We start from the raw sequence: 106,063 nt of genomic DNA, 5'->3' as shown, positions 1-106,063 counted from the left end.
AGCACCGGGTCGATCGGCCAGATCAGCACCGAAGTGGCCGCCCAGGCCGGCAGGCTTGCCAGCGACAACAATCCAGTCAATCCACGCGTCCACTTCGCGCCTGCCCGCATGCAGCTCTCCTTAGACACTTGTCAGGGGTGGCGCTGGCCGTTACCAGGTCACCGTCACTTGCACCACATCGGTATAGGTCCCTGCCGGCAGTGTGCCGGTCAGCTGGACCCTCCCGTACACCGGAAGCTTGATCGCCGTCGGGTCGGAATAGCTCACCGCCACGCTCTGGCCGATTCCCAAGGCCTGGCTATAGGCGGCGTCCCGGTACAACTGGTAGGCCAGCACTTGCGTGCCACTGGTGCGCTTCAGGTTGCGTGTGCCACTGGCAGTGTTTTGCCCGCCGTCCAGGCTCATGCTCATGGCCACGCCCGGCGTGCACTGGAACGTCACGGTAGAACCACCCAGCGATGTGCTGAGCAGCCCCGTGGACAGCGCCGACTGCGAGCCATAATCGAGCGTGCCGTAGCTGGTGACACCCCCCACCACCAGGCACCCGGCGACAACCTGCGCCGTCACCGTGAAGGTACTGGTGGTCACTGCCCCCAGTGGGGCGGCCAACAACATGCTGACGCCAGTCAGGCTACCTGCCAGCCAGCCGCGCATGGGTCAGAACGACAGCTCGACCGAGATCGTGTCGCTGTAGACCCCTGCGGGCAGGCCCGCCTTGCCGACGGCCTTGCCGTAAAGGTTGACGGTCTGGGCGGCGCCGGTACTGGTCGGCAGGGTGATGGTGTCGTCGACAGCCAGCAACGCCGTACGCCCCGCGTCGGTATAGAGGTCGTACGGTACAAAGTTGCCAGAACCATCAGCGAGCGCACGGGTGCCGCCGCTCGACTGGCCGTCATGCAGGCCGGCACGCACTTTGATCACGGGCACCGTACCTGCAGAGCACAGGATGCTCATGGCGCCCCCCCCGCCTCCCAGCACCTGGGCATTGGCGGTGACGAACAAGGCATCCTGGGTACCGAAGTTCAAGGCACCGAAGTTAAGCCCCGACGTGCCCGACGTGCCATTGACCTGGCACGCCGCAGTCAGCGTCAGGGTCGAGCTGATACTGCCCGTCACCGTGGCCGCCTGGGCCTGGGAAGCCAACGCCAGGCCCAGGCCTGCGAGGACGCAAAATGAAAGGTTCGTTCGCATCGGAGTCTCCTTGCGTGGTTACCAGTCCAGGGTCACTCTGAGGGTGTCGCGGTAAAGCCCGGCCGGCAGCGCACGCGGTTGCGCCACTACCACACCGTAGATGGGAATCGGTACTTGCTGGCTGCTGCGAATGGTGAAGGCACGCGCCTGGCCGACGCCGTAGCGGCTGTTACCGCCTGGGTCGACCGCCAGCTGATAAGGAATCAGTTCACGGCCGTTGCTCAGGCGGCGAATGCCATCGTCGCCATTGAGGCCACCATTGATACGCACGTTGAAGGCCCGAACTTCAGGCGTGCAACTGATTTGCAGGCTACCCTGGCCGCCCACTTCGTCCACCTGGCTGCGCAACGGCTGGTCCCAGTTCGGACCGCGCTCGCCAAAGTCCAGTACGCCTGGGTCACCCAGCACAGCCGGTTGCGTCTCGTTGCTGCTGATCTGGCAAGACGCGCTGATCACCAGCCGCGCCTGGATGAAACCGGTGGTGCTGCCATGCACCGCACCGCCTGGGACCAGCAGCGGGCCGAGGGTGAGCAACAGGATCGAAGTGCGGCTCATGGCATGGCGTCCTTGTGCATGGTGGCGTCCCTACCAGGTGACGGTGACTTTCAGCAGGTCGGCATAAACCCCTGCATCCGGCACCCAGGCCAGTTTGTCGATACGTGCATACAGCGGCAATTCCACCGAACCGCTGCCCGGTACACGCGCCGATTGGGCTACCCCCACTGCCAGCGGCTCACGCCAGGCAGCGTCACGGTACAAGCGGTAAGGAATGGGCCGCGCCAGGCGATCGTCGCTGGCCAGGTAGCGCAGTTCGCCGACGCCACCATGCTGGCCACCGTCGACCCGCACCTGATAGGGCGTATCCGGGTTGCACTCCAGGCGCGGCGGGCGCTGGCTTAGCAGCACACCGCTCAAGGGCGCGCCAGGGCCATCCAGGCGCGCCGTCGCCCCCAGGTCGATACGACCCAGGGCCTGAGCCCCCGCATCGCGGGTCTGGTTGACCAGCATGCAGCCACGCTGCACCAGTACCCGCACTTCCACGAGAAAATCCGCCGCCACGGTACTGCCGCTGAACAACAGGCCGAACAGCGCGGCCAGCATGCGCTCCGTCACCTTGTTATCCTTATCGAAACGTCCTGAACTGAGCGTAGCAGTGAGGTGGCGCAGCCGATGTGGCATAACGCCATTTTTTTTGTATTAGCGATAAAGCGATACCGTGGCATCAAAAAAAGCCTGTACCACACAGAACCCGTGGCCAACCCGTGCCTCCAATGGCCAAGAGCCGGTAAATGCACCGGGATTCTGTTAGGGTGAATCGTACTCGTCCTGCGCCAGACACCTGTGCCGTACACGGACGGACATGACAGGAGCTTTTTCAATCATGACTGCAGACAACTCACTGGCAGACGCCATGGAGCGCTGTGCCCAGGAGCCGATCCAGGTTCCGGGCAGCATCCAGCCTCACGGCTTTCTGCTGGTGCTGGATGCCACCGACCTGTGCGTGCTGCAGGCCAGTGAAAATGTCGAGCACTGGTTGGGCTTGCCAGCCCGTGAACTGATCGGTTGCCGCTTCGCCGACCTGGTTCACGAGGGCTTTGACCTGCACGCGCACCTCACACGGCTTCCTGAAGATGAAGTCTTCCCGTTCCACATTGGCGACGTGCGCTTGCACCAGGGCGCCCCCATCAGTGCCCTGCTGCACTTGCTGGTTCATTGCCACGATCAGGTACTGATTGCCGAGTTCGAACCGCCCCGCCTGCCAGCAGACCTGGTCGGGCAAGGCGACTATTACCCGTTGGTGCGCAGCTTTGTCGCCAGTCTGCAAGTGGCCAGCAGTATTGAAGACCTGCTGCAGCAAACGGTGTTGCAGTTCAAGCGCATCACCGGCTTTGGGCGGGTCAAGGCCTACCGTTTCGATGCCGAAGGCAACGGCCAGGTGCTGGCCGAAGTGGCCGACCCAGGCTACCCCAGCTACGCGGGCCTGTGCTTCCCGGCTGCAGACATCCCGCGCCAGGCGCGCGAGCTGTACCGGGTCAACCGTATCCGCGTGATCGAAGATGCCAACTATCAACCCTCGCCTCTGCTGCCCGCTACCAACCCGCGCACCGGCAAGGCGCTGGACATGAGTTTCGCCGTACTGCGTAGCGTGTCGCCCGTGCACCTGCAGTACATGCGCAACATGGGCACGCTGGCCTCGATGTCGCTGTCGATCGTGGTCGACGGCGAGCTGTGGGGGCTGATTTCCTGCCACCATCAGCAGCCACGCCCGGTGGACCTGCGCACCCGCACGGCCTGCGAGCTGTTGGCCAGCGTACTGTCGTTGCAGATAGAGTCCCGCGAGTCCCATGCCAGCACGCGCAAGCTGTTGGCGCTGCGCCAACACATCGTACGCATGATCTCGTCCATGGCCGACCACGACAGCGTCAGTGACGGCTTGCGCGACCTGCCTCACGTGCTGCTGGCCTTCGCCGACGCCCAGGGCGCGGCAGTGATCTCGGCCGAGCGCTGTGACCTGATCGGCCAGACTCCGCCTGAGGCCCAGGTGACGGCGCTGGTGCACTGGCTAGGCCAACGTGACGAAGACAGCGTGTTCCATAGCGACAACCTGCGCCGCGACATCACTGAGCTACCCGAGCTGGCAAACCATGCTGGCGGGGTGCTGGCGGTGGCCATCTCGCAGATCCACTCGCACTACCTGCTGTGGTTCCGCCCCGAGCAGATACGCACGGTCAACTGGGCCGGGCAGCCGACCAAGCAGGTCGGGCCACAGGGCAACCTCGACCCGCGGCACAGTTTTGAACGCTGGCAGGAAGAACTGCGCGGCTATTGTCAGGCGTGGGACCCACTGGTGATCGAGGGCGTGATGGAGCTGCGCACCGCGGTACTGGGCATTGTCCTGCGCAAGGCCGAAGAGCTGGCACAACTGGCTGGCGAATTGCGCCGCTCCAACAAGGAGCTCGAAGCGTTTTCCTACAGTGTTTCCCACGACCTGCGCGCCCCGCTGCGGCACATCGCCGGCTATACCGAACTGCTTGGCGAAATCGAAGGCCAGGGCCTGAGCGAACGCGGCAAGCGCTTCCTGCAGCATATCGGTGAAGCGGCGCACTTTGCCGGCAGCCTGGTCGACAACCTGCTCAACTTCTCGCAGATGGGCCGCTCGGCCTTGCGCCTGTCCGACGTCGACCTCAACGCCCTGGTCGAGGCCATTCGCAGCGAGCTGGCCCCCGATTACGAAGGCCGCGCAATCGTTTGGGACATCGCCCCGCTGCCCAAGGTGATCGGCGACCCGGCATTCATCAACATGGCCTTGCACAACCTGATAGCCAATGCCATCAAGTACACTCGCGGCCGTACGCCTGCTCGCATCGAGATCAGTGCCGTACAGCACCCTGACGAAACCGAGGTCTGCATCCGCGACAATGGCGTGGGCTTCGACATGGCCTACGCCAACAAGCTGTTCGGCGTCTTCCAGCGCCTGCACCGCATGGAAGATTTCGAAGGCACCGGCATTGGCCTGGCGAGCGTACGCCGCATCATCGAGCGCCATGACGGTCGAGTCTGGGCCACTGGCCAGATCGACCAGGGCGCCAGCTTTCACTTCACCCTACCCCGAAACACTGCTACCTGAGGCACCGCTACCATCATGCTCAAGCCCATTCTGCTGGTCGAAGACAATCCCCGAGACCTGGAGCTGACCCTGCTGGCCCTGGAGCGCAGCCAGTTGGCCAACGAAGTCATCGTGCTGCGTGACGGCGCCGATGCGCTCGACTACTTGCTGCGCCGCAACGCCTATGCCGAGCGCGATGACGGCAACCCTGCCGTGCTGTTACTCGACCTGAAACTGCCTAAGGTCGACGGCCTGGAAGTGCTCAAGGAAGTGCGCGCCACTGCCGAACTGCGCAGCATCCCCACCGTGATGCTGACCTCTTCGCGCGAAGAGCCCGACCTGCTGCGCGCCTACGAGCTGGGGGTAAACGCTTATGTGGTCAAACCCGTGGAGTTCAAGGAATTCGTCACCGCCATCTCCGACCTCGGGGTATTCTGGGCAGTGCTAAACGAACCGCCACCCGGCTCACTGCGACTGAACCGTCGCGGTAGCAACTGAGGCCGCCGCGACGATGCAGCAAACGCCGCTGAAAATACTGATGGTCGAAGACAGCTCGATGGACGCCGAGCTGACCCTGATGCGCCTGGAGCGCAGCGGGCTGCATGTTCAGTCACAGCTGGTGTTCGACCATGCAGGTGTCGAACATGCCCTGCGCCAGGCCCGCTACGACCTGATCTTGTGTGACTGCGTGCTACCAGGCTCATCCGGCACCGAAGTGCTGGCCATCGCTCAACGCCTGGCACCCGACATCCCGTTCATATTCCTGTCCGGCATTTATGGCGAAGAGCACGCGGTGGAAATGATCCGCCTGGGCGCGACCGACTATGTGCTGAAGAAGAACCTGCCACTGCTGCCCAAAGCCGTGCGCCGAGCCCTGAGCGAAGTGCAGGAACGCCAACGCCGTCGCCGCGCCGAAGAGGCCCTGGCGGACGTCGAAGCACGTGCTCGCATTGCCATCGACGCCGCCGGCATGGGCACCTGGGACCTGCGCCCGCAAGAGGGCCTGTTGCTGTGGGATGACCGCTGCAAGACCTTGTTCGGCGTGCCCACCAGCACCGAAATGAGCCTTGAAGTGTTCTACGCCGGCATCTACCCCGATGACCTGCCACTGGTGCGCGAGGCAGTGGAACATGCCATGCGCCCGGAAAGCGGCGGTCATTACCGCGTGGAGTTTCGGATCGCGCAACCCAATGGCCTGGAGCCCCGCTGGTTGCTGAGCAGCGGCCAGAGCCAGTTCGTCGATGATCAGTGCGTTCGCTTTTCAGGCGTACTGCAGGACATCCACACGCAACGCCAGGCCACCCAGGCGCTGCGTCAGCTGAACGAGATGCTTGGCGAGCGGGTTGAGCGCCGTACCCGCGAACGCGATCGTGCCTGGGAGCTGTCGCAAGACTTGCTGGCCGTGCTGAACAAAGACCTGACCCCGGTCGCACTGAACCCCGCCTGGGAAGCCAGCCTGGGCTTCTCACGCGAACGCCTGAGCCAGTCCTCCTTGCTGCACCTGCTGCCTGAGCACGACCAGGAACAGTTACTCACCGAACTGGCCGCCCTCTCCCACGGCCGCACCAGCGCACGCTTTGTCGGCCGCATCCTGCATGCCGGCGGCCAACAGCGCTGGCTGTCATGGGTGGTGGTGCCGGAGGACACCCTGCTGTACGTGGTGGCACGCGACATCACCAGCGAGCGCGAAGCCGCCCTGGGCCTGGCAGATGCCAACGCCCGGCTGCGCGAACAGATCAACGAGCGCGAGCGCATCGAGGCCGCTCTGCAGCAGATGCAGCGGCTGGAGGCGGTTGGGCAACTGACGGCTGGCGTGGCGCATGACTTCAATAACCTGCTGACGGTGATACTCACCGGTGCCAGCTTTCTGGAGCGCGACCTGGCCAAGGCCGACCTGGACAAGGCCCGCACTCGCCTCACCCATATCCGCGAAGCGGGTGAGCGTGGTGCCAAGCTGACCTCGCAGTTGCTGGCCTTCTCCCGCCGCCAGCGTCTGGAGCCGGTGCCGCTGAACCTCAACCGTACCCTGGCCGGCCTGGAAGAGCTGCTGCGCCGCACGCTGGGTGGCAACGTTTCGGTGCGTCTGGACCTGGACCTGGCCCTGTGGCAGGCACTGACCGACCCCACCCAGACCGAGATGATCATCCTCAACCTGGCGATCAATGCCCGCGATGCCATGCCCGACGGCGGTCAGCTGACCCTGACAACGCGCAACACCCACATCGACCAGCGCCCGCAACGTCCGGAAGACCCAGACCCGGGCGAGTACGTGATGCTGAGCATCCGCGATACCGGTTGCGGCATGAGCGAAGACGTGCTGGCCAAGGTATTCGAGCCTTTCTTTACCACCAAGGACATTGGCAAAGGTTCGGGCCTGGGCCTGGCCCAGGTGTTCGGCTTTGCCAAGCAGTCCGGTGGCGGCGTGCGCATCGACACCACACTCGGTCGCGGTACCGAGGTGGCGGTATACCTGCCGGCGGTAAAAGAGGAGATGGTGAACGAACCCGTAGCAGCAGTGCTCAGTCAGTCAATCAGCGAAAGCGGCCATAACCGCACGGTGCTGCTGGTGGACGACGACCACCTGGTGCGCGACATGCTTGGCGATGTGTTACGCCAATACGGCTACCAGGTGCGCCAGGCGCACAGCGGCGAGCAGGCATTGGCATTGCTGGATGACGATATTGACCTGCTGCTGACTGATTTCGCCATGCCCGAGTTCAATGGTGCACAACTGGCGCTGGCTGCCCGCGAACGGTACCCCCGCGTGCCGGTGGTGTTTCTGACCGGTTATGCGGAGTTGCAGGGGCTGGAACTGCCGGGCAGCCTGGTGATCCAGAAGCCGGTGCAGGCTGATGAACTGGCCAGGGCGCTGAACGAAATGCTGGGGATTTCCGGGTAACCCGGTACGGCACGTACCCGCGCTCAGGAGGCGCGGAGGCGCGCAAAATCACAAAAACGCGAAAACCCAGTGCTCATCCTTCCTGGCACCGGGTTAAATACGTTTGAATCTTGAAAAATGGCAGGGGCGGCTGGATTCGAACCAACGCATGGCAGGATCAAAACCTGCTGCCTTACCGCTTGGCGACGCCCCTGTATCGGATGCAGCACTTGCTGCTCTGACAATTCCAACTGAGTGACAACTGGGTTGTTGTCTTGGAATGCGCGGCACTTTAACAACAAACTTTCGGTCTGTGAACCCCCCTGATAAAAAAAATTGCCAAAAAACAGCGAGTTAGTCATTTCGGTGCTGGTGCAGCGACCGTCCGTCGGTTTCCGCCCGCCTCGCTTCAACACAATCGCATTCCGCACTTCCAATCAGGTAAGCCCATTGCATTGACCAAGGAGGACCCCATGCCTGTCTCTCACGACCTCTACCAGGACCTGCACTACCCGCGCGAAATCGTCCAGCAGCGCCGCCAGCAGGACAAGGCGCTGGATCGCCTGCTGGACGAGTACGTGGACATCGACAACCAGGTGCTGGCTGCCGAATCGATATCGGCCGGTAACTTCGTCGACGAAGACCTGCGCCACCTCAAGGAGCGTCGCCTGGCGGTGAAGTACATGATCGAGCGCCAGCTGGAGCGAAAGTCATAGCCCGCACAGGCACAAGAGGCGGCCAGACCTATCGCAAGAAGTGATGATTGCCCGGCACTTTCTCTATTAGTCAAAATGGCCGCTCTCGGGCAAGCTGCAGGCTGCCCCGCCATCGCCCAAGGAGCGTTGCTTTTGTCTGCCTGGATCCCCACCCCGCTGCGCCAGCTTGGCCAACGCTTGCGCGGCACCGCCAATCAACAGAGCGAGCTGCTCGGCTGGTTCGAGGACAAGGCGCACAGCCGCGGTTATCAGCTGAGTGACGGTCAGCGGCGGGTAATCCACTGCATGGCCGAACAACTGACGCAGCTTGAACAAGGTCAACCGCGCAGTCTGTACCTGTACGGCTCGGTCGGCCGGGGTAAAAGCTGGTTGCTCGATGGCTTTTTCCAGGCCGTGCCGATAGCCGCCAAGCTGCGCCTGCATTTTCATGATTTCTTTGCACGCCTGCACCAGGGCATGCACCGCCACCGGGCGCTGGATGACGCGCTGGGCGCAACGCTGGACGAGCTGGTGGGTGGTTGCCGGGTGCTGTGCTTCGACGAATTCCACGTGCATGACATAGGCGATGCCATGCTGCTCACCCGGCTGTTCAACGCCTTGTTCGCCCGTGGCGTGTACCTGCTGGTGACCTCTAACTACGCGCCCGAAGGGCTGTTGCCCAACCCGCTGTATCACGAACGTTTTCTGCCGGTCATTCGCCTGATCAACAGCTCGATGCACGTGCTCGAAGTCGGTGGCGACACGGATTTTCGCAGCTTGCCGGCCAACCGCGAGCATCAGCGTTTTACCCAGGGCCATTATGTCTGGCCGGGTAATGCGGCGCAGCGCCAGGCACTGAACGTGCCGAGCGAACAACCGGTGATACTGGACGTGAACAAGCGCCCGCTGCGAGCGCTGGCCATCGATGGCCGGCGGGTGGTGCTTGGCTTTGACGATCTGTGCGAGAAGGCCACTGCGGTCATCGACTACCTGGTACTGGCCAGGGAGTATGACGAGTGGGTGATCGATGGGCTGGATGACCTCTCGGCGTGTTCGCTGGCGGCTCAGCAGCGCTTCGTCAACCTGGTGGATGTGCTGTATGACCAGGATCGGCGGGTGATTGTCATAGGTAAACGTCCGCTGGAAGAGAGCCTGGGCGGCCCGCTGGCCGACCTGATGCGTACCCGCAGCCGGTTGGGGCAACTGCACCAGATTGCCCCCTGAGCCTGCAGTGCCTGAGCCGGCCCTTTCGCGGGTGAACCCGCTCCTACAACGACCTGGTGTAGGAGCGGGTTTACCCGCGAATACGGTAGCGGCCGCAACGGTGAACGGCGGGTGGAGATTGGCCAGCAGGCCCGGCCCTTTCGCGGGCGAACCCGCGCCTACGACGGCCTCTGCCGAACCACCGATGCGCGTCCCGCCCGCGAAGGGGCCATCGAGGTCAAACCATCAACCCGCCCTGGGCAAATCCGCCAGCACCGCTTCGATCTCTCCCAGCACTGCAGGGTCATCCAGGGTCGAAGGCGGCACATAATCCTGCCCATCGGCAATCTTGCGCAGCACCGCCCGCAGAATCTTGCCGGAACGGGTCTTGGGCAGGCGCTTCACCAGCCGTACCCGATTGAAACAGGCCAGCGGGCCAATTTCCTCGCGCACGCTACCCACCAGGTCCACCAGCAACTGCGCCTCGGCAATGCCCTCTCCATCCTTGAGTACCACCAGCGCCAGCGGTACCTGGCCCTTGATCTCGTCATGCACGCCGATCACAGCACACTCCGCTACCGCCGGGTGCCGGGCGACCAGGTCTTCCATTTCACCGGTGGACAAACGATGACCAGAAACGTTGATCACATCATCGGTGCGCCCCATGATGTAGACGAAGCCATCATCGTCCAGATAGCCGCCATCGCCCGTGTGGTAATACCCCGGATACGTGCGCAGGTAGGCCTGCAGGTAGCGCTCGTGATCCCCCCACAGCGTCTGGCTGCAGCCGGGGGGCAGTGGCAGTGCAATCACGATCGAACCCTGATGGTTGGCCCCGAGCAAGTGGCCTTCGTCATCCAGTACGCGAACGTGGTAACCCGGCACCGCGCGGTTGCTCGACCCTGGCTTCGCCGCGCTGCCCTCCAGCCCGACACAAGGCGCAGTAACCGGCCAGCCGGTCTCGGTCTGCCACCAATGGTCGTGCACCGGCTTGCCACTCACCCGCTCCAACCATTCATGGGTGCTGGAATCCAGCTTTTCCCCCGCCAGGAACAGTTGACGCAGCGAGCTGAGGTCATGCTTGCGAATCAGTTCGCCCTCCGGGTCTTCCTTGCGAATGGCGCGCATGGCCGTAGGTGCACAGAACAGCGCGTTGACCTGGTACTGCTCCACCACCCGCCAATAGGCCGAAGCATCCGGGGTGCGGATCGGCTTGCCTTCGTAGAACACCGTGGTACAGCCGCTCATCAACGGCCCGTAGACGATCAGTGAATGGCCGACCACCCAACCGACATCGGAAATACCCCACCACACATCGCCGGCCTGCATGCCATAGATATGGCGCATGGCGTAACACAGCGCCACGGCATTGCCGCCGTTTTCCCGGACGATACCCTTGGGTTTCCCGGTAGTGCCCGACGTGTACATGATGTACAGCGGGTCGCCGGCATCCAGCTCGACGGGCGCCACCGGCTCGGCGCCGGCCAAGGCCGCCTGCCAGTCCAGGTCGCGGCCTGGCAGCAGTTCAGCGTGCGCCTGTGGCCGCTGCAGCACCAGCACATTGCGCGGCTGGTGCCGGGCCAGTTGCAGGGCACGGTCAACCAGCGGTTTGTAGGCAATGACCCGGTCGAACTCCAGCCCGCACGATGCCGTCAGCAACAAGGTGGGCCGGGCGTCATCGATGCGCAGGGCCAACTCGTTGGCGGCAAAGCCACCGAACACGACCGAATGCACCGCGCCGATCCGCGCGCAGGCCAGCATCGCCATGGCCGCTTGCGGCACCATGGGCATGTAGATGATCACGCCATCGCCCTTGTTCACCCCCAGCTGGCGCAGCAAACCGGCCAGGCGTGCTACCTCGTCGCGCAACTGGTTGTAGGTGTAGGTCTGCTGCGCGCCGGTCACTGGCGAATCGTAGATCAGCGCCAACTGCTCGCCCCGGCCCTGCTCGATCTGGTGATCGAGGGCCAGGTAACAGCTGTTGAGGCGGCCGTCAGCGAACCAGCGGTGGGTACCGTCGGCGTTGTCTTGCAGGGTCAAGGCAGGCTTGCGGTGCCAGGCCAGGTGTGCGGCCTGTTCCGCCCAGAACGCGGCAGGGTCGGAAATGGAATGGGCGTAGCTGTGCTGGTAGCTCATGTCGTTAGAAACCCGGTACTTGTTGTTATTGAAGGGCGAAACTTGAGTATGGACCGCTATACCCACGCCGCCATGGGACTAAAGTCACAACCGACCTGCAAATTTGCAGACAACGCAATAGCGCCCCATAACGGTGCAAAGCCTCTAGAATAGGCAACCCCTTCAAACACCGAGCAGCCCATGGACATCGATCAGGCCCGTACCTTCCTGGAAATAGTGCGTTGCGGCAGCCTGGTCGCCGCGGCCGAACGCCTGTTCGTGTCTCAAACCGCGATCACCGCGCGCGTGCAGCGCCTGGAACAGCAACTGGGTTGCCAGTTGTTCGTGCGTAGCCGCAGCGGCGCCAGCCTGACCAGCGATGGCGAAGCGTTCGTCAGTTATGCCAACCAGTTGGTGCAAACCTGGGAAGCCGCGCGCCGCGACCTGCCGTTGCCTGAAGGTTGCCAGCAGGTGCTGCATGTGGGCGGTGAGGTGAGCCTGGGCAACCCGATGATGCTCGACTGGGTAAGTGCCCTGCACCGTGAATTGCCCAGCCATGCCATCCGCAGCGAGGTGAGCGATGGAGAGTCGCTGCTGCGCAAGGTCGAGATGGGCTTGCTGGACGCCGCGCTGGTCTACCAGCCGACCTACGGTCCAGGCCTGCAGGTGGAGCAGTTGATGGAAGAGAAGCTGATTCGCGTGCGCCGGGTCGAGCGGCCCGAGCCGTACATCTACATCGACTGGGGCGAGGCCTTCCGCCGCCAGCATGATGCGGCCCTGCCCGACTGCGCACGCCCGGCGCTAAGTTTCAACCTTGGCCCGCTGGCCCTGCAGTTCATACTCGACCAAGGTGGCAGTGGCTACTTCCGCACGCGGGTGGTGCAGGCCTATCTGGACAGCGGCGTGTTCGAGCGGGTACCGCAGGCACCGGAGTTCACCTACCCGACCTTTCTGGTGTACCCGCGTAAACGTGACAGCGAAGCCCTGCAACAGGCCTTCGCGATCCTGCGTCGGCTGGTAGCTGCCGGCGCCAGCGACTGGTCACAACGCTGGGACCCGGTTATCTGAAGCCTCGGTCTTGCTGAGCAACTGACGCTTGAGGCCGGCGATCAGGTCGGTCTGGGTGATCACCCCCACCAGCGTGTCGGCATCAAGCACCGGCAAGCAGTGCAGGCCTTGTTCGCACAACAAGGGCAGCAGGCGTTCCAACGGGTGCTGGCTGCTGACACTGACAACCCGCCTGCTCATCACTTGTGCCATGCGCACCGCCTGGCGGCCGAACAGACCGCGCCAGCTGAAACGCCCACGCTGCATCGCCGGGCCAACCAGGTCGCTGAGGCTGACGATGCCTACAAGCTTGCCGTGCTGCAGGACTGGCAGGGTTTTCAGGTGATGGCTGGCGAGCATTTTCCAGGCCTGCTCCAGCGTGGTATCAGGCGTGACGAACTGCACATCGCGGGACATCACCGAGGCCGCGGTGATACCGCCAAGGCTGCGCTGCAGGGCGTGCTGCTCGGTGGCGAGGATGATGCGCTCCAGCTCGTCACGGGTGACATCGACGAACTCGCCCAGCTCTTCCAGGGCCTGGTCCAGGTCTTCACTGCGGATGCCGACCCGCTCGCCGGGCAGCGGGTCATGGGTGTGGTGCAGGTCTTTGCGTGGCACCGTGCCTTTCGGGTAGCGCACACCCGTCAAACGGTTGTAGGCGATTGCCACTGTCACCAGGATCAGCGCATTGAGCAGCACCGGCTCCAGCAGGTGATCGCCCATGGCGGTCAACCCCGGGTCGGCCAGCACCGCGCTCACTGCCACACCGCCACCCGGCGGGTGCAGGCAGCGCAACAGGCACATGACCAGGATCGAGATGCCGAGCGCCGCAGCGGCCACCCACAGCTCGGCGCCGAAGCCTTCACGCATGGCCAGCCCCACTGCACCCGCCAGGGCGTAGCTGCCCAACACCGGCCAAGGTTGGGCCAAGGGGCCGGAATGCACCGCAAACACCAGTACCGCCGAGGCTGCCAGCGGGCCGAGCAAGTGCAGGGCGATGCTGGGGCCATAGACCATGCTGGTCAGCCAGCCCGCGAGGAAAAGGCCAAGCAGCGCACCGATACCGGCACGCAACCATTCTTTTGGGGGGATGTTGAGAGGGGCCGGCAACAGCCGCTGCAGACGACTTTCGGAACGCGAGGCAGACATTTGGGCAATCGGGATCTTTGGTTTTTCTGTTTAAAAAGAAAGCCCAGCCGAGTTGGCCTGGGCCTCGTATTGCGCATGCAATACCACAAGGGGCTCCGTCCGTGGAGAGATGGAAACCGCAGGGTTTCGTGGGGGGATTTTGCCGGGTGGGGGGAATTTGGGCTAATTCAAAAAACTGCGGCTGTACTGCAATTTTTTTGCAGTACTGATAGGGCCAAAGGGGATTGCGTACACCTGTGGGAGCGGCCTTGTGTCGCGATGGGCCGCACAGCGGCCCCGGCATTAACGAGCCTTGCGCGGCAGGTCGATGCTCACCCGCAGGCCGCCCAGCGGGCTCTCCAGCAAGGCCAGGCGGCCGCCCCAGGCATCAACGATATCGCGCACGATGCCCAACCCCAGCCCATGCCCAGCCACCTGTTCGTCCAGCCGCGAACCACGCTCCAGCACCTGCTGCCGCTGGTCTTGCGCAATACCCGGGCCGTCGTCATCAACCCACAGCCGGTAGCCCTCGGCGTTCGGCGCGATACCCACGCGCACTTCGCTGTCTGCCCACTTGCAGGCGTTGTCCAGCAGATTACCCAACAGTTCCAGAACGTCCTCGCGGTCCCAGGGCAACAACAGCCCGGGCGACACATCACTTGCCAGCAGCAGGCCCTCGCCATGAATCATGCCCAAGGTCCCGAGCAACCCCGGCAGTTCGGCATCACAATCGAACTGCGCGCCAGGCAGCGCATCCCCTGCCAGGCGCGCACGGTTCAGCTCGCGCGCCAGGCGCTCCTGAATCTGCTGCAACTGCTCGCGCATTTGCGCGCGCACCTCCGGCAGACCCTGCAAGCGTTCACTGGAGGCCAGGCTCAGCAGCACCGCCAGCGGCGTCTTCAGCGCATGGCCGAGGTTACCGAGGGCATTGCGTGAACGGCGCAGGCTGTCTTCGGTATGGCTAAGCAAATGGTTGATCTGCCCCACCAGCGGTACCAACTCGCTGGGCACCTCGGCATCCAGCTGCGAGCGCTGCCCCTGCTGCAGCTGGGCGATCTGCTGGCGCGCCCGCTCCAGCGGCCGCAGCGAGCGGGTAACCGTGATGCGCTGCAGCACCAGAATCAGGATCAGCGCCACCAGGCCCATGCCCAGGCCGATCTGCTGCAAGCGCCGAAAACCTTCGCGCACCGGTGAATAGTCCTGAGCAACACTGATCGAGATGTCCTGGCCCAGGCGCCGGTAGTCGGCCCGCAGGGCCAGCAGCTGCTGGCCTTCGGGGCCGAGTTCATGGCTATCGGAAAGCCCGGGCGCTGCGGGCTTGGGCATGTCCAGGTCCCACAGCGAACGAGACCTCCAGGTACCCTGGTCGAAATCGATGCGGAAGTAGTAACCGGAGAACGGCCGCTGATAGGCAGCCGAGATGCGCCGCTCATCCAGCTGTAGGCCCGAAGGCCCGCGCACCAATGCCACCAGAAGGTTCTCGCTTTCGTTGCGCAGGCCGTTTTCCAGATAACGTTGCAGGCCGGCCTCGAACAGCCACAAGGTCAGTTGCGCCAGCACCACGCCGACCACCACCAGTACCGCCACCAGGCCCAGGCTCAGGCGCGCCTGGATCGACTTCACTCGCCGCTCCCGGCATAGATGTAGCCTTGCCCGCGACGGGTTTCGATCACACTGCGGCCCAGCTTGCGGCGCAAATGGTTGACGTGGACCTCCAGCACGTTCGAGTCGCGCTCGGTTTCACCGTCGTAGAGGTGCTCGGCCAGGTGGCTTTTGGACAGGATCTGCTGCGGGTGCAGCATGAAGTAGCGCAGCAGGCGGAACTCGGCGGCGGTCAGTTGCACATCCACCCCGTCGCGGCTCACGCACTGACGGCTTTCGTCAAGGTGCAGGCCGGCCGCTTCCAGCTTCGGCTGATTGGCCAGGCCACGGGCACGGCGCAGCAACGCCTGGATGCGCAGTTGCAGCTCCTCGGGGTGGAAGGGCTTGCTCAGGTAATCGTCAGCCCCGGCCTTCAGCCCTTCGATGCGCTCGGCCCAGGAGCCGCGGGCGGTGAGGATCAATACCGGTGTGGCCAGGCCAGCGGCGCGCCACTGGGCCAGCACGTCCAGGCCAGGCAAGCCAGGCAGGCCGAGGTCCAGGATGATCAGGTCGTAAGGCTCGCTTTGCCCCTGGTAAACCGCGTCACGGCCATCAGCCAGCCAGTCCACGGCATAGCCCTGGCGCTGCAGGCCGGCGGTCAGTTCATCGGCCAACGGTACGTTGTCCTCGACAAGCAACAGGCGCATTCAGTCATCTTCCTCGTCTTTGAGCAGGGCGCCGGTGCTGGCATCGAGCTTGATCTCGCGTACCACACCTTCAGTCGTCAGCAACTCGACTTCATATTCGTAGCGATCATCGTCTTCTTCCAGCTCGGCTTCCAGCAGACGCGCCCCGGGGTGACGCCCCAGGGCGGTCTCGAGCAGTTGCTCGAGCGGCAGGATGATGCCCTTCTGACGGAGCTTCAGGGCTTCATCCTGGTCCAGGTCGCGGGCAACAGCCAAGGAGCAGACGGCAAGCAGCGAGAGCGCCAGGTAACGTGCCGTCCGGGATACATGGATCATCAGTTGTCTCGTGCGTCCTTGAGTACCTCACCGGTCTTGGCATCCATGTCGACGTCCCATTCGACGTTCTGCGTATCACGCAGTTCGACCTTGTAGATGTAGCGGCCGTACTCGTCTTCAAGCTCCGAGTCAGTGACGGTGGCGCCTGGGTGCTTGGCCACGGCAGCGGCCTTGAGCTCGTCCAGCGACTTGATGGTCTTGGCGTTGACCAGTTTGACCACTTCGTCAGGCTGAACGTCCTTGGCGAAGGCGGCATTGGCGCCCAGGGCGAGGGCAGCGGCGGTGATCAGGGCAGTCATGGTTTTCATCGTTCTTCTCTCCTGAGAACTGTGCAAGTTGTCTACGGGGTTAAGATTAACCAGCGGTCCTTAATTCAACCTGAAAACAGCTGGCGGCATGATAGCGCAGTTACGCCGCCAACCCGACTCGGCCCCGTGCAAGGTGCGGCCTTGTGCTGCGAAAGGGCCAATACAGGCACCTACAGGTGTGTTATCTGTAACGGCTGCTTTTCGCCCAAGAGACCCGCCATGAGCGCCATCCACATCAAATACCCCGCCCTCACCTTCAAGGCCGGCCAGCGTGCCTTGCGACACATCCGCGAGCGCGGCCTGCAGGCGGCCGATGTCGGGGTATTGCCGGGCGCGGCGGGTGGGCCGAAGCCGCTGGGCATCCAGGGCCTTGACCTGGCGCTGTTCGGCGAGTGGCTACCCTCGGCACCCCGTCAACGTGCCCTGATCGGTGCTTCGATCGGTGCCTGGCGCTTTGCCAGCGCCTGCCTCGACGACCCGGTCGCCGGCATCCGTCGCCTGGGCGAGCTATACACCGAGCAGGATTTCGCCAAGGGCGTCACCCCGGCCGAAATCAGCCGCAGCTGCCAACGCATGCTCGATGACCTGCTGGAAGGCCGCGACGGCCAGCTGCTGGCCAACCCACACTACCGCCTGAACATTCTGGTGGTGAAAAGCCATGGCCAGCTCGCGCACGACCATCGCGGCCGCCTGGGCCTGGGGCTGGGCTCGGTGGTTGCCAGTAACCTCCTGGGCCGTTCGCGCCTGGCCCGCCACTTCGAGCGCATCATTCTGCACGATGGGCGCGCCGCGCCGCCGCTCGACACGCTGACCGACTTCCCCTCACGCTACCTGCCGCTGGACTTGACCAACCTGCGCCACGCCCTGCTCGCTTCCGGGTCGATACCGATGGTCATGCAGGGCGTGAAGGACATCCCCGGTGCCGGCGCCGGCACCTACCGCGACGGCGGCCTGCTCGACTATCACCTCGACCTGCCCTACCGCGGCGACGACCTGGTGCTGTACCCGCACTTCACCGACAAGGTCGTACCCGGCTGGTTCGACAAGGCCCTGCCCTGGCGCAAGGGCGATGCCACACGCCTGCAAAACGTGCTGCTGATGACGCCTTCGCCGCAATACCTGGCCGCCCTGCCCTACGGCAAACTGCCCGACCGCAACGACTTCAAGCGCTTCATGGGCGATGCGCCAGGGCGCAAGCGCTATTGGTACAAGGCCATCGCCGAAAGCCAGCGCCTGGGTGATGAACTGCTGGAACTGACCGCCACCGGGCGGCTGCATGAACGCCTGCAAGCCTTGTAGCGGCCATGCTGGTAGACTGCGCGCATTATTGATTCACACAGAGTTATGACAGCGTGGAAATTTTCAAGGATTCCACAGTGGATTCCCGCCTAAAACCGGACAATCTCGACAGAAGGCAAGGTGCCCGTATATGGGCGCCTCTGTCGTCCTGATTCGTCCCGGTATGACTCTCCACATCCTTTATTAATTAGTACATCATCCAGTACATCCAACGAACAGACAGAGGCAATGTACTAGTGGCACTCACGGACACTGCGGCCAGGCAGGCCAAGCCCCGGGAAAAGGGCTACACCCTGGCGGACTCGCTCGGGCTAACTCTCTACGTGGCTGAGAGCGGCGTGAAGAGCTGGCACTTTAGGTTCACCTGGCTTGGAAAGCAGGCCAGGATTTCGCTTGGGACTTATCCGGAGATCGGCTTGAAGGAAGCGCGTGCGCGGAGGGATGAGGCGCGCGAAGAGGTTGCGCAGGGCAAAGACCCGCGCGAATCGAGAAGAGAGAAGAAGGTCGAGCGCTTGGGCGCCCAGGAAAGGACATTCCGCCGTGTCTACGAGGAGTGGCTGGAATTCAGGAAGGGAGGCCTGACCGAGTCAACGGTCAAGGTGATTTCTAACGCGATGGAGCTGGATGTACTACCTGCTTTCGGCCTGCGCCAGATCGACAGCATCAAGCGAGCGGATGTGATCACACTGATCCGTCGCATTGAGCGGCGCGGCTCAATCACCACCGCAGTTAAAACAAGGCAGTGGATCGGCCAGGTGTTCCGCTATGCCGTCGCGATCGGGATGATTGAGATCAACCCCACGGCGGAAATGCACGCTGTGACTGAGAAAATGGCTCCGCACAAGAACAGGCCCTTCCTCGCATTCACGGAGATGCCGGCCATCATCAAGGCCATTGAGGAAAGTCAGTCTGGCCTACAGCTGCAGTGTGCCACCAAGCTGCTCATCCTAACCGCCTGCCGGCCGGCAGAGGTGCGCAAGGCTGAATGGTCGGAGATTGACCTGGATACGGCGACCTGGTCCATCCCTGCCAGCAAGATGAAGATGCGGCGCGACCATGTGGTACCGCTGTCCCGCCAGGCTGTCGAGTTACTGCGATCTATGCTGCCGATCTCCGGCGGTTTGAAATACGTGTTTCCGAACCGATCAGACGCCGTTCGACCGATCGGGATCAACTACGCAGTGAACCTGCTGGACCGCTGCGGGTATACCGGACGGCAATCGCCGCATGGCTTCCGGCACCTGTTTTCCACGGAGATGAATACCCGCGGCTACAACAAGGACTGGATTGAGCGGCAACTGGCTCACGCTGACAGCAGCTCCATCCGTGACGTGTACAACCATGCCACCTATATAGAGCAACGGCGGGCGATGATGCAGGAATGGGCTGACATGGTATTGCCGGTTAGGGCTTCTGGCTTGGCTTAGCACCCATGCCATCCATGATCGACTCGCACGCCTGCCCAGCTATTCGACTTCGCTCAAGCGCTTCCGCGAGGCTTCCCGCCATTCGGTCAGCGTCTTCAAGCAATCCCCCGAGCACCATGACGGCAGAGGTTCCTGCCTGGCGCTGCTGGGTAGCGATGGCGTCGCAGGTGGCTCGGTGGCCATCCCGCAATCGGTCGATTTCACCGCGCAGCCCGTCAGCAGCAGACTCAGCAGCAGTGGCGCGGCCTTGGGCCAATTCCAGTTTCTGTCGTGCACTCTCGCCCTCCTCATCCGCCACGGCTTGGCGGCGCCTTTCTTCTGTTCTGGCCTGAGCGGCTGCGCGCCGGTCGCGCTCGGCCACCTGCAGGCGGTAGTCGGCCAGTTCGCTCCGGACAGTGCCGGTTTCGCCCTGGGCAACCAGCACCCGGTACTGCTGGCCGCCGGCGACCAGCACCAGGGCGATCAGCCACCAGCACCAGGCTGGCACCGCGTCGAGCCAGGTCACGCCAGCACCCCGCCGAGCTTCTGCCACTGCGCCAGCAGCTTCTCCAGCTTGTGCGGGTTCTGCTCATAGGTGTTGCCCGGGAAGCTGGCCCAGATGTTCGAGCACTTGGCGATCGCCTGCTGGATGCGGCCGGCCTTGATGTCATCCAGTGCCTTGCGCTCACGGATCTGCTGCAGCGCCACGCGATCCTGATTCTCTGGCGTGAAGCCGCCCGCCAGGCGCAGGCTTACCCGGTAGGCGTCCCAGTATCTAGCCAGCAGCTGGTACCGGCCTGCGGCGGTGCTGGTCACTGGCTTGCCGTTGATGGGGAAGGTCAGCTTCTGCCGGGGGTGATCCTGGTAGCCGGCGAACAGGCTGCCCCCGTACAGGACGTTGTAGCCGTCATCGCTACCCTTGACGGTGGAGGTACCCTCCGAGAAAGCGATCAGGTCCAGGAACCGGAGCACGTTCGCGCCGCCGGCCTGGGCTCCGCTGAGTCTGGCCATAATCAATTCCCCTTAAAATAAAAAAGCCCGCTGATCGGCGGGCATATAGATAGGTCTATCGCTATAGAAGGCCCTGGTATAGCCTCACCAAAAAAGGCCAGGGAGGGGCTGCTGATCGAAGAGAAAGCGTATGTTTTGGACTGTCTTGGTCATAGTGATAATTTTTGTTGTTGCTGCGCTTTTCCTTTTCATACGCCTCGTCGGGAAGCGGATCGATAAGTGCGAGGATTACGATTAAGGTTCAATCGTTTTCACCCATTCCAATCTCGGACTTTTCGCCCGGTCATCTCGTTCATCCCGTGCATCGCCCGCCTCCAGCTCTTCATAGCCCGGTTCAGCGCAGGCAAAAAAATGCCCGCGACTGGGCGGGCTTTGGGGAGGATCTGCAGCAACTGCTGCTCGGTGATCGGCATTCTTTTCTCCAAGACTGTCGAGGATATGTCTACCTAAACTCAAACTGAGTCTTACATAGATGGACTTGGCCTCTCTTCAACGAGCAACCAATTGTGGCCAGGATTGCTTGTGTCGGCTTTTACTGGGTCTGGTGAGTCCATTCCGAATTCTTGCCGCTTCGAATTCGAACCGTACTCTTCGACCCAATACCTATTCCCAAAAATGTCGCTTATCACAGCTCCAGCCCATTCAGGCGAGGTAACCCAATCAATACCCACTCAATTCTCCTTAAGTTATCGAATGTGGCATACGAGGGTTGCGGATCCGGTAGATGGAAGCGCGCTCCATCGGTACGCGATCGTTACGTCGGTTGCGGTAACTGCAGATACGCCAAGATCCAGAAGCTGGTCAGGGATTGAACCGGCAAAACGCTTGCCTAAAGTGATCTGTAGCTGAGCAGGCTGGTACAGGAAATTGTGCGGCACGACGATAGTGCCGGATACAGGCGTATTAGGAATCGCCTGCTCGATGTAGTCCTCTGTCGACTTTCCGTTAATAGACGAGCCGTCAAGAGCCATGATCGTCCATACGACAGTGCGGTTAACCGCTGCCATGGGCGACCCGGTGAACTTCGTGTATCCGGCCGCACCAGATCCAAGCAAGCGAATGTTTTCGGATGCTGCCACGCCAATGGCATTGAACAGCGTGCAGGTAGTCGCAAGCGTCTGCGCTGTAATGTCGACTGAGTTATTGAAGCAGGCGCTTCCGGCCGTCGTGTCACGGGTAAGAACTGTTGCCTGGGAAACCTCAGAACAAGTGCCGCGGATGTTATTGCTATTCCCAGTCAGGTGTACGACATTTCCGCGCTGACGTTCGCAGGTGAACGAGATGTTATTAGCGTCGCCAGTTACCGAAAGGAAAGGCGAAAGCAGTGGCAATCCATCACCCTGATTCTGCCCTTGGCGGGTAATCGAGAATATTCCACTCGATCCACCGATTTGTACGGCGTAGTTGCCATCATTCCCTGATGGTGCATATCGAGAGGTTTTTAGGTGCATCTCCAGAACCCAAGCGCCACCCTCGCGCGTCACAAGGTCTGGTTTTGGGGCGACCGTAGCTCCCGTGTAATCGATTGGCTGCCTCCCATTCCCGCGCGCTTCTGCGACCGCTATGAGTCCGTGAGTTGCCGCACTGAAATCGAAGCCGCCAAGGCATGCGTCAGTGGCTAAATGCAATGCGTTGAGACGGCAAACGCCAAGAGTTTTTATACCGACACCGAAGCTGACTGCGTACAGGTGCGCTCTTGTAATTTCGCAGTGGCCCTCGTATACGCCCTGATTGTCGATGACCATGCCATTTACTTGGTCAGATGGGTAAAGCAGGCTTGGAAGACTACTGGTCGCTGCCCTTGCTGGCTTTGGCAGCAGACCACAAAGACCGAAGCCAATAAAGTCGATTGAGCTGTCGCCCGGCCCGCGCATCACAAAGCCTTCTTGCCCACTGATCCGACCGTCAAGCCATATCCGGCATCCAGCCGTAGAGTTGTCGAACTGGGCGCCAATAGCCTCTTGATAGATGGCGTTCTGCGCGACGTTGAATATCTCAACCCTGAATTCGCAGCGGGTGCCGAATGACTTTATGCCGCAGCCGGAACTATTGAGAACAGTGCTCGCATCACGCCAGTTGATCTCACTCCAATTTGGCCCGAGGTCCAGGTAGTTGCCATGGATGGTTCCGCCAATAACGCCATAGGAGTGAGGGGCAGCAGTGATCGGCCCAACTCCGGTGAGTGTGTCGAAGTTGGCCGATTTGAAGGTATCCACATTGGCGCCGGCGCCAGTTACCCAGAAAGTAACGCCGAACCCACTACCCATATGAGTGACGCCGGTATCCAGAAGAAACGCCTCGGCTTGCGCCGTGAATCTCCCTGGGCCGTACCGCAACTGGCCGCCACCAAGCGCCTTCAGGTAAAGAACAGCATTGCGGATGCCTACCGAACTGTCCGTCGCGCCAGTTGCATCCACGCCATCCCAGTCCTCAGCATAAATAATGCGCGAAGACCATGTCGCCAGATCATATGAAAAACCTGCAACTGGACTATTCCTTACCAGCCCGGCCCCGCCTGGACCGCTCAGCTCCTGACGCAACGCAGCATCGCCAACGGAGACGAAGTTTGCTGCCTCACCACTCCAGTCACCGGTTGTCGTGTATGGAAGATCAATCGCTGCCGAAGCGCGATAGAGCTCACCATCTTTTCGGAACACCTGGTTTCGCCCAGTCAGTACAATCCCCGCGGCGTAATCCCCGAGATCCTCGTAGCCTGAGTTCAGGAGGAACTGCTGGAATCGCTCCTCCTTATCAGCCTGAGCATTCGCGAAGTCGAGCTCCATCCCTGCGACAGACTTTCGCGGCCGGCCGAGACGGTCAGGCCACGCGGGAGCAGTGACATTGGCGAAGAGATCGATATTCCCGGCGTTATCATAAAGGTCGAACGGACTGCTCGAACCATCAGGCTCTACTGGGTTTCCGGTGTTGTAGCGCATATTTTCTCCGGGCATGAAAAAGCCCGCACTGGGCGGGCATGCTCGATAAGGTCCGGTCAGTCCGGCGGGGATTGGTCGTCGAAGGTGTACACGCGGGCGTCGTAGGGCATGCCCTTCATGGCAACGTTGCCGTTTGCGGGGTCCGAGCTGGTGATCAGCGTCGGGTATGCCCAGCGTGAGGCCGGACCGAACAGGATGTGCGGCGGCTCCCACGGTCCTGTGACGATTGGATCGAAGTCTAGGGCGTCGACGCGGACGGTGTAGGAATCAATCTGGGTGGCTGTCCATGGGCCTGAAAGCGTGCCGTCCAGCTTACGCACGCCGACCAGGTGCTCGCCGCCAGCGCTGAATTCCAGAGGCTCGGACGATGACAGCAGCGTTCCCGAGCCGGTGACTTCAAAGTCCAGCAGGATGGCGCTCTGGCACCGCTTTGGAGCGTCATCCGCAACGGCCGCAAAGCTCAGGTAGCCGCTGTTGCTGCCGTCCATCTCGGTTTCCCAGGTGTAGATATCGGTCCGGAACTTCTGGTGGCCACGTCGGCGCATACCGACCCGCCAGGCTCTAGTCCTGTCACTGATCCCTGGCATCTTGATCTTCTCGACCTTGGTGCCCAGGTCCCCAGGCCAGCGGCACTCGACCGTTTCCCACGCCCAGGTGGTGCGCGAGAAGAACTCCACATCCACGCCGTCGAAGTCGTTGATCGACGGCATGGAGCCGCTGATCTTCAGCATCTTGGTCATGTTCTGTGGCGAGTAGGTCTGGGTTTTCGGGCCGTAGGTCACGTCGAATGCGGCCCTGGCGCTGTCCCGAACCGGGCGCAGCAGGCCCCGGAAGGTCACCAGCTCACCGAAACCGCACGCCAGCGCGTTGTTGATCATGTCCTTGACGGTGATCGTCGAATCCAGCGTTTCGTCGTAGGTGTCGCCGCGGGCAACGCAGATGTTGTGGAAGGCCTGCCACTCGGGCAGATCCAGGTCGTCGTCGGTGTACCCGCGCTGCTTCAGCTGGTCGATGCACCAAGGCACGATGTCGCGGCTTGGCCCGGTGCCCCCCTCCATCAGCGGGAGAATGCGAGTCGCCTCAACGCTGACCTGGCTCTCCGACTGCGCAGACAGCCGGTCACCGCCGCGGATGTTGCAGGTGATGACCGTCAAGCCTGGATAGCTGGTGGGCGAGTTCTGCATCCGCCCGCGCAGGTCCGTCCATGTTGCGTCATCACGCGCTTCATCGTTGATACGGCCGGGACGATCCACGTACTGCTTGCGGATACGGGCCTCGGCGCGCATTGCGTATGGCAGCGATACGCGCTCAGTGAAGCCCTGGGCATCAAGCGACCCACCCACGTTCATGTACTGGAGCTGGGTCCAGGCTCCGGACACGTCCATGTCGCGATACTCGAACACGTAGTAGGTCGGAATCTCGTAGATCTGCCCCTCGCGTCCTATGCCGCACAGGCCATTGGCGTAGGTTACGGTCCACTCCAGTTCGATGACCTTCTCGTTGTCCGGGCAGCAGGAGAACGGCCCTCGGTAACCGCCTTGCAGATTCGAGGCGTCCAGCGTTATGAGGCCGTTCACCGTCTGCATGGAATTGAAGCCAGGCCAGTCCTCATCGGCCGATCCAGACGAGGTCAGTCGCTCCACCTCAATCAGGCTCGTGCTGAAGGCTGTGATCCGGTAGCGGAGGCCGCGCGGGCCGATAGTTGCCAGACCTTGTCCCAATGCAAGGCCGACCACCGGCTCGCCACCGTCGTAGTTCAGCGTCATCTCAGCCGGCTGCGCAGGCGTGCCGCCGGTAGTGGCTGTGCCTGTGACACCTACTGGCGCAGAGCCCAACACTACCGAAGCGCCGGACGCCGTGATGGGCATGCCGAAGAACGGAGTCAGTTCTACGAAGCGAATCACGCCTGAGGACTGCTCGGCCTTGATCGGCACGCCAGTCAGTTGCACATTCAGAGCCGAGACCAGACCGGCAATGTCTGTTGTCGCGGAGTTCAGGGCTACTGGGTATGCCGTTCCTGCGTGCGAAATTGTGAAGCCGAGCGGCGTCACGTCAAAATCGTACCGGCTTGGCGCTGCGGACCCTGTCAGCGTAGAAGCTGACCCTGGATCAGCCGGAACTGCTGGCACTGCTGGCGTGAAGCTGTGCACCACGTACATTCCGGCGTTTGCACCTGCCACCTCGATCAGCATGCCTGGGCTAGGGTTCAGCATTTCCAGGGGGCCGCGGATAATGTCGCGATCGGCGCCGCCATCGACCACTTCATAGCTGTACGGCGCTAGGACGCGGACAATGATTCCGCTAGACCAGTCTTCCGGGAATTCGCCGGCACCAGTAGGCACGCTGATGGTGTCGCCCACAAACTGGTATGCCGACGCTGTGGCGGAACGGGTTAGGTCAGTGGCCATTGTCAGCTCTAGGCCTGCCGATCCGCTGGAGCTAGCCCCCACCTCGGGAGCGTTGAACCAGTTGATGTGGGCAGGATCTGCCGACAGATCAGCGCCTGGAGGGTAAATGGTGAACGTCGCGTCTGCGCCCAGGGAGATCAGCGGGGTTTCGCCCACCTTCACCTTGGCCAGCGGCACGTCGTACTCGCCCTCGCCGATGTACAGCAGCATTTCAACGCGCTGGTCACGCGGAGCGACATGCGCCCGGCGGGGCTGGGTCAGATACGACGGATAAACCCGCTGATGGCCGGCGATCTGGCGCACTGGCTCTCCCAGCTTGACCTTGTTGCCCTTGGCGCTGGCCTCGGTCAGAGGGTCACCCTGCTGGGTGCCGGCGCTGGATGGCATGCCGGGCATCTTGGGCATAATCGACTTCAGCACCGCCTTGGCGCCTTTGAACAGCGCGAAGGTGATGGAAAATGGGTCGGTGCCTTTCGGCTCGCGGTAGATCTGCAGAAGGTCGGCAGGCTTGAACTTCACCTTGTGCCACAGGTGCTGCTCGATCAGCTCATCATTGAGGGCAATGCTGATTGGCGGACTTTCCCGGCGCTCATAGGACGGGGCCAGGGACTTAAGCCACTCCTCGATCGACATGCGGCGGTCGGTCTTCCAGGTGCCGAGAGGCGCCGTATCAGACAGCTTGTTCGGATAGAACTCGACGGTCACGGTAGTACACCACCTTAGGATGAGCGGCTTCGAATTCGCCAGTTGTCCGGAGGCAGGCGCCGCCGGGGTTTGTGTCCAGCACCTTCAGCCGACCCTCGCTCAGGAGGACCGTGCCGACGTGAAGTAGCGCTTCTCCGCGCAGAACCGCCGCAATTGCGCCTGGCTCTGGTCTGCACTCTTCCATGGCCTTGCGCAGCGCTCGGTAGGCCTTCGTGTTCGCGCGGATCTTGTCCTTGCCCACGCCCCCAAGGGATGGCAGCAGATCCAGCCCGAAGAACTCGTGACGGATCGCCCGACACAAACCCCAGCAATCGAAGGCAATAGGCCCCCGTGCACCCTCGCGATACGGGGCGCGCATGAATTTCTCGATCATGGTCAGATGTACTTCAGGCCAGGTGCCAAGGTGGTGGTCAGCACGGTGCGCAGACCGTTGGTGTTGAGCAGGTCGAAGAAGCCGGCGGTGAGTTTGGCCACGTCGTCTTCATATTCACGACTGAGCAGCGTCATGCGGTACCGCTCCTGCGGGAACGACAGGTCTTCGGCCAGGTAGCGGCGGAAAGTGATGATGAAGCGCTTGTCGGCAGCCTTCGCTGTCTCAACCACCTCCTGCACCTCACCCGTGACGTTGTCCAGGCCAAGCACCAAGTTCTGGAACGCGCTGTTGTCGTTCTTGGGCAGGGCCAGGTCCATGGCCATCGCCACGAAGGTAAGCGTCCGGCCGTCCTCGGTGGTGCATACCCGGTCTTCCCAGCCAGAGCAGTAGAGGTGAGCAACGGTGCCGCCCTCCTCCCGCGCCTCGATGGTATCCACCAGCTCGCCCCTGCCCGAGGCGTAGCACTCCTCAATCAGGCTCATGCTTCAGGCCACTCCCTATTGATCGCCAAGTCGATGATTTCTTTGCCCAGCCAGTACTGCGGGAACTGCTCCCAGCCATCCGGGATCAATGGCCGCTCCTTCAGCTGGACTACCGCCGAGTAGCGCCAGCGAGTGATCTGCGTCAGGTCAGGTCCGGCCGGGATGCTCTTGAAGTGAGCCTGGTAGGTCGTGAATCCAGCCGGCGTCTGCAGCTGGATCTCGAACCACTCCATGCCGTTGTTGATGGTGCGGGCATACCAGGCCTCGAACAGGCCTGCCTCCGCCTGGCTGAAGTTGAAGTTGAACCGCACCTCGGTCGGGACGTAGCGGTGCCGAACCCGGTACCGCGTCCGCCCGGTGACCATCTGCGTCGCCCGCATCGGGTCAACCGTGCTCAGGCCATACCCCTCCTGCAGAGGAAGTGGCAATTCTGCCGGGTATTGAATCATTGCCGTTCCTCGTCAAAGGCATGGGCTAGATAGCAATGTGACAGCTATCTGACCTATGCTCGACCGCCTCCGCTTCCTGGGCGTGAGGGCCCAGCAAGGGAAGTGGGGTTTCATAGGTGAATAAGGAGAGAAACATGACCGGACGACACAGCGTCGCCAGAGACGAACTGAACAAGTTCAAAACGCTACTTGGCCAATACGGGGAACTTGACTCCAAGGATGAGCGGTGCAACGCCTTCCTTCATCAGGCTCTTGGACGCCTGGGCTTTGCGATCGATCTCATCCTGAAGGACATCGAGCGCATCAATGACGAACGTGCTTGCGCACAATCAGGAGGTCAGGAGGGCTGACAAATCTCGGCGCTTGGCCCCGCCTTGCGCCGAACCTTGATGGACGCGTCATCTCGCACGTCACGGCTTTCCTGAATCGACTTGCGAGCACGAACGTGCACGAGGCCCTTGCTTTCTACCTGAATCCCATGCTCGCTGCTGTCCAGCGACTGCTGGGTCCACGCCCCCTTGAAAGCAGGCGCCCAATCAGAACCGTTCTGAGACGTTTCTACTTCGACCTCGGACGTGGCAGGTAAGATCTCGCCATCTCGGGTGATGGTCGCCAGCCCCCACTGGAAGCACACGCCCAAGTCGAAATCAGCCAAGTCGACCGGCTCACCGCTGGTTATCTCGACCCAGTCATGATCCAAGAGGAATGACATCGCCCGGCCAGCCGGGAGCTTGGTTTCTGCAACTGCTTGCTGTTCCATGTGTATCTCCTGATTTGTCTGTTAGCCGCCTGTTCGACGGCGCCCATATGCACTCTCATACGAATCAACAACATCGCCGTAGCCTGTCGCGAACTGCCCAGCAACCTCTTGGACGGCCCGGTCAGTTGCCTCTCGGATAATGAAATCGATGTCTCCGTTAGGCATGCGCCGTTGTTCCACCTGTGCGCTGGAGTAGTTGTGCACGTTGATGTTTTGCTGGATTCCAGCCGCGCTGGTGGTTCCGGCTTGGCCTTGGGAGCCGCCGGTCATGCGTGCCGAGGTGATCGGCGTGACGCTGCCTGTTCGCAGCGCCTCGACTGCAGACACGCCGCCGAATCGACGGATATCGGCCTGGGACCAGACCACCTCGCCCTTGTGCACCACGCCGGCCGGCTCGTACTTACCGCCCGCACCGGTGTAGCCGCCCTCGGAGAAGCCTTTGAGCAGGGCATACGCCGCGACCAACGCGCTGCCACCAACGACCGCCGCAGCACCGAACGTACCAATCGATGCCGTCAGCGCAGCTGGGGCCCAGGACGCTAGCGTCTCAGCTGCTGCAGCCAGGTTGGCGGTCAGGACAGTGCCGATCGACGACAGGCTGCTGGCCGTCGTAACCGCGTCCGTGGTCAGCTTGGCTGTGGTCTTGACACCTTCCGCCGCGACCGTCTCCGTTGCCTCCGCTTCGATCCCCGCAAGCTTTAGGGCCTGCATGACAAGGAACCGAGCAGTGATTTCGGAGAAAGCGCTGAGCATCGAGTTGGCAATGTCTCCGGCAAGATTGCCGAAGGCATCACTGAGGCTTTCCGTGCCCTTGACCAGCCCTTGGATGCTGCCGGAAATCGACGAGGTGGCGTCACCCAGAATCGACTCGGTCGCGTCCCTGGCCTGCTCGTTATAGTTGGTGGCGAGATCGACGTAGTTCTGCCAAGACTCCGACACCCCAGTGAGCCACTCCGACCGCATTGCATCCTGCGCGGCGTAGTAGTTCTGCTGGTCAGCCATGCGCGTGGCCAGGGCTGCTTGCAGGGCCTGGGTCTCGCCCTTGTAGAGGTCCGAATCCTCGGACGTGGGGTTCTTGATCTTGTTGTAGTCGTAGGTCAGCTTCTCCAGCTTTTTCTGATATTCCTGCTGGATTTTCAGATCATCCTGGAGGCGATTACGTGCTCTGTCGCTTTGCCCCGCGCCCGCCAACTCAGTCGACAGGCCCTGGCGCGCAAGGTCGGTCTCGGACTTCAGGCTCTCTGTAAAGGCTCTCAGCTTGGCGTCGTTCTCCAGCCGCTCCTTGATCAGCTCGTTCGCCTTTTCCAGCGCAACGTTCTGCTTCTGCTGCGCCAGGTTCAGCTCGGCCATCGCGAGGATCTGCTTCTGCGAGGCGGTGAGGGTCTTCTTCTCCTTGAGGCTGGCGATCTCGGTTTCGAGCTCGATCAGCTTCTTGGCTTCGGTGCCCAGCGCCTTGCCGCCACTACCTTGAAGTTGAATTTCCTTACTCTGCTGCTGGAGTACTGCGTAACGCTGGCGAGCGTCATCCAGAAGCTTTTGGCCCGCATTCTCCAGAACCTTCGCATCCTTAAGGGTGCTTTTGTTCGGGTCGGTCGTTTCGTTAAGGCGGGCAATGTCCTCATTCGCCAGCTGCTGTGGCGTTTTGCGAGGAAGCACCTTAGGCGCTTCGGGTGTGCCGCCATTGGTGAGAAGACCGTAACCGGCCAAGTTCTGGCGGGGCGCGCCGGGGAACACAAGATTCCTGGCCGCCGACACCACCCGATTCATCTGCTCAAGCTGCTTGTCCGCACTTTCCTTTGCCGCCTTAGCAGCGTCTTCGTGCGATTTCTTGACCGCTGCCGCTGCATCCTCGGCTGCCTGCTGCTGGGTATAGAGGGCTACCAGCTGAGCCTTAAGCGCCGCCTGCTGTACCTTGTCGTTTTCCTGAATCGCCTCCTTGTATTTTTTCTGGGCGTCTTGGATTGAGCCCAGAACCTCAACCTCCTTGCGCTGCTCCGCAGTCATCTTGAGCTTCGTAGCGTTGTAGGCAGCGATGGCCTTCTCGTTGGCGCCGTACAGGGCAATCTCTTCGCGCATTTTGGCGATGAGCTTCTCTGTTTCTGCCGTCTGGGCCTTGGTTTGACCAGATGCTCCAGCCTGAGCCGAAGAAAGTGATGCTGTGCCCTTGGCGGTCTTGGCATTGGCGCCGTCAACTTGCTCCAGCACGGTCGCGAGATCTTTTCCGCGCTGCGCACTCTTCTCGTATTCGGCTGCAATGACCGACAAGGCTCTTTCCACGTCGGGCGAGATATTGGCGGTGCTCTTCAGCCACTCGGTAACGCTGTCAAGGTCGCGCTTTCCGTTCTCAACCTCTTTTATCAGTCCACGGAACTGGCCAGAAAGGCCATCGTCAAGCCCCAAAACCTTCTCAGCATCGGCGTACTTCTTGAGCGACTCGGTAGCAGCTTCAACCTTCTCTGCACGCTCGTCGACCCACTCGATCAGCTTGACGCGCTGCTGAGCCTTGCCGAGCTCGTTGAACTTCTCGACCAGCTGGTCAACAGTTAGGCCTTGGGCATCGAGAGCCTTGGTGGCGTCGTCAGTGTTATCCGAAAACATGACATATGTAGCAGCAAGGCCGGCGACCAATAAGGCTAGGCCTCCCGGTCCTCCTAGCACGCCAAGTAGACCACCTTGGGCGGTAGCCAATCCTGCCGCTGCGATCCTTGCCCTGTCGTCGGCCTGAGCCTGAAGCAGTCGAGCTTCCGCGTAGCGGCCAGCAGCAACCGTTTGAAGTACTGTCCCTCGATACAGGATCATATCTGCCCGCGCTGCGTCGGCGGCAGTCTTGGTCCGTATAACTTCAGCATTGGCCTGGTTTAGCGTGGCCTCAGCCTGTGCGATTGCCGCAGAGCGTGCTGCGTAATATGCGTAAACGGAGTTCAGCGAACCCTTGGTCGCCAAGGCGATCTTACTGATGAAGTATGTGAGAGCCCCCGAACCAATGACCGTCAAGGTGCTTTCTACATAATCAAGAGCCTTTGCGGTTTCGGCTGAAGCGCTAGTTAACGTGTCAATCGCTCTGGAAACGGAAAGGACGTTCCCGGCAATCGCCTGGCTAGCACCGCTGGCCTGATCCAGCTTGCCAACCATCTGCGTGAACGAGTTTCCAAACGCGGTCATGCTGTTGCCGATCGTCACTGCGGTCTTGTTGAACAGGGCGTCTACCGCAGCCTCTTGTTTTTGCAGCGCCTGAACGACAGCTTCAGCGGTAAGAAGACCGGCAGCCCCGAGCGCACGCAACTCGCCAACCGTTTTCCCCATTCCGGCAGCAATTGCCTGGGCCAGCGCGGGCGCTTGCTCCATCACGCTGTTCAATTCTTCGCCGCGCAGGGTGCCCGAAGCAAATGCCTGGCCAAGCTGAACCAGGGCAGCGCTTGAAGAAGCAGCTGACGCACCAGAGATGGCGAGAGTCTTGCTGATCGTCCCTACTATTCCAGCCACTCCCTCACTAGAGAGCTTTAATTCCCGCTGATTGGTGGCAATTCTCTGATACAACTCCCCCGTGGCGGTGAGCGGCTGGTATGCGCTCTGGGCGATCTGGAAAACAGCTGATTGAGCTGTACTGAGCTCATTGGCGGTTTCCGTAACCAGCCTCATGCGGTTGGTTAGCGATGAATATGCTTCCGCCGCGTCGTAAATAGACTTTGTCAGCGTGGCTCCGCCGAACATGGCGAGTAGAGGCCCAGCCAGGTCGGCGGCTGTCGACCGCAATGACGACATGCTGCTGTTCAGCCCATTGACGCCGCCGGTGGCATTCCTGGTAGAAACCGTAACAGATCCGCCAACTCCATTCAGTGCTGCCGTGGTTCGCAGCGAGGACTGCTGCAACTCATTCATGGCCCTGGTGGCAGCTGCAAGCCTAGCCTCTGCTGCCGAGGCATTTGCTCCGGTAGTGGACAAGCTCCCGGACGCACCAGAAAGTGACTGCCCAGCCTTGGATCCCGCCGTGCCAAGACCATTCAATGCCGCCTGGGCTGCCTTGATGCTGGTGGTTGCCGCATTGATGCTGCTGACCGCCCCTGAAACGCTATTGAACACACTTGCCATAGCCGGGCCAGTGCGCAGGCCGGCCTGGGTGAGAGCATCCAGTGCCACGCGGATAGCATTTACCTGCTGCTCTGCGGTGCGACCATCTACTTCGACCTCAAGTCGAGATTTCAGGGCCATGCTTTTCTCCGGACATTAAAAAACCCGCGCATGGCGGGCTTTAAATTTATAAGCGGCTTACCTAGTCCTTAGGCCAATCACTGCCTGACCAAGAGCCTTTTTTCGACTCGCTTTTAGGCTGATATGAGACTCCAGCCTTTCTAGCCTCTTCTTTCTCGCGATAGATACGGTTGGCCTCTTCTATTGAGGCAGAAACTCTCTTCTTGGACAGCCAGTCGTTTATGCTTGATCGGAAAAAAACAAACGCTAGGGCTGCGACCAGCACAGCACCCGCCACCGCCATGATGGCGCCATAAGCAACGGCTCCCGCCAGCAATACCCAAATCAGCCACGGGGCAAGTATCAGAACGATTAGAACAAGCAAAAGAACGATCAATAACTGCATCGGCGCTCCGCTAAATTGATGAGATCGAGACCGTATTATCGCCCTTCCGACGACTTCGTGATAACCATTTTGTTGTCCGGTGCACTGCAGGTGATGATCACGCTGCCGTCTGCCACATAAACCCTGGTCATGGTCATGGCGCTGGTGTTCACGATGTGCACGATATCGCCAGGCGGGACATTCAGCTGCGCGATGGTATTGGCTTGAGCTGCTTGGCATTTCTCGAAGCTCATCGACACGGAGCTAGATTCAGCAGCGGCGCTGGCGACGGCGGGGATGGCCATGATGGCGAGCGCGGCGAAGATACTTCCTTTGTTCATGGGAAACTCCTTGATTGAAGGTGGCAATCTACCACCATCAGCAGGACGCGCCAAAACCCCGCAATGGCGGGGTTCGACTTATGGCGGGTATCAGCAGTAACCGTCGGCTCGCCTGGCCTCGACAATTTCGCGGACTTGTTCAGGCGTGAAGACCAATGCCAATTGGTACCCACTATCGCTAGTGCGGGCTTGTTGCGGGTTGAACCCAAGCTTCAGCACATAACGCCTTGCTGCGCTTCGATCCATTTTCAACAGCAGTGCAAGCTCTCGGAGGGTAGTCATTTTCTTTTGCTCACCAGGCGCACCCAGAGAATCGTGCTCCTTTGGAGCCTCACGGCGCAAATCGAAGGTCTGCCCAGGGTCCAGAGCTTCCGCACCTTTCAGGTGAATGCCTGAAAGAAACCATGACAACCCTTCAAGCCATGCAGAGACCATCGAATCCGTGGGGTGACGATCAAGTTGCTTGATCCAAATGTCGTATTGGAAAACTAGCTCCTGGATGATCAAACCCGAGAATGGGCTAGCAATACTGTGCCCAGCCACAATCCCGTCTTGCCGGCATTCATCAACCTGGCTTTGAGTGAGCTTCATGCTCCAGCCCTCCGGGTCATGTACTCGAACCGTCCGCGAAGGCTCACCACTGCCGCCATCAAGAACTCGAACATGTCCGGGGTCGATACTGGGATATCGCCTGGCGACATGACCATTCCCTTGATGAGCTCGCGCGTCGACAGCACGCAAGCATCGTCAGCCACCTCTTCGACGACCTGCTCGCCCTTGCTATCGAACGAGACCAAGTAGCGCTTCTTTGGTCCGCCAACGATCTGAATCTGATCACGCTTAGGCAGAAACTCGCCCTCGAAAACGTAGGCAGCGACGAAGTTGCAGGCATTGGCCAGTTCTTCCGCCGGAATCAGTGCGGTCTTCTGAACGCTGAAGCGGGTACGCAGCCGACTTTTCATGGTGTGCTTGAAGCTACGGCGAAGCGCAGGCGGGAGAGCGCTGGCCTTCTGATCGATGACCTGATCCAGAACGTGCTCGCCATCACTGCCGATGACAGTGCCGATCAAGGTGTGCATGGTAGCTACAGGCAATGCAGAGACCGAGCCAACCTGCTTAATAAAGTAACTATCTTCAAGCTTACCGAAAACCTCCCAAGCCTTATCGGTATCCAGCATCTTGGCGTGCCGGGCGGCCCCGCGCTCGGTCCACAGCATCAGACTTTTGGCCTTTGGCTTGATGAGCGGCTCACCAACAGCATCTCTTTGAGAGATGCTGTCTTTCAGCGCTTTGAGCTCCTCGCCTTCGATCTTGAAAAAGTGAACCCCAGCCAAAAATCGCGCTTGATTTCGTTGATAGTTATTGATGAGCAGCGTGGTCTCAATCGCGTACTCCTTCGCAAGCAAGGCCGTTGTCATCACTGGCTGCCCCGAATGGCGCATGATCGGCAGATTGCCCTGATCGCCTACTGTGCTATCATTCATCTCGACGTTTTTCCTAAGCTGATTGACGTTACCCGAGGCCTCAAGCGCTGCAACGCTTGGGGCTTTTTCATGCCCGCTGTTTTTGCTCATCCTGCATCTCCTGCTCCAAGGACTTCCTCAGACGAAAAACGATTTCGCCGCTCAGGCTGCGGCCGTTTTCCTCCGCGCGCTGCTCCAGCTTTTGCCGCAGCGTGCAGAGCATCCGTACTGCCGTAGTGATTTTCTCGCTTCCCATTGCCCTGCTTCCTTTGCTTCATTTACAAGGACGATTCTTGCTTCCTTTGCTTCATTTGTCAAACACCAATGTGTCATTTGTTGCTTTGTACGTTTCTGGGAACGTACGCTGTGCGCATGCAACAACCTTTGAGCGCTAAATGACTGATCTCTTCGCTGACAAGCTAATCCGACTCCGCACGCAAAAAGGCCTCACACAGAGGGACCTTGCCGCGATGGCCGGCCTTTCCTGGTCGCAGATATCGAAATACGAGTCCGGAAAATCGAAGCCTCGCAAGAAAGCCTTATGGGCGCTGGAGGAGGCGCTCGGCTGTCCTGGCGAACTGTCTTCCTTCCTGGATGGCACTGAAATAGCCGTGAAGGTGCCAGCCAGGTTATACGAGCGCATGGAGGAAGCGGCAGCTGAAGCCAACCTGTCTATGGATGAGTACAACTCCTTCTTCCTGGCGCGAGTGATTGCCTGGTCGCACGACGAGGTGCTCGGTATCCGACCCCCGACTCTTTTCTCCAAAGAGGAAATAGAGCAAATGCAAGCCAGGATGGCGCCAGGTGAGCTGAAAGAAAAAAGAGAAGCGCGACTCAAGGAGTTAGAGAGCGGCACGGACGATGAAAGTATGATCCTTGCCGAGATCGAGCAGCGAAAGATTTTCGACGGCCGCTCAACTAAGGAAAAGTAACCCCAAGCCCGGCCAAACGCCGGGCTACTCGCCATCCTCATCTTCCGCCAGCGCCACCTCATCCAAGGCAAACATCACCTCATCGACGATCAGTCGCGGCAGTGGCAGCGGGTGTACCTCCAGCCAGTCGGTGATTTCCCTGGCCGAAAGGCGCAAAGGCTGCACTGCAGTGGCCCCGACCAGGTAGCGCCGGCCGCGCGCCGCATTTCGGAACGCATTCAGCAGGCTGCCGGTGATCACATCCAGCTCAGGCTCATCTGGTACCGCAATGCGCAGTTTCTGGTAGATCAGGCTCTTCTTTACGCTTGAAGAACCCCAGTCTCGCTCCCACTTGAAGCGGTCGACTGCTTTCCCTTGATCTCTTCCTGCTCCTTTTTGTTGTCGGCCGCGATGGTTGCTGCTCGCTTGATGACAAACACGAAGAAATCGGTATCGCCGCGCAGCATTTCGGTGGCGATGGCCTCGCTGTACTTCAGCGGGTTTCCATCCTCGTCTTGGGCGCCCTGCCAGTCCTGAAGGATGAACTGGGCCAGCAGCATGCAGTGGTTATCATGCTCGGACTTCTCGCCAGCGACCACGCCAACCGAGCCTTCTCCGAATTGGGCGTCATTTCGATCCAGGCGACGGCGCATACGCTCCAGCGCGATCTGGTACTGCTGATTATCCAGCGGCATCAGCAGTACCTGGGTGTCTTCGTCGAACTTCTCCCAGCGCGCCTCACCGCTCTTGCTGGTGTCAGTCTTTTTCAATTTGAGAGCCATGAATCATCCTCACGCCACGCCATAAAAGAGGCCGCCCCGGCCGGCGTTATTGCCGGAGCGACCGAAAGGTGATGCGGGTTATGCGGTGACCGTGATGGCCGAAGTAGCGGTCTTGGTCGGGTCCGAAACGCTGGTAGCGGTGATGACTGCCGACCCAACGGCAACGGCGGTGACCAGGCCGGAGGAGTTGACCGTGGCGATCGACGGCGCCGAGCTGGACCAGGTGACGTTCTGGGCTGCACCAGATGGCAGCACAGATGCGGTGAGCTGGCGGGTCGCCGCTACGGCAATCGAGGCAGTGGTCGGGGCCACCGACACGCTGGAGACCGGTACGAATGGCACTCGGGTAATGGTCGGGGCCTGCTTGGCAACGGTGTAGTTCAGCGTGACCTCGATCAAGTCGCGCTTGCCGCCGTTTGGCAGGTCGCCATCCACTTCAAGGGCCGGGAACGACAGGTCGTAGCGGTTGCCCAGGCTGTCAGTGATCGGGAACGCCACCGCAATGGTCTTGCGGCTGAAGGTGTTTTTCCAGATCTGCCAGGCGCGGTTCGACCAGGCTAGGGTGACGGTGCCGGTGATCGCTGCTTCAGTGGCGATCTGGGCGCCGGGGCCAAGCTTGCCGCTACCGATGCAGCGCTGCGCCTGCAGGCTGTTGTCCAAGTTTACGGTCAAGGCCGATACGCAGGCCGAGCCTTCCAGGCTGACGCCATCCACCGTGATGCTGCCCACGTTCAGGTTCGACATGAACGGCGTGGTGGTCGGCGGGTTGACGGTCGCGACGGTGTTGGTGTCGCCGTCCGCATAGTCTAGGCCGGCCAGGCTGAAGGTTGCCGTGATCTTGCCGTCGGACGGGATATCAAGGGCGAACACCGAAACGTGCATACCTCGGAACAAGGTGTACACGCTGACATCGTTGAAGTTTTTCGCGATGGTAAAGGTGCGGCGAGTATCGCCCACCGTCAGGACATCGCCGGTCCAGGTGCCGTAGAAGGCCGCTTCTAGCAGCTTGTCGAACGATCCGTAGGACAGCTCGCCCACCAGATCACCCTGGATATCGGCGCTGGATGCGACAGAGCCTTGGCTGATGCGGGACTCGGTGATCTCGTCGCTGATCTGGGTGTTTACGGTCGGCGAAAGTGTATTGCTGGTCAGGCGCAGGGTATCCCATGCCCCTGTATCCGGGGTTAGGCCCGGAGTAGTCTCGCTAATCAAGTAGCTGGTGACGCGCGCGCCGCTGCTCATGGTTTATCTCCGTTCTGCGGGCATAAAAAAACCCGCTCGCGGCGGGTGGTTCTTGGTCTTGCTGGTCAGCCAGCGCGGAACCGGACGTTCACGTTGTACTGGCGGAAGCCTTCAAACTCATCAGCGTCAACAGCGCCGGTTTCGATGCACTCCAGCCCTCCAGTGCTCCAGTACGAGAAATGCGCTTCTAGGGCATCAGCTAGATCGCTTAGGGCCTTGAGCCCGGTCTGCTCCCGGGCAAAACACTGGATGATGATCATGCCCGGCTTGCGCGTGTGCGGGCGGTCAGCCATTCCGGCCATGAAAGGCGTTGCGTAGGCTATGTTCAATCGGCACCAGAGGCCTGAAGCGGGAGGTTTGAATGCGCCCGAAGTGTCCTTGTCTTTCGCCTGAAGCTGAGCGTTCGGATAGTAAATCCTGTCCTGATCAATGCCAGGAAAAGCCCTCATGCGAAGGATGATGGCGTCGTAGATTTCTCTGTAGGTCATGATCCGTACGCCGCTGCCACACCGGTGAAGGAAATTCCAAACACACCATTCGGGGCTTTCTTAGAGTGGCCATTTTCAAGTTTCTCGGCGTACGCCAAATTATTCTGCAAGAAAATCAAACTGTACGGCTTGAGCCCTGTAAGGACCGTCTGGCCTGCCGCTATGGTCGCAGCTCCATCCTTGTCGACCTTGTCTGTCGTGCCAAACACCGGAGCCCCAATACTGACCATGGTATTGCCTCGAAACCGCCCGGTATCCACCGGTGATCGCTTCACGATCTCGCCCAGCAAAGCCATTGCGATAATGCGGGCCTGCTTGCTCAGATCGCTCTCGATTTGATCAATGAATGCCGTGGGTGGGATGCTCCATCCGGCCATCAGGACTTCCTCATCTGGATCTCAATATGGGCCGCCGCAGGATCGGCTGATACAGATTCGACGCGGTATGCTGCTTGCTCGCCAGTCACCAGGTCGGGCGCAGTAATCTCGTGGCCAACCATGGGCTTATCGCTCACTTCGTTGACTAGGCATATCAAGAGCACGTCACCAACTTTGATGTTGATGTTGTCGATGCGCCGGCTGTCGTAGCTGTCGAGGACGCCGCGCCCGGTGTAGGTGACCGGCTGGGCGGTGGTGGTCTCGCTCACGGGATCCCACACGCCAGGCCCCATGTAGGTGCCGGTGAAGGTGGACACCGCATCAGCCAGATCATCATCGAAGGCTTCGGCCAGGTCGGCCTGGATATCGTCGCGAAGGCCCATCCCTATCCCCTCTTCACAGCGAAGGCGAACGGGTTGCTGCGCCAAGGCGTGAGCAGGGCCAGAGCCAGCTGCACGCAGGCAGGCTGCGCGGCCGTGGTGGTCTTGTCGATCGAGCCGAAGGTCTTGCTGGTCGTTACCGAGCCAGCCTTGACGGTCTTCGCCTCAAGCGAGCCCTCGGTCTGCTGCTGGTAAAGCTTTCCTTGGGAAGCGCACTTGGCCAGCCGCGCGCCTGCCTGTTTCACATCGTCAGGGATGTTGTCCATGTCGATGCCGACCAGGTTGAGCGCAGTGAGGTAGGCATTCGCCTCGAAGACCGCCTCGTCCTTCAGCTCTGGAGCTGCCCAGTCAGGCCCAAGGATGGCGTCTACGTCGGCCACAGTGATGTAGGTAGCCATCCGGCCTCCGCTTGAATGATTGGGGCCTCAACCCCGGGATTACTGCTTGTCGAGGTCAGCGACCTGCTTCTGCAGAGCTTCTTTCGAGACATTGGAGCGGTAGGAGACGTTCGCGGCGTCGAGCTTGGCTTTCAGGGCCTCGACCTCGGGGTCAGCGTTTGCTGGCTTGAGGGATTCGATTTGCTTGAGCAGTTCGGCATTCTGCTTCAGCAGGTCTGCCTTCTCTTGCTCCAGGCCTACGACCTTCTCCACTTCGCCGTCGCGCTCACGCTTTAGGCTGGAAACGCCGGAATTCACTGCTTCCAGAACTTCGAACAGGCGCGATGCGGTATCACCCAGATCACCCGCCGGGCGCTCCAGGCTCTGGGCGGCGAACGATTCGACGATCACGCCGATGGAGGCCAGCTCTTGGCGAATGCCGCTGATTTCTGCATGAAATGCCTCGTCACGGCCACTTGCCCCAGAGCCCTTCTGCGCCGAAGCCTCGACAACGGTCACGTCGACGCCGGCTTCCTCATAAGCAGCCGCTACCTTGGGCCAGTAACCCACAATAACGACCGTCTTCACTCCCGGCTCAGGGCGGTCGAAGTGCTGAGGATTGCGATAGCGCTTGCCCGGCTCGAACCCGGAGGCCTGCGCGGTGTAGATCAGTTCCATGATGATCTCCAGGGCGACCCACTACGAGTCGCCCGACGGTGGATTACGGAGTGCCCAGATCGATCAAGACGCCGGCAGTGGCTTTGTCGCTGGTCGCGTACTTCGCCCAGTTGGCGCCCGCGCCGACGGCAGCCAGGTTCGGGTTGATGCCGCCGGTGGCGTCTGCCCAGCTGTAACCCAGCAGGTCCAAGTTGAAGGTGCCCTCGGCACGGAAACCCATCGCCAAGTTTTCCTGGTTGTCGATGTTGTACGAACGGAAGCCCGGGGCCTGGGATTCGGTGACGCGAATCGCGCCCGATTGCAGTCCGAAGATGGTTTCGGCTGGGTGAGTGTCGGTAACCAGTACCGGCTTGCCCATGGTGCCCGGCTGGCCGCCGTAGATCACCACGCCCGCTTCTTCGTAGATCTTCTCGCTGATCGCTTGGTCGACCATATCGAAGTAGGTGGCCGAGTCCATGGTCCACAGTGCGATGCGGCCGAAGCGGTCGCCGAACTTGCGCATGCCCTTGGTCAGCACCTTCTTGCCGTCAGTGGCGAAGCTGCCGGTGGCAACCATGTTGGCGTTTGCACCGATCGAGGCCTTGAGGGCCGCCATCGCGTACTGGATGTAGCCTTCCAGCACAGCGTCGGCGTAGTCCTGGCCAACCAGCTCAGAGAACTCTTCAGGCGAGCGCGCGCGACGCTTGAAGGCTTCCTCGGTGGTTTCGTATGGGCCGTACTTGAACGGAACCTTTACACCAACCATCTCGCCGGCTCCGATCTTGGAGCCGGTCACGGTAGCGCTGGAGTTCACGTCGCGGTGCCCGATGGAGCCGCCGATCTTGTAGAACGCACGCTTGCGCAGGTCGCCCTCGATCAGCTCGTTGTTCAGCACGATGGCGCCATTCGACGAGGCGTTGAAGACATCGATCACGTCCTGGATGCGCTCCAGGTAGGCGGTTTGGGCAAGATCGTTGTAAACGATCATGTCCGAGTTGACGGTGGTCGCCATGTGTTACTCCCTATTTGGGCAATTTGAGGTAGGCGCTCTGCCCGTGCGCTTCGATAAACTCGCGCTTCTGAGTAGAGGACATTTCGGAACGTTTCAGCGCGGCCCCGCCGCCACCTTTTGCACCGCCGGCCCCGCCGCCAGATGCTTTACTGCCAACAATCAACGGACCGAAGGCCGGATCGTTGGTGAATTCTGCTTTCAGCTCGTCCAGGGTTGCTGCGGAGAGCTTGCCGGCGGCGTCCAGCACGACAACGGTGGGCTTACCGTCACGCTGCTCAACGCTCAGCCGGCGTTCGATGTGGGGAAGCAATGCCTTGGCGCTGCCTGGGACAGCCAGGGTGGTCGCGATCTCGGTAGCGGTGCGGCCCACGGTCAGATCCCGGATCTGGCCTTGCAGGGTGCTGTTGGTGCTTTCGAGTTGGCCGGTCAGCTCTGCTTCGCGGCGGGCGTACTTCTCGGACCAGGACTTTTCGAGCTCTTCGACGTTGCCCGACTTGCGAGCAGCTTCCTCGGCCTCGGCGCGCGCCTTGTCTTCGGCTTCGCGACGGGCCTTCTCAGCGGCCTTTTTCTCGCCCAGGAGCTCTTCCACCTTGGCTTTCAGCCCGGTGACGTCCTCCTGCTGCGGCAGGCCCTCGATGCCGAGGACGAATTTGCCGTCCTTCTCGACGTACAGGGCTGCTACCGATTCTTCGACGCCTTCGAGGCTGTCCAGTTGGAATTTCAAGGTCATTGCTGTCTCCCAGAGACGTTGAGCAGGCCCTGCCTGCGGATACAAAAAAAGCCCCGGCTCAGCCAGGGCTTGGAATTGCGCGCCACGAAATGGCGGTTGCATATTTTGTGGCGCGGATCAGTCCAAGCCAGCTCGCTCGAAAGCCATCGGCTCACGCTCGCGCAGCTGCTGAAGATTCAGCGTCTTCCCGTTGGCATCCGTGAATCGCTCAATGGGCAGTTCGCCTTTCTTGAAGAGGGCGTACCGTGATGGCCCCAAAACATCCTTCTGGAAGCTCGCCGATTGACGTGCAAGCCATTCTGGATAGCTGGTATCACTGGCCACAGGCTTCGTGCCATCCGACCCAACCGAAGGCCGCGTAGAGCCGGGGATCTTCCTCTCGTACTCAGGCTTGAGCACTGGAATGATGGTGGTTCGGCAGTTCCAGTGGTATGGCGGCCTAGGCCCATCGAGCGGGATAACCGTCTGGTCGATGCTCATGCAGTAGAGCGATGTCCGTGAATCCAGCGTGGCGATGCGGCGCATGCCCAGCAGAATGTCGTCGTTCGCCTTCAGCGTTTCGACCCTGGCGGTGCTGGCGATGTGGTTTGTGGCCGTCCTGACAAGGGCCGACGCCTGATCACGCTGCACCTGGTGCAGGCTGTTGAGGCGCCGGGCGATTGCCGGGGTGGTTTCGCCAAGCGCAGAGCCGATCTTGATCTCGCTGAGGATGTCGGCAGCCTTCTTGGTACCGAACTCGTCCAGCGCGCCGCTGATGCTGATCTTCTGGACGCCCTTGCGAGCCTCCAATGCCATCGGATCGAGCTTGGCCGCCGAAGTGACGATCTGCGGAGAAGGCGTGTTGAGCTGCACCCTCGGCTTCACCACCTGCTCCAGCAGGTCGATGTTGTACTTGGCCTCCACCCCGGCAAAGGACTGAAGCTCAAGCTCCATTTGGCCTTTCATCCCGGTGTAGATCCCGGCCAAGTCCTTCTGCAGAACCCGGATCTGCTGCTCGTAGCGCCTGGTGCCGTATGCGCTCAGGCCTTCAGCCACCCTACTCTTGGCAACAACGATGGCCTGAGCGATGAATACCGCGATCTCTTCGGCGTTGTGCGCCGCGTAGAGCTGGACGTAGATGGCGTGCCGGGTGGCCTCATCCTCCAGATATCCGTCAGCGCTCATTTACTCCTCCGTCTCGACCGTGACCCCGCCACTTACCGGAGCCTCGGTCTCGCGCTCCAGGTCAATCTTCTCGTCAGTGCGGTCAGCCTCAATCACGCCCCCCTGGCGCAGATTGGTGCGCAAGTCGGACTTCGCGATCAGGCCCTGCTGCCACAGCTGGACCTGGGCGAGAATGTCCTGGGCGGTCATCGTCTCGTCGAAGAACGATTGGTTGAGCCAGAAGACCGTACCTTCCTCATCAGGCTCGCCCAGCATGAAGCGCTCGGCGTCGAGGATGGCCCGTTTCAGGGCCTCAGAGACGTTGCCGGCGATGGTGCCCAACACGCTGTTGTCCGAGCTGTAGCGGATGCGCACGGCCTCTGCAGTCTCAGCGCCGCCGGCCTTCTGGACGATGCGGGCGCCGATCATCAGCATCTGCTCTTCCTTGTCCTTCAGCAGCGTGCGAGCCAACTGGCTCTCGGTTGCCTGAACGAGGGTCGCGTTACCGCTCTTGCCGAGGTTGTAGCCTCGGGTCGAGCCGATATGCATGCCATTCGGATTCAGCTTGGCGAAGTCATCGGCGCTGATGTCCGTGGTGATGAACAGCGTGGGCTGGCTGCTGATGAAGCCGCTCTCCTCCACCGTGGCGCTGTTGCCGTAGTGCAGGATGTTCACGTCGGCCAGGTCTTCTAGAGGCGACTTGTCGATGCTGGAGTCGTTGTTTTGGGAGCCGTAGAAGCTGAACAAGATGTGATCGAAAGGCTGGCCATTCTTGTCGAGCGGCGCTACCTCTGTGTAGGCGTTGCCGTCTTCGGCGTAGACGCGCTGCACATAGCGGCCATCCACCAGCAGCAACACGCGGTATTGGGTGCTCGTTGTGCGCTCCAGGCTGTCCGGACTGAACACGGACACGCACTCCAGCAGGCAGACATAGACGAGGCGCTTTACGCCATCGACCACCTGCTCGTCCCAGTCGATGATCGACTCGGCACCGTAGTGGTGAATCAGCGCGCTGCGGCCCTGCATGTCCGCCATCGAGGAAACGCCCTCAACCGCAGGGAAGTCCACGAGGAACCCGCCGCGACCGGCGTCCAGGCATTCGCCCACGGCATCCTTCGACAGCTGCTCCAGGCTCGTTCCGTCGCCGCTGGCGTTTTCCTTGAGGTACTCAACCCCGGCGGGGAGCTCAAGCTCGGCCGTCTTGCGGAACACGGCGCCCAACAGGCCGGTGCGCGTGCGCCCAGTGATGTTCAGGAACATCGCCCGCTTCTTGTACTGCTTGTACCGCGCCTGGTTCTCGGGAGACTTGTTCTCCGGGTCCGGCATCGGCAGGTAGATATCGTGCTTGCGCACCTCGCGGGCGCCCGCCACGCAGCGCTTGACCAGCTGCCAGCCGGGCAAGGCCTCCGAGTACTCTGCCCGGGGAATAAAGTTCGGCATGGGTGGCCTCAGAAAGTGAACGTGATTGGTACGTGGGTAACCGGCCTGCTGATCGGGTAGTCGTGGTGGATGAAGTAGCCACCCGCGTCGTTCGCGTGGTCCACCCCAGATTTCTTGTCTGGCTCACCGTTGGCAGCCCATACCTGCTGCTCCAGGCCGTCTGCATAGGTCGGGCAGCGCAATGGGTTGATCAGATATCGACGCTCGCCATTCGCATTGCAGAACATGGCGTTCATGGCGTTGATGCGGTCTTTCACCGGCGGGTTTGCATCGGGCGCGATGACGCTGAACCCGGCCTGGCGCAGGATGGCAATATCAGTCTCGCTGGCGTTCACCGACTTGCGCGACCCGCCCGAGGCGTCGGGATAGATCCTGATCTCACAGGTCTTCTCGTAGTCCCTGCCGTTGTGCCGCCAGTAGCGCTCTTTGATGCGCCGGATCATGTCCGGGGTATCAAATCCGTCGATCAGCTCATCCACAGCCCTGGGCTTTCCGTCAGGCCGTTTGACATGGACGATCGCCGCCATCTTGCCGACGTTGAAGTCCATGCCGATGAACAGGGGCTCTCCAGGCTCTACGGTGTCGAAGCAGGAATTCAGCTTCCGGTCGTAGGCGTGGTAGATCGAGCCGGCGTTGAGGTTGACGAACTGGCCGTTCAGGTACGCAAGGATCAGCTGTGCCGGGTACGACTCCATCAGCGATGGGATGTAGTCCGGGGGAAGGTTCAGCTCGTTATCGAACGTGCTGGCCTGCACCAGGCCGTACATACCCTGCAATGCAGGCTTCTCGCGCAGCTGCTTCACGAACTGCTGGTAGACGAACTTGAACCCCTCGGGGGTGGTGGTCACGTCCACGCCGTTCTTCAGCCCGGGCACGTTGTAACGCATCCGGGCAATGATCTTGCGCCAGGCATGCTCAGCCTTCAGCGCGGGCAGAACATCGAGCTCGTCAACCAAGGCGTGCCCGATCTTGAAGCCCACGATGGTCTGCGGCTTCTCCATCGAGCGACAGATGGTCGTGCTGCGGTACTGACCGCCGCTGTAGAACTCGACCTCCTTGTCGCTCTCCTTCGTCTTGACCTTTAGGCCCCAGTCGAAGGCGACCTCCTCAATGGTCGGGAAGAAGATGTCACGGATCTGCGGGTAAGTCGGGGCGAAGTAGCCGGAGTCGATCCGTGGCCATTCCCACACGTGCTTGCACAGCGCGGCACAGCCTACCCAGGTCTTGCCCGAGCCGAACCCGGCCACGAAGCCGCGAAACTTGTTCTCCATGCGTAGGAAATTAGCCTGGGGTACGTTCAGCGACGGCATCCGGCTTCCTCGCGTCCACCACGTCGACCTGCACCCGGGTTGGCGGCACGTTGTCGTGGGGATTCTCGTTCTTGGTCTGGCGGTTCACGTAGACGTCGCCGACCTCTTTGGCCGCCTGCTCCAGGATCTGGAGGGCCAGGCCGTAGTTGCGCATGCCTTCGACCTTTTCGACCATCCTGCCCAGCGCACGGAGGCGATAGGCGCGGTTGGCAATGGGGATATCGGCTGTCTCCTCGCGGAAACGCTTGCGGGTGTCCTCGAACAGGACTACCCAGCGCTTGGCCAGGTTCTTGCCCTGCCGCTTGGTTGGGTCGTGGCTCTCCGCCGTCTGGCGACTGATCTCAATGCCGAATTCTTTGTTGACGGCCTCGGCCACCTGCGATGGCGTATCGAAGCAGGCCAACGCCTGAACGATGAAGGCCTTCACCTCGTTGCTCAGGGCTGCCATAGGTTGGGTTCCGTCAATTGCCTGTCAAACATCAAGCCGACTTAAGCAGGCAGGTTCCACAGGCCCTCGAAATATTGATCTTGGCCACCTCGGGTGGCCGGCTTGCAGCGTCGATCAGCTGCTGTACGTCGTGGCTTGGGCCGTAGCGGCGTACCACGCCGACGAACTCCTCCACATCATGACCACGCAGTGTCAGGCTGGGCAGCCCGTCCTGGGTGAACTTGGGCGCGCCGTACTGATCGAGCTTCTGGGCTATGTGGTAAAGCTCATGCTCGATGAGGGCACAGAACTCAGTGTCGGAGCACTGGGAGCAGTAATCGGCAGCAAGGGTGATGACGAAGCCCGGTACCTCGCCGAACCAGTCGATCATCTGCTGCTCTTGCCTGGCCTTCTGCCATCCGCCAGCTCGAAACATCACAGCCTCGGCCTGACCTACCACGGTTCGACCTTGCTTCTCGAAGCAGGCTGAGGCCCAGAGGAAGCGCAGCGGCGCATCGATCAGGTGTGCATGGTCAGGGTTATGCAGCTCGCCACCCTCAATGAGGATCGATGCCTGCACCCATTCACCCACCTCGGGCGCTGGCTGAAGCCTGATTCCGAGCATCGATAGCTCGGTCAGCTCAAGGAGATCAGCCGGAGGAACTGGCCTTTCCATGCTGGTCAATCCTCATAGTCCGAACCTTGCCGCCGGTGTAGATATCCCGCTTCATCGCGGCGCGCACAGCCTCTTCGGCACTTGCGCCCATGTCCATTGCTGCCAGGGCATAGGCCGAGCCGCTGCCGATCGCGTCAGGGTTTGCCGGGTCAAGGTCCTGCCGCCATACGCCAGTCTTGTCGTCATGGCCCACCATCTGCAACCTGCCGCCATCCACCACGTAGCCCGAGCACTCGACAGGTACCGGCGATGGCGTGCCGAAGTAGGCTGCAATCAGGGCCTTCTCGTCGCATACGGCACCGGACAGGAAGAAGCTGACGCCATCCACAACGGTGAGCTTTTGGCAGTCATCGGAAACGATGGAGCCACTGCGGGTCTGGCGGGAGTCGTAGGCGATAACGCCGTCCTTGTAGGCGATAGTGGTCATTCAGGGTGAACCTCGATCTTGATGCCGCGCCCCACCCAGTAGCTGAAGCGCTCAGGGCATGGCTCTCGGCCAGTCAGCCGGGCCATGACGAGGACGCCGGCCAGGTAGTACTTGAGCCACCACTTATGGCGGCAAGCGATGCGCACGGTGACCGATGCCATTTGCCTGTCCTCGCGCCACGAAACGGCGCACCTCTGTTTTGTGGCGCGGATCAGCTGAAGACGTGGCCGCGACGAGCCCAGGCATAGGCAACCACCCCAGCGTGGAGCACCACACCAAAAGGGTTCACCCAATGCCCTTGCAGGGCGGTGATGAACGCACCGAATCCGCCGATGGCCACCAGGTAGAAGGCGACACTCAGCAGCGGCTGATCCACCGGGCGGACCTTGCGCAGGTAGTCGCATGCAGCGAGCACGACCATGACACACAGGAACACGTCCAGGGCCGTCAGCGCTGAAACCAGGATGTTGTTCATATCAGGCACCTCGCGCCGTGACGAACGACCCCATGGCAGCCTTGATCGCGGGGATGATGTTCATGGCGGTGAGGCCAAGCACGAACGCTACCCCGCACAGCAGGTCATCAGTAACCGCAAGCTCCAGCTTTGGAGCGAGCCAGGCGGTAACGGGCTGGGTCAGGTAGACCGAGAAGCCGAATCCGGTGGCGACCGCAGTGGCGGCCTGGAACCGGGTTAGGTCCTTCAGGAATCCCAGTGAGAGGATCGAGCCGATGAATGCAGCCATCACCAACCCGTACTTGCCCAGCACTACGCTGGCAGCGGCGCTTGTTGGTTCGGCCATAAGGGGTGTCCTTGGAGTAAAAGGCCCGGCGGGACCTATTCAGGGACCGGGCAAGCGTGCGGAGCAGCACATAACGAAATTGGAGCAGATACAGGGACTCGAACCCTGAGCCTCCGACTTGGAAGGGCGGCGCTCTAACCGATTGAGCTACATCTGCATGCGTGGGTCTTTCCCCACCTGTCCGCCGAAGACCATTCCAGCGCTGGCACCCTGATGCACCAGTCTCGCCGGTCCAGTCTCGCGCCATCCATCAGCACGATGAAGAAATGGATGCGCGGGCTGCCGGTGTTTTTCCGTACACCACACTACCGGCTAGCAGTGTCCAGGCTGTCCCGTTAGGGCCTGCCCTGGCTGCAGTTGCGTTTCTTGCTGGAACAAAAATCCCGGCGCTTGGCCGGGACTCTTGAGGCCCTCTTAGGGCAATAAAAAACCCGGCTCAGTGGCCGGGTTCAATTTGTCATCCTCACACACGCAGGAACGACAGGATGGAGATATATTGGCTCAATGGCTCATTCGCCGTCAAGCCACATTTGCCACCAAAAGGCCTTCATGGTCGAGAATGTGCTGAGCCTCGACCAGGGCGGCGTCCACCTCGCGCTCCAGAGCCTTGCGGATATCGCGCCTCCAGCGCTCTTGGGTCTTGATCGGGTGTGGCTCGTTGCTCCAGTTGTCCATCTCGTACCAGGCGGCTGGCAGGACGCTGGTACTGCGCTTACCGTCCACGCCTGGCAGCTTGGGCATGGCCCAAGTCAGGATCGCGCAGTGGCGGAAACGCTCTGGCGCCGGCGAGCGATGAGAACGAGTGATTTCCTCGATCGCTGCATGCTTCCTGTCGACGTGTGTCGAGTACTTCGCCACCAGGTGCCGCCAGTGCTCCGCTGTGAGGTTTTTGTGCAGTCTGCTGAACACCATGCAATCGAAGAGGAAAGCCGCCTCCTTGCCCACGATGGCGCCCTTCTGCTTGGCCGCTTGAACCTTCGGCTCGAAGTCACAGCCGCCCGCGCTGTTGATTGTCTCGGCCGCCAGGGCTCGAACGACTGCGGAAATCACGTTCTGATAGCTCATTGCTTACCCCCGGCCTGCTTGGCCTTTCTCAAGATGAATTCTTCGTAGCTGCGCTTGCGGCGCACGGCGCCGGCCCAGGACAGCGATGCGCCGCCAACCACCATGATGGTGGCCAAAATCAGGAATCCCCATGCTGGTGTCATGCTGCTTGCTCCTGTGCCTGGATACGGACGCGCACAGCGCCGCCCTTGATCGTTTCCTTGCTCACCCTGATCTGGGTGGCGAACACGTTGTCGTCGATTCCCAGCGCGTCTGCCAGGCCGTCACGGCCCGCTTTGAACATCGCCAGCAGGTTGTCGTCGTCGCGCCGGCGGCGATCGGGCGGCACGAACTCGAGCATGAGCAGCGCATCACCCTCTGGTGCCTGGATGCCCGCTTGCTTGGCCAGGAGAAAGCAGGCGTAGCGATAGGTCTTCGCCGCTTTGCTCTTTCTGGTCCAGTGCACCCGGGCGTTCGGGCTGCATGCGGCCGGTGGCCACGGTAGTGTCAGTTCCGTCATGCGGCCCCCTTCACGGTCAGAATGCCAGCCCGAATGAGGGCCTCATGAGTCTCAGCGATTGCCCGAGGCATATCGGACCAGTCCACTTCTCCCTTCCCGCGACCATCCAGAACGTCGTGGCAGGCGCTGCAGGCGTAAACCGCCACGGTGTCGAAGCCCTTCATGCCCATGCCCTTTTGCCCGCATGGCAGATGGGCCAGCACGGTGGTTTCAGGGTTGAAGTTGCAGGTGCCAGGGATACGGACGGTGCAGTCCTGGCCGCGTGCGCTCTCGCGCACCCTCTTGCTGACTACGCGCATGGCTCGGCCTCCTTGGCTTTCTGCTGCTCGGGGGCGAAGTCGCCGCGCAGCGGTGACAGGCGCTCAGGGAGTATCAGGTCTATCCCCCCAGCATCCCGCCCGCCGAGCAGCAGGCCAGGGGCGTAGCACATCCACGCAGACCGATCGCTGACGTTCTGGAGCCCGCGACCACATGGCATTGGACCTGTTTCGCCAGGCATGACAAGCCGCAGAAGCTCGACGCACCTACCTACGTTTGGGTTGTTTTTGCGCGGCGAAGCAATGATCAGCGCCAGGTCACCAGCCTTGAATTGATGTCTCATGCCGCCTCCTCGCTCAGCAGATCGCTGAACACCACGCCCGGCGGCGCGTAGTCCCAGACCATGCCGCCAGCCGTCTTTTGCTTTTTCCTGGCCGCCGCGCAAATGCAAGGTTTGCTCACGCCCGTGTGGCGCATCGCAGACTCCAGTGAAGGGAACCACATGCCCATCCCCTGCCTTGCCGACTGAACCGGCACCGCACAGTCGCTGAGCCCAGTAGCCGCCGCGTGCGCCATGTTTTCCTGATGGGTGCACCACTCGAGGTTGCCTGGATGCGGATTGCTCTTGTCTCCATCCTTGTGATTGATGCACGGCAAGTCGTCCGGGTTTGGAACAAACACCTCGGCAACCAGACGATGGATCAGGTAAGCCTTTGCCTTGCCGTCTACCTTGAGGATGATCCTCGGATAGTCATTGGACTTGGCACGCTGAATCAGGCGCTCTGGATAGCTTTTGGCAACACCGGAGCGAGTCGAGGACACATGGGCCATTCGCTTAACTCTGCCGAGCGAAGACACCATGTAGCGCCCTGCCAGGGTTTTACTCTCCAGCCAAATCTCATTCATGCTGCCGCCTCCCATTGCTCAGGCATTTGCCCCTTCGGCTCGCTCCAGCAAACACCGCGCTCGGAGCCAAATGCGTACATGCACTCGATCACATCGCCCAGTTCAGCCACAGTCATCCGTCGGGTGCTGACGCCAAGCATCACGACGCCGCCGTTGATGCCAGAGGCCATGCGCACCTCCTGGCGGGCAGCAGCAGTCATCAGGGCCTTCCAGTCCTCGCTGTCGAGCTTCTGCATCACTCCGTTCACCGGCCACTCAACCTGGCGCGCGATGTCTGCCAACATGGCCCAGAGCTTCGCGTTCTGCTCCAGGGTGCGACGGGACTTCACCGGACGGACGATGATCTCGATGGCCCCGGCCATGGCAAGCTCAGTGGCGAACAGGTAGGCCAGCCGGCACACGTCACGGACACGGCTCGGGCCCGAGGACCAGAAGTGACGCGGCTTCGCGATTGCTTCAGTCATGGCTCGCCTCCCCGGCCAGGGCCGCGTCGATCGCTTCCTCCTGATCATCAAGCCAGCGTTGGATGGCGGCCTCGAAGAACACGGCCTTTAGAACAGGAACGCTGTAGCACTGGTCCTCGCGCGCCCTCAGCTCGGCATGGTCGCCGGCTGCGCGCATCTCGTCAGATAGCTTCAGGTAATGCGGGAGCTTCAGCTTGCGCAGCGCCTCGTTATCGGCCTTGAGCCGGATGTTTTCCTGCATGTACTCCATGTGCTTGTCGAAGCTGCCAATAGGATCGCCTTTCGCAGATTCCAGCCGCTCGATCTCCTCAAGCAGGGCCAGGACAGTGGCAGGACTGGCGGCGGCGATGAACCGGCTGTCATCATGGTGTAGGCCATGGGTTTCTCCGGTCTTGTCGTCGCAATAGCGCAGATCGCCAGCGGCATACCACTCATCGCTGCCTGCAGCCTCAGCCATCGCTTTCAGGTCGCGCATCTTGTTGGTGTCCATCAGTGCTTCTCCCGCATGTGGGCTGCCATGTGGCCCATCTGCTCGACAATGAAGAACTCCTCATCAGCGATGGCAGCCTCGATCTTCCCCTTGCCTTTGAGGCAGCGCTGGCAGTCCACGAGGGACCAGTCGCCAGACAAGTTGCGCTCATCGCCGAGCAAGGTTCCGCAAACAGCCTGTTCTTCCGCTTCATCGCCATGAGGATGCGGGTCGTAGTGAGTCTTCATGACTGCACCCCCATGCGATTGAGGCAGGCTTTGCAGGTGACCTTTTCAGGCTGGTCGGTGAACTGGGTAGCCCGGACCTTCCGGCCGCACTTCACGAGGATGAAGCCCATGTAGGCCATGCGATGCCACATGTGGATTCTGTTCATCACACCCCCTCCCCGGCCGGCTGCCCGGCGCGCTTGATGTTCAACTTGGCCAGCAGGTGTGCACGGCACGCGGCGGCGCTCGATGGGATCTGCTGCAGGTCCAGCAGGCGCACCTGGCGCTGGGCGGCGTGCTCGTCAGCGAGCTGGGCCAAGCCCTTCTGGCTGTCGTGGCCGATGCCGGTGGCGATGTCTCCCAGGGGATCGCCGGCCACCAGCATGCGGATGGTGATGTCGTAGGCCCGGGCGAACACCTTCTCGGCTCGCTCGACCTCCATCGACCCCAGGTTCTGCGCCTCGCACTGCAGGGCCGCGTGGCGCACCGCTTTATGCGTCCAGTGGCGTGCACCTGCCCTGCTGGGGTGGAAGTTCTCCAGCGCCTCTGCCAGGGCCCGCGCAAGCGGCGGAATGCCCATTTCTTCCGGGGTCGGCTGGCACAGCTTGATGAACTTGCCGCTGCTCGGGGCAAAGTCGGTACCCAGCACCCGGCACTTCTGGATGCCAAAGCGGATCTGCTCGAGCGTGTTGATGCCCGCGGCGACGAAGGACTTGATCCAGCTGCGCTTGGCAGCCTTCAGGGCCTCGTCGTCCGGCCAGGCCTGCTTCCACGCCGGGAAGATGGCCTGCAGCTCCTTGAACAGGGCGTTGACCACTTCGGTGGTGCCCGGGTCCAGCTGCTTGGCCGGGGTGTGCACCTCGGCAGGCAGGTTGCTGGCCGTGGCCATGATCTGCGTCACGCTGCGCAGTTTCGGTTGTGCACTCATAAGGCCCCCAGGTCATCAGCCCAGCTGGTGTCGTTGAAGTCGGGGCCGCTGGCCGGGCGGCGGGATGCGAACGGGGCGGCACCTGCCGGCTGGGGCAGTTCGTCTTCCCAGCGCTTGCCGTTAAGCCAGGTGGATGCGTGCGGGATGAACTGGCCGCCGTCCTTGGTCCAGTCGGTCGATACGGTCCAGGCAGCCAGGGACTTGGCCATCAGGTCGAACAGGTCAGCGGTAACCTTGAGCTTTTTCCAGACCTTCTCTGCGCCGGCCTTGCCGACCTTGCGCGGATACAGCGCCCAGAAACGGTCGAATGCGACCGGCTCGGGAGCGTCAGCGACCGATGGGTTTGTATCTATTGATTGAGTAATAGAATCCTTTATTAAGTAGCTGTCGGTTTGCCCACAGTTCGGTAAACCCACACTTCGGTTAACCGAATATTCGGAAACCTGTAGGTTCGGTTCGTAATGGACGATGACGCGACGGCCGAGCACTTTGCCGGTACCTTCCTCTCGCACAACCTCATGGCTGACCAAGCCCAAATCCTTCAGGCAGGCCATAGCCCTGGAGTAGCGCTCACGCCCGATCGAGAACCTGTCTTGCAGGTGCGAGCCAATGACCTTCCAGTCGCTGGAGCGCGTTTGCAGGTAGGTCCAGATGGCCAAAGCATCCGGGTTTACTATCAGAGCCACCACGTCGTTGCTGACCGAGCTGTACGGGGCCTGCTTCGCGTAAAACAGGGTCGGCGTGGCCTTTTCCACGTTCACGGGCTTGCTCATGGCGTCACCTGCGCTGTAGCGAGCTGCCAGAGCGTGTTGTTGCTCTGGGATTTGTCGGACACGACAAGTCCCATCTTCTCCATGCGATCGAGCTCCTGGCGGATCTTCCGCGTGCCGATGGCACCGTGCTGGAGGTGGTGACGGAACCACCAGGTGCAGTACCAGCCCCGGGAAGACAGCTTTGGATTGCTCATGTAGGCGATGATGTCGTCGCGCAGCTCCTGTCTGGTCATGGCTGCACCTCGGAGTACAGGCCTGTTCCGCCGCATGAGCCGCAGTTTTTCCCGCCTCCTTCATCAGGCGCCGGACCTCCAACCCTGCCCTCGCCTCTGCAGTGATCGCAGGCGCGCTCTTCGTTTTGCCGGCGCTGACTTTCTGCAGCAGCTCGGACGATTGCAGCGCGCGCCGTTGCGAACATGCAGCCGGCGAAATACACGCTGGCGGCATTGGCCATAACAATCCCGTCCTGGAGGACTTCGACCCAGTCGACATTCATGACGACTTGAAGCCTCAGTTTCACGACCAGGCGCAGGGCATCACCATCGTCTTGCAGCGGATCCCAGATGCGAGTCACATCGCATTGCAACTGCTCACAGAATCCGATCCAGTACGTCCAACCTGCGCCGATGCTGCTCTCGAAGAGGTTGGCGTCATCGAATGCATCGGCTGCCAGCTTCAATAGCTGGCCATCTGTCATTTGGTAGATGCTCATGCTGCACCCCTCACGGCCTTGTCGTGGGTGTGCAGGCCGTCCCAGTTCTTTTTCATGGGCAGCTCGCCGGCCAGGTACAGTTCGTACAGGCGCACGGCGCCCTTGCGCAGCAGGATCGGCGTGTAGCTGATGAACGCCTCTTTGCCGTGAGGGGTGATCGTCTGCTGATGCTCGGTCATGTACTTGTCGCGGGCGTAGGCAGCAACGCGGTAGCGGGTACCGGATTTGCTCTCGTTGTAGAGCCAGTTGCGGCCTTCAAGGAAATGACCCACCTGCATCACGTTGACCCCATTCAGGCCCTTGCAGAACTGGACATGGCTCATGCCTTCCTTGAAGAGGTTCTCCAAGTGGTCGATCTTCTTGGCCTGGGCCTCGACCTGGACTGTGAGCAGCACGCGGGCCTTCTCCGACTCCAGGGCCATCTGGAGGATTTCCAGCTTGCTGAGGTCGGCGGGCTGGGCCGGCGCGGTGTATCCGCCGGTTTTGCGAATGCTGGGCAGCACTTCGCTCACCACCCATTCCTCAAAGCGTTCGGCTTGAGGCATCTTCGAGCGCATTACCAGCCGGTAGACGTCACGCTCGGGGATGATGTTTGCCGAAGGACCAAGGGTGAACGAATCGTTCACCCCCACCGGGCGCGGGCTTTTGCAGTGGTCGCGCACTGCTTTCTGTGGATTGGAATAGCCAAGACCTTCGGCCACATCACGGGCAGAGAACCAGGGCTCACCATCAATGAGCACGACCCGGACGTCGAAGCCCTCGAAATTGAACAGGTTTACTGTGCGCGCCACGAAATCGTGGTTCGCATTTTGTGGCGCGGGCCGGATGAGGGCCTGTACACTTTGGGTCTGCATATGCATAATTGGTCTCACTTATGTGATGTTGCAGAGAGCCGGGCCGCAATCCCGGCTTTTTTGTGCCCGCAATTCGGGCTTATCAGGGCCTGATCAGGCCTTGCGCTGGAACGGAAGAACCGCCCCCCTCGCGTTTCGAGGTTTCGTTCGGCTGGCCAGCTCTCGATCAATCAGCTCGGCTGCTAGCGCTTCCGGGGTGATTCCCCGCTTTCGCGCCTCTCGCTCAAGCAATTCCATCGAGCCCTGGTCCAGACCGAATTGTTCGGTCGGCATAGGGCCTCCTCGCGGCCTTCAGGCTGCGGTTTGATCGCCGGTATTCTCCGAAGCCAGGGCAGCCAGCTGCGTTTCCAGCATTTCTCGGCACAGCACGGCACGCTGAGTGCGGTGATACACAGCCATCGCCTGGATCAGGTTGAATGTGTCCTCATCGACCCGGACCTTGATCTCGCGGTCATGCAGGTGCTTGGGGTTGGCGTACATAGGGGCTACGGCTCCTTGCGGTTGAAATTGGTTAGGCGGCGGACTTGCGCGCTGGAATTGGGCGAATCTCGTTCGCCTCAATGTGGCCGTCGTCATAAATCGTGATTCGGATGTCCCGCTTGGCGCGGAACATCTGAGATACGGCGCTCTGCTGGATCCCCAGGGCCTTGGCGAGGTCGCTCTGGGTTCCTTGCTCGGCCAGGTAATCCTCAAGGGATACAGTCTTCATCTGGTCTGCCTCATAGGGGTTTGATCAGATATTAGCACTGCTGTTTTACAATATTCAAGGACAAAGAGTAGCAGTGCTGTTTGCGTAAGAAGCAGCGCTGCTACTAAATCACGCGCATGAAGAAACCGATTAGAACCCCTTTGTCTGACGAACAGCTTGCGGATGCGAAGCGGCTGCACGACATCTACAAGAAGCGTGTGAAGGAATCCAGGGAAGACCCGTCAAAGCCGGCCCTCACTCAAACTGAGGTGGGCGAGCGCTGCGAGTGGAAGTCACCACAAAGCACCGTGAGCCAGTATATGACCGGCAAGGTTGCGCTAAACCTCGAGGCTCTCGTAAAGCTATCCGAGGCTTTAGACTTCGAGCCTGCCCAGGTCAGCCCGACCTTGGCGGCCGGCATCAGGCGTGCTTCTCCCCAAGTTGCGCACACAGCTGAGGCAGCCAACTCACCGCTGCCTGATGGGGCGGACGAGGACGAGCTTGACGGCCGGTACGCCTATGTCCCTCAGTACGATGCCAAAGCAGCTGCAGGCCTTGGCAGTGAAAACCCGCATGTCGAAATTCGCTCCACCCTGGCTTTCAAGCGCGAATGGCTGAGGGTTAAGGGTGCCAAGCCAGACCAGCTGATCGTGATCTATGCCGAAGGAGAGAGCATGTGGCCGACCATCAACGATGGCGACGTTCTGCTGGTTGATCGGTCCCGCATCGATCCAGCTGATGGCCAGGTGTTCGTCTTGGCTGGCACTGATGGCGCGATCGTGAAGCGACTGATCCAGGGTCCGCTGGGCCAGTGGGTTCTGCGCAGCGACAACGACGACAAAGAAGAGTATCCGGACCGTTACCACCTGCGTAGCAATGGAAATGAGCACCGGATCATCGGAAAGGTTATTTGGCGAGGCGGGGACCTCTAGCTCATGGAATACAAAGCTGGCGACCAGTCATGGCCTGGCGACTTCGTCACAAACTTCATGTTTGTCGCGACCATGCAGCTTCGGACGCCGTACTGCGTCCTTGAGCGCCATGGCGAGACCTATTGGGATCGATCTGCGCCGCCTCCAATCTTCGTCAGTGAGGAATGGCAGGGAATATGGGTCCCTCAAACAGAGCTTTCTGACCGCATGATGCCCTTCTCGACAATGGCGTCTGAGATAGGCCCTGTGCCGACACACGGAAGCGACTTTCACCGGTTTCTGCTCGCGGTCCGACAGCTAGTCGAAAGCATTGATGATCCCGATGAGCGTTGCGAGGCCATCCAACAAGAGTGCCGAAGGGAGCCCTGGGCCGAGATCGTCGAGAAGCTTGGCGGTGCAGAGAAGATCTCCGACCGGTTTTCAGGCGATGTGAAGAAGGTATAACCATGCCCCTAACCAAGCCCAACCAGCAGTTGCGCCGAGACCTGAAGGATGCTGCCTTCGCCTTGGAAAGCGCCGCACTGGAGATCTTCCACAAGGCCCAGGGTGGCGAAGAGGCCCAGTTCTTGGAGGCGATGAAGCGCGTCGGGGAGCTGCATGAGCTGGCTGATAGGTTGGTGTATGCGGAAGAAGTGAAGTCAGGCCGAGTGGCAAGGACAAAGGAATGACCCAGAGGAAACCGAGTCAAGAGCTGCACAGGGACCTTCAAGGCCTGGCCTCCGACCTTAAATGGTCTGCAGTAGAGCTTATGCGGATTGCCGGGCGACTGAGTCAAGCCGGGAACGAGCCTGACGCCCAGGCAATAATGAGAATCTGCACAGTAATGCGTGCAGGAGAGGCCCGATTAGAAGCGCGTGCGGACGAAGACAGACTGCAAGCAGCGCATGTTTGACTGGAACCCCTTGGTAAGAAATGAACAGCGATAAATTGTGGCCATGGGAAGAGGCTGAATGCGTTGCGCTATACAAGGCGCTCAAAGATTTCAACGGATCAGCTCCGCGAGCCGAGCGAATTACGCAGCACAAACTGGCTGAAGCGATGGGTGTTAGCACCGTGACAGCGCGCCGCTTTCTCAAGGGAGATCGGCCGCTTAATACGGCAATAGCGCTAGCATTTCAGGGTCTCACCGGCATACCCGTTCGATCCTTCAGCCCCAGGCTTGCTGACGATATCGAGGAATCCAGAGCTGTGGGCGATGCAGCCTGGTGAGGATCGGTTGGTGGGGTATGGGGATGAGGTGAAGGCGGGGTGGATTGAGCGCTGCGTCTAGGCATAATTGGTCTAGGCTCGAAGTGTCAGAGTGACCAGAGATTGGCATGAGGCATCTCAGCACCGTGACGAATGACAACCGTCGGCAAAATTATGATGGCCACAAGCTGTCCGATAGACTGAAACGCAAGGTACCTGAACGGGCTGGTGGGTAGATGGACCGTATCGAATTTAATCATGGACGTATCGCGTGGTGCTGTGCTGACAGCGGCATAACGCTGCATGAACTAGCCGCAGAAACAGGAGTGGCGGAGGCAACCCTTTCGAAAGCGTCAGCTGGGGAAAGGGGGCTTACTTACGCCCAGCTTAAAAGGATCGCTGATTATTTTGGGCGTGGCGTCCTGTTCTTTATGGAGGAAGGCGAGGCTGATCCAGACAAGGTTCACACTCCGGCCTTCCGAAGCATTGCCAATCAGAAACCTGAAATTGGTAACAAGCTTCGGCGGCTAATCGAGCGAGCTGAGCGTCAGCGCGATATTTATCTAGATCTGCTGGAAGATGTAGATAGTGAGGACGTGCCAACGTATGACCCGCCACTGCTTCCTGGTGACTTAAAGCAAGCCTCGCTTTTGGTTAGAGAGTGGCTCGGGCTAAAAAACCAAAACACCTTCGACCAATATCGATCAGCAATTGAGTCAAAAGGCATCTTGGTTTTTCGCAGCAATGGCTACCATGGACAATGGCAAATAGCCAAAGACAATCCCGTTCTTGGCTTTTCGTTGTATGACAAAAATTGCCCGCTTATTTTTGTCAAAAAACAATATTTCGAGACATTGCAGACGTTCACGCTCATTCATGAGCTGAGCCATGTTCTCCTGCACAAAATCAGCTCTATCGATGATGATAGCGACCTGCACCACTCAAGTGGGCTTGAAAGAGAGGCTAATCAGTTTGCTGGCTTGGTTTTAGTTCCAGATGAGTATCTGAAAAAAATAATCATGCGGGACAAACCAGAGCTAGCCGATGAGTTTGATTACTGGCTGGAGCCACATAGAAAAGCGTGGGGTGTCAGCGGCGAGGTTATCGTCAGAAGGATGCTCGACGAAGGTCTTTTGCGCGCTGAAGACTATGAAGCCTATCGGCGCTACAGGGCTGGACTGCGGATTCCGGAGCAGGATGCGGGAGGCACTAGACTGTACAGACATCGTGAGCCTAAGCACATTTTTGGCGACAGGTTCGTACGAGTTGTTCTTGACTCGCTTAACGCCAAGAACATTAGCCTAGCGAAGGCTAGCAGTTACTTAGACGGTATTAAGACCAGGGATATAGATAGCCTTAAGGGATTCTATGTGGGCGTTTGATGCTTCATCTATGATTTATGCTTGGGACAACTACCCGGAAAAACATTTCCCAAGGCTCTGGGAGTGGCTAGGCATCCAGATAGCGTCGGGCATCATTACTATGCCCTTAGTGGCCTTTGAAGAGACCTCATCAAAGTCTCCTGACTGTGGGAAGTGGCTAAAGGATGCCAACCTGAGTATTCTACACCCCAGCACCGCAATCCTAAAATGCGCCGCCAACCTTAAATCGCTCCTAGGTATAGAGGGCGATCGTTACGGGGTGGGCGTTGGCGAAAATGATTTAATAATCATCGCAACCGCTGAGATCAATGGATTACCTCTTGTGTCAAATGAAGCTGTGCAGATGAGCCTACCTAAAGTCCTTTCAAAATACAAAATCCCGGCGGTATGCTCACTTAAAAATCCCCCGACCACAGTTATTGACTTTCTAGCCTATATCAAGCAATCAGGCGCCAAATTCTGATTATGATCCGTAATAAGCCCGCCTCGGCGGGCTTTTTCATGCCTGCTATCCTGTCGTGACCTCTGGAGGGCATGCCATGGTCACCGACAAGCTAACCCTATCGCTGCTCTCTCGACTAGCAGACGCCCAGCTGGCTCTTGCCACCGGCATGAGAGGGGCCACCCCTAGATCTCAGGGATACCCTGAGGGATCGCTTCAGAGAATTGCTGAAGCGCTGGAACAAATTGAGGCAGCCCTGGTTGAGGTCGACCGATTCAGCACCGACAGCAACTCGGACATCCAAACCAAGCTACACTGATCCTGACGAGTTTAGGGATCTCCACCTCACGTGCTCGGCACCAGCCCGCCTCAGCGGGCTTTTCTTTGCCTGCTAGTCTTTCCTCATCTTCATGAGGAGCCGCTATGACCGACCTTCCCAACGATCCGACAGCCGCCCTGCTCTTCCGCTTAAACCAGAACATCAACGCACTCGGTGCCGCAATCGAAGAGGCCGGGATCTGGCTCGATCAGCGAGGGGCGACCGAAGTATATGAGCGGATCAGTGAGCACCTAGAGGTGCTGGTGGATAACAGTGAAGCCATTGCCGAGCTGCTGGCTGATCTGATTGCCAGGCAGAAGCCGGATGAATCTACCCCCTGAGTGATAGCGGATAGCCAGAATGGTAGGATGGCGACTCAATTCACAGGGAGGTCGCCATGCTTCGCCACATTCACCGATTCATTCTCGCCGCTGTAGTCGTCGTCTTGGCCGGATGCGCCGGCACCCCATTCACCTTTGGCCAGGCCAGCCAGGTTAAGGTCGGCATGACCGAAGATCAGCTCTACGAGATCATGGGTAACCCCTACATGGTCACCTCAAGAGAAGACGGCCAGATATGGGTGTACAGCCATGCCACGGCCTTCAGTGGCGCCAAGTCGGTTTCGTTTGAAACCAAAGATGGCAAGGTGACCAAGGTGCCGTACATCCCGAAGGACTACATCGCCAAGCCCAGTCCTGACGAGTGATTCATCCGAATCCATGAAGCCCGCCTAGCGCGGGCTTTTTTGTGGGTGCAAGAAAAATATCAGCACTGCTGTTGACTCCCAAATAACAGCAGTGCTACTTTTACTCCATCGAGGCGCTACACAGCCCCTCGGGAGGCCCTCAAGCCTCACTGTTCTTTAACAACCAGCGAAACAACCAACAGACCGCATTGCCTCTACCGGCGACCGGCGATCCGACAGGCCCGAAAGCCTGCCCACGCGCAGCCCACTGCGACGGCGGACGAGGTGTTGACCGAACTGAGTGAATGACCTGGTAAGCGGGTGCGGAGAAACACGGAATTTTTCACTGATGCACCTGGTGACGGGTGCATTGGGAAAACAACCGGAGGAACAAGCAATGGGCTTGGACGTTTCTGCATTCAGCAAACTGGTCGAGGCACCTGACGCCGAGCGTGACGAACACGGCGACCTGGTCGACTACGACAACTACCGCGACTTCTACTTCAACAAGGACTTCCCCGGCCGCGCCGAGGGCCTGAAGGAGGGCATGACCTACAAGCTTGGCGAAGAAGGCTCAGGCTTGAGTACTGGCTACGGTCGCTACAGCGCTTGGCGCGATGAGCTGGCGAAGCTTGCCGGCTACACCCCGGATTCCAGCCCAAGCGACGAATACGAAAAGCGCTTCCCCTACTTCGGAGGCGCGAACAAGGCAGGTGAAGGCCCGTTCTACGAGCAGATCCTGTTCTCGGACTGTGACGGCACCATCGGCCCGGTGGTCAGCGCGAAGCTGGCCAAGGATTACGCCGACTTTGCCGAGAAAGCCGAGGCCGTTGGCGGCTATTTCTGGGAAAAGTACCAAGAGTGGAAGGTGGCATTCGAGGTAGCTGCTGACGGCGGCGCCGTCGTTTTCCACTGATTTCACTGGCTGGCCTTGGCAACAGGGCCTGCATCAAAGCTACTTCACCGAGGCCGCTTTGATGCACAGGAGACCAACATGGCAAGAGGATTGGTTCTTGGGGTCGGCATCAACGACCTGCCCCGCTATCACAACTGCCCTTTCTACAGCAGGTGGAAAGGGATTCTCCGGCGCTGCTTCGGCGAGCGTGATGACCTCCACTACGAAGGATGCCAGGTGGCCGAGCAATGGCTTCGGTTCAGCGCATTCAAGGCTTGGATGGAGCTGCAGCCCTGGCTTGGCAATCACCTCGACAAGGACATCTTGAGCCCTAGCGAGAAGATCTACCGCCCCGAAACATCGGTGTTCGTACCAAGCATCCTGAACAACCTGGCCATCGAGCGACCGTCCCAGCGCGGCGATCTGCCTGTAGGTGTATCTCGCACGACGCGCGGGAAACCGTTCATGGCAAGGGTTCACTGGCTGGACGGTAGCCGCACCAGCATTGGGAGCTTTGATTGCCCGCACGAAGCGCACAAGGCCTGGGCCACCGCCAAGGCAGGAGTTATCCGGCAAGCGGTCGACCATTACCGCACCACCGACCGATTCGATGAGCGTGTTTGCACTGCCCTTCTGGATAGGGCGGACCAGCTCGCAGCAACCTGAAATCAACCGCCCTGGAGGGCAAGACGATGAACCTGAACGACAGAAAGCAGGACGACCGAATCCGCTCGGCCCTGCGCAATGCGGACAAGCGCGGCCAGCTGCAGGTGGTTGCAGCGGTAACCGGCATTGCCGGTGGAGTCGAGAAGCTGCGCGAGATCATGAACGGCAGCGACGAGCTGCACATCATGGATCGCGGCATGCTTGCTCTGCACTTGGGCTAATTCCCTGAAAGCCGGAAAGACGGCCCGATGCCCTGCTCCCCATCGCAGGGTGGATCGGAGTGTGAACTGAATCCTGCCGCCAAGCAGCACAGCTTCTATCCAGCGAGATCGGGAGGAACGAACACCGGTCGATGCAGAGATTGGCTCCTGCCAGTTCACACCCCGATACACCCCGCATCCCCTTCCCTTCACATACGACCGCATCAGACAGGTGCCAGTACTGCGCTCTCACGGCGCGCAGAGGTTGGTCGCCTGCGCTGGCATCTGCCTCATGCGGTTGGCTACCGAGGTTCATACGATGAGCAAAGAAACAGGCGGACCTGCCTTCCCCACGCAGATCAATAACAGCGGAATCACGCCGATCAAGGGTTTCAACGGCGAAGAAATCAAGCCGCAAACCTTCAGCGCTTACCCGGGCATGAACCTGCGTGATTTCTTCGCCGCCCATGCACCGTCCAATCCGCCTGCATGGTTTGAGCCGGTCATGGACTCTCCCGAGCCGGCTTTCAATGGCGTTCGGGATGAGGAAACCATGGAGTTCATCACTACAAACGAGGATGAAATCCAAGCCTGGAAGGTTGAGCGCTACAAGCAGCAGGCCATTCAGTGGCCATACGCCTGGGCTGATTTGATGCTCGCCGCCCGGGTGAAGCCATGAGCGGGTGGATCAAGGTTGAAGACCAGCTTCCACCTGAGAACAAGCAGGTCCTCTGCTCTGATGGGTGCGATGTCTTCATCGCATCACACCACAACAGCTTCTTCACCGGCGAGTTCCATGACCTTCTCTGGGTCACGCATTGGATGGAGCTTCCTGAGCCACCCTCCCCACCCACCGAGTAACCCACCACCTGGAGGCGACTATGGCTCGCGAGCACGAGCTTTACGCAGACAGCGCCCAGGCCCGCGAAGTCGACCGCCAGTACCAGCTTTTTGGTGACTCGTCGTGGGCTGACCATATGACCTCGGAACAGGCCCGGGCGAACAACCAGGCCTGGAACACGATGATTCGCGAGCGCAACGAGCATCAGCGGGCAGAGAGCCGTCGAGTAATCAGCTCAGCGCTCACCAAGATGGAAGCCATGTGCGGCACAGGCGCCGCCCGGAGGACGGCATGAACAAGAGTACCCGCCAGGCCGTGGTCGATATCATCGACTCTCGATTCACTGCCATCTGCGAGAACTTCAGCGACACGCTACGTGGTGAGCTGGTTATGGCCATTGACCTGGCCGGCCTCACTGGCGCCATCGGTCTTGTCGAGCAGCGCACCTACACAGAGCGCCTGAATCGCATCATTGCCCGCGACCACGAACAGTGGATGGAGATGCACGGGAGGGTGGCATGAGCACAGCACCTGTGAAGTCCTTGATCGACGAGCAACTGGAGCAGATCGAGCGCACGCTTGCGGTGATCAGCTTCGGCATCCCGTTCAACGAGGCTGTCGGCCTGCCACGGGAAACGCCAGTGGCGAGCCTCAAGCGCAGTCTTGGCGTGACAATGAAGGGCCGGCGCATCGCCGTCCGCGTGCGGCCATGACCAGCTATCAGCGCGCACGCCGCTTCGCCATGTGCCGCGGCAGCTTCATCACCCTCTCCCTGTGCACCGCCTGGATGCTCGTCAGCGCTTACGCAGGCTGCATCACCTCCTGAGGCAAACATGAACACAACACCCCGCCTGGCCGCCCAGCTCGACTGGATGACGGTCGGATCGTTCTCGCCTGAGCGGTACCAGGGCGATGAGCGCAAAGAGTACGAAGACGAGGCCGCTCGCATTGAGCGGCAGTGGGACAACCAACCGAACTGAGGGCATCCCCATGTTCAAGAAAGCCGAACGTAAGCAGGCAAGGCTACGGCTAGCACTTACCGGCCCATCTGGATCAGGCAAGACCTATTCCGCGCTGCAACTGGCCATCGGCCTGGGCGGGCCGATCGCGGTCATCGACACCGAGCACGAAAGCGCCTCGCTGTACGCCGACCTGACCGACTTCGATGTCACGGGGCTGAGCGCACCGTACTCGCCGGAACGGTACATCGAGGCCATAAAGGCTGCAGAGGCAGGCGGCTACTCGACGCTGATCATCGACAGCTACTCCCACGAGTGGGTTGGTTCCGGTGGCTGCCTTGAGATCAACGACACGATCGCCAAGCAGCGCTACAAGGGCAACACCTGGTCGGCTTGGAACGAGACGACGCCGCGCCACCGCAAGCTGGTCGACACCATCCTGACCAGCCCGCTGCACATCATCTGCACGATGCGCAGCAAGACCGAAACGGTCCAGGGCGAAGGCAAGAAGATCCTCAAGCTTGGCATGAAGTCCGAGCAGCGTGACGGTTCTGACTACGAGTTCACCGTAGTGCTCGACCTCCTCCACGACGGCAACGTTGCCGTGGCCACCAAGGACCGTACCCGGCTCTTCGATCAGCCTGAAGTGATCAGCCCGGATACCGGCCGGCGCCTCTTGGCCTGGCTGAACGATGGCAAGTCTCAAGCTGATCTCCAAGCTGCGGCACTCGACGACGCCCTGTCGAAGATTCCGATCACAGAAACGATGCAGGAGCTGCAGAGCGTGTTCTCGGCAGCCTATCGCGTCCTCGAGCAGTCCCCTCACCTCCTTGCGCAGTTGAACGCCGCGAAGGACCAACGCAAGTACGAACTCACCCCTCAGGAGCAATCGGCATGAACGCCTGCATCTTCGACAGCGAAACCACTGGCCTGAACGACCCGCAGTTGGTCGAGGCCGCATATCTGCAGTTGGCAGACACTCTTAGCCTGCAGGTGGCCACCGAGTTTCTCCAGCGCTACAAGCCGGGCAAGGCCATCGAACTCGGCGCCCTGGCCACCAGCCACATCCTCGACGAGGAGCTGGCGGAGTGCCCGGACCACACTGAATTCCAACTGCCTGCCGAGATCGAGTACCTGGTCGGCCACAACGTCGACTACGACTGGGGCGTCATCGGACAGCCGGATCTCAAGCGAATCTGTACCGCAGCGCTGAGCCGTCGCCTGTGGCCTGACGCCGACAGCCACTCGCAATCGGCGATGATCTACCTGCACTACCGCGAGCAAGCGCCGGGCCTGCTGCGCAACGCTCACGCCGCGCTGGACGACGTGAAAAACTGCCGCCTTCTGCTGGTCAAGATCCTCGACGCTCTAGCTGCCGAGTTGGGCCGCCCGGTGGCCAGCTGGGAAGAACTCTGGACCATCTCCGAAGACGCCCGCATCCCCACCGTGATTGGCTTCGGCAAGCACCGCGGCGCCAAATTCAGCGACCTGCCGGCCGACTACCGCCGCTGGCTCCTAAACCGGCCTGACCTCGACCCGTTCGTTCGCAAAGCACTGCAGCGCTAGGAGCTCACATGGCACGTGGAGTAAACAAAGTCATCCTGGTCGGCACCTGCGGCCAGGATCCCGAGGTCCGCTACTTGCCCAATGGCAACGCGGTCACAAACCTGAACTTGGCCACCAGCGAATCCTGGAACGACAGACAGACCGGGCAGAAGGTCGAGAAGACCGAATGGCACCGCGTGGTGCTGTTCGGCAAGGTCGCTGAGATTGCCGGCGAGTACCTGCGCAAAGGCTCCCAGTGTTACATCGAGGGCAAGCTGAAAACCCGCGAATGGGAGAAAGACGGGATCAAGCGCTACGCCACAGAGGTGCACGTCGACATCAACGGCACCCTGCAGCTGCTGGGCGGGCGGCCGGACAACCAGGGCGGCAGCCAGCAACAACAGCGCCAGCCACAGCAGCAACGACAGCAACAACGTCAGCAGCCGCAGCGCCAGCAGTACCAACAGCCGCGCCAGGCGCCGCAGCAACAGAACCAGCAAGCAGGGTATGGGCCGGACCCCGAAAGCTTCGACGACGACATACCTTTCGCCCCGCTCCACCACCTGGCGGGCGCATGATCGCCACCATGTCTCAGCCTGTGCCCGCCGTGAAGTACGCGGCGGCCATGGCCAGATCCACTGGTCAGCCTTGGGGCGTATACCGAGGAAACAAGCGTCTACTGGTGGTTATGCCGTCTGGCTCGACGAAGAAAACGCCCATTGAGGTGTGCCATCCATGAGACGCATCCAGAAGCTCACGCAGCAGCGTCGCCGCCAGCTGCATTTACACATCCCGCCCAGCGGAATCAAGGAGGTGCCGTATGGCGATGTCTCAGCAGGTGCGCGACGAGAAGCGCCGCGCCAAAGCCGCCAGGCTGCAGGAAGAAGACCTGCGCTTGAAGGTTCGACCAGGGACTAAACAGGCACTGCAGGAACTGATGGAGTGGGCCGGCATCGAGGAACAGGGCGAGGCGATGACGCTGATGATTCATCACATCGAAGCGCTCGGGCATCACGCATTATTCAGGATTACGCGCCACGAAATCGAAGCTCACCGATCTGTGGCGCGGTCTGAACCGCTGCGGCTGTCAGCCAGGAAACGAACCGGCCAGCACCTGCGAGCGATATGCGGCTGGGCGGACGCCACTTACAGCCAGATGATCGAGGCGCTGATCCACGGCATCCACGCTCTGGGCAGGCTGCACGCAGCGAAGTTTCTCACCCCGCCACGGCATGAAATCAGCATATCGCCCCGCATGGCCATGGCCTTCGACCGGAAGAGCATGCTGATGATTCAGCAGGATCCAGGGGATGAGGTTATCCAGCCTATGGTAATGAGGGGTCTGGCTGGTATGGCCCAAGAACTTTGTTGATGTTTGGCCAGACTAGGTAGGCCTTCCAGTTCTCATTGTCGTTTGAGCAGTAAACCAGGAATTCGCTACTGCTATCCCTGCTGACTCTGTATCTGATGATGCCGCAGCTTTTTACCTTGGCTTGAGCCAACGACGAGGAGATTGCGGTGTTGTATTCCCAGTTCCAATCGCCTGGATACTTGTCCTCTACAGATTCAGCTTGAGCTACAAACGGAAGCAGCAGCGCTGCCAATACCAGAAACCTCTTCAATCCAGCACCTCCATGGCCCGGCCCATGCCGGTCACCCGTAATACCCCATCCCAAACCAAATTGCCACCATGCCGCATCCGGCCATCGGAGGCATGACGCTGCCCACATATATCAGGAGAGCGCGATGAGCAAAGCCCTGAAGCTAGTTTATGGAGTCGGAGCCAACGATGCCGACTATCAGGTTTGCCTTACCGAAACGGTTGGCGGGCGCCGGCGATCCGTATGGACCTGCCCGTTCTACAAGGCATGGACCGGAATGCTGGAGCGCTGCTACAGCGAGAAGTTTCAGATCAGAAACCCCACCTATCACGACTGCTCGGCAGCCAGCGATTGGCTCACCTTCTCGTCCTTCAGGGCTTGGATGTCCACGCAAGATCATGAAGGCAAGCACTTGGACAAAGATCTGCTTGTGCCAGGCAACAAGGTGTATTCACCGGATACTTGCGCATTCATCCCGCCTGACCTGAACAGATTCATGGTCGATAGCCAGGCGATACGTGGCGACCTGCCGATCGGAGTTTCCTGGCACAAGGCGCGGCATAGATTCGTGGCTCAGTGCAGGAACCCTTTCACTGGGCGTCACGAGTTTCTCGGCTATCACACCAGTGCCTCCGAAGCTCACCAGGCATGGCGAGAGCACAAGCACCGAATTGCAATTGCCTACGCCGAGACGCAGTCAGACTCTCGTATTGCCGCCGCTTTGCGGACTCGATACGCCGCCTGACCAGCGCTGCCCGCAAGCGCCTTCCCCTATTCAACGATAACGCCTCCCCGGCGAGGATCGCCCATGAACATCTACCGCCACACCTTCACCGCCGTTTGCCCAAGCGATGCGGAGGTGATCGTCTACAACCTGGAGATTCGCAGCCAGTCGATGATCCGCGTGGAGCACATCAAGACCGCCACCGCGCTGATTAAGCAGGGTTGGCACGAGCAGATCGCCGACCAGTTGGCCGAGCGATTCGGTGGCGACCAGGTGATCAAGGCGGTGCACCAGGGCGTCGAGATCGAAACGGTGAGGCTGAGCGGATGATTCACTACCACGGCACGCCGATCGGCGGCTCACGGCAAGACGCGGCGCGGCTGCTGGCCGGCCGGCACGCCCTGGTGCCGTTCCCGCGGCAAGACGACATGGGCATCGTCGCCGAGGCCTGCCAGTCGTTTGTTTTCGACAACGGCGCGTTCACCGTTTGGAAGAAAGGCGGCCAGGTCGATGTAGATGGCTACACCCGCTGGGTGGATGACTGGCACCGGCACCCTGGCTTCGACTGGGCGCTGATCCCTGACGTGATCGACGGGGACGAAGACGCCAACGATCGGCTGCTCGAACAATGGCCCGGCCACCTGCAAGGTGTTCCGGTCTGGCACATGCATGAGTCGATCGAGAGGCTGCAGCGCCTGGCCTACTCCTGGCGCATGGTCGCCTTGGGCAGTTCAGGCCAATGGCGTTCGCCGGGCACCGCCGCGTGGTGGAAGCGCATGGGCGCCGCAATGGACGCCATATGCGATGACCAGGGCCGGCCAGTCTGCCGCCTGCATGGCCTGCGAATGCTTGACCCGGCAATCTTCCAGAGCCTGCCGCTGGCATCGGCTGACAGCACGAACGCCGCAGTGAACGGCGGCAGCATCAGCCGCTTCGGCATGTACACCCCGCCGTCGGCCGGCCAGCGCGCCAGCGTGATCGCCGATCGAATTGAAGCACACACCAGCTCCCCTATTTGGCAGCGCGAGAGCCAGACAGAACTGGCCTTGTGACCTACAGAGGTATCCCCATGCCCACAGAAAACCGATCCAGCAACACAGAGATGGCCGCTGTCCTTGCGCCATTCGTTGCCGTCGCCGACTGCTATGACGCTGCCGAAGACGATAGCTTTGAGCCCGCCCGTGACCTTGGGCTGCACAAGGACCTATCCCTCACACTTGGCCAGTTCAGGGCAGTTCGGGCCCTTCTGGCCCAGCCAGCCCCGCAGCCCCACCCCGACCCTATAGCGTGGATGGTTGGTACTGCCTTCTGGTGGACCAAAGAAGAGGCAGAGAGGGATGCGGCGGCGACTGGGCTGCCGATTGTTGGCCTGGGGCCGATGGCCGATACCGCCGAGGTTGAAAGGCTGGAATCCCGAATCAAAACACAGCGGGAGAGCATTCGCAGCCATGTGCAAGAGGTTGATCGCCTGCGAGTGTTAGAGATCAAGTATGGGTTGAAGATCGAAGAGCGAAACGACCTTCTACGCAAGTGCCTGGAGTGGGTTACATCTGCACGTGACGGCGTTCTTTACCCAATCGCGCGCGACTTCGAAGGAGTGGTCGGGCGCAATGCAGAAGGGTTTGGCCAGGAAACCCCAGCCTTGATTGATGCGATAGACGACGCCCTATCCGACAGCGCAGCGCTGAGCGCGCCGCTGCCGCCGGTCGTTGGCGACCTTATTCCGCCGATCGGCAGCAAAGTTTTGATCCACCTGGCCCGTGAGAATGAGTGGGTGGAGCACACAGTGGTCGGCTACTACGCCTGGGAGAACCTTCGCCCAGACCCCAGCGTACACCGCGTATGCGTGCGCGTGCGTGACGCCGATGGCTACCTGAACGCTCGGGGTCTTGGTGACATCCGCCCTGTCGCCCTGGAGCGCCAGCCATGAAAATCCATTGGGCCGCCCACATCGAGTATGACCACGACGGCAACGATCACGAACACTTCTCGGCCTGCGGCGTAGGCCGTGGCCACCGTGACGGCGAGGAATGGGAGTCGGCGCGGTTCAAGTCCGAAGTCACCTGCAAGAACTGCCTGAAGGTCATCGCCCAGCAAGAGCGTAAGCCATCCTGACGCCAAGAGCACATTTGTACTCCTGACGCCATAACCCCTCTCCCCTCTATTCACTGCCGCGATATGGCGGCCAAGGACGAAGTCATGCCCGAAGAAAAGAACCTGGATCACGAACTGCTTAAGCTGGCCGCCAAGGGTGGCCGCTTGGAGATCGAGCCTTGCACCTGCCGCGACCCGAAGTGGCCGTTCCGCCTGAAAGGCCAGTCCGGCGTGCGAGCCCACTGGAATCCGCTCATCAATGACGGCGACGCTCTGCGCCTGGCCGTACTGATGGGCCGAGCTGACCGCTTGGGCATCCAGATCCATATCGTTGAGCCGTTCGATGGCGACAGCGCCCCCTATACCTGCGTGGATGCCGAGCGCTTTGGCGAGTTCGACATCTACCACGGCGACGACCCATTCCGCGCAACTCGCCGGGCAATCGTTGAGGCGGCAGCAGCAATCGGGAGCAAATCATGACCCGCCTCGCCCTATGCCTCCTGCTGCTGACCACAGGCGCCATCGCAGATCCGTTGCCGCATGGAGTACGCGTGTTCCATGACGACGAGCGCGGGGCCACCTGCTGGCTCTATGGCTTCAGCTCGCCAGGCGGCATCAGCTGCATCCCCGACAGCCAGCTCCAGGCCGGCAAACAGCGCCAGCTCTCCCCGCACGAAACACAACCCGAACCTACACCCGCACTGGCGCCTGGGCGCTGGATTGATGAGAGGTATCAGCTGTGAAGATCGGAAAGCTTTTTCTAGGACTGAACTGGTGCTACGGCGGCAAGGAAGAGGCTGTGGTCGCCAGTTGGGCGCTCAAGTGTGGCTACTGGCGCTGGGCAGTCCGGTGGCGCAAATCAAAGATGGCGCTCTGCCTTCCGGCCTTCGGTCCCTCTATGGCAGCCGGCACCAAATACTACGTAGGCCACGGTCACTTTGGCGCATGGGCGAGGCTCCCGCTGCTTGGATCGTTCTCCCTTTCCACCCAGCCACCCTATCCCCGCCAGGTGACGCCATGACCGACCTGATCGAAGTGAAGACGACCGACCTGGTCGGCGAGGCGCTGGGGTGGGCAGTCGGAAAGGCTGAAGGGCTGGACCTGTTCCTTGAGCCGCCCGGCTACAACGGGGTGCCCTGGCGGGTGTTCGCCCGGTACCAGGGCGAGGCCATCGAGCACACCAAGCGCTTCAACCCGTGGGAAGACTGGGCTGTGGGCGGCCCGCTCATGCAGAAACACAACGTCAGCCTGCACTGCCCGCAGCCAGAGTGGGACTACTGGGCAGCCTGGATAACCGATAACGGCAAGGACGTCGCCCAAGGCGCCGATCTACCGTTGCCTGCAGCGTGCCTGACCATAGTCGCCCACAAGATCGGCGATACCGTCCAGGTTCCGAAGGAGCTGATGCCGTGAACTCTGCAGCGAAAGTGCTCGATCCCTGCAGCGCCAGCCGCATGATGTGGTTTGACAAGGACGACCAGCGCGCCCTGTTTGGCGACATCCGCGACGAGGAACACCTGCTCTGCGACGGTCGCGTATTGAAGGTAGAGCCAGATGTGCTGATGGACTTCCGGAACCTGCCATTCGAGGACTCCACCTTCCGGCTGGTCGTGTTCGACCCTCCGCACCTGACCCGGGCAGGCGTAGACAGCTGGATGCGTGCCAAGTATGGGGTTCTCACCAACGACTGGCGGGATGATATTCGCCAGGGCTTCGCCGAGTGCTTCCGCGTGCTGGAGCCCGAAGGAATCCTGATCTTCAAGTGGAACGAAACTCAGGTGCTGGTCAGCGAGCTACTGGCCCTGACCGATGAAAAGCCCCTGTTTGGCCACAAGTCCGGTAAGCGCGAGAAGACGCACTGGATCACCTTCATGAAACGCGCAGCAGCCTAACCCCCTCCCCCTACAACTCAAGCCCGCCGACATGCGCGGGCATGGAGAGACTCATGCTCAATTTCTTGACTCGCATTTTCAAGCGAAAGAAGAAGCCCGAGCCGCGCCAGGCGCTGGCACCGACAGGATACGCACGCGGCCACAGCCCGGCAGCCGGAAGGCAAGATCCGATGCTTGATCCGCTCAACCCGTTGAGCCCCTTCAGCCCGCTGCATCCAGCTTACCAGGCCGACAGCTACGAAACATCGCGCAGCACCAGCAGCTCCTGCTCCAGTCGTGACTACAGCAGTTACGACGGCGGCAGCAGCTATTCGTCGAGCGAGAGCAGCAGCTCCAGCGACAGCGGGTCCAGCTCAAGCAGCTGCGACTGACCACCAACCTGCCGCCACCGGCGGCGTGGAGACCATCCATGAACCTGATCGACTGCTACGTCACGAAGATCCTCGGCGAGCCGTACCGCAAGTTCGGCCACTGGTGGGTATCGGTTGAGTACGAGGCTGAGGGTCACCCCGGCACCAAAGAAATCATGTTCCGCACCGAGGAAGCCGCCCGCGCGGCGAAGGTCGGGCACCACTTCACGGCCTGAGGAGGCTATATGGCACAGTTAGATGGAATTGATCGCCTGCTTCGCCTGCCCGATGTGCTCCGCATCACTGGCATGGGCCGCAACACCGTGTACACACGAATTAAGGAAGGAACGTTTCCAAAACAGGTTAAGATAGGACCCAAATCGGTCGCCTGGCGCCAGTCGGACATCAACCAATGGATGGCTTCACTCAACCCCAGCGACGACCAATCAGTACATTGAGCAGTACACTGAAACGTCAGATTCCGCTCAAGCCCATACCCCATCAGCTTTACAGGTCCACCAGTGGAAATTTTCAAGGAATTCACATTCGAATCGGCCCACCGCCTGCCCCACGTCCCTGAAGGGCACAAATGCGGCCGTTTGCATGGCCACTCGTTCAAGGTCGGCCTGCACCTGACCGGCCCGCTCGACCCGCACACGGGCTGGATCCGCGACTTCGCCGAGGTCAAGGCGATCTTCAAGCCGATCTATGATCAGCTGGACCACAACTACCTGAACGACATCCCCGGCCTGGAAAACCCCACCAGCGAAGTGATCGCCAAATGGATCTGGGACCAGGTCAAGCCGCTGATGCCGGAGCTGTCCAAGGTGCGCATCCACGAAACCTGCACCAGCGGTTGCGAATACACCGGCGACTGATTCGCCCGGCTCACTGGCCCTGCGCGCTGCCCATGGCATCGCGCAGGAAGCTGGGGGCGATGTAGCGCTGGTAGTGCGCCTCTGAAAGCAGGAAGAACTCGCGATCGATCGCATCGCGCAATTGGGGCAGTTCCCAGTCACGGAACTCCGGCAGCAACGCCATGCCATAGGCCTCCAGATCACGGATCATCCGCGCCCCGCGGGCAATCAGCTGGTAAGCCCAGCAATACGCCGACTGCTGCTCGACAAAGCGGATGGAGCGCTGCTCCAGTTGCTGGCGCAGCAGGCCTTTGTCGAACACCTCAAGCTTGGCCATCATCACCTGCACCAGCAGCTGCTCAAGGCGCAACCACACGGCACGCTTCTGCGTGTCGTCGTAGCCGTTCCAGTTGATCACTTCGTGGTGAAAACGCTTGCAGCCACGGCACACCGTGTCTCCGTACACCGTGGAGCACAGGCCGACGCAAGGGGTTTTGATGGACTTGTTGGACATGAAAAACAACAGCTTGGCGATGGAACACAGGCCCATGTTAGCCCTTTGTCTAACCAGGGTCACTCGTTAAAGTCATGAACACCGCCTTACCTTCAGGCTTTTTTTACCGTAGAATCATCCGGCCTTTTCAAAGGCAACAATGTCCGTTGGAAGCTGTTTTCAAAGCGTCACGAGCACAGTTGATCCGGTAGAACGGCGTTGGCCCGGGCCATGCATCCCTCGCATGCCCGCGCCAGCCCTCATCAGTCCCCGTTCTGCAGGCGTAAAACTTTGAAAGCAGCTTCTGTAAGGATTCCTTGCGACCCTGGTTGGGCGGCCCACAAAGCCGCGGCAGCGCATGGGTGCATTGAATGCTGGATAAGCGTCCCGGACCCCCTTTAGGGACCACTGATGAGGGAAATAACTGTGCTTGAAGCCTACCGCAAACACATCGAAGAGCGCGCCGCCCTGGGTATCGTTCCCCAGCCGCTGAACGCCGAACAAACTGCAGGCCTGGTCGAGCTGCTGAAAAACCCGCCGGCCGGCGAAGAAGCCTTCCTCGTAGACCTGATCACCAACCGCGTACCGCCAGGGGTCGACGAAGCTGCCTACGTCAAGGCCGCTTTCCTCTCCGCCGTCGCCAAGGGCGAAGCCAAGTCGCCACTGATCGACCGCAAGCACGCCACCGAACTGCTGGGCACCATGCAGGGCGGCTACAACATCGAAACGCTGGTCGCACTGCTGGATGACGCCGAACTGGGCGCCGTCGCGGCCGAACAGCTCAAGCACACCCTGCTGATGTTCGATGCCTTCCACGACGTGGCCGAAAAAGCCAAGGCCGGCAACACGCACGCCAAGGCAGTCCTGGAATCCTGGGCTGCCGGCGAGTGGTTCACCTCGCGCCCGGCCATCGCCGACAAGTACACCCTGACCGTGTTCAAGGTGCCTGGCGAAACCAACACCGACGACCTGTCGCCTGCCCCGGACGCCTGGTCGCGCCCTGACATTCCGCTGCACGCCCTGGCCATGCTGAAAATGGCCCGCGACGGCATCGAGCCGCAGCAGCCTGGTTCGGTCGGCCCGCTGGCCCAGATCGAAGCCGTCAAGGCCAAGGGCTTCCCGGTTGCCTATGTCGGCGACGTGGTCGGTACCGGTTCCTCGCGTAAATCCGCTACCAACTCGGTACTGTGGTTCTTCGGCGACGACATCCCTTACGTGCCGAACAAGCGCGCCGGTGGCTTCTGCTTCGGCACCAAGATCGCCCCGATCTTCTACAACACCATGGAAGACGCCGGCGCCCTGCCGATCGAATTCGACTGCACCAACCTGGGCATGGGCGACGTCATCGACGTTTACCCATACAAAGGTGAAGTACGCCGTCACGACAGCGACGAGCTGGTCACCAACTTCGAGCTGAAAACCGAAGTGCTGCTGGATGAAGTCCGCGCTGGCGGCCGTATCCCGCTGATCGTCGGCCGTGGCCTGACCGAAAAAGCCCGCGCCGAGCTGGGCCTGGGTGCTTCCGACCTGTTCAAGAAACCAGAGCAGCCTGCCGATTCCGGCAAGGGCTTCACCCTGGCGCAGAAAATGGTCGGCCGTGCCTGTGGCCTGCCAGAAGGCCAGGGCGTGCGCCCAGGCGCCTACTGCGAGCCAAAAATGACCACCGTCGGCTCCCAGGACACCACGGGCCCGATGACGCGCGACGAGCTGAAAGACCTGGCATGCCTGGGCTTCTCTGCTGACCTGGTCATGCAGTCGTTCTGCCACACCGCGGCCTATCCGAAGCCGATCGACGTCACCACCCACCACACCCTGCCAGACTTCATCCGCACCCGTGGCGGCGTGTCGCTGCGCCCGGGCGACGGCATCATCCACAGCTGGCTGAACCGCATGCTGATGCCTGACACCGTAGGTACCGGTGGCGACTCGCACACCCGCTTCCCGATCGGCATCTCGTTCCCGGCCGGTTCCGGCCTGGTGGCCTTCGCTGCCGCCACCGGCGTCATGCCACTGGACATGCCAGAATCGATCCTGGTGCGCTTCAAGGGCAAACTGCAGCCAGGCATCACCCTGCGTGACCTGGTTCATGCCATCCCTTACTACGCCATCCAGAAGGGCCTGCTGACCGTCGAGAAGAAAGGCAAGAAAAACGCCTTCTCCGGCCGCATCCTGGAAATCGAAGGCCTGGACGAACTGACCGTCGAGCAAGCCTTCGAGCTGTCCGACGCCTCGGCCGAGCGTTCCGCTGCCGGTTGCACCATCAAGCTGCCGGAAAAGGCCATCGCCGAGTACCTGCAGTCCAACATCACCCTGCTGCGCTGGATGATCGGCGAAGGCTACGGCGATGCCCGCACCCTGGAGCGCCGTGCCCAGGCCATGGAAGCCTGGCTGGCCAAGCCTGAGCTGCTGTCGGCCGACGCCGATGCCGAATACGCCGAAATCATCGAAATCGACCTGGCCGACGTCAAAGAGCCTGTGCTCTGCGCGCCGAACGACCCGGACGATGCCCGCCTGCTGTCCTCGGTACAAGGCGAGAAGATCGACGAAGTGTTCATCGGTTCGTGCATGACCAACATCGGTCACTTCCGCGCTGCCGGCAAGCTGCTGGAGAAGGTCAAGGGTGGCATTCCGACCCGTCTGTGGCTGGCTCCGCCAACCAAGATGGACGCTCACCAGCTGACCGAAGAAGGCTACTACGGCATCTACGGCAAGGCCGGTGCACGCATGGAAATGCCAGGCTGCTCGCTGTGCATGGGCAACCAGGCACGTGTGCAGACCGGTTCGACCGTGGTCTCCACCTCGACCCGTAACTTCCCGAACCGTCTGGGCGACGCGACCAACGTGTACCTGGCATCGGCCGAGCTGGCCGCTGTCGCTTCGATCATCGGCAAACTGCCGACCGTCGAAGAGTACATGCAGTACGCGAAAGACATCGACAGCATGGCTGCCGACGTTTACCGCTACCTGAGCTTCGACCAGATTGCCGAGTTCCGCGAAGCGGCAGCCAACGCCAAGATCCCGGTGGTTCAGGCGTAAGCTGAGTTACACGTTGTAAACAAAGCCCCGGCAGCGATGCCGGGGCTTTGTTGTTTTGGCCTGTGCCGACCGCTTCGCGGCTAAAGCCGCTCTTACAGGGCCCCCACGGTGTTCGAGACCTGCGCATGCCCTTGTAGGAGTGGCTTTAGCCGCGAAACGGCCGGCACAGGCCACCTCATATCACAAACAAGTCCACGAACCTGTGCACAGCCGTGCCTTCCAGCTTCTGCTGGTCCTTGCACAGTTCGAAAACCTGCTGGCACCGCTGCCGGGCAAAGCGGGTCGCCAGGTTGGCCCTGAACTTGGCCTCCAGCAACGGTATCCCCTCCCCCCGCCGCCGACGATGCCCGATCGGGTATTCCACCACCACTTGCTCGGTGCTGCTGCCATCCTTGAAGAACACCTGCAGCGCGTTGGCGATCGAACGCTTGTCCGGCTCCAGGTACTCGCGACTGAAGCGCGGGTCTTCCACCACCTCCATCTTCTCGCGCAGGCGGTCGATACTGGGGTGGTTGGCATGGAAGGCGTCCTCATAATGCTCGGCCACCAAATGGCCAAAGATCAGCGGCACGGCCACCATGTACTGCAGACAGTGGTCACGGTCGGCGGCATTGGCCAGCGGGCCGCTCTTGGAGATGATGCGGATCGCCGACTCCTGGGTGGTGATGACGATGCGGTCGACTTCATGCAGGCGGTTACGCACAAGTGGATGCAGAATCACTGCTGCCTCACAGGCGGTCTGGGCGTGGAACTCGGCAGGGAAACTGACCTTGAACAGCACGTTTTCCATCACATAGCTGCCCAACGCCTGGGGCAGGCGCAGCTCGTACTGCCCGGCGGGCTTGAGCGCCAGGTCTTTGTTGGTGTGGCTGAACGAAACATCGTAGAACCCCCACTGCGTCGCCGTGAGCACGCCCGGCACGCCCATCTCCCCGCGCAAGGCGATGTCGGCCAGGCGCACACCTCGGCTGGAGGCGTCACCCGCAGCCCAGGACTTGCGCGAACCGGCGTTGGGCGCGTGGCGATAGGTTCGAAGGGCCTGGCCGTCGACGAAGGCGTGGGACAAGGCCGAGAGCATCTGCTCACGATTGGCCCCCATCAGCCTGGCACACACGGCGGTCGAGGCGACCTTCACCAGAATCACGTGATCGAGGCCGACGCGGTTGAAGGCGTTTTCCAGCGCCAGCACGCCCTGGATCTCATGCGCCATGACCATGGCCTCCAGCACATCACGCATCAGCAGTGGCTGTTCACCCGCGGCAACCCGTTTCTGTGACAGGTGGTCAGCCACTGCCAGGATGCCGCCAAGGTTGTCCGAGGGATGAGCCCATTCGGCGGCCAGCCAGGTGTCGTTGTAGTCCAGCCAGCGCACCGTGCAGCCAATGTCCCAGGCAGCCTTGACCGGGTCGAGGCGATAGGAGGTGCCGGGGACGCGAGCACCATTCGGGACCAGCGTGCCTTCCACCTGAGGACCAAGGAGCTTGGTGCACTCAGGGAAGCGCAAGGCGAGAAGGCCGCAACCGAGGGTGTCCATCAGGCAGTTGCGCGCGGTGTCCAGGGCCTCGAGGGATTCGACCCGGTAGCCGATGGCGTAATCGGCCAGGGTTTGTAGCACCCGGTCGTAGTCCGGGCGGTCATTGAGGTCTACGTTGGCGCTCATATCCAGCTCCCTTCAGAATTGCCGGGGTTGCTGTGCAGCCCTTCGCCGGCTCACCCGCTGCCACGGGTTGACCACAGCATCCAGAAGCTGTGGTTGCCCTGTGGCAGCAGGCAGGCCCGCGAAGGGCCGCCAAGCGGCCCCAACGAACTAAAGCCGAGCGCCAGTGGTGCGTTAGAAGCTGTCGCCAGGTACGCGAACCCAGCCCTCCATCAGCACGCGAGCACTACGGCTCATGATTGCCTTGGTTACCGTCCACTCACCCTTCACCTGGCGTGCCTCGGCTCCGACCCGCAGGGTGCCCGAAGGATGACCGAAACGCACAGCGCTGCGCTCGCCACCGCCAGCGGCGAGGTTGACCAGCGTGCCCGGAATGGCCGCCGCAGTGCCAATTGCCACCGCAGCCGTACCCATCATGGCATGGTGCAGCTTGCCCATCGACAAGGCCCGCACCAACAGGTCGATCTCATCGGCCTGCACCGCCTTGCCACTGGACGCAGTGTAGGTGCTCGGCGGCGCGACGAACGCCACTTTCGGCGTGTGCTGACGCCCGGCAGCCTGATCGACGTTGTCGATAAGCCCCATGCGCACAGCGCCGTAGGCGCGAATGGTCTCGAAGCGCAGCAGCGCCTGCGGATCGCCGTTGATGGCGTCCTGCAGTTCGGTACCGGTGTAGCCGATATCGGCAGCATTGACAAAAATGGTCGGGATACCGGCATTGATCATGGTCGCCTTGAACGTACCGATCCCCGGCACTTCCAGGTCATCGACCAGCTTGCCAGTGGGGAACATGGCACCGCCACCGCCGTCTTCATCGGCTGCAGGGTCAAGAAACTCCAGCTGCACCTCGGCCGCCGGGAAGGTGACCCCGTCCAGCTCGAAGTCGCCGGTTTCCTGCACTTCACCTTCAGTGATCGGGACGTGGGCGATGATGGTCTTGCCGATATTTGCCTGCCAGATACGCACGGTGGCGATACCGTTGCGCGGAATACGCGCCGGGTCGACCAGCCCACTGCTGATGGCAAACGAACCGACCGCAGCGGACAGGTTGCCGCAGTTGCCACTCCAGTCGACGAAGGCCTTGTCGATGCTGACCTGGCCAAACAGGTAGTCGACATCGTGTTCGGGCTTGATGCTTTGCGACAGGATGACGGTCTTGCTGGTACTGGACGTGGCGCCGCCCATGCCGTCGATCTGCTTGCCGTAAGGGTCGGGGCTGCCGATTACCCGCAGCAGCAGTGCGTCGCGAGCGGGGCCTGGAATTTGCGCCTGCTCGGGCAGGTCTTGCAGGCGGAAGAACACGCCTTTGCTGGTGCCGCCGCGGATGTACGTGGCGGGGATTTTGATCTGGGGTACATGTGCCATTTTCTTGGGCATCCTGATAGTCCGGTGAAATACCCTGGGGCTGCCTTGCAGCCCTTTCGCGACACAAGGCCGCTACCACAGGTACTGCGCCGCCCTTTGTGGGAGCGGCCTTGTGTCGCGAAAGGGCCGCAGAGCGGCCCCCGATTCATGCTCAGGCGGTCGCTTCGAGGAAGTCCTGGGCAAAGCGCTGCAGCACCCCGCCCGCTTCGTAGATCGACACTTCCTCGGCGGTGTCCAGGCGGCAGGTCACCGGTACCTCCAGGCGCTCGCCATTGGCACGGGTAACCACCAGGGTCAGGGTCGCCCGTGGCGTACGCGCACCCAGCACGTCATAGGTTTCGCTGCCATCCAGGCCCAGGGTGTTGCGGTCGGTGCCCGGCTTGAACTCCAGCGGCAGCACGCCCATGCCTACCAGGTTGGTGCGGTGAATACGCTCGAAGCCTTCGGCCACGATCGCCTCGACACCCGCCAGGCGCACGCCCTTGGCCGCCCAGTCGCGCGACGAACCCTGGCCGTAGTCGGCACCCGCAACGATGATCAGCGGCTGCTTGCGCTGCATGTAGGTCTCGATCGCCTCCCACATGCGGGTAACCTTGCCTTCCGGCTCGATACGCGCCAGCGAGCCCTGCTTCACGCTGCCATCGTCGTTGCGCACCATTTCGTTGAACAGTTTGGGGTTGGCGAAGGTGGCGCGCTGGGCGGTCAGGTGGTCGCCACGGTGAGTGGCGTAGGAGTTGAAGTCTTCTTCCGGCAGGCCCATTTTCGCCAGGTATTCACCGGCGGCGCTGTCGAGCATGATCGCGTTGGACGGCGACAGGTGGTCGGTGGTGATGTTGTCCGGCAGCACCGCCAGCGGGCGCATGCCGCGCAGGGTGCGCTCGCCGGCCAGGGCACCTTCCCAGTAGGGAGGGCGGCGGATGTAGGTGCTCATCGGGCGCCAATCATACAGCGGCGCAACTTTCGGCCCGCGGTCTTCCTCGATGGCGAACATCGGGATGTAGACCTTGCGGAACTGCTCCGGCTTGACCGCGGCACGCACCACCGCATCGATTTCTTCGTCGCTGGGCCAGATGTCCTTGAGGCGGATTTCCTTGCCGTCGACCACCCCCAGTACATCCTTCTCGATGTCGAAGCGGATGGTACCGGCTATGGCGTAGGCGACCACCAGCGGTGGCGAAGCCAGGAAGGCCTGCTTGGCGTACGGGTGGATACGCCCGTCGAAGTTGCGGTTACCCGACAACACGGCAGTGGCGTACAGGTCGCGGTCGATGATTTCTTGCTGGATCACCGGGTCCAGGGCGCCGGACATACCGTTGCAGGTGGTGCAGGCGAAGGCGACGATGCCAAAGCCAAGCTGCTCCAGCTCCTTCTCCAGCCCTGCCTCCTCCAGGTACAGCTGCACCGCCTTGGAGCCGGGTGCCAACGATGACTTGACCCACGGTTTGCGGGTCAGGCCCAGCTTGTTGGCATTGCGCGCAATCAGGCCTGCGGCAATCACGTTGCGCGGGTTGCTGGTGTTGGTGCAACTGGTGATGGCAGCGATGATCACCGCGCCGTCCGGCATCTGCCCCGGCACTTCTTCCCAGCTGCCGGCGATGCCTTTGGCCGCCAGGTCGCTGGTGGCGACACGGGCATGCGGGTTGGACGGGCCGGCCATGTTGCGTACCACGCTCGACAGGTCGAAGCTCAGGGTGCGCTCGTAGACGGCGCCGCCCAGGCTGTCAGCCCACAGGCCGGTGGCCTTGGCGTAGGTTTCCACCAGTTTGACCTGCTGCTCTTCACGGCCGGTCAGGCGCAGGTAGTCGATGGTCTGCTGGTCGATGGCGAACATCGCCGCCGTGGCGCCGTATTCCGGGGCCATGTTGGAAATGGTGGCGCGGTCGCCCAAGGTCAGGGCGCGAGCACCCTCGCCATGGAACTCCAGGTAAGCGCCGACCACTTTCTGCTTGCGCAGGAATTCGGTCAAGGCCAGTACCAGGTCGGTGGCGGTGATGTTCGGGGCCAGTTTGCCAGTCAGCTCGACGCCGACGATTTCCGGCAGGCGCATCCAGGAGGCGCGGCCGAGCATCACGTTTTCGGCTTCCAGGCCGCCTACGCCGATGGCGATCACACCCAGTGCATCGACATGCGGCGTGTGGCTGTCGGTGCCGACGCAGGTGTCCGGGTAGGCGACACCGCGGTCGCTGTGGACCACCGGCGACATCTTCTCCAGGTTGATCTGGTGCATGATGCCGTTGCCCGGCTGGATCACGTCGACGTTCTTGAACGCCTTCTTGGTCCAGTTGATGAAGTGGAAGCGGTCTTCGTTGCGGCGGTCTTCGATGGCGCGGTTCTTTTCGAAGGCCTGCGGATCGAAACCACCGCACTCGACGGCCAGCGAGTGGTCGACGATCAGTTGCACCGGCACCACCGGGTTGACCTGGGCCGGGTCGCCGCCTTTGTCGGCAATGGCGTCACGCAGGCCGGCAAGGTCGACCAGCGCAGTCTGGCCAAGGATGTCATGGCACACCACGCGGGCCGGGAACCACGGGAAGTCGAGGTCGCGCTTGCGCTCGATCAGTTGGCTCAGCGAGGCATCGAGCGTAGCAGGATCGCAGCGGCGCACCAGGTTCTCGGCGAGCACGCGGGACGTGTATGGCAAGCCGTCGTAGGCGCCGGGCTTGATCGCCTCGACCGCCGCGCGGGCATCGAAGTAGTCCAGGTCGGTGCCTGGCAGGTGCTTGCGGTATGCAGTGTTCATCATGGAATCAGGCTCGGTCACAGGATTCGGAAGGTTTCACCGTACCTGTGGGAGCGGGCGTGCCCGCGAATGCGTCAGCAGGTGCACAGTGGTTGCAAGGCCGGCGCATTCGGGGGCACACCCGCTCCCACAAGGGGAACGGGTTGCCTCTCTATAGCTATTCAGCGCTGCTCGATCGGCACGAACTGGCGCTGTTCGACGCCGACATACTCGGCGCTCGGGCGGATGATGCGGTTGTTGGCGCGCTGCTCGAAGACGTGCGCCGCCCAGCCGGTCAGCCGCGAGCAGACGAAGATCGGGGTGAACAGCTTGGTCGGAATGCCCATGAAGTGGTACGCCGAGGCATGGTAGAAGTCGGCATTGGGGAACAGGCGCTTCTGCTCCCACATGGTCTTGTCGATGGCTTCGGACACCGGGTACAGCACCTTGTCACCCACTTCGTCAGCCAGCTGCTTCGACCAGCCCTTGATCACCTCGTTGCGCGGGTCGGACTCTTTGTAGATGGCATGGCCAAAGCCCATGATCTTGTCTTTGCGCTCGAGCATGCGCAGCAGCTCGGCGGTGGCTTCCTGCGGGCTCTGGAAGCGTTCGATCAGTTCCATCGCAGCCTCGTTGGCACCGCCGTGCAGCGGGCCACGCAGCGAGCCGATGGCTGCGGTAACGCAGGAGTACAGGTCAGACAGGGTCGAGGCGCAGACGCGGGCAGTGAAGGTCGAGGCGTTGAATTCGTGTTCAGCGTAGAGAATCAGCGACACGTTCATGACCTTGACGTGCAGCTCGCTCGGCTTCTTGCCGTGCAGCAGGTGCAGGAAGTGGCCACCCAAGGTGTCTTCATCAGTGGTGCAGTCGATGCGTACGCCATGGTGGGTGAAGCGGTACCAGTAGCACATCACGGCCGGGAACAGCGCCAGCAGACGGTCGGTCTTGTCGCGCTGGGCTTCGAAGGTCAGTTCTGGTTCGAGGGTGCCCAGTACCGAGCAACCGGTGCGCATGACGTCCATCGGGTGGGCATCGCGCGGGATGCGCTCAAGCACTTCCTTCAAGGCTTGCGGCAGGTCACGCAGGCCCTTGAGCTTGCGCTTGTAGTCGGCCAGTTCGGCCTGGGTTGGCAGCTCGCCGTACAGCAGCAGGTAGGCGACTTCTTCGAACTCGGCACCGGCCGCCAGGTCACGCACATCATAACCACGGTAGGTCAGCCCGGCACCGGCCTGGCCCACGGTCGACAGTGCAGTCTGGCCGGCCACCTGGCCACGCAGGCCTGCGCCACTGAGTACTTTTGCTTCGGCCATGGTGTTTCTCCTTTCTTGAATTTGTTATGGATGCTTTCTGGCTAATTCGGGCGCTAGCGCTTAGCCCTTCTTCTGGGCAAACAGTGCATCGAGGCTCTGCTCGAAGGCGTGATAACCAATGGCATCGTAAAGCTCCATGCGAGTCTGCATGGTGTCGATCACGTTCTTTTGCGTGCCGTCACGACGCAGTGCGGCATACACGTTCTCGGCCGCCTTGTTCATGGCGCGGAACGCCGACAGCGGGTACAGCACCAACGACACGTCGACCGAGGCCAGCTCTTCGGTTGTGTACAGCGGCGTGGCACCGAACTCGGTGATGTTGGCCAGGATCGGTGCCTTCACCCGATCAGCGAAAGTCTTGTACATCTGCAGTTCGGTGATGGCTTCCGGGAAGATCATGTCGGCGCCCGCTTCGACACACGCCTCGGCACGGTCCAGGGCGGCGTTCAGGCCTTCGACGGCCAGCGCATCGGTACGCGCCATGATCACGAAGCTGTCATCGCTGCGGGCGTCGACGGCAGCTTTGATACGGTCGACCATTTCCTGCTGGCTGACAATTTCCTTGTTGGGACGGTGGCCACAACGCTTGGCGCCAACCTGGTCCTCGATATGAATGGCGGCAGCGCCGAACTTGCTCATCGAGCGCACGGTACGGGCAACGTTGAAGGCCGAAGCGCCGAAGCCGGTGTCGACATCCACCAGCAGCGGCAGGTCGCACACGTCGGTGATACGACGCACGTCGGTGAGCACGTCGTCCAAGCCAGTGATGCCCAGGTCTGGCAGGCCCAGGGAGCCAGCGGCCACGCCGCCACCTGACAGGTAGATGGCCTTGAAGCCGGCACGCTTGGCCAGCAGGGCATGGTTGGCGTTGATGGCGCCAACTACCTGCAGCGGGTGTTCAGCGGCAACGGCGTCACGGAAACGCTGACCGGGGGTGCTCTTGACTGTCATTTCTCACCTCGTGTGCTGTTGTTGTGGGCGTCCAGGTAGTGACGCTCGATATTGCGCTTGGATGCGCCGATGTGGCGGCGCATCAGGAGTTCGGCCAGTTCGCCGTCACGGTCGGCGATGGCATCAAGAATGCGATGGTGCTCGGCAAAGGCCTGGCGTGGCCGGTTGGGGGTGGCAGAGAACTGGATACGGTACATGCGCACCAGTTGGTACAGCTCGCCGCAGAGCATCTTGACCAGGGTCTGGTTGCCGCTACCCTGAATAATCCGGTAATGGAAGTCATAGTCGCCTTCCTGCTGGTAGTACCCCAGGCCGGCCTGGAACGCGGCATCGCGCTCATGGGTGTCGAGCACCCGGCGCAGTTCGTCGATGTCGGCCTGGCTCATGCGTTCGGCGGCCAGGCGGCAGGCCATGCCTTCCAGCGACTCGCGAATTTCGTACAGCTCGATCAGTTCGGCGTGGTTGAGCGATACCACCCGCGCGCCCACATGCGGCACGCGCACCAGCAGGCGCTGGCCTTCAAGGCGGTGGATAGCTTCGCGTAGCGGCCCGCGGCTGATGCCATAGGTGCGCGCCAACTCCGGCTCGGAAATCTTGCTGCCGGGGGCGATATCACCCTTGACAATGGCCGCCTGGATGCGCCGGAAGACGTTTTCGGAGAGGGTTTCCGTTTCGTCTGTCAGCACCGGGCCGGGGGTGGAAAGGTCCTGCATATTGTCGACACCTTTTAAATCTCTTCGCCAGAAACTAACGAAACGAGCCCTCCAAGTCAAAGACAAAATGAACATTGTCGACAATCGTCTAATCGCGAACTATCACCACTACAACGCTGTCAGATCGCGCACCGCTGGCGTCAAGACGTCGGCGTGATAGAATGCCGCGCCTCCGATGGGGTATGGATAGCCTGTCTGTCATGCATTCGTGCCTGTTGACAGATCAACGAGGAAGCTTGCGCAGTAATTGCCAGTCACCTTGACCTGAACCTTGCCTAGAACCTTGCAATGCACCGCGCCAGGAATATGAGACTTACACCCGTTTTATTGCTGCTATGCCTCACCCTGCTGCCGGCCCTTGGCCAGGCTGCGGGCAAGACCGTGTATGGTCTCAACGAATACGCACATCTGGGCGACCTGGACCTGGAAGTGGCCGCCAAGCTCGACACCGGTGCCAAGACCGCCTCGCTCAGCGCCCGCGACATCAAGCGGTTCAAGCGCAATGGCGAAAGCTGGGTACGCTTCTACCTCGCCATCGATGCGGCCCATTCGCACCCGATCGAACGCCCACTGGCACGCGTCAGCAAGATCAAGCGCCGGGCCGGCGACTATGATGCCGAATCAGGCAAGGCCTACACGGCCCGCCCGGTCATCGAACTCGAAATCTGCATGGGCCAGACCAGGCGCACCATCGAAGTCAACCTCACCGACCGCAGCGCCTTCCAGTTCCCGCTGCTGATCGGTTCCGAGGCGCTCAAGCACTTCGACGCACTGGTTGACCCAAGCCTTAAATATGCGGCCGGCAAACCTGCCTGTGCCACCGACGCTCCCAAAGCAGAGTAATCCCGATGCGCTCTCTCACCCTCCATCTGAAAGTCCTGATCACCGTGCTGGTGCTATTGGGCGTGGCGGTCACGGCTTATCAGATCTTCGTGCTCGGCATCCCGGTGACCGAGGATGAAACCGACGACCTGTGGAACATCGACGCCAAGGTCGAGTTCGTGGCCAGCAGCAAGGACCCGGTCAAGGTGCAGATGTTCGTGCCACCGCTGAACCGCGACTACGTCAGCCTCAACGAGAGCTTCATCTCCAACAACTACGGGGTCAGCATCAACCGTGCCGACGGCAACCGCAAGGTTACCTGGTCGGCACGTCGCGCCAGTGGCAACCAGACCCTCTACTACCGCCTGGTACTGACCAAGCGCTACAGCAACGAGAAGACCAAGATCAAAGGCCCGACCTTCCGTGACAGCCTGGCCGTCGAGGGCCCCGAGAAGATCGCCGCTGAAGCCCTGATGGCCCCTATACGTCAGCACTCGGCCGACGTCGAGACCTTTGTCAGCGAAACCATCAAGCGGGTCAACAACCTCAACGACGACAACGTCAAGCTGCTGCTGGCTGGCGACACTTCGGCGATGAAGAAGGCCCAGGTCATCGACCTGCTGCTGTCGATCGCCCACGTGCCGATGGAAAAGGTGCACACCATCCGCCTGCTGGCCGACACCCCGCAAACCCCGGAGCTGTGGCTGCGCAGCTTCAACGGCGACGACTGGCTGTACTTCAACCCGGACACCGGTGAGCAAGGCCTGCCGAGCGACCGCCTGCTGTGGTGGACCGGTGACGATAACCTGATCACCGTCGATGGCGGCAAGAAGGCTACTGTCACCTTCAGCATGAACAACAGCGAGATGAACGCCATCCGCCTGGCCAAGCTGACCGACGAGAACACCGACGCCGACTTCCTCGAATACTCGCTGTACGGTCTGCCGCTGCAAACCCAGCAAACCTTCATGATCATGGTCATGATCCCGATCGGCGTGTTGGTGATCCTGGTGCTGCGCAACCTGATCGGCATCCAGACCCTGGGCACATTCACCCCGGTGCTGATCGCCCTGGCGTTCCGCGAAACCCAGCTGGGCTTCGGTATTGTGCTATTCACGGTGATCACGGCCCTGGGCCTGTCGCTGCGCTCGTACCTGGAACACCTCAAGCTGCAGATGCTGCCACGCCTGTCGGTGGTATTGACCTTCGTCGTGGTGCTGATTGCCGCCATCAGCCTGTTCAGCCACAAGCTGGGCCTTGAACGCGGGCTGTCTGTAGCGCTGTTCCCGATGGTGATCCTGACCATGACCATCGAACGCCTGTCGATCACCTGGGAAGAGCGTGGTGGCGGCCATGCCATGAAAGTGGCCATCGGCACCCTGTTCGCCGCCTCCCTGGCACACCTGCTGATGATGGTGCCGGAGCTGGTGTACTTCGTGTTCACCTTCCCGGCGGTGCTGCTGATCCTGGTGGGCTTCATGCTGGCGATGGGCCGTTATCGCGGCTACCGCCTGACCGAACTCGTGCGCTTCAAAGCCTTCCTGAAAAAGGCTGACTCCTGATGTTTGGCCTGATCAAGACGTGGAAAGCCCTGGAGGCCCGGGGCATCATGGGGATCAACCGACGTAACGCGGACTATGTGCTGAAGTACAACAAGCGCAGCCTGTACCCGATCGTCGACGACAAGATCATCACCAAGGAGCGCGCACTGGCGGCCGGCATCCATGTGCCGGAAATGTACGGCATCATCGAGACCGAAAAAGAGATCGATAAGCTCGACCAGATCATCGGCGGTCGCAGCGATTTCGTCATCAAGCCGGCGCAAGGCGCCGGCGGTGACGGCATCCTGGTAATCGCCGACCGCTTCGAGGACCGCTACCGCACAGTGTCGGGCAAGATCATCAGCCACGAGGAAATCGAGCACCAGATTTCCAGCATCCTCACCGGGCTGTACTCCCTCGGCGGGCACCGCGACCGCGCGCTGATCGAGTACCGCGTGACCCCGGACCAGATTTTCAAGAGCATCAGTTACGAAGGCGTACCGGACATCCGCATCATCGTGCTCATGGGCTACCCGGTGATGGCCATGCTGCGCCTGCCGACTCGCCAGTCCGGCGGCAAGGCCAACCTGCACCAGGGCGCCATCGGTGTGGGTGTCGACCTGGCCACCGGCGTGACCCTGCGCGGCACCTGGCTGAACAACATCATCAGCAAGCACCCGGACACCACCAACGCGGTGGACGGCGTGCAACTGCCGAACTGGGACGGCTTCATGAAGCTGGCCGCTGGCTGCTATGAACTGTGCGGCCTGGGCTATATCGGCGTGGACATGGTGCTTGACCAGGACAAGGGCCCGCTGATTCTGGAGCTCAACGCCCGCCCGGGGCTGAACATCCAGATTGCCAACGACTGCGGCCTGACTCAGCGCACCCATGCCATCGAGGCGCACATCGAAGCACTGGCCAAGGAGGGTGTGACCGAAGACGCCGAGCAGCGGGTACGGGTAGCACAGGGTCTGTTCGGGCATGTGCCCAACCGCTGAAATACAGGGGCTGCTTTGCAGCCCATTCGCAGCACAAGGTTGCTCTTGCAAGCACTGCAGTTGAATCATGCGCTTCGCTCAACCTGCAGGAACTGCCTTGTGCTGCGTATGGGCCAAACACAATGTTGAATGTCGTACCCAGCGCTAGGCGCTTCTCCTGCACAGGTCTACAATCGCCCTCCTCGCTTTTACATCGCCGTCCATACTGATGCCGACCTGCACGCTACACCCCCTGCCCTACCAACCCGACCCTGCCGCCTATTTCGCCCACCTGCGCCAGGCCCCCGGTGCGATCCTGCTCGACAGCGCCCGCCCCGGCGCCGAACGCGGGCGTTTCGACCTGCTCAGCGCCTGGCCGCTGCAACAACTGCAGGCGCAGCCCGATGAAGATGGCCGCGTCTTCCTCCAGCGCCTGCGCGCTGGCCTGGCACAACTGGGCCACGCCGACTTGCCCAACGGTGTAGAACTGCCCTTTGCCGGGGGCCTGATCGGCTACCTGAGCTACGACTTCGGCCGCCGCCTGGAACACCTGCCAAGCCTGGCCGTGGACGACCTCGGCCTGCCAGACGCACAACTGGGCCTGTATGCCTGGGCACTGGTCAGCGATCATCTGCTCGGCACCAGCCAGCTGGTGTTCCACCCGAGCCTGGCAGACGACGAACGCCAACGCCTGATCAGGCTGTTCCAGGACACCACCACCACCACCGGCGACTTCCGGCTGCTCGCACCGATGGTCGGTGACCTGGAGCCCGAGCAGTACAAAACAGCGTTCGACCAGGTACAACGCTACATCCAGGCCGGTGACTGCTACCAGATCAACCTCACCCAACGCTTTCGCGCGCCCTGCCAAGGCGATCCATGGCGAGCCTACCAGGCCCTGCGCCAGGCCTGCCCGACACCCTTCTCCGGCTACCAGCAACTGGCCGACGGCAGTACCCTGCTGAGCTTTTCGCCCGAGCGTTTCATCCGCGTCAGCCAGGGCCAGGTGGAAACCCGGCCGATCAAGGGCACCCGCCCACGCGCCAGCGACCCGGCTGAAGACCTGCGTAATGCCCAAGAGCTGCTGCACAGCCCGAAGGACCGCTCGGAAAACCTGATGATCGTCGACCTGCTGCGCAACGACCTGGGGCGCACGTGTGAGATCGGCTCAGTGAAGGTACCGGAACTGTTCAGCCTGGAGAGCTACCCCAACGTGCACCATCTTGTCAGCAGCATCACCGGCCAGCTGGCCAGCGACAAAGATGCGCTGGACCTGATCGGCGACAGCTTCCCTGGCGGCTCGATTACCGGCGCCCCGAAAATCCGCGCCATGCAGATCATCGACGAACTGGAACCCGCGCGCCGCGCGCTGTACTGCGGCTCGCTGCTGTATGTGGATGTACGCGGCGAAATGGACAGTTCGATCGCCATTCGCAGCTTGCTGATCAAAGATGGACAGGTCAGTTGCTGGGGCGGCGGCGCGGTGGTAGCCGACTCGCAGTGGCAGGCCGAGTATGAAGAGTCGATCGCCAAAGTGCGGGTGCTGATGCAGACCCTGCAGGGCTTGTGAGCCCATCTAGACCACGTTTTTTTTGTTACCATCCCCCTACTACGAGCGCACAGCGCCACAGCCAAGATGGAAACCGCCTGATGAGCCAACCCTTCGACGTCGCCGCCCTGGCCGCGACCTATGCCAACAAGTCCCCGCAGGACATCCTCAAGCTTGCCTTCGAGCACTTCGGTGATGACCTGTGGATCTCCTTCAGCGGCGCCGAGGATGTGGTGCTGGTCGACATGGCCTGGAAGCTGAACAAGCAGGTAAAGGTATTCAGCCTCGACACTGGGCGCCTGCACCCGGAGACCTACCGGTTCATCGACCAGGTACGCGAACAGTACAACCTGCCGATCGAAATCCTCAGCCCGGACCGCGCCAAGCTCGACCCGTTCGTCAAGGAAAAGGGCCTGTTCAGCTTCTACAAGGACGGCCATGGCGAGTGCTGCGGCATTCGCAAGATCGAGCCGCTGCGACGCAAGCTGGCCACCGTCAGCGCCTGGGCCACCGGCCAGCGCCGCGACCAAAGCCCGGGCACCCGCAGCCAGGTGGCAGCACTGGAAATCGACAGCGCCTTTTCCACGCCTGAGCGCACGCTGTACAAGTTCAACCCGCTGGCGCAGATGAGCAGTGAAGAAGTATGGGGTTATATCCGCATGCTCGAGCTGCCGTACAACAGCCTGCACGAGCGTGGCTTCATCAGCATTGGCTGCGAGCCATGCACCCGCCCGGTGCTGCCAAACCAGCATGAGCGTGAAGGGCGCTGGTGGTGGGAAGAGTCGACGCAGAAGGAATGCGGGTTGCATGCGGGCAACCTGATCAGCAAGGCTTGAGATAGCCCGGGCGGTCTGTAGGAGCGGGTTTACCCGCGAAGCAGGCGACGCGGTGCATGGCACCGCCTTTGCCGGTGATCGCGACCAAAGCCGCCCGCTCCCACAGCGGCCCCATCACTCCCGAATCAGTGAACCGGCAGTTCTACACCTTCGAACAACGCTTCCAGCTCTTGCTTGTTATGGCACTGAATGGCCTTGGCCATCACTTCACGGGTCAGGTGCGGGGCAAACTTCTCGATGAAGTCGCACATGAAGCCGCGCAGGAAGGTACCCCGACGGAAGCCGATCTTGGTGATGCTGGCTTCGAACAGCTCACTGGCATCCAGCGCCACCAAGTCACTGTCGAGCTTGGCGTCCACAGCCATGCCGGCAACGATACCCACGCCCAGCCCCAGGCGCACATACGTCTTGATCACGTCGGCGTCAGCCGCGGTGAAGACCACTTTTGGCGTGAGGCCACGGTGATTGAAAGCCTCATCCAGCTTTGAGCGCCCGGTGAAACCGAACACGTAGGTGACGATCGGGTACTCGGCGACGGCTTCCAGGGTCAGTTTCGGCAGCTTGGCCAGCGGGTGCCCCTGCGGCACCACAACGCAACGGTTCCACTTGTAGCACGGCATCATGATCAAATCGCCGAACAGCTCCAGCGCCTCGGTGGCGATGGCGAAATCGACCGTACCGTCCGCAGCCATCTCGGCAATCTGCATGGGCGAACCCTGATGCATGTGCAGGGACACCTCCGGATACTGCTTGATAAAGCTGCTGATAACCGGCGGCAACGCGTAGCGCGCCTGGGTGTGGGTGGTGGCGATGGACAGCGTGCCCTTCTTCTCGTTGGAGAACTCTTGGGCAATCTGCTTGATGCTCTCGACCTTGCGCAGGATTTCGCCTGCGGTATTGATGATGCGCTCACCGGCCGGGGTCACGCGGGTCAGATGCTTGCCGCTGCGGGCAAAGACTTCAACACCCAATTCGTCTTCGAGCAGGCGGATCTGCTTGCTGATACCTGGCTGGGAGGTATACAGGCTCTGCGCCGTCGCGGAGACGTTGAGGTCATGGTGCGCCACTTCCCAGATGTAGCGCAGTTGTTGAAGCTTCATAGGTTTCCCTCGGTTCAGCGATGAGTCCGCGGCAGCAGGCAGCGACGATATATAACTATATTAGTGGTTCTGGAAATAAATCTAGAACTATTTTGTTACATGCCCACGGAAATGGACTGCACCTATCTTCACGTTTTCCTACGCCCCAGATGCTGCGCCAAGGGCACCATGTACACCGGCACCGGCGACAGCTGCAGCAGCCGCACCGCCGTGCGCCCCAGCGGTACGTCCACCCCGGCACCGGCACTGTGGCTACCGAATATCAGCAGGTCGACGCTTAGCCGCTGAGCTTGGTCGAGAATCACCTGCGCCGGGTCGCCCTGACGCACACGCACGGCCTTGATCACCGCCAGGTCAGCCTCTTCGCCGAGCTCGTCGCGAAAGTTTTCCAGCACACGCTGCTCTATGTTCGCCATCACTGTATTCACCCCCTGGCTGTGCAATTGATCGAGCGTCTGTTCATCGAGGTAGCTTTGCAGGAGGGATTCGGCGAACTGGCCCATCGGCTCGACCGCGTGGATCACATACAACTCGGCACCGAACGTGCGCGCCAGGGCCAGCGCGTGTTGCATCACGAAAGGGGCGTAGACACCGAGGTCGGTGGCGTACAGCATGGAGCGGATCATTCGACCTCCTCGACTGCCGCAGCGGCAGAGCAAGCTTCAGCTTAGCAGCGCGCCGGACGCTCGCTTTGCCGTCCGGCGCGCTGCCGCCGTGGGCTGGAGGGCCCCGCCGAAGCCTCGGCCACCCTCAGGCCGGCCGGTCGCGGTTGTCGATGAAACTCAGCGCTTGGTACAGCATTTCAATGCGCGGCATGCTGCAGCCTGCCGCCCGTGCGCGTGCCAGCGGCTCGGCGTAAATGGCCCCCAGCTCCAACGGGCGTTTGTGGACATGGTCGTGATACATGCTCGGCCAGTAGTCGGGCATGCGCTCGGTCACCTGAAACAAGTGCTCGGCATAGCCCTCGGGCAGTACATGGCCACAGGCTGCCGCCCCCTGCACCACCTCGGCCATCAAGGCCTGTATCAGCTCGCGGCTATTGCTGTCGGCCATCAGTGGCGCAGTGCTGGCCCCCAGCAGCACCGACAGCCCGTTGTAAGGCACGTTCCACACCAGCTTCTGCCAACGCGCCAAGGCCAGGTTCGGCATGGCCTGCGAGTCGATCCCCGCCGCCTGGAACAACCCGGCGCCTTCATTCACCAGCGCGACACCGCTATCGGTGGCCGGCCCGCTGTGATACCCCAGGTTGACCGCCCCCAGCGCCTGGTGGCGGATTACACCTGGCGCCTGGCGGTTGACGCAGATGAAGCACAGGCCGCCGAGCAGGTGCATGTCGCTGCGCAAGGCCGGACGCAACTGCTCCTCGACACCCAGGCCGTTCTGCAACAGCACCACCTTGGCGCCGGGCGCAGCAGCCTGGACGATCAACGGTGCCAACTGCTCGTTGCTGGTGGCCTTGGCCCCGATCAGAAGCCAGTCACAGGGCGGCATGTCGGCGGCACTGACGTAAGCCTGCACCCGCATGTGCAGTGCGCCATGCACGGCACTGTCCAGGCTCAGCCCGCGTTCACAAACGGCCTGGTACTCGCTGCGCAACAGAAAATGCACATCGAAACCGGCCCGGGCCAGCATCAACCCATAAAAGCCGCCGATGGCGCCACTGCCGATGATGCCGATGCGAGGGGGGTGCGAATGCATGCCAATCTCCAGGTAAAGGGTCAGCACTCTTTTTACACAGGTTACGTAGCGCTGGGCAGTCCATTCGCGCGCAACCCCCTCGCTCAGGTAAAAACCCCACAATGACTGGGTTCAGCCCATTGTCGTGCCATCTGTAACGCGCTAAGGTTCGGCTCCCCGCTGCGATTATTCTTGCTGCTGGGCCGCACGGGGATAGTTGGCGGCCGGCACCCGTGACCTGACGAGTAACACGATGGCTGATTTACCGATCGATGACTTGAACGTTGCCTCCAACGAGACCCTGATCACCCCTGATCAGCTCAAGAAGGAAATCCCCCTCAGCGCCAAGGCCCTGCAGACCGTGACTGCCGGCCGTGAAGTGGTGCGCAATATTCTCGACGGCAAGGACCATCGCCTGTTCGTCGTGGTCGGCCCTTGCTCCATCCACGACATCAAGGCAGCCCACGAATACGCCGAGCGCCTGAAAGTGCTGGCCGAAGAAGTGTCCGATACGCTGTACCTGGTCATGCGCGTGTACTTCGAAAAGCCGCGCACCACCGTCGGCTGGAAAGGCCTGATCAACGATCCGTACCTGGATGACTCGTTCAAGATCCAGGACGGCCTGCACATCGGCCGCAAGCTGCTGCTGGACCTGGCCGAAATGGGCTTGCCGACTGCCACCGAAGCGCTCGACCCGATTTCCCCGCAGTACCTGCAAGACCTGATCAGCTGGTCGGCCATCGGTGCCCGCACCACCGAATCGCAAACACACCGCGAGATGGCCTCGGGCCTGTCCTCGGCGGTGGGTTTCAAGAACGGCACCGACGGCGGCCTGACCGTTGCCATCAATGCCCTGCAGTCGGTGTCCAAGCCGCACCGCTTCCTGGGCATCAACCAGGAAGGCGGCGTGTCGATCGTCACCACCAAGGGCAACCCATACGGCCACGTGGTACTGCGCGGCGGCAATGGCAAGCCGAACTACGACTCGGTCAGCGTCGCCCTGTGCGAACAGGACCTGGCCAAGGCCAAGATCAAGGCCAACATCATGGTCGACTGCAGCCATGCCAACTCCAACAAGGACCCGGCCCTGCAACCGCTGGTGATGGAGAACGTCGCCAACCAGATTCTCGAAGGCAACCAGTCGATCATCGGCCTGATGGTCGAAAGCCACCTGAACTGGGGCTGTCAGTCCATTCCGAAAAACCTGGACGAGTTGCAGTATGGCGTGTCGATCACGGACGCCTGCATCGACTGGTCGGCGACCGAGAAAACCCTGCGCAGCATGCATGCCAAGCTCAAGGATGTGCTGCCGCAGCGTAAGCGCGGCTAAACATTGCGGGAATAAAAAACGCCGGGCACTGCCCGGCGTTTTTTGTTGTGTCGGGTGCCTATGGTCAGCTCAGGCCTTGCTCGAATGCCGCTGCTGGCGCTCCATGTAACGCTCCACATACGAGCAAGACGGGATCACCGTGTAGCCCATCTGCTCGGCGTACTCCAGCGCCCGCTCGGTCAGGGCGGCAGCGATCCCACGGCCGCGCAGGGCGTTGGGCACGAAGGTGCGATAGATGTCCAGCGTCTGCTTGCCCAGATCCATGTACGTCAGGTAGGCACGATGACCGTCCACGTTGGTCTCGAACTGATGACCGGCCTGGTCATGGTGGATGGTCAGCGCTTCGCTCATCACTACTCCTCGCAGGTCTTCTCGGCAGACCCTTACCTTAACCGATGGTGGTTTATCCGGCACAGAATCCTCTACGCCACCTGTTGCCGCTTCGACCATTGGACGATTGTAATCGTTCGGATCGTCTGGCACTCACAAGATAGTAGGCACCGCGAGCGGGATTGCTCAAGGTGGTGGCGCTTAAAAAAGGTCAAAACGCCGCCCGGGTGACTTTCCCAAGCCCGCGCAACAGCCACCGGATGTTCTAGGGCTTAAGACGCTGATCGACAGTTAAAGTCACCCTTAGTTCAACAAAAAAGTTCCTGTACCACAACCGCTTGCGAACCCTGCACATTTTTTTCACAGACACGTCGCAAATCTTGTCGGCGCGGAGTCAAGCAACATTTTTTTTGCAGTTCTTGCGCTCTGTCAGTTTACTTACTACAAGTAATGGGTACTATGTATGCCGGCCAGTTTCTCTTTCCTGAGAGATGGCTATTTAATAGAAAGTCCTTGAAGGGGAACACGATGAACAACGTTCTGAAATTCTCTGCTCTGGCTCTGGCCGCAGTTCTGGCTACCGGTTGCAGCAGCGTATCCAAAGAAACCGAAGCTCGTCTGACTGCGACTGAAGACGCAGCAGCTCGCGCTCAAGCTCGTGCTGACGAAGCCTACCGTAAGGCTGACGACGCAATGGCAGCCGCTCAGAAGGCTCAGCAGACCGCTGACGAAGCCAACGAGCGCGCTCTGCGTATGCTGGACAAAGCCAGCCGCAAGTAATAATCCTCACGGATTGTTAAGAAGCCGACCCACTTGTGGGTCGGCTTTTTTATTGCCTTTGAATCCGACAAATGCGGCCAACAGGTACAAAAAGGCCTGCACTAAGGCAGGCCTGGGTGTGTCGAAATCACCTTACTGCAGTTCGGGCGGAATGCTCGACACCATCGGTGCGGCCCCTTGGTTTTCCACCGGCACGGCAATTTCTACCGGCATGCCATCTTCTGCAGCCACCACGTCACGTACCATGTCCCAGTTCATGCGTAGGTTATTGGCCAGGTCTTCACGCTTGAGCAAGGCATTGATAACTGCGGTGTGTTTGTCGACCACTGACGGGTTACCCTGGTCATCCAGCGGCGTGTGTGCCTCAAGATAGACCTTGCCGGCGCTGATACCGAACTTGTAAGGCTCGTTGATGATGCGCACTGGCGTCCCCACCGGCACCATCTTCGACAGTTCAAGCACGTTGTTGTTAAGCATGCGGAAGCAACCGTGACTGGTGCGCATGCCAATGCCGAACTTCTTGTTCGAACCATGGATCAGATAGCCCGGTACGCCCAAGGTGAACTTGAACGGCCCCAGCGGGTTGTCCGGGCCAGCCGGCACCACCGTCGGCAGGATGTCACCGTCCTCAGCGTGCTCTTTGCGAATCGAAGCGGGCGGCGTCCAGGTCGGGTTGGGCGTCTTGGCGGTGATCTTGGTGTTGGCGATCGGCGACCCCCACCCCTCGCGACCAATGCCCAGCGGGAAGGTGTACACCACGCTCTCCCCCTTGGGGAAGTAGTACATGCGGTACTCGGCCAGGTTGATGACGATGCCTTCGCGCGGCCCCGGCGGCAGAACGAAACGGGTCGGCAGGATGATCTCGGTGCCGGCGCCCGGCAGCCAAGGGTCCACGCCGGGGTTGGCGGCAATCATTTCCAGGTAGCCGAGGTCGTTTGCGGTGCCGATATCGGCGAACGTGTCCTCGTACTTTGCCTTGATCACATGCACCTGGCCGACGATGTCTTCACCGGGCGGTGGCAGTGGCAGCTCCAGCGCAGCAGCGGGGCCCGCTACCAACAGGGCGGCCAGGGACAGGCTACGGGTGACGGCAGGAAAGCGCGGCAACATCCGGTAAATCCTTCGAAAGATGGGTCAAGAGAATCGATTGTACACCCGCGCCGATGCAAGCGGGAGGCATTGGCACGCTGCAAGCGTTTCAGATGATGAAAGGCGCTTGTCGTTCAGCTGCCATGCAGCTCAGGCCACACCGGGCGCATGCCGCGTCGCTGGGCATCGAGGATGGCACGGCACAGCTCACACAGGCGGCCATCGCGGTAAATCGATCGCGGCACCCCCGACCAACGCGGCTGGGCTGGCAGCAGGCCGCCACACAAGGTACGGTCGACCGGCACGCCCAGCTCAAGCTGGCGGGCCACGAGGTGGACGCGGATTTCCTGGCAGGCGAACAGGTCGAGCTGCTCGTCGGGCTCGATCAGTTGATAGGCATACAGGGACCAGGCAGGGCGCGGCATTTGGAGCACTCGAAACGGGGGGCGCAACATTAGCCGAAAGGCGCCCCCGTTTAAAGCTTCACAGCAAGGGTTTTATCGCTGGCCAGGCATTTTCCAGCAGGCGCTGCTGAGCCCCCTGGGCCGGATGGATGCCATCAGCCTGCATCAGTTCAGGTACGCCCCCTACCCCTTCGAGGAAAAACGGCACCAAAGGAACCTGTTTGTCCGCTGCCAGCTGTTCATACACCTTGGCAAAGGCGGTGGTGTAACGCACACCATAATTGGGCGGCAGGCGCATGCCCAATAGCAGTACCTTGGCCCCTGCCTGACGCGAACGCTCGATCATCGAGGCAAGATTTTGTTGCAATTGTGCAGGCGGCTGCCCGCGCAGGCCATCGTTGCCGCCCAGCTCCAGCACCACCAGGCTTGGTTTATGTGCTGCAAGCAGCGCCGGCAGCCGCGCCTGGCCACCTGCGCTGGTGTCGCCACTGATCGAAGCATTGACCACTTTGTCGTCAAAACCTTCGTCCCTGAGGCGGGCCTGCAAGAGAGACACCCAGCCCTGACGGCTATCCAGGCCAAAACCGGCGCTGATACTATCGCCAACAACCAGCAGTGTTCCTGCCGCTGCGCTCTGGGCCAGGCAATACAGGGCCAGACCGGCACTCAACCACCACACTCGCATCGGATTCTCCATGAGCCCCAGCATTCTCGTTGCGCAGAACCTTAGCAAAGTGGTCCCCAGCGCGGAAGGTGACCTTACCATCCTCCAAGCACTGTCTCTCGACCTGGCCCAAGGCGATAGCCTGGCCATCGTCGGCGCCTCGGGCTCTGGCAAGTCGACCCTGCTCGGCTTGCTCGCCGGCCTCGACCGCCCCAGCGCTGGCAATGTCGTGCTCGCCGGCCACGACCTGGGGCCACTGGATGAAGACCAACGCGCCCGTGTGCGCGCCGAACATGTGGGTTTCGTGTTCCAGTCGTTCCAGCTGCTCGACAGCCTCAATGCACTGGAAAACGTCATGCTGCCACTGGAGCTGGACGGCCGCCGCGATGCCCGCGAACAGGCTCGCACTTTGCTGGAGCGGGTCGGCCTGGGCAAACGCCTGAGCCACACACCTCGGCAGCTGTCGGGCGGCGAGCAGCAGCGCGTGGCAATCGCCCGCGCCTTCGCCGCGCAGCCTGCGGTGCTGTTCGCCGATGAGCCCACCGGCAACCTCGACAGCCACACCGGCGAACGCATCAGCGACTTGTTGTTCGAGCTGAACAAGGAGCGCGGCACTACCTTGGTGCTGGTCACCCATGACGAACGCCTGGCCCGCCGCTGCCGGCGCCAGATCCGCCTGGACGCGGGCCGCCTTGTGGCGCCGATGGAGGCCCGGTGAGCCGTATGCCGCTGTCCCGCCTGTGTGGCCTGGCACTGCGCCAGTTGCTGCGCGATGTTCGCGCCAGTGAAGTGCGCGTGCTGTTCTTTGCCCTGCTGGTGGCGGTAGCTGCCAGCACCGCCATCGGCTATTTCGGCGCCCGCCTCAACGGCGCCATGCAGCTGCGCGCCAGCGAGTTTCTGGGCGCCGATCTGGTACTGCAGGGCAGCGCTCCGGCCCGCGAGCAACAGCTCGATGCCGGCAAGGCACTGGGCTTGCGCCATGCACGCGTGGTCGAGTTCACCAGCGTGGTCGGCGGCGACAATGGCATCCAGCTGTCCAGCGTAAAGGCCGCCGACGGCGCCTACCCATTGCGCGGGCAAGTACGCAGCGCTCCGGCACCTTATGCCGAAGAAACACCCGGCGGCGGCCCTGCCCCTGGCGAAGTGTGGGTGGAACCGCGCCTGTTGGCAGCACTGGGGCTGGCAATCGGCGACAGCATCGACGTGGGCATGAAAACCCTGCGCATGAGCCGTGTGCTTACCTACGAACCGGACCGCGCCAACAACTTCTACAGCCTTACCCCACGCGTGATGATGAACCTGGCCGACCTGGAGGCCACCGGCGTGATCCAGCCGGGCAGCCGGGTCACCTACCGTGACCTGTGGCGCGGCGATACCGAGGCGCTGGCGCAGTACCGTCAGGCCGTGGAAAAAGACCTGGCCGCCAACCAGCGCCTGCGTGACACCCGCGATGGCAACCAACAGATCGGCGGCGCGCTGGGCAAAGCCGAACGCTACCTGAACATGGCCAGCCTGGTGGCTGTATTGCTGGCAGGCGTAGCCGTGGCATTGTCGGCCAGTCGCTATGCTGCACGCCGACTGGACGCCAGTGCCCTGCTGCGCTGCCTGGGCCTGTCGCGCCACCAGGCATTGGGCCTGTATTGCCTGCAACTGGCCATGCTCGGCCTGGTCGCTGCCCTGGCCGGTGCCTTGCTCGGCTGGCTGGCTCAGCTGGGCCTGTTCCGCCTGCTGCACGGCTTGCTGCCGAGCGTGGTGCCCGCTGGCGGCATCGTTCCTGCGCTGGCAGGTATCGGTACCGGGCTGGTGGCACTGGCTGGCTTTGCCCTGCCGCCCATTGCGGCGCTGGGCCAGGTGCCGCCACTGCGCGTGCTGCGCCGTGACCTGCTGCCGATACCTGCGAGCAGTTGGCTGGTGTACGGCGCCGCCCTGCTCGCCCTGGGCCTGATCATGTGGCGCCTGAGCCTCGATCTGCTGCTCACCTTCGCCCTGCTCGGTGGCGGCCTGGTCGCTGCGCTTCTGCTCGGCGGCCTGCTGTTGCTCGGTTTACGCAGCCTGCGCCAGCTGCTGGCCGGTGCGCCACTCACCTGGCGCCTGGGGCTGGGCCAGCTACTGCGCCACCCCATGGCTGCAGCAGGCCAAGCCCTGGCATTCGGCCTGATACTGCTGGCCATGGCCTTGGTCGCCCTGCTGCGCGCAGAGTTGCTCGATACCTGGCAAGCACAGCTACCCAAGGATGCGCCCAACCACTTCGCCCTGAACATCCTGCCAGATGACCGTGAGCCGTTCATTCAACACCTGCACCAGGTCAATGCCGCTTCAGCGCCGCTGTACCCGGTAACGCCCGGGCGCCTGGTGCAAATCAATGAAAAACCGGTACAGCAGGTGGTCAGCAAGGACTCGGCAGGCGAGCGCGCCGTGCAGCGCGACCTCAGCCTGACCTGGGCCGCCGAGTTGCCCGAAGGCAACGTGCTGACCGCCGGCAGCTGGTGGCAAGCCTTGCCAGCCGACAACGACATCCCCGGGGTTTCGGTGGAGGCGGAGCTGGCCAGCAGCCTGAAACTGCAGATGGGCGACCTGCTGACGTTCGATATTGGCGGTCAGCAGCGCCAGGCCCGCGTGAGCAGCCTGCGCAACGTGCATTGGGACAGCTTCCAGCCGAACTTCTACATGATCTTCCAGCCTGGCACGCTGCAGGGGCTGCCGACCACTTACCTGACCAGCTTCTACCTGGCACCGGGGCATGACCTGGATGTCGTCGCGCTGTCACGGGCGTTTCCGGCGGTGACCATCCTGCAGGTGGATGCCTTGCTCGACCAGCTGCGCAGCATTCTCGCCCAGGTAACCCTGGCGGTGGAGTATGTGCTGCTGTTCGTGCTGGCCGCGGGGCTGGCAGTGTTGTTCGCTGGCTTGCAGGCCACGCTGGACGAGCGCATTCGCCAAGGGGCACTGTTGCGCGCACTGGGCGCGGCGCGGCCCTTGCTGGTAAAAGCCCGACGTATCGAGTTCGGCCTGCTGGGCGCGGCCAGTGGGCTATTGGCGGCCGTGGGCTGCGAACTGATTACCTGGGTGCTGTACCGCTATGCCTTCGACTTGCAGTGGAGCCCGCACCCGTGGCTGCTGGTGTTGCCGCTGACAGGGGCACTGCTGGTGGGGGGTGCGGGGGTGCTGGGAACGCGGCGGGCGTTGAATGCCAGCCCGCTGGCGGTGTTGCGCGAGGCTTGAGGCCTGGCTGTCAGCGCTTCTGCAGGCGCACCCCTGAGGGCTGGCCGATCGCCTGCCGGGACAGCACATGCCTCACGCTGGCGCAAGACGGGCCCGGTCAGTCCGTCGAGACGCCCTGGCCGTAACGGATGCTGCTCACATACCAGGTCGCTTCACCGGTAGGTGTATGCACCACCACCTCATCACCCTCCTCCTTCTTCAGCAAGGCGCGCGCCATGGGGGCATCGATCGAGATGTAATCATTGCGCCCGTAGATCTCGTCGTAGCCGACAATGCGAAACTTCATGGTCTCGCCCTCGTCGTTCTCGATCTCAACCCAGGCACCGAAAAACACTTTGCCTTCCTGCTCGGGCGAGTACGCCACCACTTTCACATCTTCAAGCCGCTTGCGCAGGTATCGCACCCTGCGGTCGATTTCGCGCAGCAGCTTCTTGTTGTACTGGTAGTCCGCGTTCTCGCTGCGGTCACCCAACGAAGCGGCCCAGGCAACCTTTTGGGTGATTTCCGGACGATACACCCGCCACAGGTGGTCCAGCTCTTTCTTCAGCGCCTCATGGCCTTCTGTGGTGATGATATTGGTGCTCAATAGCGCATTCCTCAGCGGCGGGTAATCAGGCCTTGACGCGCGATGCGGGTGAGATGGCCTATGACTTCGGCGGCCTCGTCCGGTGCCGGCGCCTGGATCACAGCCAGGTCGAAACGGTCATTGCCATACTGCGCGAGGTGGCAGCCACTGTCGGCGAACTGGATCAGAAAGGCACGCGCCTGCCCCTTGCGCCGTGACAGGCCTTCAAGATGACGCAAAAGGGTGGGTTGATGCCGGCCGCCGAGCAGGATGCGCGGTGTGCGGGACGCCTGGCTGGCAGGCAAAGGGCTTAAACAGACACTGGTACGTGGGCAACTCATGGAGCTTCTCTCCGCCTCGCGAATCCCGCTGGGCAGCGGTGGGAGGCGTCACCGAACCAGCGCTTTAGCGGTATTTCGGACGGCCCGGAGGTGGGGCTTTCCTGCGCCCCGCAAGTAGCTGTTTAAATCGGCGCAGGCGGTATGCTAGAGCGATGAGCCCCAAGTTGCAAGCGACAAGCCGCAAGCAAGAACACGCCGAGTATTGGCCCGCGCTTGCCTGCGGCTCGTAGCTCACAGCTTGCAGCTGATTACCGGGCGATCAGGCGGTCGAGCGAGAAGCGGCCAGCGCCTTCGATCATGACTGCAACAGTGCCGGCCAACAGCGCCAGGGCGAACTCATAGCCGTTGTTGGACATGAACAGGCCGTTGCCGATGTGCACCGAAACGATCGCCACTACCAAGGTCACCGTCAGCGCCAGGGCCGCCGGGCGAGCCAGCAGGCCGACCACCAAGGCCAGGCCGCCGAAGAATTCGGCACTGCCGGACAGCAGGGCCATCAGATAACCCGGCGCCAGGCCGATGCTTTCCATCCATTGGCCGGTGCCTTCCAGGCCGTAGCCACCGAACAGGCCGAAGAGTTTTTGCGCACCATGAGCCATGAAGATGATGCCGACCAGGATGCGGATAACGCTCAAGCCAGCGCCAGCACGTGTAGAGAACAGCGCGTTGAGGGTAGTGTTTTTCATGTCGAAGCGTCCTTGAAGTGAAGCAGTTGTGTGGGTATGGGCGCCATCATAATCAATTCTATTGATATGAAAATCGCAAAAAACCCAACATAACAATCGATAAAATCGATTTTAACGCTTCGCCACGCGCTCCAGTGCCGCGCGTTCGCGGTTGAAGGCCAGGTAGTACTTGTTGATGCTATTGACGAAATTGACCGGTCCCATCCCCACTTGCTCCATGGCGATGCGTTCAGTCTGGAAGAACCACTGGTTACCGTTTAGACCTCGCCGTCGAGCCTCTGCGCGCATGGCCTGAACCCGCTCGGGGCCAAGGTTGTAGGCTGCCAGCACAAAGGCCATGCGCTCACGCTCGTTGATCTTGGCACTGGCAAAAAACTTGCGCCGGATAAGCGCCAGGTAACGGGCACTGGCCAAGACATTGCCATCTACCGTTGCAGTGTTGCTCACCCCCACCCGCTGGGCTGCCGAAGGGGTAATCTGCATCAGGCCATGGGCACCGCCAGTACCGCGTGCAGCCGGGTTGAGCGTCGACTCCTTGAAGGCCAATGCAGCCAGGTTGAGCCAGTCGATCTGTTGCGCCTGGCCATGCTTCTGCAACACCGCCCGCACCGATGCCAGACGCTGGCGGTCCTTGCTGGCCAACGGGTTGTGTACCCGGTACTGGCGGCGGTAGATGCGCTCGAACGCCGCATCCTGGTTATCTGGCGCGCGGTAACCTTGCAGAAAGTGATCGACTGCGGCCAACAATTGCGGCGCATCACGCCCTACATACCAGCGCATGGCTTGCGGCGCACCCAGGCGCACCCGGCTGTCCAGGCGCAGGCGCGGCATAACCCGGGCCCAACGCCGGGCAATGGGCTGCTCGACCATGGTCAGGTGGTAGATGCCTGCCTGTACCATCTCCAGCACATCCTCCACCGCCAGCGTCGAATCGACCCACTCCACTTTGATCGGCGGCCGCTTGCGCAGTGCCAGTTGCTGGTTGACCTGCTGGATCAGCGGTCCGGCAGCACTGGCGCTGGTCAACGCCACGGTACGCCCTGACAGCTGTTCGACCTTGCTGAAACTTCGCTCGCCTTTGCGCCCGACCAGCATCAGCGGCACTTGGTCGAGTATCGGCGCACTGCTGCGGACACCGCTCACCGTAGTGGGGTCAAGCAGCTCGCCTGGCGCGGCCAGGTCACCCTCGCCGCGGGCCAGGGCGCCCAGCAACTGTTCCTTGGCCCGCGGGATGAGCTTTAGCTGGATCTGCTGGTCGTCGGCAGTACGAGCATTGAGGAAATGCTCCAGGGCACGCAGCCGATAATACTCGATGCCGACTGGCTCGCCCTTGACCTCACCGGAACTGTTGCGGCTCTGGTTGACCAGCACTCGCAGTACTTTGCTGGTGCGAATCTGCGGCAGGTCACGCACCTTGGCAGGCGGTATGTGCTGCTGTGGGCCCGGCGAGCGCGCCTGGACGGGGCCGGTAAAGATCAACCCCAGCGTCAGCAGAAAAATGAGCCAGCATCGCTGCATGCGAAAACGTGTCCGTGGTCGGTGAGCGGCATCCATGGGTTGCACCGCCAAGTGATAAACGACGGTAAATGACCACGGCAACAGCATGAAGTTCTTGGTTTTTTCAGAAAAACGCGCTTTTTGCTATGCTGGCCGCCCCGCGGCACGAGATAGCACCATGCAACTGATCGATATCGGCGTCAACCTGACCAACAGCAGTTTCCACGACCAACAGGCCGCAATCGTCGAGCGCGCGCTGGAGGCCGGCGTTACGCAAATGCTGCTGACAGGCACCAGCCTGGCGGTCAGCGAACAAGCCCTGGAACTGTGCCATCAACTGGATGCAAGCGGCGCCCACCTGTTCGCCACGGCCGGCGTGCACCCTCACGATGCCAAGGCCTGGGATGCCGACAGCGAGCGCCAGCTGCGACGGTTGCTGAGTGAACCGCGCGTACGCGCGGTGGGCGAATGCGGCCTGGATTTCAACCGCGACTTTTCCCCTCGCCCGCTGCAGGAAAAAGCCTTGGAAGCCCAGCTGACACTGGCTGCGGAGCTGCGCCTGCCGGTGTTCCTGCACGAGCGCGATGCCAGCGAGCGCTTGCTGGCGATTCTCAAGGACTACCGCGACCACCTGACCGGCGCGGTGGTGCACTGCTTCACCGGTGAGCGTGAGGCGCTGTTCGCCTACCTGGACCTGGACCTGCACATCGGCATTACCGGCTGGATCTGCGACGAACGCCGCGGCACTCACCTGCACCCGCTGGTGGGCAACATTCCTCAAGGCCGGCTGATGCTGGAAAGCGACGCGCCCTACCTGCTGCCGCGCAGCTT

Annotated in this window: 136 protein-coding genes, 2 tRNA genes and 1 pseudogene (2 of these 139 cut by a window edge); 56 read left to right on the top strand and 83 right to left on the bottom strand. The window is 61.2% G+C overall.

Annotation, left to right across the window (positions count from 1 at the left end; all coding sequences use genetic code 11):
• The 5 genes in view from AA098_RS10595 to AA098_RS10575 are tightly spaced (at most 40 nt apart) and all read right to left on the bottom strand, a layout consistent with a single transcriptional unit that may run on beyond the window.
• A protein-coding gene (locus AA098_RS10595) for a molecular chaperone (RefSeq protein ID WP_014861818.1) crosses the window boundary here: on the bottom strand, positions 1-110 show its 5' portion. The gene continues 667 nt to the left of window position 1, outside the view; only the first 110 of its 777 coding nucleotides appear in the window; it begins with the start codon at positions 108-110; its stop codon lies beyond the left edge, outside the window.
• Positions 111-150: 40 nt separating this feature from the next.
• Positions 151-654, bottom strand: a complete 504-nt coding sequence (locus AA098_RS10590) for a spore coat U domain-containing protein (RefSeq protein WP_003250371.1) — start codon at positions 652-654, stop codon at positions 151-153.
• Positions 655-657: 3 nt separating this feature from the next.
• Positions 658-1,191 carry a spore coat U domain-containing protein gene (locus tag AA098_RS10585; RefSeq protein ID WP_060537680.1) on the bottom strand — a complete coding sequence of 178 codons (534 nt, stop codon included), beginning with the start codon at positions 1,189-1,191 and terminating at the stop codon, positions 658-660.
• A gap of 18 nt (positions 1,192-1,209) precedes the next feature.
• A complete protein-coding gene (locus tag AA098_RS10580) occupies positions 1,210-1,746 on the bottom strand; it encodes a spore coat U domain-containing protein (protein ID WP_012052961.1) in 537 nt (178 codons plus the stop codon).
• Between the two features lie 30 nt (positions 1,747-1,776).
• Positions 1,777-2,304, bottom strand: a complete 528-nt coding sequence (locus AA098_RS10575) for a spore coat U domain-containing protein (protein WP_033725550.1) — start codon at positions 2,302-2,304, stop codon at positions 1,777-1,779.
• Between the two features lie 268 nt (positions 2,305-2,572).
• On the opposite strand from AA098_RS10575, the gene AA098_RS10570 reads away from it, so the two are divergent.
• The 3 genes from AA098_RS10570 to AA098_RS10560 are packed head-to-tail and all read left to right on the top strand — an operon-like array spanning position 2,573 to position 7,697.
• Positions 2,573-4,819: an ATP-binding protein gene (locus AA098_RS10570; protein ID WP_004575754.1), complete on the top strand. Its 2,247-nt coding sequence runs from the start codon at positions 2,573-2,575 to the stop codon at positions 4,817-4,819.
• Between the two features lie 15 nt (positions 4,820-4,834).
• Positions 4,835-5,296, top strand: coding sequence for a response regulator (locus AA098_RS10565; protein ID WP_003250360.1), 462 nt, complete (start codon positions 4,835-4,837; stop codon positions 5,294-5,296).
• Positions 5,297-5,309: 13 nt separating this feature from the next.
• Entirely contained in the window at positions 5,310-7,697 is a 2,388-nt protein-coding gene (locus tag AA098_RS10560; RefSeq protein ID WP_014753816.1) for a response regulator, read from the top strand.
• 118 nt (positions 7,698-7,815) lie between these two features.
• Here AA098_RS10560 and AA098_RS10555 read toward each other — a convergent pair.
• Positions 7,816-7,890, bottom strand: a tRNA-Gln gene (locus AA098_RS10555).
• A 259-nt stretch (positions 7,891-8,149) separates the two neighbouring features.
• Here AA098_RS10555 and AA098_RS10550 point away from each other — a divergent pair.
• Both AA098_RS10550 and zapE read left to right on the top strand, forming a co-directional pair.
• Entirely contained in the window at positions 8,150-8,392 is a 243-nt protein-coding gene (locus AA098_RS10550) for a hypothetical protein (protein ID WP_003250356.1), read from the top strand.
• A 132-nt stretch (positions 8,393-8,524) separates the two neighbouring features.
• Positions 8,525-9,595: a cell division protein ZapE gene (gene zapE / locus AA098_RS10545; RefSeq protein ID WP_054888665.1), complete on the top strand. Its 1,071-nt coding sequence runs from the start codon at positions 8,525-8,527 to the stop codon at positions 9,593-9,595.
• Positions 9,596-9,820: 225 nt separating this feature from the next.
• On the opposite strand, the gene AA098_RS10540 is transcribed toward zapE, so the two are convergent.
• The gene (locus AA098_RS10540) at positions 9,821-11,710 is read right to left on the bottom strand and encodes a propionyl-CoA synthetase (protein ID WP_064614199.1); all 1,890 of its coding nucleotides are present in this window, start codon (positions 11,708-11,710) and stop codon (positions 9,821-9,823) included.
• Between the two features lie 180 nt (positions 11,711-11,890).
• Between AA098_RS10540 and AA098_RS10535 the strand changes: the two genes are divergently transcribed.
• Positions 11,891-12,757, top strand: coding sequence for a LysR family transcriptional regulator (locus AA098_RS10535; RefSeq protein ID WP_004573884.1), 867 nt, complete (start codon positions 11,891-11,893; stop codon positions 12,755-12,757).
• Here the strand turns inward: AA098_RS10535 and AA098_RS10530 are convergent.
• The 5 genes from AA098_RS10530 to AA098_RS10510 form a co-directional block, all read right to left on the bottom strand.
• A complete protein-coding gene (locus AA098_RS10530) occupies positions 12,731-13,885 on the bottom strand; it encodes an HPP family protein (protein ID WP_019752037.1) in 1,155 nt (384 codons plus the stop codon). The two genes, AA098_RS10535 and AA098_RS10530, sit on opposite strands and share 27 nt — an antisense overlap.
• Before the next feature lie 282 nt (positions 13,886-14,167).
• A complete protein-coding gene (locus AA098_RS10525) occupies positions 14,168-15,487 on the bottom strand; it encodes a sensor histidine kinase (protein WP_014861827.1) in 1,320 nt (439 codons plus the stop codon).
• Positions 15,484-16,152 carry a response regulator transcription factor gene (locus AA098_RS10520; RefSeq protein ID WP_010953307.1) on the bottom strand — a complete coding sequence of 223 codons (669 nt, stop codon included), beginning with the start codon at positions 16,150-16,152 and terminating at the stop codon, positions 15,484-15,486. Before AA098_RS10520 ends, AA098_RS10525 begins: the two co-directional genes overlap by 4 nt.
• Entirely contained in the window at positions 16,153-16,467 is a 315-nt protein-coding gene (locus tag AA098_RS10515) for a PepSY domain-containing protein (protein ID WP_003250344.1), read from the bottom strand.
• Positions 16,467-16,775, bottom strand: coding sequence for a PepSY domain-containing protein (locus AA098_RS10510; RefSeq protein ID WP_003250340.1), 309 nt, complete (start codon positions 16,773-16,775; stop codon positions 16,467-16,469). The genes AA098_RS10515 and AA098_RS10510 overlap by 1 nt, the downstream gene beginning before the upstream one ends.
• Before the next feature lie 219 nt (positions 16,776-16,994).
• Here AA098_RS10510 and AA098_RS10505 point away from each other — a divergent pair, with 219 nt between their 5' ends.
• Both AA098_RS10505 and AA098_RS10500 read left to right on the top strand, forming a co-directional pair.
• Positions 16,995-18,074: a patatin-like phospholipase family protein gene (locus AA098_RS10505; protein ID WP_004573881.1), complete on the top strand. Its 1,080-nt coding sequence runs from the start codon at positions 16,995-16,997 to the stop codon at positions 18,072-18,074.
• Between the two features lie 236 nt (positions 18,075-18,310).
• Positions 18,311-19,501 (top strand): tyrosine-type recombinase/integrase, encoded by a 1,191-nt coding sequence (locus AA098_RS10500; RefSeq protein ID WP_064614198.1) that lies wholly within the window; start codon positions 18,311-18,313, stop codon positions 19,499-19,501.
• Here the strand turns inward: AA098_RS10500 and AA098_RS10495 are convergent.
• The 8 genes and pseudogenes from AA098_RS10495 to AA098_RS10465 all read right to left on the bottom strand — a co-directional run bounded on the left by AA098_RS10495 (position 19,479) and on the right by AA098_RS10465 (position 27,844).
• Positions 19,479-20,006, bottom strand: a complete 528-nt coding sequence (locus tag AA098_RS10495; RefSeq protein ID WP_064614197.1) for a DUF2514 family protein — start codon at positions 20,004-20,006, stop codon at positions 19,479-19,481. The two genes, AA098_RS10500 and AA098_RS10495, sit on opposite strands and share 23 nt — an antisense overlap.
• A complete protein-coding gene (locus AA098_RS10490) occupies positions 20,003-20,491 on the bottom strand; it encodes a glycoside hydrolase family protein (protein ID WP_064614196.1) in 489 nt (162 codons plus the stop codon). Before AA098_RS10490 ends, AA098_RS10495 begins: the two co-directional genes overlap by 4 nt.
• Before the next feature lie 323 nt (positions 20,492-20,814).
• Positions 20,815-20,904: pseudogene (locus AA098_RS29170) on the bottom strand (glycoside hydrolase family 19 protein); the annotation flags it as partial.
• 273 nt (positions 20,905-21,177) lie between these two features.
• Positions 21,178-23,427: a hypothetical protein gene (locus AA098_RS29485; RefSeq protein ID WP_064614195.1), complete on the bottom strand. Its 2,250-nt coding sequence runs from the start codon at positions 23,425-23,427 to the stop codon at positions 21,178-21,180.
• A 56-nt stretch (positions 23,428-23,483) separates the two neighbouring features.
• Positions 23,484-26,540, bottom strand: a complete 3,057-nt coding sequence (locus tag AA098_RS10480) for a host specificity factor TipJ family phage tail protein (RefSeq protein WP_064614194.1) — start codon at positions 26,538-26,540, stop codon at positions 23,484-23,486.
• Positions 26,506-26,913 (bottom strand): hypothetical protein, encoded by a 408-nt coding sequence (locus AA098_RS10475; RefSeq protein ID WP_064614193.1) that lies wholly within the window; start codon positions 26,911-26,913, stop codon positions 26,506-26,508. The genes AA098_RS10480 and AA098_RS10475 overlap by 35 nt, the downstream gene beginning before the upstream one ends.
• A 2-nt stretch (positions 26,914-26,915) precedes the next feature.
• Positions 26,916-27,395, bottom strand: coding sequence for a DUF1833 family protein (locus AA098_RS10470; protein WP_064614192.1), 480 nt, complete (start codon positions 27,393-27,395; stop codon positions 26,916-26,918).
• Positions 27,392-27,844, bottom strand: a complete 453-nt coding sequence (locus AA098_RS10465) for a hypothetical protein (RefSeq protein WP_054882207.1) — start codon at positions 27,842-27,844, stop codon at positions 27,392-27,394. Before AA098_RS10465 ends, AA098_RS10470 begins: the two co-directional genes overlap by 4 nt.
• A gap of 134 nt (positions 27,845-27,978) precedes the next feature.
• Here AA098_RS10465 and AA098_RS10460 point away from each other — a divergent pair, with 134 nt between their 5' ends.
• Positions 27,979-28,194, top strand: coding sequence for a hypothetical protein (locus AA098_RS10460; RefSeq protein WP_064614191.1), 216 nt, complete (start codon positions 27,979-27,981; stop codon positions 28,192-28,194).
• On the opposite strand, the gene AA098_RS10455 is transcribed toward AA098_RS10460, so the two are convergent.
• From AA098_RS10455 to AA098_RS28310, 7 genes are all read right to left on the bottom strand, one after another.
• A complete protein-coding gene (locus AA098_RS10455) occupies positions 28,182-28,604 on the bottom strand; it encodes a hypothetical protein (RefSeq protein ID WP_064614190.1) in 423 nt (140 codons plus the stop codon). The genes AA098_RS10460 and AA098_RS10455 overlap by 13 nt on opposite strands.
• Before the next feature lie 21 nt (positions 28,605-28,625).
• Positions 28,626-32,813 (bottom strand): tape measure protein, encoded by a 4,188-nt coding sequence (locus AA098_RS10450; RefSeq protein WP_064614189.1) that lies wholly within the window; start codon positions 32,811-32,813, stop codon positions 28,626-28,628.
• A gap of 61 nt (positions 32,814-32,874) precedes the next feature.
• Complete coding sequence (locus tag AA098_RS10445) at positions 32,875-33,198, bottom strand: hypothetical protein (RefSeq protein ID WP_060489602.1); 324 nt, start codon at positions 33,196-33,198, stop codon at positions 32,875-32,877.
• A gap of 35 nt (positions 33,199-33,233) precedes the next feature.
• Positions 33,234-33,518: a hypothetical protein gene (locus AA098_RS10440; RefSeq protein WP_054830723.1), complete on the bottom strand. Its 285-nt coding sequence runs from the start codon at positions 33,516-33,518 to the stop codon at positions 33,234-33,236.
• A gap of 90 nt (positions 33,519-33,608) precedes the next feature.
• The gene (locus AA098_RS10435; RefSeq protein ID WP_054830722.1) at positions 33,609-34,109 is read right to left on the bottom strand and encodes a hypothetical protein; all 501 of its coding nucleotides are present in this window, start codon (positions 34,107-34,109) and stop codon (positions 33,609-33,611) included.
• Positions 34,106-35,092, bottom strand: coding sequence for an ORF6N domain-containing protein (locus tag AA098_RS29755; RefSeq protein WP_064614188.1), 987 nt, complete (start codon positions 35,090-35,092; stop codon positions 34,106-34,108). Before AA098_RS29755 ends, AA098_RS10435 begins: the two co-directional genes overlap by 4 nt.
• Positions 35,070-35,237, bottom strand: coding sequence for an Arc family DNA-binding protein (locus tag AA098_RS28310; protein WP_082916885.1), 168 nt, complete (start codon positions 35,235-35,237; stop codon positions 35,070-35,072). The genes AA098_RS29755 and AA098_RS28310 overlap by 23 nt, the downstream gene beginning before the upstream one ends.
• Before the next feature lie 139 nt (positions 35,238-35,376).
• On the opposite strand from AA098_RS28310, the gene AA098_RS10425 reads away from it, so the two are divergent.
• Positions 35,377-35,913: a helix-turn-helix domain-containing protein gene (locus AA098_RS10425; RefSeq protein ID WP_064614187.1), complete on the top strand. Its 537-nt coding sequence runs from the start codon at positions 35,377-35,379 to the stop codon at positions 35,911-35,913.
• Between the two features lie 24 nt (positions 35,914-35,937).
• On the opposite strand, the gene AA098_RS10420 is transcribed toward AA098_RS10425, so the two are convergent.
• From AA098_RS10420 to AA098_RS10250, 38 genes are all read right to left on the bottom strand, one after another.
• The gene (locus AA098_RS10420; RefSeq protein ID WP_082916884.1) at positions 35,938-36,153 is read right to left on the bottom strand and encodes a hypothetical protein; all 216 of its coding nucleotides are present in this window, start codon (positions 36,151-36,153) and stop codon (positions 35,938-35,940) included.
• Between the two features lie 59 nt (positions 36,154-36,212).
• Positions 36,213-36,674 carry a hypothetical protein gene (locus tag AA098_RS10415; RefSeq protein ID WP_064614185.1) on the bottom strand — a complete coding sequence of 154 codons (462 nt, stop codon included), beginning with the start codon at positions 36,672-36,674 and terminating at the stop codon, positions 36,213-36,215.
• Positions 36,675-36,752: 78 nt separating this feature from the next.
• Complete coding sequence (locus AA098_RS10410) at positions 36,753-37,916, bottom strand: phage tail tube protein (protein ID WP_064614184.1); 1,164 nt, start codon at positions 37,914-37,916, stop codon at positions 36,753-36,755.
• Between the two features lie 65 nt (positions 37,917-37,981).
• Entirely contained in the window at positions 37,982-38,404 is a 423-nt protein-coding gene (locus AA098_RS10405) for a hypothetical protein (RefSeq protein ID WP_019751367.1), read from the bottom strand.
• A complete protein-coding gene (locus AA098_RS10400) occupies positions 38,401-38,781 on the bottom strand; it encodes a hypothetical protein (protein ID WP_060489621.1) in 381 nt (126 codons plus the stop codon). The genes AA098_RS10405 and AA098_RS10400 overlap by 4 nt, the downstream gene beginning before the upstream one ends.
• On the bottom strand, positions 38,781-39,164 hold the full coding sequence (locus AA098_RS10395; RefSeq protein ID WP_064614183.1) for a hypothetical protein: 384 nt from the start codon (positions 39,162-39,164) through the stop codon (positions 38,781-38,783). The genes AA098_RS10400 and AA098_RS10395 overlap by 1 nt, the downstream gene beginning before the upstream one ends.
• 2 nt (positions 39,165-39,166) lie before the next feature.
• Positions 39,167-39,559, bottom strand: coding sequence for a hypothetical protein (locus AA098_RS10390; protein WP_064614182.1), 393 nt, complete (start codon positions 39,557-39,559; stop codon positions 39,167-39,169).
• Between the two features lie 39 nt (positions 39,560-39,598).
• Complete coding sequence (locus tag AA098_RS10385; protein WP_064614181.1) at positions 39,599-40,216, bottom strand: FAD-dependent oxidoreductase; 618 nt, start codon at positions 40,214-40,216, stop codon at positions 39,599-39,601.
• A 43-nt stretch (positions 40,217-40,259) separates the two neighbouring features.
• Positions 40,260-41,207: a major capsid protein gene (locus AA098_RS10380; protein ID WP_064614180.1), complete on the bottom strand. Its 948-nt coding sequence runs from the start codon at positions 41,205-41,207 to the stop codon at positions 40,260-40,262.
• A 10-nt stretch (positions 41,208-41,217) separates the two neighbouring features.
• Positions 41,218-41,937, bottom strand: coding sequence for a hypothetical protein (locus AA098_RS10375; protein WP_060489630.1), 720 nt, complete (start codon positions 41,935-41,937; stop codon positions 41,218-41,220).
• Positions 41,938-42,054: 117 nt separating this feature from the next.
• Positions 42,055-43,101, bottom strand: coding sequence for a phage minor head protein (locus AA098_RS10370; protein WP_064614179.1), 1,047 nt, complete (start codon positions 43,099-43,101; stop codon positions 42,055-42,057).
• A complete protein-coding gene (locus tag AA098_RS10365) occupies positions 43,102-44,520 on the bottom strand; it encodes a DUF4055 domain-containing protein (RefSeq protein ID WP_064614178.1) in 1,419 nt (472 codons plus the stop codon).
• An 8-nt stretch (positions 44,521-44,528) separates the two neighbouring features.
• Entirely contained in the window at positions 44,529-45,830 is a 1,302-nt protein-coding gene (locus tag AA098_RS10360) for a terminase large subunit domain-containing protein (protein ID WP_064614177.1), read from the bottom strand.
• Positions 45,802-46,278 carry a DUF2280 domain-containing protein gene (locus AA098_RS10355; protein WP_064614176.1) on the bottom strand — a complete coding sequence of 159 codons (477 nt, stop codon included), beginning with the start codon at positions 46,276-46,278 and terminating at the stop codon, positions 45,802-45,804. Before AA098_RS10355 ends, AA098_RS10360 begins: the two co-directional genes overlap by 29 nt.
• A gap of 31 nt (positions 46,279-46,309) precedes the next feature.
• Complete coding sequence (locus tag AA098_RS10350) at positions 46,310-46,933, bottom strand: putative metallopeptidase (RefSeq protein WP_042914374.1); 624 nt, start codon at positions 46,931-46,933, stop codon at positions 46,310-46,312.
• Positions 46,908-47,360, bottom strand: a complete 453-nt coding sequence (locus AA098_RS10345) for a proteasome subunit beta (RefSeq protein ID WP_016487771.1) — start codon at positions 47,358-47,360, stop codon at positions 46,908-46,910. The genes AA098_RS10350 and AA098_RS10345 overlap by 26 nt, the downstream gene beginning before the upstream one ends.
• Complete coding sequence (locus tag AA098_RS29480) at positions 47,357-47,521, bottom strand: hypothetical protein (RefSeq protein ID WP_012273044.1); 165 nt, start codon at positions 47,519-47,521, stop codon at positions 47,357-47,359. Before AA098_RS29480 ends, AA098_RS10345 begins: the two co-directional genes overlap by 4 nt.
• A 50-nt stretch (positions 47,522-47,571) precedes the next feature.
• Positions 47,572-47,835 (bottom strand): hypothetical protein, encoded by a 264-nt coding sequence (locus AA098_RS10340; protein WP_012273045.1) that lies wholly within the window; start codon positions 47,833-47,835, stop codon positions 47,572-47,574.
• Between the two features lies 1 nt (position 47,836).
• The gene (locus AA098_RS10335) at positions 47,837-48,160 is read right to left on the bottom strand and encodes a hypothetical protein (RefSeq protein ID WP_012273046.1); all 324 of its coding nucleotides are present in this window, start codon (positions 48,158-48,160) and stop codon (positions 47,837-47,839) included.
• A gap of 80 nt (positions 48,161-48,240) precedes the next feature.
• A tRNA-Gly gene (locus AA098_RS10330) sits at positions 48,241-48,317 on the bottom strand.
• Positions 48,318-48,679: 362 nt separating this feature from the next.
• Positions 48,680-49,225, bottom strand: coding sequence for a hypothetical protein (locus AA098_RS10325; protein ID WP_064614175.1), 546 nt, complete (start codon positions 49,223-49,225; stop codon positions 48,680-48,682).
• Positions 49,222-49,368 carry a hypothetical protein gene (locus AA098_RS29475; RefSeq protein ID WP_177342672.1) on the bottom strand — a complete coding sequence of 49 codons (147 nt, stop codon included), beginning with the start codon at positions 49,366-49,368 and terminating at the stop codon, positions 49,222-49,224. Before AA098_RS29475 ends, AA098_RS10325 begins: the two co-directional genes overlap by 4 nt.
• A complete protein-coding gene (locus tag AA098_RS10320; protein WP_064614174.1) occupies positions 49,365-49,724 on the bottom strand; it encodes a hypothetical protein in 360 nt (119 codons plus the stop codon). Before AA098_RS10320 ends, AA098_RS29475 begins: the two co-directional genes overlap by 4 nt.
• On the bottom strand, positions 49,721-50,023 hold the full coding sequence (locus AA098_RS10315) for a nuclease domain-containing protein (RefSeq protein WP_064614173.1): 303 nt from the start codon (positions 50,021-50,023) through the stop codon (positions 49,721-49,723). The genes AA098_RS10320 and AA098_RS10315 overlap by 4 nt, the downstream gene beginning before the upstream one ends.
• Positions 50,014-50,154 carry a hypothetical protein gene (locus AA098_RS29165; RefSeq protein ID WP_156747522.1) on the bottom strand — a complete coding sequence of 47 codons (141 nt, stop codon included), beginning with the start codon at positions 50,152-50,154 and terminating at the stop codon, positions 50,014-50,016. Before AA098_RS29165 ends, AA098_RS10315 begins: the two co-directional genes overlap by 10 nt.
• Positions 50,155-50,321: 167 nt before the next feature.
• A complete protein-coding gene (locus AA098_RS10305) occupies positions 50,322-50,888 on the bottom strand; it encodes an NUMOD4 motif-containing HNH endonuclease (protein ID WP_177342671.1) in 567 nt (188 codons plus the stop codon).
• Complete coding sequence (locus AA098_RS10300) at positions 50,885-51,352, bottom strand: recombination protein NinB (RefSeq protein WP_064614170.1); 468 nt, start codon at positions 51,350-51,352, stop codon at positions 50,885-50,887. The genes AA098_RS10305 and AA098_RS10300 overlap by 4 nt, the downstream gene beginning before the upstream one ends.
• On the bottom strand, positions 51,345-51,842 hold the full coding sequence (locus AA098_RS10295) for an ead/Ea22-like family protein (RefSeq protein WP_064614169.1): 498 nt from the start codon (positions 51,840-51,842) through the stop codon (positions 51,345-51,347). The genes AA098_RS10300 and AA098_RS10295 overlap by 8 nt, the downstream gene beginning before the upstream one ends.
• A complete protein-coding gene (locus AA098_RS10290) occupies positions 51,842-52,069 on the bottom strand; it encodes a hypothetical protein (RefSeq protein ID WP_064614168.1) in 228 nt (75 codons plus the stop codon). Before AA098_RS10290 ends, AA098_RS10295 begins: the two co-directional genes overlap by 1 nt.
• On the bottom strand, positions 52,066-52,215 hold the full coding sequence (locus tag AA098_RS29160; protein ID WP_156747521.1) for a hypothetical protein: 150 nt from the start codon (positions 52,213-52,215) through the stop codon (positions 52,066-52,068). The genes AA098_RS10290 and AA098_RS29160 overlap by 4 nt, the downstream gene beginning before the upstream one ends.
• On the bottom strand, positions 52,215-52,976 hold the full coding sequence (locus AA098_RS10285) for a replication protein P (RefSeq protein ID WP_064614167.1): 762 nt from the start codon (positions 52,974-52,976) through the stop codon (positions 52,215-52,217). The genes AA098_RS29160 and AA098_RS10285 overlap by 1 nt, the downstream gene beginning before the upstream one ends.
• The gene (locus AA098_RS10280; RefSeq protein WP_064614166.1) at positions 52,973-53,749 is read right to left on the bottom strand and encodes a hypothetical protein; all 777 of its coding nucleotides are present in this window, start codon (positions 53,747-53,749) and stop codon (positions 52,973-52,975) included. Before AA098_RS10280 ends, AA098_RS10285 begins: the two co-directional genes overlap by 4 nt.
• Positions 53,746-53,982, bottom strand: a complete 237-nt coding sequence (locus AA098_RS10275; RefSeq protein ID WP_064614165.1) for a hypothetical protein — start codon at positions 53,980-53,982, stop codon at positions 53,746-53,748. Before AA098_RS10275 ends, AA098_RS10280 begins: the two co-directional genes overlap by 4 nt.
• The gene (locus AA098_RS10270) at positions 53,979-54,461 is read right to left on the bottom strand and encodes a hypothetical protein (RefSeq protein ID WP_064614164.1); all 483 of its coding nucleotides are present in this window, start codon (positions 54,459-54,461) and stop codon (positions 53,979-53,981) included. Before AA098_RS10270 ends, AA098_RS10275 begins: the two co-directional genes overlap by 4 nt.
• Positions 54,458-55,315 carry a Bro-N domain-containing protein gene (locus tag AA098_RS10265; RefSeq protein ID WP_156747538.1) on the bottom strand — a complete coding sequence of 286 codons (858 nt, stop codon included), beginning with the start codon at positions 55,313-55,315 and terminating at the stop codon, positions 54,458-54,460. The genes AA098_RS10270 and AA098_RS10265 overlap by 4 nt, the downstream gene beginning before the upstream one ends.
• Before the next feature lie 93 nt (positions 55,316-55,408).
• Positions 55,409-55,588 carry a hypothetical protein gene (locus AA098_RS10260; RefSeq protein ID WP_064614162.1) on the bottom strand — a complete coding sequence of 60 codons (180 nt, stop codon included), beginning with the start codon at positions 55,586-55,588 and terminating at the stop codon, positions 55,409-55,411.
• Positions 55,589-55,606: 18 nt separating this feature from the next.
• Positions 55,607-55,795: a hypothetical protein gene (locus AA098_RS10255; RefSeq protein ID WP_064614161.1), complete on the bottom strand. Its 189-nt coding sequence runs from the start codon at positions 55,793-55,795 to the stop codon at positions 55,607-55,609.
• 31 nt (positions 55,796-55,826) lie between these two features.
• Positions 55,827-56,024, bottom strand: a complete 198-nt coding sequence (locus AA098_RS10250) for a Cro/CI family transcriptional regulator (RefSeq protein ID WP_045195692.1) — start codon at positions 56,022-56,024, stop codon at positions 55,827-55,829.
• Positions 56,025-56,311: 287 nt separating this feature from the next.
• On the opposite strand from AA098_RS10250, the gene AA098_RS10245 reads away from it, so the two are divergent.
• The 35 genes from AA098_RS10245 to queD all read left to right on the top strand — a co-directional run bounded on the left by AA098_RS10245 (position 56,312) and on the right by queD (position 73,596).
• Complete coding sequence (locus AA098_RS10245) at positions 56,312-56,935, top strand: S24 family peptidase (RefSeq protein WP_064615186.1); 624 nt, start codon at positions 56,312-56,314, stop codon at positions 56,933-56,935.
• Positions 56,936-56,938: 3 nt separating this feature from the next.
• Entirely contained in the window at positions 56,939-57,379 is a 441-nt protein-coding gene (locus AA098_RS28305; RefSeq protein ID WP_082916882.1) for a hypothetical protein, read from the top strand.
• 2 nt (positions 57,380-57,381) lie between these two features.
• Positions 57,382-57,603, top strand: coding sequence for a hypothetical protein (locus AA098_RS10235; RefSeq protein WP_064614160.1), 222 nt, complete (start codon positions 57,382-57,384; stop codon positions 57,601-57,603).
• The gene (locus tag AA098_RS29750) at positions 57,600-57,827 is read left to right on the top strand and encodes a hypothetical protein (protein WP_064614159.1); all 228 of its coding nucleotides are present in this window, start codon (positions 57,600-57,602) and stop codon (positions 57,825-57,827) included. The genes AA098_RS10235 and AA098_RS29750 overlap by 4 nt, the downstream gene beginning before the upstream one ends.
• Positions 57,828-58,359: 532 nt before the next feature.
• Entirely contained in the window at positions 58,360-59,505 is a 1,146-nt protein-coding gene (locus AA098_RS10220) for an ImmA/IrrE family metallo-endopeptidase (protein WP_064614157.1), read from the top strand.
• Complete coding sequence (locus AA098_RS10215; protein WP_064614156.1) at positions 59,492-59,968, top strand: DUF4411 family protein; 477 nt, start codon at positions 59,492-59,494, stop codon at positions 59,966-59,968. Before AA098_RS10220 ends, AA098_RS10215 begins: the two co-directional genes overlap by 14 nt.
• 76 nt (positions 59,969-60,044) lie before the next feature.
• The gene (locus AA098_RS10210) at positions 60,045-60,266 is read left to right on the top strand and encodes a hypothetical protein (protein ID WP_064614155.1); all 222 of its coding nucleotides are present in this window, start codon (positions 60,045-60,047) and stop codon (positions 60,264-60,266) included.
• A gap of 104 nt (positions 60,267-60,370) precedes the next feature.
• Complete coding sequence (locus AA098_RS10205) at positions 60,371-60,607, top strand: hypothetical protein (RefSeq protein ID WP_064614154.1); 237 nt, start codon at positions 60,371-60,373, stop codon at positions 60,605-60,607.
• A 56-nt stretch (positions 60,608-60,663) separates the two neighbouring features.
• The gene (bamE, locus tag AA098_RS10200) at positions 60,664-60,972 is read left to right on the top strand and encodes an outer membrane protein assembly factor BamE (protein WP_064614153.1); all 309 of its coding nucleotides are present in this window, start codon (positions 60,664-60,666) and stop codon (positions 60,970-60,972) included.
• A gap of 376 nt (positions 60,973-61,348) precedes the next feature.
• A complete protein-coding gene (locus AA098_RS10195) occupies positions 61,349-61,867 on the top strand; it encodes a hypothetical protein (RefSeq protein ID WP_064614152.1) in 519 nt (172 codons plus the stop codon).
• A gap of 78 nt (positions 61,868-61,945) precedes the next feature.
• Entirely contained in the window at positions 61,946-62,512 is a 567-nt protein-coding gene (locus AA098_RS10190; protein WP_064614151.1) for a hypothetical protein, read from the top strand.
• A gap of 26 nt (positions 62,513-62,538) precedes the next feature.
• Positions 62,539-62,733, top strand: coding sequence for a hypothetical protein (locus AA098_RS10185; protein ID WP_064614150.1), 195 nt, complete (start codon positions 62,539-62,541; stop codon positions 62,731-62,733).
• 271 nt (positions 62,734-63,004) lie between these two features.
• The gene (locus tag AA098_RS10180) at positions 63,005-63,391 is read left to right on the top strand and encodes a hypothetical protein (protein ID WP_156747520.1); all 387 of its coding nucleotides are present in this window, start codon (positions 63,005-63,007) and stop codon (positions 63,389-63,391) included.
• Positions 63,388-63,573 carry a DUF551 domain-containing protein gene (locus AA098_RS30170; RefSeq protein WP_064614148.1) on the top strand — a complete coding sequence of 62 codons (186 nt, stop codon included), beginning with the start codon at positions 63,388-63,390 and terminating at the stop codon, positions 63,571-63,573. The genes AA098_RS10180 and AA098_RS30170 overlap by 4 nt, the downstream gene beginning before the upstream one ends.
• 20 nt (positions 63,574-63,593) lie before the next feature.
• On the top strand, positions 63,594-63,848 hold the full coding sequence (locus AA098_RS10170; RefSeq protein ID WP_064491401.1) for a hypothetical protein: 255 nt from the start codon (positions 63,594-63,596) through the stop codon (positions 63,846-63,848).
• Positions 63,845-64,075: a hypothetical protein gene (locus tag AA098_RS10165; protein WP_064491400.1), complete on the top strand. Its 231-nt coding sequence runs from the start codon at positions 63,845-63,847 to the stop codon at positions 64,073-64,075. Before AA098_RS10170 ends, AA098_RS10165 begins: the two co-directional genes overlap by 4 nt.
• Complete coding sequence (locus AA098_RS10160; RefSeq protein WP_015269564.1) at positions 64,072-64,266, top strand: hypothetical protein; 195 nt, start codon at positions 64,072-64,074, stop codon at positions 64,264-64,266. The genes AA098_RS10165 and AA098_RS10160 overlap by 4 nt, the downstream gene beginning before the upstream one ends.
• A 120-nt stretch (positions 64,267-64,386) precedes the next feature.
• Entirely contained in the window at positions 64,387-64,533 is a 147-nt protein-coding gene (locus AA098_RS29155; protein WP_156747519.1) for a hypothetical protein, read from the top strand.
• Between the two features lie 10 nt (positions 64,534-64,543).
• The gene (locus tag AA098_RS10155; RefSeq protein WP_064614147.1) at positions 64,544-65,410 is read left to right on the top strand and encodes an ATP-binding protein; all 867 of its coding nucleotides are present in this window, start codon (positions 64,544-64,546) and stop codon (positions 65,408-65,410) included.
• Positions 65,407-66,078 carry a 3'-5' exonuclease gene (locus AA098_RS10150; RefSeq protein WP_064614146.1) on the top strand — a complete coding sequence of 224 codons (672 nt, stop codon included), beginning with the start codon at positions 65,407-65,409 and terminating at the stop codon, positions 66,076-66,078. The genes AA098_RS10155 and AA098_RS10150 overlap by 4 nt, the downstream gene beginning before the upstream one ends.
• An 8-nt stretch (positions 66,079-66,086) precedes the next feature.
• Positions 66,087-66,635: a single-stranded DNA-binding protein gene (locus AA098_RS10145; RefSeq protein ID WP_064614145.1), complete on the top strand. Its 549-nt coding sequence runs from the start codon at positions 66,087-66,089 to the stop codon at positions 66,633-66,635.
• A 242-nt stretch (positions 66,636-66,877) separates the two neighbouring features.
• A complete protein-coding gene (locus AA098_RS10140) occupies positions 66,878-67,429 on the top strand; it encodes a hypothetical protein (RefSeq protein WP_064614144.1) in 552 nt (183 codons plus the stop codon).
• Between the two features lie 374 nt (positions 67,430-67,803).
• Entirely contained in the window at positions 67,804-68,403 is a 600-nt protein-coding gene (locus AA098_RS10135; RefSeq protein WP_082916881.1) for a hypothetical protein, read from the top strand.
• A 63-nt stretch (positions 68,404-68,466) separates the two neighbouring features.
• Positions 68,467-68,712 carry a hypothetical protein gene (locus AA098_RS10130; protein ID WP_064614143.1) on the top strand — a complete coding sequence of 82 codons (246 nt, stop codon included), beginning with the start codon at positions 68,467-68,469 and terminating at the stop codon, positions 68,710-68,712.
• Positions 68,709-69,434 carry a hypothetical protein gene (locus tag AA098_RS10125; RefSeq protein ID WP_064614142.1) on the top strand — a complete coding sequence of 242 codons (726 nt, stop codon included), beginning with the start codon at positions 68,709-68,711 and terminating at the stop codon, positions 69,432-69,434. Before AA098_RS10130 ends, AA098_RS10125 begins: the two co-directional genes overlap by 4 nt.
• Positions 69,435-69,451: 17 nt before the next feature.
• The gene (locus AA098_RS10120; protein ID WP_064614141.1) at positions 69,452-70,312 is read left to right on the top strand and encodes a hypothetical protein; all 861 of its coding nucleotides are present in this window, start codon (positions 69,452-69,454) and stop codon (positions 70,310-70,312) included.
• A complete protein-coding gene (locus tag AA098_RS10115; protein WP_064614140.1) occupies positions 70,309-70,497 on the top strand; it encodes a hypothetical protein in 189 nt (62 codons plus the stop codon). Before AA098_RS10120 ends, AA098_RS10115 begins: the two co-directional genes overlap by 4 nt.
• An 84-nt stretch (positions 70,498-70,581) precedes the next feature.
• Positions 70,582-70,956: a hypothetical protein gene (locus AA098_RS10110; RefSeq protein WP_064614139.1), complete on the top strand. Its 375-nt coding sequence runs from the start codon at positions 70,582-70,584 to the stop codon at positions 70,954-70,956.
• A complete protein-coding gene (locus AA098_RS10105; protein ID WP_064614138.1) occupies positions 70,953-71,219 on the top strand; it encodes a hypothetical protein in 267 nt (88 codons plus the stop codon). The genes AA098_RS10110 and AA098_RS10105 overlap by 4 nt, the downstream gene beginning before the upstream one ends.
• A gap of 274 nt (positions 71,220-71,493) precedes the next feature.
• Positions 71,494-71,889: a DUF2591 domain-containing protein gene (locus tag AA098_RS10100; protein WP_064614137.1), complete on the top strand. Its 396-nt coding sequence runs from the start codon at positions 71,494-71,496 to the stop codon at positions 71,887-71,889.
• On the top strand, positions 71,886-72,368 hold the full coding sequence (locus tag AA098_RS10095; RefSeq protein ID WP_064614136.1) for a class I SAM-dependent methyltransferase: 483 nt from the start codon (positions 71,886-71,888) through the stop codon (positions 72,366-72,368). The genes AA098_RS10100 and AA098_RS10095 overlap by 4 nt, the downstream gene beginning before the upstream one ends.
• A 53-nt stretch (positions 72,369-72,421) precedes the next feature.
• The gene (locus AA098_RS10090) at positions 72,422-72,739 is read left to right on the top strand and encodes a hypothetical protein (protein WP_064614135.1); all 318 of its coding nucleotides are present in this window, start codon (positions 72,422-72,424) and stop codon (positions 72,737-72,739) included.
• Between the two features lie 38 nt (positions 72,740-72,777).
• Positions 72,778-72,954, top strand: a complete 177-nt coding sequence (locus tag AA098_RS29465; RefSeq protein WP_177342670.1) for a hypothetical protein — start codon at positions 72,778-72,780, stop codon at positions 72,952-72,954.
• 9 nt (positions 72,955-72,963) lie between these two features.
• Entirely contained in the window at positions 72,964-73,176 is a 213-nt protein-coding gene (locus AA098_RS10085) for an AlpA family transcriptional regulator (protein WP_012053046.1), read from the top strand.
• Between the two features lie 63 nt (positions 73,177-73,239).
• Positions 73,240-73,596, top strand: a complete 357-nt coding sequence (queD, locus tag AA098_RS10080; RefSeq protein ID WP_003250327.1) for a 6-carboxytetrahydropterin synthase QueD — start codon at positions 73,240-73,242, stop codon at positions 73,594-73,596.
• A gap of 10 nt (positions 73,597-73,606) precedes the next feature.
• Here queD and AA098_RS10075 read toward each other — a convergent pair whose 3' ends face one another.
• Positions 73,607-74,089 (bottom strand): DUF1289 domain-containing protein, encoded by a 483-nt coding sequence (locus AA098_RS10075; RefSeq protein ID WP_004576787.1) that lies wholly within the window; start codon positions 74,087-74,089, stop codon positions 73,607-73,609.
• 405 nt (positions 74,090-74,494) lie between these two features.
• Between AA098_RS10075 and acnB the strand changes: the two genes are divergently transcribed.
• Entirely contained in the window at positions 74,495-77,104 is a 2,610-nt protein-coding gene (acnB, locus tag AA098_RS10070) for a bifunctional aconitate hydratase 2/2-methylisocitrate dehydratase (protein ID WP_004576788.1), read from the top strand.
• Positions 77,105-77,279: 175 nt separating this feature from the next.
• On the opposite strand, the gene prpD is transcribed toward acnB, so the two are convergent.
• The 6 genes from prpD to AA098_RS10040 form a co-directional block, all read right to left on the bottom strand.
• Complete coding sequence (gene prpD, locus AA098_RS10065) at positions 77,280-78,764, bottom strand: 2-methylcitrate dehydratase (protein WP_003250321.1); 1,485 nt, start codon at positions 78,762-78,764, stop codon at positions 77,280-77,282.
• A 171-nt stretch (positions 78,765-78,935) separates the two neighbouring features.
• Positions 78,936-80,126, bottom strand: a complete 1,191-nt coding sequence (gene prpF / locus AA098_RS10060; RefSeq protein WP_003250318.1) for a 2-methylaconitate cis-trans isomerase PrpF — start codon at positions 80,124-80,126, stop codon at positions 78,936-78,938.
• A gap of 151 nt (positions 80,127-80,277) precedes the next feature.
• Positions 80,278-82,866, bottom strand: a complete 2,589-nt coding sequence (gene acnD, locus AA098_RS10055) for a Fe/S-dependent 2-methylisocitrate dehydratase AcnD (protein ID WP_003250315.1) — start codon at positions 82,864-82,866, stop codon at positions 80,278-80,280.
• A gap of 161 nt (positions 82,867-83,027) precedes the next feature.
• Positions 83,028-84,155, bottom strand: a complete 1,128-nt coding sequence (gene prpC / locus AA098_RS10050) for a 2-methylcitrate synthase (protein WP_003250313.1) — start codon at positions 84,153-84,155, stop codon at positions 83,028-83,030.
• A 60-nt stretch (positions 84,156-84,215) separates the two neighbouring features.
• Positions 84,216-85,106, bottom strand: coding sequence for a methylisocitrate lyase (gene prpB, locus AA098_RS10045; protein WP_003250310.1), 891 nt, complete (start codon positions 85,104-85,106; stop codon positions 84,216-84,218).
• Positions 85,103-85,819: a GntR family transcriptional regulator gene (locus AA098_RS10040; protein ID WP_003250308.1), complete on the bottom strand. Its 717-nt coding sequence runs from the start codon at positions 85,817-85,819 to the stop codon at positions 85,103-85,105. Before AA098_RS10040 ends, prpB begins: the two co-directional genes overlap by 4 nt.
• A 306-nt stretch (positions 85,820-86,125) precedes the next feature.
• Here AA098_RS10040 and AA098_RS10035 point away from each other — a divergent pair, with 306 nt between their 5' ends.
• From AA098_RS10035 to AA098_RS10015, 5 genes are all read left to right on the top strand, one after another.
• Positions 86,126-86,662 (top strand): ATP-dependent zinc protease, encoded by a 537-nt coding sequence (locus tag AA098_RS10035; protein WP_010953297.1) that lies wholly within the window; start codon positions 86,126-86,128, stop codon positions 86,660-86,662.
• A 5-nt stretch (positions 86,663-86,667) separates the two neighbouring features.
• Positions 86,668-88,203, top strand: coding sequence for an inactive transglutaminase family protein (locus AA098_RS10030; RefSeq protein ID WP_003250305.1), 1,536 nt, complete (start codon positions 86,668-86,670; stop codon positions 88,201-88,203).
• Positions 88,203-89,183: an alpha-L-glutamate ligase-like protein gene (locus AA098_RS10025; RefSeq protein ID WP_003250303.1), complete on the top strand. Its 981-nt coding sequence runs from the start codon at positions 88,203-88,205 to the stop codon at positions 89,181-89,183. The genes AA098_RS10030 and AA098_RS10025 overlap by 1 nt, the downstream gene beginning before the upstream one ends.
• Positions 89,184-89,391: 208 nt before the next feature.
• Positions 89,392-90,732 (top strand): aminodeoxychorismate synthase component I, encoded by a 1,341-nt coding sequence (pabB, locus tag AA098_RS10020; protein ID WP_064614134.1) that lies wholly within the window; start codon positions 89,392-89,394, stop codon positions 90,730-90,732.
• A gap of 80 nt (positions 90,733-90,812) precedes the next feature.
• The gene (locus tag AA098_RS10015; protein WP_003250299.1) at positions 90,813-91,547 is read left to right on the top strand and encodes a phosphoadenylyl-sulfate reductase; all 735 of its coding nucleotides are present in this window, start codon (positions 90,813-90,815) and stop codon (positions 91,545-91,547) included.
• 125 nt (positions 91,548-91,672) lie between these two features.
• Here the strand turns inward: AA098_RS10015 and cysB are convergent, their stop codons facing one another.
• The 3 genes from cysB to AA098_RS10000 all read right to left on the bottom strand — a co-directional run bounded on the left by cysB (position 91,673) and on the right by AA098_RS10000 (position 94,345).
• Positions 91,673-92,647, bottom strand: coding sequence for an HTH-type transcriptional regulator CysB (cysB, locus tag AA098_RS10010; RefSeq protein ID WP_003250297.1), 975 nt, complete (start codon positions 92,645-92,647; stop codon positions 91,673-91,675).
• A 128-nt stretch (positions 92,648-92,775) separates the two neighbouring features.
• On the bottom strand, positions 92,776-93,273 hold the full coding sequence (locus AA098_RS10005; RefSeq protein ID WP_003250295.1) for a universal stress protein: 498 nt from the start codon (positions 93,271-93,273) through the stop codon (positions 92,776-92,778).
• Between the two features lie 124 nt (positions 93,274-93,397).
• Positions 93,398-94,345 carry a putative 2-dehydropantoate 2-reductase gene (locus tag AA098_RS10000; RefSeq protein WP_064614133.1) on the bottom strand — a complete coding sequence of 316 codons (948 nt, stop codon included), beginning with the start codon at positions 94,343-94,345 and terminating at the stop codon, positions 93,398-93,400.
• A 232-nt stretch (positions 94,346-94,577) separates the two neighbouring features.
• Between AA098_RS10000 and AA098_RS09995 the strand changes: the two genes are divergently transcribed.
• On the top strand, positions 94,578-95,654 hold the full coding sequence (locus AA098_RS09995) for a 3-deoxy-7-phosphoheptulonate synthase (RefSeq protein ID WP_003250292.1): 1,077 nt from the start codon (positions 94,578-94,580) through the stop codon (positions 95,652-95,654).
• 69 nt (positions 95,655-95,723) lie between these two features.
• On the opposite strand, the gene AA098_RS09990 is transcribed toward AA098_RS09995, so the two are convergent.
• On the bottom strand, positions 95,724-96,005 hold the full coding sequence (locus AA098_RS09990; RefSeq protein WP_003250290.1) for a GNAT family N-acetyltransferase: 282 nt from the start codon (positions 96,003-96,005) through the stop codon (positions 95,724-95,726).
• Positions 96,006-96,512: 507 nt separating this feature from the next.
• Between AA098_RS09990 and AA098_RS09985 the strand changes: the two genes are divergently transcribed.
• Positions 96,513-96,764, top strand: coding sequence for an Lpp/OprI family alanine-zipper lipoprotein (locus tag AA098_RS09985; RefSeq protein WP_003250288.1), 252 nt, complete (start codon positions 96,513-96,515; stop codon positions 96,762-96,764).
• A 132-nt stretch (positions 96,765-96,896) separates the two neighbouring features.
• Here AA098_RS09985 and AA098_RS09980 read toward each other — a convergent pair whose 3' ends face one another.
• The 3 genes from AA098_RS09980 to AA098_RS09970 form a co-directional block, all read right to left on the bottom strand.
• On the bottom strand, positions 96,897-97,874 hold the full coding sequence (locus AA098_RS09980) for a L,D-transpeptidase family protein (protein ID WP_003250286.1): 978 nt from the start codon (positions 97,872-97,874) through the stop codon (positions 96,897-96,899).
• Between the two features lie 113 nt (positions 97,875-97,987).
• Positions 97,988-98,278: a hypothetical protein gene (locus AA098_RS09975; protein WP_003250283.1), complete on the bottom strand. Its 291-nt coding sequence runs from the start codon at positions 98,276-98,278 to the stop codon at positions 97,988-97,990.
• A 58-nt stretch (positions 98,279-98,336) separates the two neighbouring features.
• The gene (locus AA098_RS09970; RefSeq protein WP_003250280.1) at positions 98,337-98,942 is read right to left on the bottom strand and encodes an arylesterase; all 606 of its coding nucleotides are present in this window, start codon (positions 98,940-98,942) and stop codon (positions 98,337-98,339) included.
• A gap of 10 nt (positions 98,943-98,952) precedes the next feature.
• Here AA098_RS09970 and AA098_RS09965 point away from each other — a divergent pair, with 10 nt between their 5' ends.
• Together AA098_RS09965 and AA098_RS09960 are read left to right on the top strand one after the other, a co-directional pair.
• Positions 98,953-99,639, top strand: coding sequence for an ABC transporter ATP-binding protein (locus AA098_RS09965; RefSeq protein ID WP_060544852.1), 687 nt, complete (start codon positions 98,953-98,955; stop codon positions 99,637-99,639).
• Positions 99,636-102,143, top strand: a complete 2,508-nt coding sequence (locus AA098_RS09960; RefSeq protein WP_003250276.1) for an ABC transporter permease — start codon at positions 99,636-99,638, stop codon at positions 102,141-102,143. The genes AA098_RS09965 and AA098_RS09960 overlap by 4 nt, the downstream gene beginning before the upstream one ends.
• Before the next feature lie 97 nt (positions 102,144-102,240).
• Here the strand turns inward: AA098_RS09960 and greB are convergent, their stop codons facing one another.
• The 4 genes from greB to AA098_RS09940 form a co-directional block, all read right to left on the bottom strand.
• Positions 102,241-102,729: a transcription elongation factor GreB gene (gene greB / locus AA098_RS09955; protein WP_003250274.1), complete on the bottom strand. Its 489-nt coding sequence runs from the start codon at positions 102,727-102,729 to the stop codon at positions 102,241-102,243.
• An 11-nt stretch (positions 102,730-102,740) separates the two neighbouring features.
• Positions 102,741-103,049, bottom strand: coding sequence for a hypothetical protein (locus tag AA098_RS09950; protein WP_003250272.1), 309 nt, complete (start codon positions 103,047-103,049; stop codon positions 102,741-102,743).
• Between the two features lie 248 nt (positions 103,050-103,297).
• Positions 103,298-103,735 (bottom strand): DoxX family protein, encoded by a 438-nt coding sequence (locus tag AA098_RS09945; protein ID WP_003250269.1) that lies wholly within the window; start codon positions 103,733-103,735, stop codon positions 103,298-103,300.
• Positions 103,736-103,846: 111 nt separating this feature from the next.
• On the bottom strand, positions 103,847-105,253 hold the full coding sequence (locus tag AA098_RS09940) for a transglycosylase SLT domain-containing protein (RefSeq protein WP_004576793.1): 1,407 nt from the start codon (positions 105,251-105,253) through the stop codon (positions 103,847-103,849).
• A gap of 157 nt (positions 105,254-105,410) precedes the next feature.
• Between AA098_RS09940 and AA098_RS09935 the strand changes: the two genes are divergently transcribed.
• Positions 105,411-106,063 carry the 5' portion of a TatD family hydrolase gene (locus tag AA098_RS09935; RefSeq protein WP_003250265.1) on the top strand. Its footprint extends 145 nt past the window's final position, so 653 of the gene's 798 nt are visible here — the first part of the coding sequence; its start codon is at positions 105,411-105,413; its stop codon lies beyond the right edge, outside the window.

The sequence above is a fragment of the Pseudomonas sp. JY-Q genome (assembly GCF_001655295.1).
Taxonomy (GTDB): Bacteria; Pseudomonadota; Gammaproteobacteria; order Pseudomonadales; family Pseudomonadaceae; genus Aquipseudomonas; species Aquipseudomonas alloputida.
This window is presented reverse-complemented; position numbering and strand designations above follow the sequence as displayed.

Excerpts from the sequence above, each read along its gene's own strand:
- AA098_RS10590 (WP_003250371.1), bottom strand. The coding sequence starts at position 654 with ATGCGCGGCTGGCTGGCAGGTAGCCTGACTGGCGTCAGCATGTTGTTG.
- AA098_RS10585 (WP_060537680.1), bottom strand. The coding sequence starts at position 1,191 with ATGCGAACGAACCTTTCATTTTGCGTCCTCGCAGGCCTGGGCCTGGCG.
- AA098_RS10580 (WP_012052961.1), bottom strand. The coding sequence starts at position 1,746 with ATGAGCCGCACTTCGATCCTGTTGCTCACCCTCGGCCCGCTGCTGGTC.
- AA098_RS10570 (WP_004575754.1), top strand. The coding sequence starts at position 2,573 with ATGACTGCAGACAACTCACTGGCAGACGCCATGGAGCGCTGTGCCCAG.
- AA098_RS10565 (WP_003250360.1), top strand. The coding sequence starts at position 4,835 with ATGCTCAAGCCCATTCTGCTGGTCGAAGACAATCCCCGAGACCTGGAG.
- AA098_RS10560 (WP_014753816.1), top strand. The coding sequence starts at position 5,310 with ATGCAGCAAACGCCGCTGAAAATACTGATGGTCGAAGACAGCTCGATG.
- AA098_RS10550 (WP_003250356.1), top strand. The coding sequence starts at position 8,150 with ATGCCTGTCTCTCACGACCTCTACCAGGACCTGCACTACCCGCGCGAA.
- AA098_RS10540 (WP_064614199.1), bottom strand. The coding sequence starts at position 11,710 with ATGAGCTACCAGCACAGCTACGCCCATTCCATTTCCGACCCTGCCGCG.
- AA098_RS10535 (WP_004573884.1), top strand. The coding sequence starts at position 11,891 with ATGGACATCGATCAGGCCCGTACCTTCCTGGAAATAGTGCGTTGCGGC.
- AA098_RS10530 (WP_019752037.1), bottom strand. The coding sequence starts at position 13,885 with ATGTCTGCCTCGCGTTCCGAAAGTCGTCTGCAGCGGCTGTTGCCGGCC.
- AA098_RS10520 (WP_010953307.1), bottom strand. The coding sequence starts at position 16,152 with ATGCGCCTGTTGCTTGTCGAGGACAACGTACCGTTGGCCGATGAACTG.
- AA098_RS10515 (WP_003250344.1), bottom strand. The coding sequence starts at position 16,467 with ATGATCCATGTATCCCGGACGGCACGTTACCTGGCGCTCTCGCTGCTT.
- AA098_RS10510 (WP_003250340.1), bottom strand. The coding sequence starts at position 16,775 with ATGAAAACCATGACTGCCCTGATCACCGCCGCTGCCCTCGCCCTGGGC.
- AA098_RS10505 (WP_004573881.1), top strand. The coding sequence starts at position 16,995 with ATGAGCGCCATCCACATCAAATACCCCGCCCTCACCTTCAAGGCCGGC.
- AA098_RS10490 (WP_064614196.1), bottom strand. The coding sequence starts at position 20,491 with ATGGCCAGACTCAGCGGAGCCCAGGCCGGCGGCGCGAACGTGCTCCGG.
- AA098_RS29485 (WP_064614195.1), bottom strand. The coding sequence starts at position 23,427 with ATGCGCTACAACACCGGAAACCCAGTAGAGCCTGATGGTTCGAGCAGT.
- AA098_RS10475 (WP_064614193.1), bottom strand. The coding sequence starts at position 26,913 with ATGATCGAGAAATTCATGCGCGCCCCGTATCGCGAGGGTGCACGGGGG.
- AA098_RS10470 (WP_064614192.1), bottom strand. The coding sequence starts at position 27,395 with ATGAGCCTGATTGAGGAGTGCTACGCCTCGGGCAGGGGCGAGCTGGTG.
- AA098_RS10465 (WP_054882207.1), bottom strand. The coding sequence starts at position 27,844 with ATGATTCAATACCCGGCAGAATTGCCACTTCCTCTGCAGGAGGGGTAT.
- AA098_RS10460 (WP_064614191.1), top strand. The coding sequence starts at position 27,979 with ATGACCGGACGACACAGCGTCGCCAGAGACGAACTGAACAAGTTCAAA.
- AA098_RS10455 (WP_064614190.1), bottom strand. The coding sequence starts at position 28,604 with ATGGAACAGCAAGCAGTTGCAGAAACCAAGCTCCCGGCTGGCCGGGCG.
- AA098_RS10450 (WP_064614189.1), bottom strand. The coding sequence starts at position 32,813 with ATGGCCCTGAAATCTCGACTTGAGGTCGAAGTAGATGGTCGCACCGCA.
- AA098_RS10445 (WP_060489602.1), bottom strand. The coding sequence starts at position 33,198 with ATGCAGTTATTGATCGTTCTTTTGCTTGTTCTAATCGTTCTGATACTT.
- AA098_RS10440 (WP_054830723.1), bottom strand. The coding sequence starts at position 33,518 with ATGAACAAAGGAAGTATCTTCGCCGCGCTCGCCATCATGGCCATCCCC.
- AA098_RS10435 (WP_054830722.1), bottom strand. The coding sequence starts at position 34,109 with ATGAAGCTCACTCAAAGCCAGGTTGATGAATGCCGGCAAGACGGGATT.
- AA098_RS29755 (WP_064614188.1), bottom strand. The coding sequence starts at position 35,092 with ATGAGCAAAAACAGCGGGCATGAAAAAGCCCCAAGCGTTGCAGCGCTT.
- AA098_RS28310 (WP_082916885.1), bottom strand. The coding sequence starts at position 35,237 with ATGGGAAGCGAGAAAATCACTACGGCAGTACGGATGCTCTGCACGCTG.
- AA098_RS10425 (WP_064614187.1), top strand. The coding sequence starts at position 35,377 with ATGACTGATCTCTTCGCTGACAAGCTAATCCGACTCCGCACGCAAAAA.
- AA098_RS10415 (WP_064614185.1), bottom strand. The coding sequence starts at position 36,674 with ATGGCTCTCAAATTGAAAAAGACTGACACCAGCAAGAGCGGTGAGGCG.
- AA098_RS10410 (WP_064614184.1), bottom strand. The coding sequence starts at position 37,916 with ATGAGCAGCGGCGCGCGCGTCACCAGCTACTTGATTAGCGAGACTACT.
- AA098_RS10405 (WP_019751367.1), bottom strand. The coding sequence starts at position 38,404 with ATGACCTACAGAGAAATCTACGACGCCATCATCCTTCGCATGAGGGCT.
- AA098_RS10400 (WP_060489621.1), bottom strand. The coding sequence starts at position 38,781 with ATGGCCGGATGGAGCATCCCACCCACGGCATTCATTGATCAAATCGAG.
- AA098_RS10395 (WP_064614183.1), bottom strand. The coding sequence starts at position 39,164 with ATGGGCCTTCGCGACGATATCCAGGCCGACCTGGCCGAAGCCTTCGAT.
- AA098_RS10390 (WP_064614182.1), bottom strand. The coding sequence starts at position 39,559 with ATGGCTACCTACATCACTGTGGCCGACGTAGACGCCATCCTTGGGCCT.
- AA098_RS10385 (WP_064614181.1), bottom strand. The coding sequence starts at position 40,216 with ATGGAACTGATCTACACCGCGCAGGCCTCCGGGTTCGAGCCGGGCAAG.
- AA098_RS10380 (WP_064614180.1), bottom strand. The coding sequence starts at position 41,207 with ATGGCGACCACCGTCAACTCGGACATGATCGTTTACAACGATCTTGCC.
- AA098_RS10375 (WP_060489630.1), bottom strand. The coding sequence starts at position 41,937 with ATGACCTTGAAATTCCAACTGGACAGCCTCGAAGGCGTCGAAGAATCG.
- AA098_RS10370 (WP_064614179.1), bottom strand. The coding sequence starts at position 43,101 with ATGAGCGCTGACGGATATCTGGAGGATGAGGCCACCCGGCACGCCATC.
- AA098_RS10365 (WP_064614178.1), bottom strand. The coding sequence starts at position 44,520 with ATGCCGAACTTTATTCCCCGGGCAGAGTACTCGGAGGCCTTGCCCGGC.
- AA098_RS10360 (WP_064614177.1), bottom strand. The coding sequence starts at position 45,830 with ATGCCGTCGCTGAACGTACCCCAGGCTAATTTCCTACGCATGGAGAAC.
- AA098_RS10355 (WP_064614176.1), bottom strand. The coding sequence starts at position 46,278 with ATGGCAGCCCTGAGCAACGAGGTGAAGGCCTTCATCGTTCAGGCGTTG.
- AA098_RS10350 (WP_042914374.1), bottom strand. The coding sequence starts at position 46,933 with ATGGAAAGGCCAGTTCCTCCGGCTGATCTCCTTGAGCTGACCGAGCTA.
- AA098_RS10345 (WP_016487771.1), bottom strand. The coding sequence starts at position 47,360 with ATGACCACTATCGCCTACAAGGACGGCGTTATCGCCTACGACTCCCGC.
- AA098_RS29480 (WP_012273044.1), bottom strand. The coding sequence starts at position 47,521 with ATGGCATCGGTCACCGTGCGCATCGCTTGCCGCCATAAGTGGTGGCTC.
- AA098_RS10340 (WP_012273045.1), bottom strand. The coding sequence starts at position 47,835 with ATGAACAACATCCTGGTTTCAGCGCTGACGGCCCTGGACGTGTTCCTG.
- AA098_RS10335 (WP_012273046.1), bottom strand. The coding sequence starts at position 48,160 with ATGGCCGAACCAACAAGCGCCGCTGCCAGCGTAGTGCTGGGCAAGTAC.
- AA098_RS10325 (WP_064614175.1), bottom strand. The coding sequence starts at position 49,225 with ATGAGCTATCAGAACGTGATTTCCGCAGTCGTTCGAGCCCTGGCGGCC.
- AA098_RS29475 (WP_177342672.1), bottom strand. The coding sequence starts at position 49,368 with ATGACACCAGCATGGGGATTCCTGATTTTGGCCACCATCATGGTGGTT.
- AA098_RS10320 (WP_064614174.1), bottom strand. The coding sequence starts at position 49,724 with ATGACGGAACTGACACTACCGTGGCCACCGGCCGCATGCAGCCCGAAC.
- AA098_RS10315 (WP_064614173.1), bottom strand. The coding sequence starts at position 50,023 with ATGCGCGTAGTCAGCAAGAGGGTGCGCGAGAGCGCACGCGGCCAGGAC.
- AA098_RS29165 (WP_156747522.1), bottom strand. The coding sequence starts at position 50,154 with ATGTGCTACGCCCCTGGCCTGCTGCTCGGCGGGCGGGATGCTGGGGGG.
- AA098_RS10305 (WP_177342671.1), bottom strand. The coding sequence starts at position 50,888 with ATGAATGAGATTTGGCTGGAGAGTAAAACCCTGGCAGGGCGCTACATG.
- AA098_RS10300 (WP_064614170.1), bottom strand. The coding sequence starts at position 51,352 with ATGACTGAAGCAATCGCGAAGCCGCGTCACTTCTGGTCCTCGGGCCCG.
- AA098_RS10295 (WP_064614169.1), bottom strand. The coding sequence starts at position 51,842 with ATGGACACCAACAAGATGCGCGACCTGAAAGCGATGGCTGAGGCTGCA.
- AA098_RS10290 (WP_064614168.1), bottom strand. The coding sequence starts at position 52,069 with ATGAAGACTCACTACGACCCGCATCCTCATGGCGATGAAGCGGAAGAA.
- AA098_RS29160 (WP_156747521.1), bottom strand. The coding sequence starts at position 52,215 with ATGAACAGAATCCACATGTGGCATCGCATGGCCTACATGGGCTTCATC.
- AA098_RS10285 (WP_064614167.1), bottom strand. The coding sequence starts at position 52,976 with ATGAGTGCACAACCGAAACTGCGCAGCGTGACGCAGATCATGGCCACG.
- AA098_RS10280 (WP_064614166.1), bottom strand. The coding sequence starts at position 53,749 with ATGAGCAAGCCCGTGAACGTGGAAAAGGCCACGCCGACCCTGTTTTAC.
- AA098_RS10275 (WP_064614165.1), bottom strand. The coding sequence starts at position 53,982 with ATGACCAGACAGGAGCTGCGCGACGACATCATCGCCTACATGAGCAAT.
- AA098_RS10270 (WP_064614164.1), bottom strand. The coding sequence starts at position 54,461 with ATGAGCATCTACCAAATGACAGATGGCCAGCTATTGAAGCTGGCAGCC.
- AA098_RS10265 (WP_156747538.1), bottom strand. The coding sequence starts at position 55,315 with ATGCAGACCCAAAGTGTACAGGCCCTCATCCGGCCCGCGCCACAAAAT.
- AA098_RS10260 (WP_064614162.1), bottom strand. The coding sequence starts at position 55,588 with ATGCCGACCGAACAATTCGGTCTGGACCAGGGCTCGATGGAATTGCTT.
- AA098_RS10255 (WP_064614161.1), bottom strand. The coding sequence starts at position 55,795 with ATGTACGCCAACCCCAAGCACCTGCATGACCGCGAGATCAAGGTCCGG.
- AA098_RS10250 (WP_045195692.1), bottom strand. The coding sequence starts at position 56,024 with ATGAAGACTGTATCCCTTGAGGATTACCTGGCCGAGCAAGGAACCCAG.
- AA098_RS28305 (WP_082916882.1), top strand. The coding sequence starts at position 56,939 with ATGGAATACAAAGCTGGCGACCAGTCATGGCCTGGCGACTTCGTCACA.
- AA098_RS10235 (WP_064614160.1), top strand. The coding sequence starts at position 57,382 with ATGCCCCTAACCAAGCCCAACCAGCAGTTGCGCCGAGACCTGAAGGAT.
- AA098_RS29750 (WP_064614159.1), top strand. The coding sequence starts at position 57,600 with ATGACCCAGAGGAAACCGAGTCAAGAGCTGCACAGGGACCTTCAAGGC.
- AA098_RS10220 (WP_064614157.1), top strand. The coding sequence starts at position 58,360 with ATGGACCGTATCGAATTTAATCATGGACGTATCGCGTGGTGCTGTGCT.
- AA098_RS10215 (WP_064614156.1), top strand. The coding sequence starts at position 59,492 with ATGTGGGCGTTTGATGCTTCATCTATGATTTATGCTTGGGACAACTAC.
- AA098_RS10210 (WP_064614155.1), top strand. The coding sequence starts at position 60,045 with ATGGTCACCGACAAGCTAACCCTATCGCTGCTCTCTCGACTAGCAGAC.
- AA098_RS10205 (WP_064614154.1), top strand. The coding sequence starts at position 60,371 with ATGACCGACCTTCCCAACGATCCGACAGCCGCCCTGCTCTTCCGCTTA.
- bamE (WP_064614153.1), top strand. The coding sequence starts at position 60,664 with ATGCTTCGCCACATTCACCGATTCATTCTCGCCGCTGTAGTCGTCGTC.
- AA098_RS10195 (WP_064614152.1), top strand. The coding sequence starts at position 61,349 with ATGGGCTTGGACGTTTCTGCATTCAGCAAACTGGTCGAGGCACCTGAC.
- AA098_RS10190 (WP_064614151.1), top strand. The coding sequence starts at position 61,946 with ATGGCAAGAGGATTGGTTCTTGGGGTCGGCATCAACGACCTGCCCCGC.
- AA098_RS10185 (WP_064614150.1), top strand. The coding sequence starts at position 62,539 with ATGAACCTGAACGACAGAAAGCAGGACGACCGAATCCGCTCGGCCCTG.
- AA098_RS10180 (WP_156747520.1), top strand. The coding sequence starts at position 63,005 with ATGCGGTTGGCTACCGAGGTTCATACGATGAGCAAAGAAACAGGCGGA.
- AA098_RS30170 (WP_064614148.1), top strand. The coding sequence starts at position 63,388 with ATGAGCGGGTGGATCAAGGTTGAAGACCAGCTTCCACCTGAGAACAAG.
- AA098_RS10170 (WP_064491401.1), top strand. The coding sequence starts at position 63,594 with ATGGCTCGCGAGCACGAGCTTTACGCAGACAGCGCCCAGGCCCGCGAA.
- AA098_RS10165 (WP_064491400.1), top strand. The coding sequence starts at position 63,845 with ATGAACAAGAGTACCCGCCAGGCCGTGGTCGATATCATCGACTCTCGA.
- AA098_RS10160 (WP_015269564.1), top strand. The coding sequence starts at position 64,072 with ATGAGCACAGCACCTGTGAAGTCCTTGATCGACGAGCAACTGGAGCAG.
- AA098_RS29155 (WP_156747519.1), top strand. The coding sequence starts at position 64,387 with ATGAACACAACACCCCGCCTGGCCGCCCAGCTCGACTGGATGACGGTC.
- AA098_RS10155 (WP_064614147.1), top strand. The coding sequence starts at position 64,544 with ATGTTCAAGAAAGCCGAACGTAAGCAGGCAAGGCTACGGCTAGCACTT.
- AA098_RS10150 (WP_064614146.1), top strand. The coding sequence starts at position 65,407 with ATGAACGCCTGCATCTTCGACAGCGAAACCACTGGCCTGAACGACCCG.
- AA098_RS10145 (WP_064614145.1), top strand. The coding sequence starts at position 66,087 with ATGGCACGTGGAGTAAACAAAGTCATCCTGGTCGGCACCTGCGGCCAG.
- AA098_RS10140 (WP_064614144.1), top strand. The coding sequence starts at position 66,878 with ATGGCGATGTCTCAGCAGGTGCGCGACGAGAAGCGCCGCGCCAAAGCC.
- AA098_RS10135 (WP_082916881.1), top strand. The coding sequence starts at position 67,804 with ATGAGCAAAGCCCTGAAGCTAGTTTATGGAGTCGGAGCCAACGATGCC.
- AA098_RS10130 (WP_064614143.1), top strand. The coding sequence starts at position 68,467 with ATGAACATCTACCGCCACACCTTCACCGCCGTTTGCCCAAGCGATGCG.
- AA098_RS10125 (WP_064614142.1), top strand. The coding sequence starts at position 68,709 with ATGATTCACTACCACGGCACGCCGATCGGCGGCTCACGGCAAGACGCG.
- AA098_RS10120 (WP_064614141.1), top strand. The coding sequence starts at position 69,452 with ATGCCCACAGAAAACCGATCCAGCAACACAGAGATGGCCGCTGTCCTT.
- AA098_RS10115 (WP_064614140.1), top strand. The coding sequence starts at position 70,309 with ATGAAAATCCATTGGGCCGCCCACATCGAGTATGACCACGACGGCAAC.
- AA098_RS10110 (WP_064614139.1), top strand. The coding sequence starts at position 70,582 with ATGCCCGAAGAAAAGAACCTGGATCACGAACTGCTTAAGCTGGCCGCC.
- AA098_RS10105 (WP_064614138.1), top strand. The coding sequence starts at position 70,953 with ATGACCCGCCTCGCCCTATGCCTCCTGCTGCTGACCACAGGCGCCATC.
- AA098_RS10100 (WP_064614137.1), top strand. The coding sequence starts at position 71,494 with ATGACCGACCTGATCGAAGTGAAGACGACCGACCTGGTCGGCGAGGCG.
- AA098_RS10090 (WP_064614135.1), top strand. The coding sequence starts at position 72,422 with ATGCTCAATTTCTTGACTCGCATTTTCAAGCGAAAGAAGAAGCCCGAG.
- AA098_RS29465 (WP_177342670.1), top strand. The coding sequence starts at position 72,778 with ATGAACCTGATCGACTGCTACGTCACGAAGATCCTCGGCGAGCCGTAC.
- AA098_RS10085 (WP_012053046.1), top strand. The coding sequence starts at position 72,964 with ATGGCACAGTTAGATGGAATTGATCGCCTGCTTCGCCTGCCCGATGTG.
- AA098_RS10075 (WP_004576787.1), bottom strand. The coding sequence starts at position 74,089 with ATGTCCAACAAGTCCATCAAAACCCCTTGCGTCGGCCTGTGCTCCACG.
- prpD (WP_003250321.1), bottom strand. The coding sequence starts at position 78,764 with ATGAGCGCCAACGTAGACCTCAATGACCGCCCGGACTACGACCGGGTG.
- prpF (WP_003250318.1), bottom strand. The coding sequence starts at position 80,126 with ATGGCACATGTACCCCAGATCAAAATCCCCGCCACGTACATCCGCGGC.
- acnD (WP_003250315.1), bottom strand. The coding sequence starts at position 82,866 with ATGAACACTGCATACCGCAAGCACCTGCCAGGCACCGACCTGGACTAC.
- prpC (WP_003250313.1), bottom strand. The coding sequence starts at position 84,155 with ATGGCCGAAGCAAAAGTACTCAGTGGCGCAGGCCTGCGTGGCCAGGTG.
- prpB (WP_003250310.1), bottom strand. The coding sequence starts at position 85,106 with ATGACAGTCAAGAGCACCCCCGGTCAGCGTTTCCGTGACGCCGTTGCC.
- AA098_RS10040 (WP_003250308.1), bottom strand. The coding sequence starts at position 85,819 with ATGCAGGACCTTTCCACCCCCGGCCCGGTGCTGACAGACGAAACGGAA.
- AA098_RS10035 (WP_010953297.1), top strand. The coding sequence starts at position 86,126 with ATGAGACTTACACCCGTTTTATTGCTGCTATGCCTCACCCTGCTGCCG.
- AA098_RS10030 (WP_003250305.1), top strand. The coding sequence starts at position 86,668 with ATGCGCTCTCTCACCCTCCATCTGAAAGTCCTGATCACCGTGCTGGTG.
- AA098_RS10025 (WP_003250303.1), top strand. The coding sequence starts at position 88,203 with ATGTTTGGCCTGATCAAGACGTGGAAAGCCCTGGAGGCCCGGGGCATC.
- pabB (WP_064614134.1), top strand. The coding sequence starts at position 89,392 with ATGCCGACCTGCACGCTACACCCCCTGCCCTACCAACCCGACCCTGCC.
- AA098_RS10015 (WP_003250299.1), top strand. The coding sequence starts at position 90,813 with ATGAGCCAACCCTTCGACGTCGCCGCCCTGGCCGCGACCTATGCCAAC.
- cysB (WP_003250297.1), bottom strand. The coding sequence starts at position 92,647 with ATGAAGCTTCAACAACTGCGCTACATCTGGGAAGTGGCGCACCATGAC.
- AA098_RS10005 (WP_003250295.1), bottom strand. The coding sequence starts at position 93,273 with ATGATCCGCTCCATGCTGTACGCCACCGACCTCGGTGTCTACGCCCCT.
- AA098_RS10000 (WP_064614133.1), bottom strand. The coding sequence starts at position 94,345 with ATGCATTCGCACCCCCCTCGCATCGGCATCATCGGCAGTGGCGCCATC.
- AA098_RS09995 (WP_003250292.1), top strand. The coding sequence starts at position 94,578 with ATGGCTGATTTACCGATCGATGACTTGAACGTTGCCTCCAACGAGACC.
- AA098_RS09990 (WP_003250290.1), bottom strand. The coding sequence starts at position 96,005 with ATGAGCGAAGCGCTGACCATCCACCATGACCAGGCCGGTCATCAGTTC.
- AA098_RS09985 (WP_003250288.1), top strand. The coding sequence starts at position 96,513 with ATGAACAACGTTCTGAAATTCTCTGCTCTGGCTCTGGCCGCAGTTCTG.
- AA098_RS09980 (WP_003250286.1), bottom strand. The coding sequence starts at position 97,874 with ATGTTGCCGCGCTTTCCTGCCGTCACCCGTAGCCTGTCCCTGGCCGCC.
- AA098_RS09975 (WP_003250283.1), bottom strand. The coding sequence starts at position 98,278 with ATGCCGCGCCCTGCCTGGTCCCTGTATGCCTATCAACTGATCGAGCCC.
- AA098_RS09970 (WP_003250280.1), bottom strand. The coding sequence starts at position 98,942 with ATGCGAGTGTGGTGGTTGAGTGCCGGTCTGGCCCTGTATTGCCTGGCC.
- AA098_RS09965 (WP_060544852.1), top strand. The coding sequence starts at position 98,953 with ATGAGCCCCAGCATTCTCGTTGCGCAGAACCTTAGCAAAGTGGTCCCC.
- AA098_RS09950 (WP_003250272.1), bottom strand. The coding sequence starts at position 103,049 with ATGAGTTGCCCACGTACCAGTGTCTGTTTAAGCCCTTTGCCTGCCAGC.
- AA098_RS09945 (WP_003250269.1), bottom strand. The coding sequence starts at position 103,735 with ATGAAAAACACTACCCTCAACGCGCTGTTCTCTACACGTGCTGGCGCT.
- AA098_RS09940 (WP_004576793.1), bottom strand. The coding sequence starts at position 105,253 with ATGCAGCGATGCTGGCTCATTTTTCTGCTGACGCTGGGGTTGATCTTT.